This is a genomic window from Pseudomonas sp. FSL L8-0168, from assembly GCF_037976155.1.
Lineage (GTDB): Bacteria > Pseudomonadota > Gammaproteobacteria > Pseudomonadales > Pseudomonadaceae > Aquipseudomonas > Aquipseudomonas paracarnis.
Window position 1 is genome coordinate 402,365 of record NZ_CP150262.1, and the last position, 115,343, is coordinate 517,707.

Annotated in this window: 93 protein-coding genes (1 of these 93 cut by a window edge); 32 read left to right on the forward strand and 61 right to left on the reverse strand. The window is 60.4% G+C overall.

The features are described from left to right. Positions 1-102: 102 nt before the first annotated feature. The 7 genes from MHH62_RS01690 to MHH62_RS01720 all read right to left on the reverse strand — a co-directional run bounded on the left by MHH62_RS01690 (position 103) and on the right by MHH62_RS01720 (position 6,108). Positions 103-1,410 (reverse strand): hypothetical protein, encoded by a 1,308-nt coding sequence (locus tag MHH62_RS01690; protein WP_014718742.1) that lies wholly within the window; start codon positions 1,408-1,410, stop codon positions 103-105. A 49-nt stretch (positions 1,411-1,459) separates the two neighbouring features. After that, positions 1,460-2,203, reverse strand: coding sequence for a hypothetical protein (locus MHH62_RS01695; RefSeq protein ID WP_014718741.1), 744 nt, complete (start codon positions 2,201-2,203; stop codon positions 1,460-1,462). 37 nt (positions 2,204-2,240) lie between these two features. Beyond that, entirely contained in the window at positions 2,241-2,921 is a 681-nt protein-coding gene (locus MHH62_RS01700) for a C39 family peptidase (RefSeq protein ID WP_020301091.1), read from the reverse strand. A 61-nt stretch (positions 2,922-2,982) separates the two neighbouring features. Beyond that, on the reverse strand, positions 2,983-3,717 hold the full coding sequence (locus MHH62_RS01705; RefSeq protein ID WP_003190893.1) for a hypothetical protein: 735 nt from the start codon (positions 3,715-3,717) through the stop codon (positions 2,983-2,985). A gap of 68 nt (positions 3,718-3,785) precedes the next feature. Further along, on the reverse strand, positions 3,786-4,337 hold the full coding sequence (locus tag MHH62_RS01710; protein ID WP_020301092.1) for a hypothetical protein: 552 nt from the start codon (positions 4,335-4,337) through the stop codon (positions 3,786-3,788). After that, positions 4,337-4,795 carry a hypothetical protein gene (locus MHH62_RS01715; RefSeq protein WP_019817803.1) on the reverse strand — a complete coding sequence of 153 codons (459 nt, stop codon included), beginning with the start codon at positions 4,793-4,795 and terminating at the stop codon, positions 4,337-4,339. The genes MHH62_RS01710 and MHH62_RS01715 overlap by 1 nt, the downstream gene beginning before the upstream one ends. Positions 4,796-5,109: 314 nt before the next feature. Then, a complete protein-coding gene (locus MHH62_RS01720; protein ID WP_014718737.1) occupies positions 5,110-6,108 on the reverse strand; it encodes a FecR family protein in 999 nt (332 codons plus the stop codon). Positions 6,109-6,256: 148 nt separating this feature from the next. On the opposite strand from MHH62_RS01720, the gene MHH62_RS01725 reads away from it, so the two are divergent. Further along, positions 6,257-6,526, forward strand: a complete 270-nt coding sequence (locus MHH62_RS01725; protein WP_014718736.1) for a PepSY domain-containing protein — start codon at positions 6,257-6,259, stop codon at positions 6,524-6,526. A 19-nt stretch (positions 6,527-6,545) separates the two neighbouring features. On the opposite strand, the gene MHH62_RS01730 is transcribed toward MHH62_RS01725, so the two are convergent. Then, positions 6,546-11,687, reverse strand: a complete 5,142-nt coding sequence (locus MHH62_RS01730) for a DUF6543 domain-containing protein (protein ID WP_339232320.1) — start codon at positions 11,685-11,687, stop codon at positions 6,546-6,548. 170 nt (positions 11,688-11,857) lie between these two features. On the opposite strand from MHH62_RS01730, the gene MHH62_RS01735 reads away from it, so the two are divergent. Further along, complete coding sequence (locus MHH62_RS01735; RefSeq protein WP_339232321.1) at positions 11,858-12,895, forward strand: Ldh family oxidoreductase; 1,038 nt, start codon at positions 11,858-11,860, stop codon at positions 12,893-12,895. A gap of 33 nt (positions 12,896-12,928) precedes the next feature. Here the strand turns inward: MHH62_RS01735 and MHH62_RS01740 are convergent, their stop codons facing one another. Continuing rightward, positions 12,929-13,249: a DUF883 family protein gene (locus MHH62_RS01740; protein WP_019817806.1), complete on the reverse strand. Its 321-nt coding sequence runs from the start codon at positions 13,247-13,249 to the stop codon at positions 12,929-12,931. Between the two features lie 164 nt (positions 13,250-13,413). On the opposite strand from MHH62_RS01740, the gene MHH62_RS01745 reads away from it, so the two are divergent. Continuing rightward, a complete protein-coding gene (locus MHH62_RS01745) occupies positions 13,414-13,668 on the forward strand; it encodes a hypothetical protein (protein WP_003190904.1) in 255 nt (84 codons plus the stop codon). Here the strand turns inward: MHH62_RS01745 and MHH62_RS01750 are convergent. Beyond that, a complete protein-coding gene (locus MHH62_RS01750; protein WP_020301094.1) occupies positions 13,640-14,560 on the reverse strand; it encodes a LysR family transcriptional regulator in 921 nt (306 codons plus the stop codon). The two genes, MHH62_RS01745 and MHH62_RS01750, sit on opposite strands and share 29 nt — an antisense overlap. Before the next feature lie 91 nt (positions 14,561-14,651). Between MHH62_RS01750 and MHH62_RS01755 the strand changes: the two genes are divergently transcribed. Beyond that, on the forward strand, positions 14,652-15,578 hold the full coding sequence (locus MHH62_RS01755; RefSeq protein WP_019817808.1) for a carbon-nitrogen hydrolase family protein: 927 nt from the start codon (positions 14,652-14,654) through the stop codon (positions 15,576-15,578). A 56-nt stretch (positions 15,579-15,634) separates the two neighbouring features. On the opposite strand, the gene MHH62_RS01760 is transcribed toward MHH62_RS01755, so the two are convergent. Together MHH62_RS01760 and MHH62_RS01765 are read right to left on the reverse strand one after the other, a co-directional pair. After that, complete coding sequence (locus MHH62_RS01760) at positions 15,635-16,096, reverse strand: LEA type 2 family protein (RefSeq protein ID WP_014718730.1); 462 nt, start codon at positions 16,094-16,096, stop codon at positions 15,635-15,637. 12 nt (positions 16,097-16,108) lie between these two features. Beyond that, on the reverse strand, positions 16,109-17,539 hold the full coding sequence (locus tag MHH62_RS01765; RefSeq protein ID WP_032901653.1) for a nucleobase:cation symporter-2 family protein: 1,431 nt from the start codon (positions 17,537-17,539) through the stop codon (positions 16,109-16,111). A gap of 233 nt (positions 17,540-17,772) precedes the next feature. Here MHH62_RS01765 and MHH62_RS01770 point away from each other — a divergent pair, with 233 nt between their 5' ends. Next, on the forward strand, positions 17,773-19,398 hold the full coding sequence (locus tag MHH62_RS01770) for a methyl-accepting chemotaxis protein (RefSeq protein WP_014718728.1): 1,626 nt from the start codon (positions 17,773-17,775) through the stop codon (positions 19,396-19,398). A gap of 318 nt (positions 19,399-19,716) precedes the next feature. On the opposite strand, the gene MHH62_RS01775 is transcribed toward MHH62_RS01770, so the two are convergent. The 6 genes from MHH62_RS01775 to MHH62_RS01800 all read right to left on the reverse strand — a co-directional run bounded on the left by MHH62_RS01775 (position 19,717) and on the right by MHH62_RS01800 (position 26,654). Beyond that, the gene (locus tag MHH62_RS01775; protein ID WP_074059269.1) at positions 19,717-21,018 is read right to left on the reverse strand and encodes an IS4 family transposase; all 1,302 of its coding nucleotides are present in this window, start codon (positions 21,016-21,018) and stop codon (positions 19,717-19,719) included. 461 nt (positions 21,019-21,479) lie between these two features. After that, a complete protein-coding gene (locus MHH62_RS01780; protein WP_020301100.1) occupies positions 21,480-22,457 on the reverse strand; it encodes a bifunctional glyoxylate/hydroxypyruvate reductase B in 978 nt (325 codons plus the stop codon). Beyond that, positions 22,454-23,746, reverse strand: coding sequence for an MFS transporter (locus MHH62_RS01785; protein WP_073453614.1), 1,293 nt, complete (start codon positions 23,744-23,746; stop codon positions 22,454-22,456). The genes MHH62_RS01780 and MHH62_RS01785 overlap by 4 nt, the downstream gene beginning before the upstream one ends. Before the next feature lie 45 nt (positions 23,747-23,791). After that, a complete protein-coding gene (locus MHH62_RS01790) occupies positions 23,792-24,733 on the reverse strand; it encodes a sugar kinase (RefSeq protein WP_014718724.1) in 942 nt (313 codons plus the stop codon). Continuing rightward, positions 24,726-25,508 carry a TIM barrel protein gene (locus tag MHH62_RS01795; RefSeq protein ID WP_339232326.1) on the reverse strand — a complete coding sequence of 261 codons (783 nt, stop codon included), beginning with the start codon at positions 25,506-25,508 and terminating at the stop codon, positions 24,726-24,728. The genes MHH62_RS01790 and MHH62_RS01795 overlap by 8 nt, the downstream gene beginning before the upstream one ends. Positions 25,509-25,592: 84 nt before the next feature. Then, positions 25,593-26,654 (reverse strand): LacI family DNA-binding transcriptional regulator, encoded by a 1,062-nt coding sequence (locus MHH62_RS01800; protein ID WP_032901647.1) that lies wholly within the window; start codon positions 26,652-26,654, stop codon positions 25,593-25,595. A gap of 247 nt (positions 26,655-26,901) precedes the next feature. On the opposite strand from MHH62_RS01800, the gene MHH62_RS01805 reads away from it, so the two are divergent. From MHH62_RS01805 to MHH62_RS01815, 3 genes are all read left to right on the forward strand, one after another. Beyond that, entirely contained in the window at positions 26,902-28,167 is a 1,266-nt protein-coding gene (locus MHH62_RS01805) for a hypothetical protein (RefSeq protein WP_032901646.1), read from the forward strand. Positions 28,168-28,391: 224 nt separating this feature from the next. Continuing rightward, positions 28,392-30,383: a hypothetical protein gene (locus tag MHH62_RS01810; RefSeq protein ID WP_339232328.1), complete on the forward strand. Its 1,992-nt coding sequence runs from the start codon at positions 28,392-28,394 to the stop codon at positions 30,381-30,383. A gap of 317 nt (positions 30,384-30,700) precedes the next feature. After that, entirely contained in the window at positions 30,701-32,968 is a 2,268-nt protein-coding gene (locus MHH62_RS01815) for an autotransporter outer membrane beta-barrel domain-containing protein (protein WP_103451882.1), read from the forward strand. A gap of 57 nt (positions 32,969-33,025) precedes the next feature. Here MHH62_RS01815 and MHH62_RS01820 read toward each other — a convergent pair whose 3' ends face one another. The 6 genes from MHH62_RS01820 to MHH62_RS01845 form a co-directional block, all read right to left on the reverse strand. Beyond that, a complete protein-coding gene (locus tag MHH62_RS01820) occupies positions 33,026-33,499 on the reverse strand; it encodes a hypothetical protein (RefSeq protein ID WP_034135484.1) in 474 nt (157 codons plus the stop codon). 282 nt (positions 33,500-33,781) lie between these two features. Further along, entirely contained in the window at positions 33,782-34,381 is a 600-nt protein-coding gene (locus MHH62_RS01825; protein ID WP_020301107.1) for a LysE family translocator, read from the reverse strand. A 54-nt stretch (positions 34,382-34,435) separates the two neighbouring features. Next, on the reverse strand, positions 34,436-35,275 hold the full coding sequence (locus MHH62_RS01830) for an AraC family transcriptional regulator (protein WP_032901641.1): 840 nt from the start codon (positions 35,273-35,275) through the stop codon (positions 34,436-34,438). A gap of 72 nt (positions 35,276-35,347) precedes the next feature. Beyond that, entirely contained in the window at positions 35,348-35,989 is a 642-nt protein-coding gene (locus MHH62_RS01835; RefSeq protein WP_032901639.1) for a DUF1345 domain-containing protein, read from the reverse strand. A 121-nt stretch (positions 35,990-36,110) separates the two neighbouring features. Next, positions 36,111-39,209 carry an efflux RND transporter permease subunit gene (locus MHH62_RS01840; RefSeq protein WP_339232332.1) on the reverse strand — a complete coding sequence of 1,033 codons (3,099 nt, stop codon included), beginning with the start codon at positions 39,207-39,209 and terminating at the stop codon, positions 36,111-36,113. A gap of 6 nt (positions 39,210-39,215) precedes the next feature. Beyond that, on the reverse strand, positions 39,216-40,358 hold the full coding sequence (locus MHH62_RS01845; protein WP_014718714.1) for an efflux RND transporter periplasmic adaptor subunit: 1,143 nt from the start codon (positions 40,356-40,358) through the stop codon (positions 39,216-39,218). 171 nt (positions 40,359-40,529) lie between these two features. On the opposite strand from MHH62_RS01845, the gene MHH62_RS01850 reads away from it, so the two are divergent. Beyond that, positions 40,530-41,231 (forward strand): response regulator transcription factor, encoded by a 702-nt coding sequence (locus MHH62_RS01850; RefSeq protein ID WP_003190934.1) that lies wholly within the window; start codon positions 40,530-40,532, stop codon positions 41,229-41,231. Between the two features lie 3 nt (positions 41,232-41,234). Beyond that, a complete protein-coding gene (locus tag MHH62_RS01855; RefSeq protein WP_038450364.1) occupies positions 41,235-42,536 on the forward strand; it encodes an ATP-binding protein in 1,302 nt (433 codons plus the stop codon). Here MHH62_RS01855 and MHH62_RS01860 read toward each other — a convergent pair whose 3' ends face one another. The 3 genes from MHH62_RS01860 to MHH62_RS01870 form a co-directional block, all read right to left on the reverse strand. Next, a complete protein-coding gene (locus MHH62_RS01860; protein WP_339232333.1) occupies positions 42,537-43,211 on the reverse strand; it encodes an anti-sigma factor in 675 nt (224 codons plus the stop codon). Continuing rightward, positions 43,208-43,738, reverse strand: coding sequence for a sigma-70 family RNA polymerase sigma factor (locus MHH62_RS01865; protein ID WP_014718711.1), 531 nt, complete (start codon positions 43,736-43,738; stop codon positions 43,208-43,210). Before MHH62_RS01865 ends, MHH62_RS01860 begins: the two co-directional genes overlap by 4 nt. 86 nt (positions 43,739-43,824) lie before the next feature. Then, entirely contained in the window at positions 43,825-44,346 is a 522-nt protein-coding gene (locus MHH62_RS01870; protein WP_014718710.1) for a DUF3455 domain-containing protein, read from the reverse strand. A 192-nt stretch (positions 44,347-44,538) separates the two neighbouring features. Between MHH62_RS01870 and MHH62_RS01875 the strand changes: the two genes are divergently transcribed. Beyond that, entirely contained in the window at positions 44,539-45,324 is a 786-nt protein-coding gene (locus MHH62_RS01875; RefSeq protein WP_014718709.1) for a sulfite exporter TauE/SafE family protein, read from the forward strand. Positions 45,325-45,776: 452 nt separating this feature from the next. Then, complete coding sequence (gene sfnG, locus MHH62_RS01880) at positions 45,777-46,901, forward strand: dimethylsulfone monooxygenase SfnG (RefSeq protein WP_014718708.1); 1,125 nt, start codon at positions 45,777-45,779, stop codon at positions 46,899-46,901. A gap of 37 nt (positions 46,902-46,938) precedes the next feature. Here the strand turns inward: sfnG and map are convergent, their stop codons facing one another. Together map and MHH62_RS01890 are read right to left on the reverse strand one after the other, a co-directional pair. Further along, the gene (gene map / locus MHH62_RS01885; RefSeq protein ID WP_019816859.1) at positions 46,939-47,709 is read right to left on the reverse strand and encodes a type I methionyl aminopeptidase; all 771 of its coding nucleotides are present in this window, start codon (positions 47,707-47,709) and stop codon (positions 46,939-46,941) included. After that, entirely contained in the window at positions 47,709-47,909 is a 201-nt protein-coding gene (locus MHH62_RS01890) for a ParD-like family protein (RefSeq protein WP_003190946.1), read from the reverse strand. Before MHH62_RS01890 ends, map begins: the two co-directional genes overlap by 1 nt. A 369-nt stretch (positions 47,910-48,278) precedes the next feature. On the opposite strand from MHH62_RS01890, the gene MHH62_RS01895 reads away from it, so the two are divergent. Continuing rightward, positions 48,279-48,548 (forward strand): DUF1652 domain-containing protein, encoded by a 270-nt coding sequence (locus MHH62_RS01895; RefSeq protein WP_014718706.1) that lies wholly within the window; start codon positions 48,279-48,281, stop codon positions 48,546-48,548. 70 nt (positions 48,549-48,618) lie between these two features. Here MHH62_RS01895 and MHH62_RS01900 read toward each other — a convergent pair whose 3' ends face one another. The 10 genes from MHH62_RS01900 to MHH62_RS01945 all read right to left on the reverse strand — a co-directional run bounded on the left by MHH62_RS01900 (position 48,619) and on the right by MHH62_RS01945 (position 62,963). After that, entirely contained in the window at positions 48,619-51,213 is a 2,595-nt protein-coding gene (locus MHH62_RS01900; RefSeq protein ID WP_014718705.1) for an autotransporter outer membrane beta-barrel domain-containing protein, read from the reverse strand. Positions 51,214-51,357: 144 nt separating this feature from the next. Further along, the gene (locus tag MHH62_RS01905; RefSeq protein ID WP_020301116.1) at positions 51,358-52,296 is read right to left on the reverse strand and encodes a carbohydrate kinase; all 939 of its coding nucleotides are present in this window, start codon (positions 52,294-52,296) and stop codon (positions 51,358-51,360) included. Between the two features lie 12 nt (positions 52,297-52,308). After that, positions 52,309-53,790: a xylulokinase gene (gene xylB, locus MHH62_RS01910; RefSeq protein ID WP_032901628.1), complete on the reverse strand. Its 1,482-nt coding sequence runs from the start codon at positions 53,788-53,790 to the stop codon at positions 52,309-52,311. 135 nt (positions 53,791-53,925) lie between these two features. Continuing rightward, entirely contained in the window at positions 53,926-55,407 is a 1,482-nt protein-coding gene (locus tag MHH62_RS01915) for a mannitol dehydrogenase family protein (protein WP_339232336.1), read from the reverse strand. Positions 55,408-55,425: 18 nt separating this feature from the next. Continuing rightward, complete coding sequence (gene ugpC / locus MHH62_RS01920) at positions 55,426-56,529, reverse strand: sn-glycerol-3-phosphate ABC transporter ATP-binding protein UgpC (RefSeq protein WP_038450357.1); 1,104 nt, start codon at positions 56,527-56,529, stop codon at positions 55,426-55,428. 23 nt (positions 56,530-56,552) lie between these two features. Then, positions 56,553-57,383: a carbohydrate ABC transporter permease gene (locus MHH62_RS01925; RefSeq protein ID WP_005788583.1), complete on the reverse strand. Its 831-nt coding sequence runs from the start codon at positions 57,381-57,383 to the stop codon at positions 56,553-56,555. Positions 57,384-57,393: 10 nt separating this feature from the next. Next, positions 57,394-58,284: a sugar ABC transporter permease gene (locus MHH62_RS01930; protein ID WP_014718700.1), complete on the reverse strand. Its 891-nt coding sequence runs from the start codon at positions 58,282-58,284 to the stop codon at positions 57,394-57,396. A 176-nt stretch (positions 58,285-58,460) separates the two neighbouring features. Continuing rightward, entirely contained in the window at positions 58,461-59,771 is a 1,311-nt protein-coding gene (locus tag MHH62_RS01935; RefSeq protein ID WP_197865465.1) for a sugar ABC transporter substrate-binding protein, read from the reverse strand. 924 nt (positions 59,772-60,695) lie between these two features. After that, on the reverse strand, positions 60,696-61,601 hold the full coding sequence (locus tag MHH62_RS01940) for an AraC family transcriptional regulator (protein WP_003190965.1): 906 nt from the start codon (positions 61,599-61,601) through the stop codon (positions 60,696-60,698). 72 nt (positions 61,602-61,673) lie between these two features. Further along, complete coding sequence (locus tag MHH62_RS01945; RefSeq protein WP_032901625.1) at positions 61,674-62,963, reverse strand: glycosyltransferase; 1,290 nt, start codon at positions 62,961-62,963, stop codon at positions 61,674-61,676. Between the two features lie 158 nt (positions 62,964-63,121). On the opposite strand from MHH62_RS01945, the gene tpx reads away from it, so the two are divergent. From tpx to MHH62_RS01980, 7 genes are all read left to right on the forward strand, one after another. After that, positions 63,122-63,622 (forward strand): thiol peroxidase, encoded by a 501-nt coding sequence (gene tpx / locus MHH62_RS01950; protein WP_014718696.1) that lies wholly within the window; start codon positions 63,122-63,124, stop codon positions 63,620-63,622. A 232-nt stretch (positions 63,623-63,854) separates the two neighbouring features. After that, positions 63,855-65,153, forward strand: coding sequence for an MdtA/MuxA family multidrug efflux RND transporter periplasmic adaptor subunit (locus MHH62_RS01955; RefSeq protein WP_014718695.1), 1,299 nt, complete (start codon positions 63,855-63,857; stop codon positions 65,151-65,153). Continuing rightward, entirely contained in the window at positions 65,150-68,251 is a 3,102-nt protein-coding gene (locus MHH62_RS01960) for an MdtB/MuxB family multidrug efflux RND transporter permease subunit (RefSeq protein ID WP_073453633.1), read from the forward strand. The genes MHH62_RS01955 and MHH62_RS01960 overlap by 4 nt, the downstream gene beginning before the upstream one ends. Next, the gene (locus tag MHH62_RS01965; RefSeq protein ID WP_020301122.1) at positions 68,248-71,355 is read left to right on the forward strand and encodes an efflux RND transporter permease subunit; all 3,108 of its coding nucleotides are present in this window, start codon (positions 68,248-68,250) and stop codon (positions 71,353-71,355) included. Before MHH62_RS01960 ends, MHH62_RS01965 begins: the two co-directional genes overlap by 4 nt. After that, on the forward strand, positions 71,352-72,893 hold the full coding sequence (locus MHH62_RS01970; RefSeq protein ID WP_081339070.1) for an efflux transporter outer membrane subunit: 1,542 nt from the start codon (positions 71,352-71,354) through the stop codon (positions 72,891-72,893). Before MHH62_RS01965 ends, MHH62_RS01970 begins: the two co-directional genes overlap by 4 nt. 364 nt (positions 72,894-73,257) lie before the next feature. After that, positions 73,258-75,354: an EAL domain-containing protein gene (locus MHH62_RS01975; RefSeq protein WP_019816867.1), complete on the forward strand. Its 2,097-nt coding sequence runs from the start codon at positions 73,258-73,260 to the stop codon at positions 75,352-75,354. 54 nt (positions 75,355-75,408) lie between these two features. After that, positions 75,409-76,155, forward strand: coding sequence for an SDR family oxidoreductase (locus tag MHH62_RS01980; protein WP_014718690.1), 747 nt, complete (start codon positions 75,409-75,411; stop codon positions 76,153-76,155). On the opposite strand, the gene mapR is transcribed toward MHH62_RS01980, so the two are convergent. From mapR to MHH62_RS01995, 3 genes are all read right to left on the reverse strand, one after another. Then, complete coding sequence (mapR, locus tag MHH62_RS01985) at positions 76,152-77,561, reverse strand: GntR family transcriptional regulator MpaR (protein WP_073453639.1); 1,410 nt, start codon at positions 77,559-77,561, stop codon at positions 76,152-76,154. The genes MHH62_RS01980 and mapR overlap by 4 nt on opposite strands. 155 nt (positions 77,562-77,716) lie before the next feature. Further along, a complete protein-coding gene (ccoG, locus tag MHH62_RS01990; protein WP_032901679.1) occupies positions 77,717-79,126 on the reverse strand; it encodes a cytochrome c oxidase accessory protein CcoG in 1,410 nt (469 codons plus the stop codon). Positions 79,127-79,310: 184 nt separating this feature from the next. Further along, positions 79,311-79,550, reverse strand: coding sequence for a DUF3203 family protein (locus MHH62_RS01995; protein ID WP_014718687.1), 240 nt, complete (start codon positions 79,548-79,550; stop codon positions 79,311-79,313). Positions 79,551-79,672: 122 nt separating this feature from the next. Here MHH62_RS01995 and MHH62_RS02000 point away from each other — a divergent pair, with 122 nt between their 5' ends. Beyond that, positions 79,673-80,164 (forward strand): MgtC/SapB family protein, encoded by a 492-nt coding sequence (locus MHH62_RS02000; protein WP_014718686.1) that lies wholly within the window; start codon positions 79,673-79,675, stop codon positions 80,162-80,164. Positions 80,165-80,183: 19 nt separating this feature from the next. On the opposite strand, the gene MHH62_RS02005 is transcribed toward MHH62_RS02000, so the two are convergent. Next, a complete protein-coding gene (locus MHH62_RS02005; protein WP_339232337.1) occupies positions 80,184-81,197 on the reverse strand; it encodes a M10 family metallopeptidase C-terminal domain-containing protein in 1,014 nt (337 codons plus the stop codon). Between the two features lie 195 nt (positions 81,198-81,392). Next, positions 81,393-81,557 carry a hypothetical protein gene (locus MHH62_RS02010; protein ID WP_165835081.1) on the reverse strand — a complete coding sequence of 55 codons (165 nt, stop codon included), beginning with the start codon at positions 81,555-81,557 and terminating at the stop codon, positions 81,393-81,395. A gap of 204 nt (positions 81,558-81,761) precedes the next feature. Here MHH62_RS02010 and MHH62_RS02015 point away from each other — a divergent pair, with 204 nt between their 5' ends. From MHH62_RS02015 to MHH62_RS02030, 4 genes are all read left to right on the forward strand, one after another. Beyond that, a complete protein-coding gene (locus tag MHH62_RS02015) occupies positions 81,762-83,750 on the forward strand; it encodes an alpha-1,4-glucan--maltose-1-phosphate maltosyltransferase (RefSeq protein WP_020301129.1) in 1,989 nt (662 codons plus the stop codon). 164 nt (positions 83,751-83,914) lie between these two features. Beyond that, positions 83,915-87,262 (forward strand): maltose alpha-D-glucosyltransferase, encoded by a 3,348-nt coding sequence (gene treS / locus MHH62_RS02020; RefSeq protein WP_339232339.1) that lies wholly within the window; start codon positions 83,915-83,917, stop codon positions 87,260-87,262. Next, positions 87,259-89,505, forward strand: coding sequence for a 1,4-alpha-glucan branching protein GlgB (glgB, locus tag MHH62_RS02025; RefSeq protein ID WP_014718682.1), 2,247 nt, complete (start codon positions 87,259-87,261; stop codon positions 89,503-89,505). The genes treS and glgB overlap by 4 nt, the downstream gene beginning before the upstream one ends. Before the next feature lie 42 nt (positions 89,506-89,547). Further along, entirely contained in the window at positions 89,548-90,708 is a 1,161-nt protein-coding gene (locus MHH62_RS02030; RefSeq protein ID WP_019816876.1) for a sensor domain-containing diguanylate cyclase, read from the forward strand. Here the strand turns inward: MHH62_RS02030 and MHH62_RS02035 are convergent. The 6 genes from MHH62_RS02035 to MHH62_RS02060 form a co-directional block, all read right to left on the reverse strand. Next, positions 90,687-92,891 carry a GAF domain-containing protein gene (locus MHH62_RS02035; RefSeq protein WP_339232341.1) on the reverse strand — a complete coding sequence of 735 codons (2,205 nt, stop codon included), beginning with the start codon at positions 92,889-92,891 and terminating at the stop codon, positions 90,687-90,689. The genes MHH62_RS02030 and MHH62_RS02035 overlap by 22 nt on opposite strands. A gap of 171 nt (positions 92,892-93,062) precedes the next feature. Then, on the reverse strand, positions 93,063-93,914 hold the full coding sequence (locus tag MHH62_RS02040) for a CAP domain-containing protein (RefSeq protein WP_014718680.1): 852 nt from the start codon (positions 93,912-93,914) through the stop codon (positions 93,063-93,065). Positions 93,915-93,996: 82 nt separating this feature from the next. Then, complete coding sequence (locus tag MHH62_RS02045; protein WP_014718679.1) at positions 93,997-95,322, reverse strand: MFS transporter; 1,326 nt, start codon at positions 95,320-95,322, stop codon at positions 93,997-93,999. 56 nt (positions 95,323-95,378) lie between these two features. Further along, positions 95,379-96,572: an L-2-hydroxyglutarate oxidase gene (gene lhgO / locus MHH62_RS02050; protein ID WP_032901615.1), complete on the reverse strand. Its 1,194-nt coding sequence runs from the start codon at positions 96,570-96,572 to the stop codon at positions 95,379-95,381. 106 nt (positions 96,573-96,678) lie between these two features. Beyond that, positions 96,679-97,389, reverse strand: a complete 711-nt coding sequence (locus tag MHH62_RS02055) for a FadR/GntR family transcriptional regulator (RefSeq protein WP_019816878.1) — start codon at positions 97,387-97,389, stop codon at positions 96,679-96,681. 38 nt (positions 97,390-97,427) lie between these two features. After that, positions 97,428-98,660: an MFS transporter gene (locus MHH62_RS02060; RefSeq protein WP_122300745.1), complete on the reverse strand. Its 1,233-nt coding sequence runs from the start codon at positions 98,658-98,660 to the stop codon at positions 97,428-97,430. 113 nt (positions 98,661-98,773) lie between these two features. Here MHH62_RS02060 and MHH62_RS02065 point away from each other — a divergent pair, with 113 nt between their 5' ends. Together MHH62_RS02065 and MHH62_RS02070 are read left to right on the forward strand one after the other, a co-directional pair. Further along, positions 98,774-99,658: a LysR family transcriptional regulator gene (locus tag MHH62_RS02065; RefSeq protein WP_019816880.1), complete on the forward strand. Its 885-nt coding sequence runs from the start codon at positions 98,774-98,776 to the stop codon at positions 99,656-99,658. Positions 99,659-99,714: 56 nt separating this feature from the next. Continuing rightward, on the forward strand, positions 99,715-100,392 hold the full coding sequence (locus MHH62_RS02070; protein ID WP_014718674.1) for a GNAT family N-acetyltransferase: 678 nt from the start codon (positions 99,715-99,717) through the stop codon (positions 100,390-100,392). On the opposite strand, the gene MHH62_RS02075 is transcribed toward MHH62_RS02070, so the two are convergent. Beyond that, positions 100,382-100,984: a TetR/AcrR family transcriptional regulator gene (locus tag MHH62_RS02075; protein ID WP_019816882.1), complete on the reverse strand. Its 603-nt coding sequence runs from the start codon at positions 100,982-100,984 to the stop codon at positions 100,382-100,384. The genes MHH62_RS02070 and MHH62_RS02075 overlap by 11 nt on opposite strands. Positions 100,985-101,056: 72 nt before the next feature. Between MHH62_RS02075 and MHH62_RS02080 the strand changes: the two genes are divergently transcribed. Next, a complete protein-coding gene (locus tag MHH62_RS02080; RefSeq protein WP_014718672.1) occupies positions 101,057-101,656 on the forward strand; it encodes an NAD(P)H-dependent oxidoreductase in 600 nt (199 codons plus the stop codon). A 1-nt stretch (position 101,657) separates the two neighbouring features. On the opposite strand, the gene MHH62_RS02085 is transcribed toward MHH62_RS02080, so the two are convergent. The 3 genes from MHH62_RS02085 to MHH62_RS02095 all read right to left on the reverse strand — a co-directional run bounded on the left by MHH62_RS02085 (position 101,658) and on the right by MHH62_RS02095 (position 104,053). After that, positions 101,658-102,047: a hypothetical protein gene (locus MHH62_RS02085; protein WP_019816884.1), complete on the reverse strand. Its 390-nt coding sequence runs from the start codon at positions 102,045-102,047 to the stop codon at positions 101,658-101,660. Positions 102,048-102,108: 61 nt separating this feature from the next. Next, positions 102,109-103,365, reverse strand: coding sequence for a 3-phosphoshikimate 1-carboxyvinyltransferase (locus MHH62_RS02090; protein WP_019816885.1), 1,257 nt, complete (start codon positions 103,363-103,365; stop codon positions 102,109-102,111). 133 nt (positions 103,366-103,498) lie between these two features. Beyond that, positions 103,499-104,053: a UPF0149 family protein gene (locus MHH62_RS02095; protein WP_339232347.1), complete on the reverse strand. Its 555-nt coding sequence runs from the start codon at positions 104,051-104,053 to the stop codon at positions 103,499-103,501. Between the two features lie 184 nt (positions 104,054-104,237). Here MHH62_RS02095 and MHH62_RS02100 point away from each other — a divergent pair, with 184 nt between their 5' ends. Both MHH62_RS02100 and nudC read left to right on the forward strand, forming a co-directional pair. Further along, positions 104,238-105,050, forward strand: a complete 813-nt coding sequence (locus MHH62_RS02100; protein WP_339232350.1) for a crotonase/enoyl-CoA hydratase family protein — start codon at positions 104,238-104,240, stop codon at positions 105,048-105,050. A 5-nt stretch (positions 105,051-105,055) separates the two neighbouring features. Then, positions 105,056-105,889, forward strand: coding sequence for an NAD(+) diphosphatase (nudC, locus tag MHH62_RS02105; RefSeq protein ID WP_019816887.1), 834 nt, complete (start codon positions 105,056-105,058; stop codon positions 105,887-105,889). On the opposite strand, the gene MHH62_RS02110 is transcribed toward nudC, so the two are convergent. The 5 genes from MHH62_RS02110 to MHH62_RS02130 form a co-directional block, all read right to left on the reverse strand. Beyond that, positions 105,857-106,636 carry a TSUP family transporter gene (locus MHH62_RS02110; protein WP_003191011.1) on the reverse strand — a complete coding sequence of 260 codons (780 nt, stop codon included), beginning with the start codon at positions 106,634-106,636 and terminating at the stop codon, positions 105,857-105,859. The two genes, nudC and MHH62_RS02110, sit on opposite strands and share 33 nt — an antisense overlap. A 109-nt stretch (positions 106,637-106,745) precedes the next feature. Beyond that, complete coding sequence (locus MHH62_RS02115; RefSeq protein WP_014718666.1) at positions 106,746-107,462, reverse strand: CDP-alcohol phosphatidyltransferase family protein; 717 nt, start codon at positions 107,460-107,462, stop codon at positions 106,746-106,748. A 148-nt stretch (positions 107,463-107,610) separates the two neighbouring features. Further along, entirely contained in the window at positions 107,611-108,531 is a 921-nt protein-coding gene (locus tag MHH62_RS02120) for a class I SAM-dependent methyltransferase (RefSeq protein WP_200600359.1), read from the reverse strand. A gap of 285 nt (positions 108,532-108,816) precedes the next feature. Next, a complete protein-coding gene (locus tag MHH62_RS02125) occupies positions 108,817-109,305 on the reverse strand; it encodes a DUF1289 domain-containing protein (protein WP_014718664.1) in 489 nt (162 codons plus the stop codon). A 146-nt stretch (positions 109,306-109,451) separates the two neighbouring features. After that, entirely contained in the window at positions 109,452-110,702 is a 1,251-nt protein-coding gene (locus MHH62_RS02130; RefSeq protein WP_339232355.1) for a ribonucleotide-diphosphate reductase subunit beta, read from the reverse strand. Between the two features lie 334 nt (positions 110,703-111,036). On the opposite strand from MHH62_RS02130, the gene MHH62_RS02135 reads away from it, so the two are divergent. After that, complete coding sequence (locus tag MHH62_RS02135; protein WP_003173733.1) at positions 111,037-111,252, forward strand: TOBE domain-containing protein; 216 nt, start codon at positions 111,037-111,039, stop codon at positions 111,250-111,252. Positions 111,253-111,309: 57 nt separating this feature from the next. On the opposite strand, the gene MHH62_RS02140 is transcribed toward MHH62_RS02135, so the two are convergent. Next, positions 111,310-112,455 (reverse strand): PatB family C-S lyase, encoded by a 1,146-nt coding sequence (locus MHH62_RS02140; RefSeq protein ID WP_282399182.1) that lies wholly within the window; start codon positions 112,453-112,455, stop codon positions 111,310-111,312. 84 nt (positions 112,456-112,539) lie between these two features. Beyond that, entirely contained in the window at positions 112,540-114,627 is a 2,088-nt protein-coding gene (locus MHH62_RS02145; protein WP_339232357.1) for a M10 family metallopeptidase C-terminal domain-containing protein, read from the reverse strand. Between the two features lie 261 nt (positions 114,628-114,888). Between MHH62_RS02145 and ggt the strand changes: the two genes are divergently transcribed. Then, positions 114,889-115,343, forward strand: the start of a protein-coding gene (gene ggt, locus MHH62_RS02150; RefSeq protein WP_339232359.1) for a gamma-glutamyltransferase. The gene runs 1,270 nt beyond the window's last position; the window shows 455 of its 1,725 coding nt (coding positions 1-455); its start codon is at positions 114,889-114,891; its stop codon lies beyond the right edge, outside the window.

The window sequence follows — 115,343 nt, forward strand, 5'->3', positions numbered from 1 at the left end:
TTCTGTGGGCAATACAGGGCCCATGTGGGAGCTGGCTTGCCTGCGAAAGCGGGAGTGCAGTCACAGATGCAGTAACTGACACACCGCCCGCAGGCAAACCAATCAGAAGTAATACGGGAATTTCAGGCTGAACGTAAAGTCCGGCGCATCATCGGTCATCCCAATCGCCAGGTTCGGCACGATGGTCAGGTTATCCGAGGCGGCAATCGTCATGCCCACGTTGAAATAGCCGGCGTTGGCATCGCTGGACACCACTGATTGCCAGTCGCCGCCATCGGGCTTGAGCTTGCTCTTGCGCTGCACCAGGTCGGAAACCGAGAACGACATGCTCATCTTCTCGTTCAAGGCAAAGGCGACGCCGACCCCGAATTGGAAGCTGTCGCCCAGGCGTACCTTGCCTCCTACCTTCTGATTGACTTCGCTGCTGATGTCATCGAAAGAATCTTCAAAGTTGTGGGTGTACGACAACGAACCGAACAGCACGGCCGGGTCGAAGGTCTTGACCAGGGAGATGCCCGGCGTGACCGACCAGACCCCGTTACCCGTGGGCAGGCTTTCGGGCACGTAGAGGTTATCGTTGTTAGGTTGCTTGACCAGTTTGATGCCGAAGGGCTCTTTGCCCGTCGGGGCCTTGACGCGCACCGACACCACCGCATCGGGCAAGGTCGGGGTTTCGTCGAGGAACTTGTAGGCCACGCCAAAGTTGACATCGCCGATGGTCGGGTCACGGGTCACGGAACCTTCGGAGGTGGCCGTGGCGTCGTTGCCGGCGCCGCCCGACTGGTAGGTGGACTCGCGGTACACCACCGGCACGTTCAGGTCGAACTGCCAGCGGTTGTCGACGTTGTAGCGCCCGGTAAGGTCCAGGGTCCAGCTGTCGGACTTGATCCGGTCCAGGTTGATGTTGCCCAGGAAAATAGAGTCCAGCGCCAGGAAACCATTGAGCGTCAACTGGCGCGCGTCATAACGGGCATAGGTGATGCCGGTTTCCACGCTGAACTTGCCATTGCCGAAAAAGCCGCTGGCCTCGTTGTACAGGTTGCTCACACTTTGCGCAGGGGCCGAGTCGTCCTTGAGGGCCTGGCCGTAGGAGCTGCCACCCCCGCCAGCGCCACCGGATGCCGCGGCTGCGCCCGTACCGCTAGCCGCGACAGTGTTAGCGCCGTTCTTGAAGTCGGCCGGTGATTTGGCCAGGCGCCTGGGGGCGGGCGTTGCCGGTTGGTCCTCGACCTGGCGCACACGTTGCTCCAGCACGGCCAAGGCTTTTTGCTGCACGTCGTAGCGTTGCTTGAGTTCCAGCAGTTCCTTCTTCAGGGTTTCGATGTCAGCGTCTGGCGCGGCATACAGCACGGATGCGGGCAAGAGCGTACTCAAACAAACCACCGCACGTAGCGATAACGATCGATGCATGAAATAAGCCGTCCTTTTCTAATGCGTAAGTGTCGAGGGTCAGCGTAGTTCAATAACCGAGCGTGCGTAGGCCTTTGAGTTGATCCAGGTTGCAGTTCAACGCGGCGTTGTTCAGCCCGTTATTGTTCATCACCACGTTGATCTGGGTGATGTTTCTGACAAGGTTGCTATCGCCGGTCAATACCGTGCCCTGCAGCACGTTCCCCGCGCCGATCTGTTGCAGGCTGTTGCCCTGGTTGTGATTGGCCTGGATGGCCATCTGCACGCCGCCACTGTTGGCCGATACGCTGACACGGCCCGCGGCGCTGTCCCCGGTCACTGTACCGCCCGCCACCAGCACCTGGCCGGACTGCAGGTTATTGGCGGGGGTGACCCCATTTTCGACGTTGATGCCCACATTGTTGTAGGCGGCGTTGCCATCGCCGGCGGTGCGTACACTTTGGGTCACGCCCTGGCCGCTGCCGAGGCCGGCACCACCGACCACATTGCCGGTGCCCGTGTTGGGGCGCGTGCCGGTACCGGTCGAGCCGGTGGTTTGCACGTAGAACTGTGGGGTAATGGTGGTCTTGTCGATCTGCATGTTGGCCGTGCCGGTGATGTTGCTACCTTCGGCATTGGTCCAGGTGCTGCTCATGACAATGCCAAAGCTGATGATGCGTCCCGGCATCACATAACGGCCGCGCAGCTCGGCCATTTCGGCGTCCTTGAGTTCGATGGGCTTGAACCCCGAGGACGCATAAGCAGGCATTGAGGCGGCCAGACACAAGACCGTCAGCCAACGGGAAGTGTTCATCTGCTGCTCCTGGGGCGTCCTGCCCCTTATTGCGCTTCTAGAAGAAGTCGCTCTGGATAAAACCGAAATCCATCAGCTCGGCATCGCCCACAGGCCTGAACTCATTCATCTGGCTCTTGGCGGTCAGCGGCAGGGGCGGGTCGAGCAAGACGTTGGCCTTGTCGTAACCCTCACCCAGTACGGCGAAGACAATGCCATTCCAGCCTTTGACGAAATCGTCACGGGAATAGCGCTTGTGGCCCAATACGGGGTCGCCGATGTACACCCAGTCCTTGTCGGCCCGTTGCAACACCACGAAGTGCTTGTAGCCGCGAATTTCCAGCAGCACCACCACGGGGATTTTCACGGTCAGCAGGGTCTCAGGCGCGATCTTGTAGCCCCGGGCACGCATGCCGATGCTCTCGAGGTAGCGCTTCATGTCCAGCATGGAAAAGCCCTGGGTTCGCACCAGGTCCTGGTCGGCGGTGACCAGCATGCCTTTGATGATGTGTGCTTCGTCGACGTCCAGCCAATAGGCCTGGCGCAGGATGGTGGCGAGTGCTGCGGCACCGCAGCTGAAGTCGGTTTTCTGTTCCACCAGGTTGGCGAACCGGCGCTCGCGAATGCTCTCGACCTTCTTGAAAATCACCGCACCGCCGGGCATGGCGGAAATCGCCATGGTGCCTGCCCAGGTCGTGCCGGTGAGTAACATCAGGAGGGTGAGGGTCGCGATACGCATGATCGAATGACCTGTTGGACACTGGAATAAAAAAGGGCCTTGTCGCCAAGGCCCCGTTGGATCAGAAGCGCACGCCGCTGGCGCAGACGCTGCAACCTTGGCCGATCGACAGGCTGTTGCTGCCTTGGTTGCCCGCACCCGATTGCAGGTTGACACCTACGTTGCCGGAGTTGCGGTTAACCGAGTTGTCGAGGCTTGCGTTGTTGGACACGTATTGAGGCTTGCCATAACCATGGCTGCTGGCGGCCGTGTTCAGGTAGCTGTTGTTGAGCGAGTTCTGCTCGGTGTTGGACGCTGCTGCGATGTTCTTGCCGTCAGCGGTGGTGATGGCCAGGTTGTTTTTACCCTGGTTCCCCTGGCCGGCCTGGCCGTTGTAACCCACGTTGCCGGAGTTGCCGGTGATGGAGCCGTCCAGGGAGGCGTTGTTTTGCGTGCCTTTGTTGACGAAGTTGTTATGCGAGCTGCCTTGGTCGACATCGATCACGGCAAACACGGTGGCGAAGTCGCCTTTGGCGCTGGAAATGGCGCCGGCGTTGTCAGCCTGGTTGCCGGAACCTGATTGTGCGTTGACCCCGACATTACCGCTGTTGCTATTTACCGAGTTGTCGGCTGATGCGTTGTTCTCGGTGTTGGTGTCGTCGAATTTGTTGTGTTCGCTTTTCTGTACGTCAGTGACCACAGCGGCCACAGTACCGGTGGGTTGTGGGGTTGGATGCCAGCCACCCGCTTGAGCAGCAGCAGCCATGAGTGCGGCGAGAGCGAAAACCATTGGTTTCAGAGCCATTTGAGGTTTCATGGTGTTTCTCCTTGCTTCTAATTAGTTGGTTAAGTGTTGGTACGGTCTAACGAACGTCTACCAAGCGGTTACTTGATAGTGATGCCCAGGGTGTTAGCCACTCGGTTCCCCACCCCGGCACTCTGGTTCACCTGTGTCACTCCTCGGCTGCCGGTGAAGGCCTGGTCGCTGGTCACGACCTGGCGGCTGCCAGTGGTGGGGGTGAGCCCTGAGTCGGTTGCCAGCGTCGTCGTGTTCTGTTGCAACAGGACGCTGTCATCGATGCTCTGCGGGCCAGGGTTGAGGCTGATCCGCACAGCGTTGATGGATTGGTTATTAGCCCCGGCAGACTGGTTGATGCCCAGTACGCCGTTGCCACTGCTGAATGAGTTGCCCTGGATCGCGGCCTTGGCGTTCAGGGACGGGTCGACCTTGCCGTCGACGCGCTGGATGTCGACGTTGGTGGCCTGGCCACCGAGCGCGATGGCGCGGCTGTTGGACATTTGTTGCCCCGTGCCGGCGGCCTGGTTGATCGACAGCACGCCGTCGTATTGCTGGCCGCTGTGGTTGATCACGGCGGTGTTGTCGGCCATGGCCGAGGCGCTGCCCAGCAGGGCAAGCACCAACAGGGCGCGCTTCATCACTTGCCCCCCATCATGCTGCCGAGGTTGTTGAGCGGCGCCATGCCACGCTGGATCGAGTCGCTGATCTGCCCGCCCATGCTGCTGCCGCTGCCCGCACCATGGCCTGCCGCTGCGCCAGCGCCGAGTGTCGACATGCTGTTTTGGGTGGCGCCCAGGCCCGACAGGCTGCCGTTGGGCTGCAGGGAGCGGGCGAGGCTGGAGCCACTGCTGATGCCGCCGATATCCCTGTCGCTGAGTTCGCCGGTCAAAGCGTTGTTGATCTCTTTGCTGGGGTTGGCATTGGCGGTGTTGGGGTAGGGATCGGGCAGCGAGGTGCGCCCGTACATGTGGCCCTGCACCGTACGCCCGGTCACGATCACACCGTCACCCGCCTGGCTCGTCAGGCTGACACCTGCACTGAGCACGCAACTGATCAGCAGTACGTTTATCGACGAGGCGTGTGTGAGTGTGTTCACGGCGGCAGTCCTTATTCTTAACGCTGACCCTAAACAGCGTTGTCAGGGAAAGAGCAGAAGGCGTGCCGCTTTTTATTAGATGTGGTTATTCAAGGGGTTGGGAGAAAGTCGAGGCAAAGTGATGGCAACCCTGTTTCAGGGTTGAAACAGTCTCAAAGGCGTGAGATAGGCCCATGCTCATCTCACGCTGTCTCAGCCATGTAACACTGCCTGTGACAGAACCATGAATCCGCATACGGCGGGCGATGCAGGTGAGGGAGGTGTTTCAAAAATGGACACCTGCGGCCCAAACGTCCCGCTTCGTGCGAGCGGGCTCAGCCCTTGGGGGCTTTACGCGGAATGGAGTTGAGCACGGGGTTGCCGTCCTGGTTTTGGGTCAGGTACACCGGCAACACCTTGGGCAGGGAGGGCACGAGGTTGTTGACCTCATTGATGTTGTAGATACCGCCGACGCGAATCGCGCCGGTACTGGCGTCTGCGAGCATCACCGGCTTTTTCAGGTAGCGGTTGATCAGGGGCAAGGCGTCCGTGAGGGTCAGGTTGTCGAGCACCAGCTTGCCCTGGCGCCATGCCAGCGCGGTGTCATCGGGATTGATAGCGGCGACCTGCGGGGTCGCGTCACCCTGATGGAAACTGGCTTGCATGCCTGGGCTAAGCGGCACACTGGCATGCTCGCCGTCGCTGGAGATCTGCACCGAGCCCTCCAGTAACATCACCCGCACCTGATTTTCATATTCCCAGACATTGAATTGCGTGCCGGTCACTCGCACCTGGCCTTCGCCGGCCCGCACGATAAACGGGTGGTGGCTGTCGTGCGTGACGTTGAAGAACGCTTCGCCCTTTTTCAGGGTGACACGGCGCTGGTCCTTGTAATGGCTGTAGACCAACTCGGTGCCCAGGTTCAACTCCACTTGGCTGCCATCGCCCAGGGTGACTTTTTTCAAGCCATTGGCTGCTTCGAACCGTTCATAGGAGCTGGGCAACCAGCCCGCTTCCCAGCCGGTGAAGGCGGCAAGCGGCAATGCCGCCAGGCACACCGCTGCGGCCACCGCGTAGGTGCGCAAGCGGCTGGCTGGCTTCTTGATTGGGACCACCACCGCCTCAGGCTTGTCGCGGGGCAGGTGGTCGGCCACGTCCCAGATCTCGAGCATGGCTGCATATTCGAAGGCGTGCAGCGGATGGGCATCGTGCCACTGGGTAAAAGCCTGACGTTCGCCCGCCGTGCAATCTGCAGCATGCAGGCGCATGCACCAATGCGCGGCGGCGTCGGTGATGGCGTCATATTCGGTTTCTGAAAGGGGCTTTTCGCTCATTAACTCATCCTGATTTCCCACATTCTAACCTCCCAAGGTGGACGGCGAGAACTGCATCATGGCGATTGCACATCAATTGGAACTTATTCTTGTTTGTGTGCGCCTAAAAATTCAGGAATTAACCTGTCGTCCACTATGGAGTACGAAAATGTTGAAGAAAACCTTGATCGCCCTGTGTGCTACTTCCGCGCTGTTGAGCGCTGGCGCCGCCATGGCCGACAAGCCGGGTGCAGGCTGGATCACCATTGAGAAAGCCATCGAGGTGGCGAAAACCAAGGCCGGCTACATTGAGGTCTACGCCGCTGAAGCGGATGACAATGGCTATTGGGAAGTCAAAGGTCGCAAGTCCGATGGCATCGTGTATGAGGCGCGCATCGATGGCGCTTCCGGTAACGTGCTGCGTGACCAGAAAGACTGATGCACTCGCCGGGGGCCGTTCAGGCGCCCGGCTCCACCTGGCGGCCAAGATGGGTGATCAGGTACGTCACCGAGTCGGCGTTGGCCAGAATGGTGTCAATCCGTTTATCAGGGACTGACATGAAAATGATCCTCGCGTCCTGCAAGGTCTTGGCGCCGGTGGCCTTGAAAATTTTCTTTTCAATTGCAGAACCTGGTTTGAAGTCTTCCCACAGTTCGGTGAGGGTGTCTTGAGTCTTGAACAGCATCGTTGCAGGCGTCATCGTCGATAACGCGGTGCTGCGCAGATCCTCCAGGGTGGTTTTAAGCACTTCGGCGCCGGGCCTTTCGATATTGATCAAGTCTGGGAAGGGTCGCATGCTGTCCAGGTAGGCAATGTCCACGGTGTCGAGCTTCAAGTGCGATAATTCGTGAATCAGCGTGCTGGCCCTGGCGTGCGTCGATATGTTGAACGCTACATTCTCCAGCAGACGGTTCTGGTAGACGTCCAGATTAGGGTCGAAGAATCGGCTCAGAAGATACAGCTTGCGTTCTGTGTCAGCGGGAATCATGAATGCATAATCCGACGCCGGGTCCTGTCGGCTGGTGCCCGCGACAAAACGCATGGAGTTCGGACCGGTCAAGCTGGGGTCGGTGAGTTCATCGATGATCTCGTCGATTATTTTTGTGACTCTCAAGACCTGGTCCGGGGTCAGTGTGACGACACCAAACATTTCCCCTAAAAATCGCCCAACCCGGCTGTCAGGGTCGCGTTGTACAGCAAATTGCGCAACGTTGCGGCGGCAGTTCAGCGCGTAATAAGTCGCAAAGTTCAACGCTTCAGTGATGGCCTGGGCTTTCCAATAGGTCAACGCGCCAATATCGCGGATACCGACCGCTTCAATGTTGATGTCCCGTACCTCATTGCGCCACGTCTTGAGGTACGACTGGGCCCTGCCGAAGCGCGGCTCCTGGCCGTCCAGCTTCAGTACCCATATGCCCTGCGCATTACGGCCGATGTACGGCCCCACCTGCTCGTCGTTGGCGAGGCGCCAATGTTGTGCGGCTTTCTTGACGCTATACACCTTGCCGGCCAGCGGCACGTAGTATTTCGCGTTTTTCTGGTCTTCATACACCTGGCTGAGCGTGCTCTTTTTCAGGTCTTGCAACGCCACGTCCTGTGCCTCGAACGGTTGCAGCCGGGTGCGCGAAGGGCAGGTGACATGCCAGGTGGCGAGGGTGGTGGCTGCGGGCAGTGACTCATCTGTCAGCTCGGCCAGCGAGCGCTCCTTTTCAGTGGGTGGGGCAAGGGCGGTGTCGTCCAGCGCACTGCGCAGGGCGGCCATTTGCGCCACGCCCCTGACGAAATCCTTGAATGCAGCCTGCCACTGGTGTAGCTGCAAGGCTTCGGCCGAGCGCTTGAACAAGGTGTAGCTACGCCATACCACCAGCGGGTAGGCGAGTTTGCCGGCCATGAACTGCACCGCCGTCGGGATTTGCGTGCCGAACAAGCGGGTCGCATGATCCCACAAGGTCTTGGTGCCTTCTTCGAATTGGCTGCCCAGTACCTTGAGCAACATCAATGTGTTCTCGCTGAACAGGTAATGCAGCACATTGCCCGTCACTGCCGAAGCGGCCAGGCGGATATCGGACGGGCTATGCTGGTTGTTTTTCAGCAAATGGCGGTAAGTGGCCTGGTGCGGATCTTCCAGGTGCATAAGCACCCAGTCCTGCAGGATGCCGGGCCTTTGTATCTCATCCAGCAAGGCCGTTTCATCCGCGTATTCCTTGAACACATGCTGTTCGCTGTACGGCGCGTAGAGCACCCATGGACCCTCGCCAGGAAACTGCGGGCCGATCAGGTACACACCCAGCACCTTGGCGGTACTGGCGCCTTCGGTGGCGATCAGTTCCAGCGGTCGAATCATCGCCGTGGTCCCGCTGAGTGACGCTCGGGCCACGGTGTCCGGCATATCGAAAATCTGCTGGACCAGGCTCAAGGCTCGGGTGGAAAGCCGCTCCTGCAACCGTTGCTCGTCGGCGTGTTGCAGCGCTTGCCACGGCAACTGACGGCAAAACAGACGCCTGCGTTGGCGTGCATCATCGGTTTGCGCCTCAAGGTGGCTTCGCACCTGTTGCTGATAAGCGCTTTTGAGATCCAGCTGTCGCACCATTTGTATTACGGCACTTGCGTCCAGGGCTTGCGGTAATGGCTTTGCCGTGCGTGAACGTGGGCGGATGTGTTGAACCGTCAGATTTGGCCAGTGCCGCAACGCAAAGTCGGTCAGGTTGTCGACATTCACATCGAGCACTGCATCGGTGGGGATCAGGATGTGATCGGGGTTGAGCGCCTGGCCGGGAAAGCGCGCCTCAAGCAGCGTCATCAGCGTGGTGAAGGCATAAGCACGCAGGGGTTGGATGTCATGCAGGTAGTCATGTTCCTCGTCGGCGTTGTTGCAGTACTGCTCCAGAAGCTCAGCCTGGTGGATTTGGTCCTGGGCCGGCGCCATACCCAGCCACACCGGCAGTGCCTGCTGGTTGACCATGGCATCGGCCAGTGTGATTGCCCTGCCAAGGTTGGTGGGCGGAGGCTGTTCGATGACGGCGTCCAACCGATCCTGCAAGGCACGGGCGCGCAGGCCCATGGATTGCAGGTGATCCACGCCTTCCATGATCGCGTCGTTGTAGCTGTCTACTCGGTCATTCAACAGGTCCTGATCAATACGTTGCAGCGGGCCCTGGCGAAATGCCTGATGGGGCTCGCGCAAGCTGAACGGCAGATTTTCCAGCAGGCTCAAGCTGTTGATCGGGTGCGCCAGGCGCTGGGTGATTTCATCGCGCAGGGCGTTGATCGAGGCAAAGACTTCGTAGCCCAGGCGCGGGGTCCAGAGCAGCGCCTGGCCCGAGCGCTGCGGGTCGATACCGCCGCGCTCAGTAATCACGAACGTATTGGCCAGCGGTTGTGGCGTATCGACGGCGTTCAAGTCCAACGTCAACCCATAGGCATCCGGCAAAAATCCGTTAAGGCCATGGCGTGTCAAGCGCGACAGACTGTCGGGCTGAAGTAGCGTGTCGAGAATGGCCTGGCTTGTGGGCGCCAGGGTTTTATCCAGCGACCTCAGCTCGGCTTCGCTGCGTAACCCCACCAGCATCGAGTGGGCGTGTTTGGCGTGAGTCTTGACCAGAAACTCATGGGGTTGCTGGCGCATGGCGTGCTTGGAAAACAGCAGCAGGACGCGCTCGATGACGGTGTTGAACGTCTTGAGCGTCATGCTTGGCAATTGCACGAAGACATTGCCTTCGCCCCGCGTATAGAACTTCGTCCTGGACGAGAAGGGCACCGCAGGCGCCTCTTGGGCCAGGCGTTCAATGAAGTGCTCAAGCATGCTCAATGACTGCACTGGCGCACGCTCTTCACGCTCCTGGGCACGCGTGGCGTAGGTATTGATAAACACCTCTTCGGCTTTGACTGACTGTTGCTGCAGTTGCAGTTCAGCGTTGAGCGTGTCAGCGACGATGCTACGTAAGGTCGGGTGGTGCGCGCGCTCCATCGCCAGCGCACGCTCAATCGCCCGCAGGTTCTGAAGCTGCAGCCGGGCGCGCTCGGCCTTGACGGTCGTAGGGCGGCCATTACCACGGGTGACCGGATGCAAGGTCCAGCGCCCGTTGGTCTCTAGTGTGGCCAGTTGATTGTCCAGCAAGGCACGTACGTCCAGGGCACTGTCGAGCAGGGCTGTGAGGTCCACTTGGCCATCGCTGCGCCGGTAGATTTCCAGGGCGTGGTTAAGGTTGTCCGTTTGCTTGCGCGCAATGTCTTGTACCAAGGTCACGAACACATTGCCGGGTATCGGCCTTGCCGCGATGGTGATCGGGTCCAGGCCGAGCAGCGTGTCGCGCTCGTCCAATGAGAGGAAGTTGAGCCATTCGTCCTCGTAGCCTTCGGCCTTGAGCATGCTCAGTAACCGGTCTTTGAGGTCGTCGAGGTTTTCCAGCACCTGTAACCCGCGCGATTGGGTGTAGAGGTACGCGTGGTGCTCGGTGATCATCAAGGTGCTCGCTGGTTCAACGTAATGTTGATGAGGGGCATAAAGGCGCACCTTTTCCACGCTGAGGTTTTCGGCATGGGCGCTGCGGGCGCTTTGGTCGCTGAGGAACAGGGCCTGAAGTGCGTGGCTTTCCTCGGCGGTAATAATCTCGCCCTGGCGCTTGAGCAACACATCGAGGCGAAACTTCTGCGCCACGCCTTGAGCAAAAAAATCCACGCGCGAGGTGCCGCTGTCGATATCTTCATTCCAGTAGGTCTGCAACAGGCTTTCCAACAGCTTCGAGAAAGTACTGGAGCTTTGTTCGATCAAGGCCTCCCAACGCCGGTGATCTTCTTCCCGTTCGGAGGCAGTGAAACCAGTGGTGTCATGTTTTGGGTTCGAGTATTCGCGTATCTGCCCTTTGGGCCACCTGTGACGCACATAAAATTGCAGCAGCGCTTCGCTCAAGGTCTGCGAGTTGACCCAGCGTGGCGTTGCTTGCTCAGCTTCGCGGGTTAAGACATTGACCCGTGTGTCCCGTTGATCCAGGTGTTTGAAATGGGGGCGGGCCATGACGCTCAGCAGCGTGTCGAGCATGTCAGGCAAGGTCGGGGTTTTTTGCAGGTGGTCGAGCATGGCCTTGACGTTATCCAGCTGGCAGGCCTGGAGCATGCGTGCCTGCTCCGGCATGACTTCACCTTCGATGAGCTGAGTGGTCAACACCATGGGCGTGTCAGCGCCCAGCGCATTGCGTTGGTCCATCGACAGGTAGCTCAGCAAAGGGGCGCTCTGCAGTGGGTCTTCCAATTGCTCGATCAATTCGCTCAGCAGGGCAGTGTGGCTGTCATAGACCTGTATGCCGTTATCCGGGGTGTAGAGCAATGCCTTGGCGGCGTCGGGTGTCGGGCTGATCGCGAACGCGCCGGCAAGGGGAATGGGGGGCTTGCCGGAAATGTTGATCAGGACCTTTTCAACACGCATGGGGTGATCATGCCGGCTTGTGTCCTGCCGAGACTCGTCGGTAGCCAGGTAAAGGTTGTACAGCCAATCAAGGTCTTTGGCGGTGAGCCCCAGCGTACGTTCACGAGCGGTGGGCGAGGCTTTGCCTTGGGGTTTGAGAAACTCAGGGAAGAAATACGGGGGCGTTAAGCGAACCACAGCCTGTCTCCGGCGTGCCAGGAAAAGCACAGGGTAGGCAGGCGTCCGTGGTGCAAGGCGGTAAATATTCAGCGCTGCGCACGTTGACAACGCAGAGCATGCGTGGTGTTTAATCGAGGGTCTGGATGTCCCATTCGTTGCCCCTTCCAATCATAAAAACGGAGCTTCAAATGTCTGCGCAGTCCCCGACAGTTGCCACCGCTTGTGCCTCGATCCGCTTCGCTGAACTGGAGGAGTTACTTCATCAGGTGTTCGTTCGGCACGGCACATCGGCGCAGGTTGCTGCGATTCTTGCGCACAACTGCGCAAGTGCCGAGCGTGACGGTGCCCACAGTCACGGTATTTTTCGCATCCCCGGTTACCTTTCGACGCTGGCCAGTGGATGGGTCAACGGCACCGCCGTCCCCAGCGTGACCGATGTGGCCTCAGGCTTTGTGCGCGTCGATGCGGGCAATGGTTTTGCCCAGCCGGCCCTGGCGGCGGCGCGCCCGTTGCTGGTGGAGAAGGCACGCAGCGCCGGCATCGCGTTGCTGGCAATCCATAACTCCCATCACTTTGCTGCCCTGTGGCCGGACGTCGAGCCGTTTGCCGAGGAGGGGCTGGTGGCACTCAGCGTGGTCAACAGCATGACCTGCGTGGTGCCCCACGGCGCGGATCGTCCGTTGTTCGGCACCAACCCCATCGCGTTTGCGGCGCCCCGGGCCGACGGTGCGCCGATTGTGTTTGACCTGGCCACCAGCGCCATCGCCCATGGCGACGTGCAAATCGCCGCGCGCAAAGGCGAGCGGTTGCCACCGGGCATGGGCGTCGATAGCCTCGGGCAGCCGACCCAGGACCCTAAAGCCATTCTGGAAGGCGGCGCACTGTTGCCATTTGGCGGGCACAAGGGTTCGGCACTGTCGATGATGGTGGAGTTGCTGGCGGCAGCGTTGACGGGCGGCAACTTCTCTTTTGAATTCGATTGGACGGACCACCCAGGCGCGCGCACGCCGTGGACAGGCCAGCTTCTGATCGTGATCGACCCGCGTAAAACTGCTGGGCAAAGCTTCGCCCAACGCAGCCAGGAGCTGGTGCGGCAGATGCATGCGGCGGGGTTGCGTCGATTGCCGGGGGACCGACGCCATCGTACGCGGGCGAAGTCGCAGGAAACCGGGATCGAACTGGACGCGCAGGCGTTGCGCGAGTTGAGGGCGTTGGCGGCGGGGTGAAACAGGCTGCGCGGGGGGCGCAGCCTGAATGGATCAGTTACGGCGACCCAGCAACAGGCCGACCACCAGGCCAAAGCCTGCGGAAATGGCCACGGTCTGCCATGGGTGCCCGCCGATGTAAGTCTCGGTGGCATCCACGACCGGCTTGCTGCGTTCACGCACATTGGACACCGATTCCAGGGCTTGCTTGAGTTTGATGGCAACCTGCTCGCGCAGGGTTTCACCTTCCTCGCCCACCAGGGATGCGCTGCTTTTGAGCAGTTTGTCCGACTCTTCGATCAACGCGCTCAGTTCGCTGAACGCTTGGTCCTTGATTTGATCTTCGACAGCTTGGGCGGCGGTTTTGCGGGCCATTGAGTGACTCCTTGCAGGTGGATGTGGCAGTGAACAATGGAGTATCGGGGGGAGGCAAAAGTTGCAGTTTTTTTCCCCATGCGCTCATCCGAGGCAAAATCCGGATCGGGAACTTTGGGCCTACAGTGTAAGATGTCACCTATTTGTGCAGCAGGTAATTCAACATGAGCTTCAATCTCGCCAACAAGACCCTCGCCGAACGCGCCGAGCTGGAAGATGAAAAGTCGCGCCTCTACGACCTGTGGCAAACCAACCTGGGCAAGGCCAAGGGCGAAGCCGCGCGCTTGTTCGGTGAGCGCGCCAAGCGCAAGGGCAAGTGGGCCGAATGGGTGCGTGCCGAACTCGACGGCATGTCGCCGCCGGAGTTTTCCAACATGGTGCGCAGTGAAGTCAACAAGCTGATGGCGGCGGCGAAGTAAAGCACGCCACAATCGCTTCGCGTACCTTGAGCAACAGCGGGTCCAACTGAGCCTGGGTGCGCCAGCCCAACTCCACCGGGTAATGCGGTAGCGCCAGCGGGCAGGGCAGCACGCGCAGGCCGGTCATTTGCGCAATGGCGTGGGCTGCATGCCCGGGAATGGTTGCCACGGCGGTGCTGCCTTGGAGCAGATACGGCAGCGCGGCAAAGTGGCTGGTGGACGCGCACACGTGGCGGCGCAGCCCGTGGGCGGCCAAACCTTCATCGGTAATGCCGATAAACCCGCCTGACGACACCAATACATGTTCCCGTGTGACAAACCCCTGCAGGTCGATAGCCTCCTGGCCCGGCGCCAGGCTATGGGGGTCTACCAGGCAACGATAGTCACCTTCCCCCAGCACCTGTCGGCTCAGCCTGCGCTCGGTAAAACCGCCGGCGGTAATGGCCAGGTCCAGCGTGCGGTCGAGCAGGGCGGCGGCGACGATCTGGCTGTAGGTCTGGCGAAAGATCACCCGTAGTTTGGGCAGGCGCAGTGCGATGGCCTCCATCAGGCTTCGGCCATAAGCAATCTCGAAGTCATCCGACAGCCCCAGCACCACCGAGCGGCCCTCGTAGTGCGAGTTTTGCGGGCTGATCATCGCCAGGCTCTGGCGGCAGCGATCCAATGCCTCACTGATCACCGGTTTCAACTGATTGGCTCGCAATGTGGGCGCCAGGCCGCGTCCGGTGCGCACGAACAAAGGGTCGCCGTACAGCTCACGCAAGCGCCGTAGGCCCGCGCTGATCGCCGACTGCGTCACACCCAGTCGCAGCGCCGCACGGCTGGCACTGGACTCGTCGTGCAGGGCTTCGAAGGTTTTGAGCAGGTTGAGGTCAACCTGGGCGATATTCATTTGGCTCATATCATTTAGCACTGAGGTGGGCTTTATTCATGATCGAGTCTGGCCAGAGAATGGGCAACCCCTATCTATCGGAGTAAGCCTGATGCCCGTATCGACTGTCGCAGCCCTGCAAATCGGCGCCTTGCCTGGCGGCAAGGCTGACACCCTGGCGCAGATCCTGGCCTATGAGGATCAAATCCAGCGCAGTGGCGCGCACTTGGTGGTCATGCCCGAGGCGTTGCTGGGCGGCTATCCCAAGGGCGAAAGCTTTGGCACGCAGTTGGGCTATCGCCTGCCCGAGGGCCGGGAAGCCTTTGCGCGGTATTTTGCCAACGCCATCGACGTACCGGGGCCAGAAACCGAGGCGCTGGCCGGGATGTCGGCGCGTACCGGTGCCAGCCTGGTGCTGGGCGTGATTGAACGCAGTGGCAGTACGCTGTATTGCAGCGTGTTGTATTTCGAACCCTCGGGCGGCCTGGTGGCCAAGCATCGCAAGCTGATGCCGACCGGCACCGAGCGGCTGATCTGGGGCAAGGGCGACGGCTCGACCCTGCCGGTGATTGACACCGCGGTTGGGCGTATCGGCGGCGCGGTGTGCTGGGAAAACATGATGCCGTTGCTGCGCACCGCGATGTACGCCAAGGGCGTCCAGGTGTGGTGTGCACCCACCGTGGACGAGCGCGACATGTGGCAGGTGAGCATGCGCCATATTGCCCATGAAGGGCGTTGCTTTGTGGTCAGCGCCTGCCAGGTGCAGGCATCGCCTGAAGCCTTGGGTGTGGAGGTTGCCAACTGGCCGGTGGACCGTCCGTTGATTGCCGGCGGCAGCGTGATCGTTGGACCCATGGGCGATATTCTGGCGGGGCCGTTGGTGGGCGAAGCGGGTTTGTTGACGGCGCAGATCGATACTGATCAGTTGGTGCGGGCCCGCTACGACTACGACGTAGTGGGGCATTACGCCAGGCCGGATATTTTTGAATTGGTGGTCGACGAGCGCGCCAAGCCAGGCGTTCGCTATATCACTGACTGAACGCAATCAACCTGTGGGAGCAGGCAAGTCAGCTCCCACATGTGGTTTTCAGCCACTTACCAGGTGGCAGTGTTCGGTAAGTCCAGGGTGCCACGCTCCACAAAACGCATGGTGCCAAACAGGCCACCCGCCAATTTGCCGCGCAGCACGTAGGGCAGGTTGTTCAGGCTTTGGGTCTGGCTAAGGCCCAGGGTCTGGCGCAACACCGAAAACGCCGAAACGCTGACCGGCACCATCAGTACGGTTTCAGAAAAGCGTGGGATGCTCCCAGCCTGATCGCTGACGCCAGAAGCGAGTGGCCGGCCATTGACCTCCAGATCCAGCGCCACGCCGTTGTAGTCGATTGCCGCTTCATTGGGGTTTTGCACCCGCAGCTTCACCGCAAAGCGCACTTCCAGGTCCTGGCTTTGCAGCGGCTCGATGCCCACCACATTGATGTTCACCGGGTCGCGGTTGGGGAACAGTGCGCAGGCGCTCAAGGTCAGCAGCAACAGCGATACAACCATGAGCTTGCGCATAAAGAAATGCTCCTACTTTTGGGTAACGTCCGGGTCCTGCATGACCTTGAGGGTAGAGGACTCCGGCTCGAATTCATCTTCTTCCAGCTCTATGAACTCTTCGGGCAGGAAAATGTTCAGCAGGATTGCACAGAATGCGCCCACGGTGATCGGCGATTCGAAGATGTTGTGCAGCGCCTTGGGCAGCTCGCGCAGCACTTCCGGCACGGCGGCGACGCCCAGGCCCATGCCTAGGGAAATCGCCACGATCAGCACATTACGTCGATGCAGGCCCGCTTCAGCGAGGATCTTGATGCCGGCCACGGCCACGGTGCCGAACATGATCAGAGTCGCGCCACCCAATACGGGCTTGGGCATCAGTTGCAGTACCGCGCCGATCATCGGAAACAGCCCCAGCAGCACCAGCAGGCCAGCAATGAAGTACGCCACGTAGCGGCTGGCTACGCCGGTCAATTGGATCACGCCGTTGTTCTGGGCAAAGGTCACCATCGGCAGGCTGTTGAAGGTGGCGGCCATCGCCGAGTTGAGACCGTCGGCCAGCAGGCCGGACTTGATGCGCTTGATGTACAGCGGGCCCTTGACCGGTTGCTGGGAAATCATCGAGTTGGCGGTCAGGTCACCGGCGGCTTCCAGGGGCGAAATCAGGAAGATCACCGCCACCGGGATAAACGCCACCCAGTCGAACGAGAAACCATATTTGAACGGCACGGGCACGCTGATCAGCGGTACTTGGGGCAGGGCGGCCATGTCGACGCGGCCCAGCAGCCACGCTACTACAAAGCCCAGGGTCAAACCGATCACGATCGAACCCAGGCGCAGGAACGGGTTGTTGAAGCGGTTGAGTACCACGATGGTCAGCAGCACCAACGCCGCCAGGCCCATGTTGCCTGCGGCGCCGAGGTCGCTGGCACCATAGCCGCCGGCCATGTCGGTGACCGCCACCTTGATCAGCGACAAGCCCATCAAGGTAATGATGGTGCCGGTGACCACCGGGGTGATCAGTTTGCGCAGTTTGCCGATGAATTGGCTGAGCACCACTTCGATAAACGCCGCGAAAAAGCAGATGCCAAAGATCGTCGAGAGGATCTCATCGGTGCCGCCGCCCCGGGCCTTGACCATAAACCCGGCGCTCAAAATCACACTGATAAAAGAAAAACTGGTGCCTTGCAGGCACAACAGCCCCGAACCCACCGGCCCGAAGGTGCGCGCCTGCACAAAGGTGCCGAGCCCCGAGACAAACAGCGCCATGCTCACCAGGTACGGCACTTCGCTTTCCAGCCCGAGTACGCCGCCGACGATCAGGGTGGGCGTGATGATTCCGACAAAACTCGCCAACACATGCTGCAACGCGGCAAAAATCGCGGCGGTGAAGTGCGGGCGGTCTTCGAGGCCGTACATGAGGTCGGATTTATAGCGCGGGCGGGGGGCTTGAGCGTCAGACAAAATGATGGCTCGGGTCAGAAAATGGAGGCGCAGGATGCCAGAAAGTGCCAGGCGCCTGAAGTGTAAAAAAATATTTATAAAAACCCTGCGCTAAAGCCGTGGCCCAGCCGATATCAAGCATAGGCCCACACTACAACGACAACAGTGGTGACCAAGGTCTGGGCAGCGCGTTGACGCTGACGGATCGTTTCGCGGCAAGGACGCTCGCAAACACTACTTCTGAGAGCAGCCCTATGTCCCTCCGTCACCTGAATATTGCCCCTCGCGCGTTTATCGGTTTTGCCTTCATTGCGGTTCTGGTGGTGCTGCTGGGCGTGTTTGCGGTCAACCGCATGACGCAAATGCGCCAATCCTCCCAGGACATGAGCGCCAACCAACTGCCCAGCATGACCCACCTGGGCACCATCACCGAAAACGTGCTGCGCATGCGCATTCTGTCGTTTCGTGTGCTGGTCAACCGCGAGCCTGCCGCCTTGCAGGAAGCCGAGACCCGCATCGGTGTGTTGGCTGACAAGGTCAAGACCGCCCAGGCCAAATACGCCACGCTGCCTGCCGGCCCGGAGGAGGCAGCGCTGTACAAGACCTTTGGCGTGACCCTGGACAATTACCTCAAGGCCCAGGCCGAGATGGTGGCATTGTCCAAACAGGGCAAGGTCGATGAGATGCGCGCCCTGATCAACAGCCGTATCAAGGACGGCACTGACCAGATGGGCGAGCAACTGAACAAGCTGATTGCCATCAATGCGGCCGACGCCAAGCAGGCCGACGAGGATGCCGGGCAAAGCTACGAAGGCGCGATCACCGGTGTGGTGGCAGTCTCCGTGGTGGCGGCATTGCTCACCGTGCTGCTGGCCTGGTTGCTGACCCGCAGTATCGTGACCCCGTTGCGCAAGGCTGTGGAAGTGGCTGAAACCATTGCCGCCGGCAACCTGAGCAAAACCATCGAGGACGATGGCAAGGACGAACCGGCACGGTTGCTCAGTGCGCTGTCGACCATGCAAGCCAGCCTGCGCCAGACCATCCAGCACATCGCCGGTTCGGCCACGCAGCTCGCTTCGGCGGCGGAAGAGTTGAGCGCGGTCACCGAGGAAGCCTCCCGTGGCCTGCAACAGCAGAACAATGAAATTGACCAGGCCGCCACGGCCGTCAATGAGATGACGGCGGCAGTGGAGGAGGTGGCGCGTAACGCGGTTTCCACCTCCGAGGCGTCCGGGCAGTCCAACCAGGCCGCGCGGGAAGGCCGTGATCGGGTAATGGAAACCGTCGGCGCGATCCAGACCATGACCCAGGACGTACAGAATACCTCCGCGATGATTGAAGGCCTGGCCGCTCAGGGCCGGGATATCGGCAAGGTGCTGGATGTGATCCGTGCGATTGCCGAGCAAACCAACCTGCTGGCGCTCAACGCGGCGATTGAAGCCGCCCGTGCCGGCGAGGCCGGACGTGGCTTTGCGGTGGTCGCCGATGAAGTGCGCGCCCTGGCCCATCGCACCGCGCAGTCGACCCAGGAAATCGAGAAAATGGTCGCCGGCATCCAGAACGGTACCGGTGAGGCGGTGCAGTCCATGCAACAGAGCAACCAGCGCAGCCAGACCACCCTGGAAATGGCACGCGCAGCCGGCGCCTCACTGGAGCAGATCACGGCGTCTATCAGCCTGATCAACGAACGCAACCTGGTGATTGCCAGCGCGTCGGAAGAACAGGCCCAGGTCTCCCGCGAGGTGGACCGCAACCTGGTCAACATCCGTGACTTGGCCACCCAGTCGGCGGCGGGCGCCAACCAGACCAGCGCGGCCAGCCATGAGCTGTCGAGGTTGGCGGTGGATTTGAATGGGATGGTGGCCAGGTTCGTCGTCTAACAGCCGCCACAAAACCCTGTGGGAGCTGGCTTGCCTGCGATAGCAATCTTACAGTCAGCACATCATGGGTTGGCTTACCGCTATCGCAGCATAGGGATCTACACAACTTGGGCCGGTGCTGACCTGTGGCGAGGGCGCTTGCTCCCGTGACGGACTGACAGCCGACGCTGATCTAACTGACGCGCCGCAATCCAAATGTGGGAGCTGGCTTGCCTGCGATGGCGGCCTTACAGCCGACCAGGATGTTGGATCTGACCGCGTACATATCCGTTCCTGCGGTAACGGCCACCTATGGTTCCGCTCTTACAGCCAGCCCTTTCAAGGTCTTTTCGTCTTGGCAGCCTTGATTATCCGGTCCGTTGAAACATGCGCATTCACCGCGGTGCCTTTAACCCATGTTTTGGGCTTGGGTACCTTGGGGCCACGGGGGCTTTTCGCAACTTGTTTAGGTTGGATATTTCTGGCAAGCGCCAATAAGTGCTGAGCCAGTTTTTCCAACGGAATGACAGGAAAATGTTCCGAGGGCAGCGCAATCTGCATTCCCTCATATCCACTCCTGACCTGAACCGCTAAATGGTAAATCGAGGCTTCCCATCCTTCAGGCTGGGTATCCCGATGAGCTTGTTCAACACTGCGTTTGAGAACAGCCAGGACGTTGTAAGCCAATACCGCCGTTGCAAACCCCAGTAAGGCAGCCTTTGGGCTGCCAAGGGTTTCGATCTCACTTTCCAGGATCGCTTCCAGTCGCTGGAACATACCTTCAATGCTCCAGCGGCGGCGATACAGTTCGGCGATCTGTTGCGCACTGACGCTCTCAGGCAGGTTGCTCCAGAACATCAAGCTGCTGTCGCCGGAGTCCGTTGGCGAATGAAGCGTCAGTTCGACACGCCGACATTGGTAACCGCCTTTGACCTGGATGATCTGCTCACGCACAGTGCCAGTTTCCACAGGTACTGGCTCTTGCCACTCACCCTCTTGAATCAAGCGTGGATGCTTGGCTTGCTGACGAATGACAAAGCAAGTTTGGACTTGCTCACAAGCCTCCATAACCGGGAGCGTGCAATAAAGCCGGTCAGCCAGCCACACTTGGCCTGGCTCGGCATTGGCCAATAAAGGCAGCACACAAACGCGCTCGCTTGCGTAGGCATCCTCACACGCCTGAAGGTCGACGACCTGATCCAGATCGGGATCGTATGCAACAACCGAAAAACCGGGACGAGCGGCGCCGCGCTCGTTGCGTAAAGCTCCCAGACGTTTTTCAGTGGATGCCAGGTGATTACCGTCCACTACCCGAACCTGCCAACCCGGCAGCATCGCCGTGCAGCCCAGCTCCCGGATGGTTGGAGCCAGGCGCTGTGCACAGCCCGTAATCAGGGCGCGCAACAGAGCAGGCTCGGTACGACTGATCTTGTCGTAGAGAGCCGCCAGGCTGACCGGAAGGTCCTCCAGTTGTCGCGCGGCGGCGTGCAGAGATGGCTTCAAGCCCAATGAAACAAGGGACATTAGCTTGATGATGGTCGAGAACAATAGCTCACGAGAATACTGCCGTTGCCGGTGTTCTTCGAAAACCTGATCAATCCACTCGGGGGCAATAGCCTGCTGCAGCGCCAGTTTGGCCATGACACTGGCAGGTGCTTTTTCTCGAAACGCGCTAGAACTTCCGCCCACATCGTTTAGGTACCCCCTGAATGAATTTCAGGGGATTTTACAGAAGACCTTGAAAGGGCTGGCTCTTACAGCGGGTCACTTTTGGAAAGGCCCAAAAGTAACCAAAAGGCCTTCGCCCCACCACTCGGCACCTCGCCTAGGCTCGGTGTGCCCGAACGCAGGCTTGAAGTCGTGGGCCGCCGCCACGCGCCATCCATGGCGCGGGGCGGCTAACCCGGCGTCCTGCCGGGTTGCCCACGACTTCAAGCCTGCGTTCGGCCAGCGTGGTTTGACGGGGCGCTTCAGATCAAAAGCCAGATCAAGATCAAGAGCGGCTCGCTTAGCATCGTGGTTACCGTCGATCGCTTCAGAGTTGTGTAGATACCTATGGCTATCGCAGGCAAGCCAGCTCCCACCTTTGATCTTGGGCTGTGTCAGTGCCGCCATGCCCCTGGATTCACCAGGTTTACCGGCTTTTCGCCAGCCAGTGCCGCCAACAGATTCTCCACCGCACACTTGGCCATCGCCTCCCGCGTCTCATGAGTGGCCGAGCCGATATGCGGCGTGGCTACCACATTGTTCAACCGCAACAACGGCGACGCGTGATCCAGCGGCTCCTTCTCAAACACATCCAACCCCGCCGCGCGGATAGTGCGTTGCTGCAATGCTTGCACCAGTGCTGCCTCATCCACCACCTTGCCTCGGGAGATATTGATAAAGATCGTCTCTGGCCCCATCAGCGCAAACTCCTCGGCGCCAATCAACTTCTCGGTCTCAGCGGTCAACGGCAACGTCAGGCAGACAAAATCCGCTTCTTTGAGCAAGTCCTTGAGGCTTCGGTACTGCGCGCCAAAGCGCGCTTCAACCGCCGGCTTGGGCGAATGGCTGTGGTAGATCACCGGCATGCCGAAGCCAAAATGCCCGCGCTGGGCCAGGGCTTCGCCGATGCGGCCCATGCCGATGATGCCCAGGGTCTTGCCATGTACATCACTGCCAAAATGCGCCGGGCCGATGTTTTTGTTCCATTGCCCGGCGCGTACCATGTCGGCCAGTTCCACCACGCGCCTGGCGGTCGCCAGGATCAGCGCAAAGCCGGTGTCGGCGGTGGTTTCGGTGAGCACATCCGGGGTGTTGCTGAGCAGGATGCCGCGTTGGGTCAGGTAATCGATATCGTAGTTGTCGACACCCACCGAGACGCTGGCTACTGCTTCTAGCTTGGGTGCCAGGTCGAGCAACCGGGCGTCCAGGCGCAGGCTTGCACCCAACAGGCCATGGGCAGTGGGCAGTGCATCGCGCAGTTTGGCCAGGCCGGTCTCATCCAGTGCATCAATCAGCGTGACCTCGGCCTGCTCATGCAGGCGGGCCATCAGCGGCGCGGACAGTTTCTTGTACAACACAACGGACTTTTTCATGAGGTCTTTACCTTCAACTCCAGGGTTGGCGCCGGCGCGCGATCACTGGCGCCGGGCTTGAGGAAAATCGTCAGCACCACCGAAAGCAGCAGCGCGCCGCTCATCAGCAGGTACGAAGCGCCGGGCGAGCCGGTGCTGCTGTTGAGGTAACCCACCAGATACGAGCCACCGAACGAGCCCAAGGCGCCCATGCTGTTGATCAGTGCCATGGCGCCACCGGCGACGTTGGCCGGCAGGATTTCCGGGACGATGGCGAAAAACGGGCCGTAGGGTGCATACATGCAGGCCCCGGCGATCACCAGCAGGGTGTAGGACCACCAGAAGTGTTCGGCGCCCAGCACGTAGGACGCGTAGAAAGCAATCGACGCAATCAATAGCGGCGGCCAGACAAAACGCTTACGTTTCTGCAGCTTGTCCGAACCCCAGGACACCACGAGCATGCCAATCACCGCCGCCAGATAGGGCAGGGCCGAGAGCCAGCCGGCTTCGACCATGTCCATCTGCAAACCGGCCTTGAGGATCGATGGCAGCCACAACACGAAGCCATACACGCCAATGCTCCAGCAAAAAAACTGCAGGGCGAGAATGATCACCTTGGGCGAACGGAACGCCTCGGCGTAGTTCTTCACGGCCTTGATCCCCACCTGCTCGGCGGCGAGGGCGGTTTCCAGGCTGTGCTTTTCGGCGTCGCTCAGCCACTTGGCATCCTTGGGACGCTCATCGGCCAGCTTCCACCAGATAAACGCCCACAACACCGCCGGCAGGCCCTCGATGATGAACATCCAGCGCCAGCTGAAATGCTGCACCAGGTAGCCCGACACCACCGACATCCACAGCATGGTCACCGGGTTGCCAAGGATCAGGAAAGTGTTGGCCCGCGAGCGTTCGGCACGGGTGAACCAGTGGCACAGGTACACCAGCATGGCCGGCATCACGGCCGCCTCGACCACCCCGAGCATGAAGCGGATGACGATCAGCATGTAGGCGTTGGACACCACGCCGGTCAGCGTCGCCAAGCCGCCCCACAGAATCAGGCTGACGAAGATCAGTTTCTTGACGCTGCGCTTTTGCGCATAGATCGCCCCCGGCACCTGGAAGAAAAAGTAGCCGAGGAAAAACAGCGCGCCGAGCAGGGAGGACATGCCCGGCGTGATCATCAGGTCCTCGGCCATCCCGGAGGCGGCGGCGAAGCCGTAGTTGGCGCGGTCCAGATAGGCCAGGCTGTAGGTGATAAACACGATAGGCATGATGTACCACCAGCGACGGGTGGCGAGTTTCACGGTTTCCATGGGGTTGCTCCTGAGCTTGTTGTAGTTGTGGCAACAGGTAATGGGTCACGCAACGGATCGAGTGGGTAATTCGGCGCGGGTCGGCAAACCCTCCATGTCGCCACGGCTCTGTACAGCGCGGCTGCCGATCCAGTTAGCGCGCTGGACCGCCTCGGGGAAGCTTGAGTTTTCCAGCAGGGCGCTGATCATGCCCACGGCAAAGCCATCGCCGGCACCCACGGTATCCACCACCTTGGCTACCGGTACGGCGGCGACAAAACCCTGGTCCATATGAGTGCGGTAATAGGCGCCCTCCGAGCCGAGTTTGATCGCCACGGCTTCGGCGCCCTGGTCGAGATAGAACGCGGCGATGTCTTGCGGGTCGTCGAAACCAGTGAGCAGGCGACCTTCGCCCAGGCCCGGCAGGACCCAGTCGGCCAAAGCGGCAAGCGCATTGATTTCGCGGATCATCTGCGCCTGGCTGGCCCACAGGGACGGGCGCAGGTTCGGGTCGAACGACACGCTGCGCCCGGCCTTGCGCATTTGCGCCATCAGCTCGAACGACAGTGCGCGAGTGGCATCGGACAGTGCTGGTGGAATGCCGGTGGCGTGTAGATGGCGGGCTTGCAGCAGCGTTGGGTGGATGGCCTCGATGGACAAGTGGCTGGCCGCCGAGCCTCTGCGAAAGTACTCCACTTGAGGATCTGCGCCGGCCTCTTCCCGGGATTTGAGTTGAAAGCCGGTAGGGTGCAGCGGGTCGACGGCCACATGGCGGCAATCGAGCCCCTCTTTGGTCAGAGTATCGACCACAAAACGTCCGAGGGAATCGTTGCCCACGCGGCTCAGCCAGGCCACGTTGAACCCCAGGCGCGACAGGCCGATAGCGACGTTGCTGTCGGCGCCGGCAATGCGTTTGTGAAACTGCCCGACCTGGGCCAGGTCGCCGGTCTGTTCGGCGACAAACATCGCCATGGTTTCGCCAAACGAGAGGATATCGATCTCAGACATGGGCGTTCTCCACATGGGGTTGGCCAAGGCGGGCCAGGGTCGCGACCTGTTGTGCGGTAACCTCGATCAGGTCATCGCCCTGCAACGGAAATTCCACCGCGCGGGTAATACCTTGAGTCATGTGTTTGAGCAGTTGTTCCCACAGATGCACGTCGGTGGCGCCCGGCGGCAAGGCGACGAGCCTGCCATCGGCGCGGCGGGCCACGGCCTTGCAGTGCAGGTAATCCACATGCCGACCCAGCAACCGCGCGGCGGTGAGCGCGGATTGGTCTTGCCACTGCCAGTTGCCGATGTCGAAGGTCATTTTCACCGGCAGGCCGAGACGTTCGACTTCAGTGAAAAACCGTTGCATCGGTTCAATGCGCCCACCGTGCAGGGTCTGGTCGTTTTCCACCAGCAGCTTGACCGGGTGGCGGTTGAGCAGGGCGTGCAGGCTTTCCAGGTCGTTTGTGTCGGTGAAGTAACCGAGCGAGACCTTCAGCCAGCCCGAGCCAAAGGCCTGGGCGCGGTCCAGCGTGGCGGCCAGCTCGGCATTGGGCTGGGCACGGCCGGCGACCCACAGCTCCAAGGGCGAGGAAAATACTGATTCCAGGCCTTGTTCTGCAGCGGCCAGGGCCAGCTCGGCCGGTTGCTCGGTGGTGAGCAATTCTTCACGCCATTCAATGCGCTGGGCACCAGCGGCGCTCACCAGCGCGACAAAACTCAATTGGCCCTGCTGGCGAACCAGGTCGGCGCCGTAGCTGGAAAGGCTGATGGAGACGGGGTATTTATGCATTGTTGTTTACCTCTGAAACCGGTTTCATTTTTATGCGCAAAACAACATGTGGGAGCGGGCTTGCTCGCGAAGGCGGTGTGTCAGTCAGCGCAAGAGTGGCTGATCTATCGCGTTCGCGAGCAAGCCCGCTCCCACAGGGGATTGTGTCGAGCCACGGATAATCAGCTCCGGTAAAAAATCCAGGGTGCGCGTGGGGGCGGTATCGCCGCGCAGGCGCTTGAGCAAACAGTCAAAGGCGCTGGCGCCAATTGCTTGCGTCGGTTGGGCGAGGGCGGTGATGCCGCTACCTACCAGCGGGTACCAGTCCAGGTCATCCAGGGCGATCAAGCCCACGTCGCCGAACAGCTCGCAACCCAGGGCCTTGAGTGCACGGGTGCAGGCCAGTGCTGCCACGCCGTTGGCGCAAAACAATGCCTTGGGGCCGGGTTTGGCGAGAAAGGCTTGCAGACGGTTTTCCAGTTCACCGTCCAGTTCAACCACGGCACCTTTCAACGCCGGGCGCTTGGCAATTTCGGTGTTGAAACTTTCCAGACGCTCCAAACGTGAACTGGTGCCATCGGTGGTCTCGCTTACCAGCAGCACGTCGCGGTAACCCTGTTGCTCCAGGTGTTCCACCGCCATGCGCACCGCCGCCGGGTTATCCAGGCCGACCAGGTCGCTGTGCAGCGGTTCGACCTTGCGGTCCACCAGCACCAGGGGCATTTCCCGTTGCAGTTCGAGCAGTTGGTCGAGGTGATGGCCCAGGGTATTCACGATCAACCCTTCGATGTTGTACGAGCGCAACGCGGCCAGATGTTGGCGCTCCTGCTCGTCATCGCGGTCGGTGTTGCACACTACCAGGCTGTAACCGTGCTGGCGGCAGGCGGTTTCGACGCCGTGCATCACCGCGATGGAATAGGGGTTGCGGATATCAGCCACCAGCATACCGATCAGGCGCGTGCGTCCACGTTTGAGGCCGCGGGCCATCTGGTTGGGGCGATAACCGAGTTCGTCGATGGCCTGTTCGATGCGCAGGGCAATGGCATCGGAGAGCAGGGCGCGGTCATCGCCGATAAAGCGCGAGACGCTGGCCTTGGACACGCCAGCGCGCTCGGCGACGTCGAGCATGGTCACGCGGCTGCGCTGGGCGGCTGAAAAAGGAGTCACGGTAAAGCCTTTCTTATTGGAATGGGTAATGGATTGAAACCGGTTTCAGAAAACACCAGCGAGCTGCTTACGTCAAGTTTTATTGAGGGGGTATGACCATGCGCCACATCCGCAAAACTGATGAGTGGTCAGCCTACCTGTTAATTCTGACAGTATCCAAACCGATATATGGCGTGTTCAATTGGCCCCAAGTGAACGGCGCTGCACAAGCCATAAACAGTTAAACGGTCATTCCAGGGGTGGCAGCATGAGTGGGCAAAAAAAGCACAGTCCAGGGAGTACCGCAGTTTCTGGTTCAGGCGGCACTCTTGCTCTGGACGGGCCTACCGTGGTGCATGCCCTCGCCGATGGACTGGTGCCTGCGCAGTACTATTTCAGAGATCTGGACGTGGAGCTTCCCATGCCCTGGTCGTTTCTGCCGGGTGTCGGCGATACCCACTTCGTCGTATTTGTATGGGATGACCATAGCGCTGCACCCGTTGATGTGTTTCCGCCGTTGAGATTGGATGGTCCACTTACGGCTGCTGACTTTCCCTATCCTGCGTCGATTCCTCAGGCATTTCTGCTGAACAGCGCAAGAGTAGACCTGTCATTTCGCATACATGTCGATTCGCCGTCTAACCCAAGCTTTGATACTTCGCAGCTCACGGCGCTTCGAATCGATCGCGACGCCCCAGGTGTCGGTGGGACACTCGCGCCCGCTATTTTCCCTGTCGATCCGATTACCCTTGATTATCTGGACCTCAACCCATTGGTTCCGATGGAAATACCGGGTAATTATCGAGGGCGAGAGGAGGGTGACGAAATCCTTTTGTACTTCTCGGCAATGGACGCTCTGCCTACGGGGGCGCCCAGCTTCATTTCACCACCGCAGGTCAGTGCTACGGGCCAAATATTCGTCGACGTCCCCGATACGATTTTTCGAAGTTTCCCGGGCGCCTTGTTTATCTTTTGCTTTTACCGTCTGAGAGATCGGGCCGGTAACCTCAATCCGCAATTTTCAGAGGTGGCGCGAGCCGGCCTGAGTGTTGCCATTCCCGCCCCGACTTTCCTCAGGCCGCTGTTTCCACAGACGGAATCGGACCCAATAAACAATCCGAACAAATGGATGACGTGTGCCTGTATACCGCCGATCTGGGTGGGCGTTGAAATCCGCATCAATCAGGGTTCGCCACCGTTTCCAGCTATTCAAGATGGGGATCTCGTCACGATGCGGTTTCAGGGGTATCGCCAGGCTCCTGATGTAGACCCGCTTCCCGATATCGTTGAAATCCAGACCCATGTCTGGGACGGCGTCGCTGATGCCAGCGGCCACTCGTTCTGGATCAGAGATGTCGAGCGTTTGATTCGGCCACTCCGAGTCACTGCGGGGGGGGAAGCCAGCTACATGGTGTCCAGAGGCGGGGTCATCATTGGCCGGTCTTTTTCCATGTTCGCGCGATTTGATCGCGTCGTTCCCTCCGCACCGCCACCCCGTTATTGCTGGATTGACGGCAATGTCCCGGAACCCTGACGGGCGGTTTCGTCAGGGGGCGTGAGCGCTGACATTAACAACGTTGGCCGCTGCGAACGGGTTTGAATGCAAGTGCTGAGTGTTTTGGTTGTGCCGCAGCTCAGGCGGCAGGAAAAGCTGTTGCCGGAAATCGGGTCGTGGTCATTCGCCCGGCAGCTGAAGTGAACCTGGCGGACAAATATGTGTGTAAGGAACCTATATCAAGCGATAGTGGAGAACTTCAAATGAGCAGCAATCCGAAAATGCCCTCGGCATCTTTAGCTAACCCGGCAGCCGTCACGATTGCGGAGGCACTGGACAATGCAACCGGTACGATCCCGGCCAATCTTGCGACCGTCGGCATCACGGCTGAATGTACGACAGGTGATTTGTCTGATTTCGATGACTGGTTCGAAGTTGAGCTACAGGACCTTCAGGCACTTCCACCTGTTTGGAGTCGTATAGCAGGGCCGATTCAGTTGAGCGCGACCCCTATTCCAATACCTGTCAAATTTGACATTTCGATTCCTGCACCGATTGGCGGGTTTCGCCACGGCTTTTATCAACTCAGAAGCATTCAGTACCGAGACTTTGGCGGCTTCCCAGGCGGGGCGGGGGATATTTCCGATCCTGGCCGATTTACGGTCGATACCATTCCCCCCTACGCTGATATCGGCTTTCGTGATCAACCCACTGCCCTCTTATTCCCCGCCAACCTTCCTGACGGTGCGGTTATTGACGATGCCTATTTGACGATGAACGGCGGGGTACAGTTCGGTGTTCCGGACAACACATTTGTTCAGCCGCCGGGTCAGTGGGAGGCGGGTGACTTCATTACCGTTTACTGGAGCACGGTGATGTTTCCCCGCGACCAGGACATCGTGAGCCCGCCCGGCGGGATCCCGATGCTGCAGACCGGTAATACTTTTTTCCTGCCTCGTGCTCTGATTGATCTGAGTGGGAGGTATCGGGCCTTTTACACGATTACCGACAGGGCGGGTAACGTCAGTCGCCCCTCATTCATCGAAGAACGTGAAGTAAGGCTAATCGATGACCCCGAACAACGGGCGCCATTTTTGCCACTGGCCCCCGCACCCGAGGGCGGCAGCACAGATGACTTGATCAACATCGCTGATTATCTGCTGGATCCTGAAATATGGGTCAGAACCTATAACCATCATGCTCCATTGCTTGATCGACTCGAAGTGCAAATAGGTACGCAGCCCTGGAGCGGCCTGGGCCCAGTTTTCGATACGTTTCCGCAAGTATTCGATGGAATGCAGGCACAGTTCAAGGCTGCCTACACACAGCTTACGGTCGGGCCGCAATTGGTGCCTGTCCGGTACCGGATTTCGCGAAACGGCACGTTGTTTCCTTCCTTGGACACCACCATCCGGCTCGATTTGTCAGTCGGTGGTGCAATCAACCCAGGAGAGCCTGGCACACCTAATATCAACCTTAATGAAGCCCACGTATTTGGGGCCGGTTCGACAACGCCGGATGTTTTACTGCCAGAGCATGCCGACCAATCCGTGCGCGTGGATATTGTGTTATGGACAGTCGCAGTGGCCCCTCATCCGGGGTTGTCGATCATCTTCCTGTGGGAGGGTGAGCGAGTTGGGCCATTCCCTATCACTACGGAGGAAGGTGGTGATACTTTTTCTTTCGAGATCGACTGGGACGTGGTTGCCCGTCATGGTAATGACCTCAAGACCATCAGCTATCTGGTTATCGACCCGGACACCACCAATGAGAATCTTTCCCCGCCCACTGAGGTCGATGTACAGGATGCAGTGACGACAATGTTAGCGATGCCAGAGTATGTAGGCCGCAACTCTGGGAATCGTTGGAACTGCGCCTCGCTGAAAACCCGATCGCCAGGACCACCCCCTGTTCTGTATGGTGAAGTCTACGTACCGGGAGATACCAGGATGGCGTTAGGTGTGCCGCTGACGTTGGAATTGACCCTTACCAATACACTCGCAGGTCGGCCACCAGGACCGTTTCCATTAACGCTTACACATCCGGCCATTACCCAGGTCGACAAAGACAACGGAATCACATTCGAAATCGACTACAAGGGTTATCTGGATCAGGCGCCAACGGGCAACTGCGTCGCGACTTACTCTACGGTTTTGAGTAATGGCGTAACCGGGCGTGGAATACCGTCGGATACGCGCGTTGGCATGTCGAATGCCCACACCTACTGCGATGGCACGGTACCGCCAACCCCCTGACACTGAGCCGCAGTGGACGTGAAGTGACTCAATCAAAGCGTTAGCCCTCGTGCTTGACCTTGGGCCGCAAGAATCAATCCGATGCCTGTATTGGCATCGGATTTTTTTTGCTATCAGGTAAGGAAAAATCAGCAGCGCTTAATTGCGCCTTTTAGTTTTCTGCGTCTCAGCGATGCCGATTCTGCTCGCCATATAAGATAAATCCTACAGTGTTTGGGGGGGGAGATCCTTACTCTTTGCGCCGTACAGGTAAGGCTCCATTCCGAGGGAACGAGCCAAGCCGTTTTCCAAGGCTCTACCCCAGAGAGTGATCAACCATGCACGTATTGCCCAACTTTGAGCTCAAGCCTTTGAGCGCGATGATGAAAGTTCCAACGATAACCTTGTTTATGTTGGTGGCTGTTTCAGGCACAGCTCAAGCTGGCCATTTAATCGGCGAAGGCAAGACAATTGATTCGAGTGAATCAGCCAATGATTGGCAGCTGGATTGGAAAGCCGAATTGACGCTTAACGGTGCCAGAGCGCAACGTATCATCGTCAATGATTCGGCTTTGATTATAAATCCAGGCAGCCGCGTAGATGATATTCGCGCTACCCAGGGTTCAACCGTCAGCCTCACTGGCGCCCATGTGGAATCCCGGAACCCAACGTGGGCAGCCCTGCGCCTGGATGACAGCACTGCGACGATTACCGACAGCACGTTGATCAGTCATACCAACTTCGGATTGCAAGTATTTCAAAGTGTCGGCTCCCCTCAAGGAGGGATTGCCGAGGTATTCAATAGCAACATCGTCGGCGTTGCCGGGGGGGCCACGGCCCAAGGCAACAGCGAACTGCATTTCAAGCAAAACACCTGGGTGGAAGGTACCGGTGCAGACAGTTTTGGTGTTCGATTGGACAGTGGCGCATTAGTTACTGCGAGTCAAAGCACACTGATCGGTGGCAAGAATGGTGTCGTCGTGACCAACCAGTTGAAAAACGCTGAGGTTGGCAAGCTGGTACTGGACAACTCACATGTAGAAGGCCGTACAGGCTCCGCTATTCTCGTCGAGGGGCGACCAGGCAGGGTTCCGACCGTTGAGATCGACGTGCGCAACGGCTCGACGCTGACAGGCGGTAACGGCACATTGCTGGAAGTGAACGGCGGTGCCATGGCATCTATGAATGTCGATAACAGCGATTTGCGTGGCGACGTTATTGTCGAGGACGGCAGCACCGCGCATCTAAGCTTGCAAAATCGTGCCGGGCTGACGGGTCAGATGCAGAATGTCACAAGCCTTGCCATAGGCGGTCAGTCTTATTGGGAGTTGACCGGCGACAGCCAGGTCGGCGCCCTGAGCCTGGCCGGCGGCACGGTGAAATTCGGTGAGACTGATGCGTTCTACCAGTTGGACGTTGACAGCCTTGACGGCAACGGCACTTTCGTCATGGGCACCGATTTCGCTCGTGGCGTTACGGACTTCTTGAACGTCGAGGGCGAGGCCAAAGGCGATCACAAGCTGTTGCTCGCGGCCAGTGGTGCGGAGCCGACCAAGCCGGAAGATATCCGCGTCGTACACACTGGCGGCGGTGACGCACACTTCTCCCTGGTGGGTGATGTAGTTGATGTCGGCGCTTATTCCTATGGCCTGAAAAAGGAAGGCACCGACTGGTTCCTCGACCCGAACAACCGTGTGATCAGCCCAGGTACCCGCTCGGTATTGGCGCTGTTCAACACCGCACCGACCGTGTGGTACGGCGAGGCGACATCCCTGCGTTCGCGTATGGGCGAGCTGCGTTTCGAGCCTGGACAGGCTGGCGTGTGGATACGCGGTTATGGCAACAAGTACGAAGTGTCCGACAGCACCGGGATTGGCTACAGCCAGAACCAGCGGGGCTTTACGCTCGGTGCAGACACACCCTTGGCCGACAGCCAGTGGCTGGTGGGTGTAATGGCCGGCCATAGCACCTCTGACCTGAACCTCAAGCGCGGCACCTCCGGTAACGTGAAAAGTTACTATCTGGGTGCTTACGCGACTTGGCTGGACGAGGAAAGTGGCCTTTATTTCGATGCGGTGGCCAAGGTCAACCGGTTCCAGAATGAGTCCAAGGTCGGCCTGAGTGACGGTACCTCGTCCAAGGGCAAGTACAACAACACCGGTGGCGGTTTATCTGCTGAGTTCGGCCGTAACATCAAGTTGGATGACGGGTTCTTTATCGAGCCTTACGCACAAATGTCCACCGTGGTGATCCAGGGCGCCAATTACAACCTGGATAACGGCCTGGAAGCCAAGGGCGAACGTACGCGCTCAATCATGGCCAAGGCTGGCGCAACCGTTGGGCGTGACATCCAGCTCGATACAGGGAGTGTTGTACAACCTTATCTGCGAGCGGCGATGGTGCATGAGTTTGCCAATAACAACAAAGTCTCGGTGAATAACAATGTATTCAACAACGACTTGTCCGGCTCTCGCGCTGAGTTTGGGGCCGGTATGGCGGTAAAACTCTCGCAGAACCTGCAACTGCATGCCGACCTCGAGCACAGCAGTGGTGGTCGAGTTGAGCAACCTTGGGGGGCGAATGTGGGGGTTCGCTACACTTGGTAACTTACGTATTGTCAAAAGCCCGTATCGCAGGATACGGGCTTTTTTTTGACGTTTTGTTCACCATGTTCCGGTGTGAAGATCCGCATTGATGACCATAGCGTGTGATTTTCCCGAAGGGGTTCTTTCGGTGCTGCCAGTGCAAGCAAGTGAAATATGAATTCCTTGAGATGAAAGCTCTTGAATGACGAGGGTGCCTGTAATGACGCGCACGGCGTATTTGTTGAGACCTGTATCGACGCTGAACCACACTCTGGTGTTAGTGAACTCACTATCCTCCAGATGAAAAACCGTCCCGGCCGCAGTAGTGTCCGCGAACTGTATATAAATTTCTCTCACGGTATCGTTAACGGCTTCGGCGTTCCGGCCAGTAATGCCGTAAATATGCTTTGTGGTATCGTGCACGATATCCTTCGTCTGGACGTTGATGGCGTTCGAGTCTACGGAAACTGTAAAACTTCCTTCAGCGCTGTTTGATTTTGGAAACAAGGCCCGTTGTTGGTGGGGTGTTAACGTTGCACTGTGTGCTGACATGATTGTGTCTCCATGAGTGATCAGTTAGGCGAAAGCACTAGGTGCTCCGCAAGCGATGGCTTAGTTATGAGATCGCAGAAGACCTGCGCTGTAAACTGTCATAACTGACAGTATACGAAGCGCGCAATTCATGAATGAGCACCGTTTGTTTCCGCGCTCTAGTAGGTGCGCCAACGTGGCGCGAATCAAAGGGCCTGACTGTCATGCAATTGATTTTTGGGTTGTATAAAACGCTATTTTTAGTTCTTTTTTTACTAAGTGTACTCGGAGAAAAGAACGGGTTCAGGTGAGGGCGCCAAGCCAGGTCGATCCCAGCAGCACTATTCCCATGCATCTATTGAAACCTACTATCACTCGGGCAGAAGCCAGCGCCCGGCCTGATGCCACACCCAACAATGCCCAAGTACTCAAACACGGCAGTGAAATCAGGAAAAATATCAGAGACAAGTACAGCACTTGTTTTTGTTGCTCCGTACCGTCGCCGACAAACACGCTAACTACTGCAAGTGCCATCATCCAGGACTTGGGATTGATCAGTTGCAAGCTCGCGGCTCCAAGCAGGCCAAGTCGCTTATGGGTTGTTTGCTCCTCCATGACATGCGGCGGTGCGCTGAAAATCCGCCACGCCAGGTAACTCAGCCAAGCCACACCGACCCACTGCATCACGGTTTGCACCCTGGGCAGTTGCACCAGAGACTGACCCACCCCGCAGCCCACCAGCAGCACAATCCCCGCCGCTCCCGCGCAGGCACCCAGAATAATTGGCAGTGTCGCCTTGAAACCGTAACGGGCACTGTTGCTCAGAACCAGGATATTGGTCGGGCCAGGGGTAATGCACGCGACGAAGGCGAACAGCATGAACGGCACGAACGTGGACAGCATGGTGGGTGACTCCGATGGACCAATCGATGGAGTCGATCTTCACAAGCCTGGCGGTTAACTGTCTGGAAGATTTGAGCAGCGCTTTCGGTAGGCGGCGGGTGTCAGGCCGTAGGCGCGCACAAACCAGCGGCCCAGATGGCTTTGATCGGCGAAGCCCAGGGCCATCGCCACCGCTGCCGGCTGCTCGCCCTTGGCCAATAAACGCCGGGCACGTGTGAGCCGAAGTTGCACCAGGTAAGCGTGGGGCGCCAGGCCGAAGGCGCTCTTGAAGGCGCGGCTGAGGCGAAAGCGATCGACACCGCACGCCAGGGCCAACTCGTCCATGCCTATATCCTGATGCAGGTGGGCGTGCAGGTAGTCCCGTGCCTTGTGGGCCACCCGCGGTAAACGGGGATCGTCGCGGTAGCGCATGCGCCAGTAGAGCTGGCCGGTCAGGCGTTCCAGCAATTGGTCCAGAGCACTTTGCCGTACGATCCGCAGTTCGCCGTGGTGCAAGCTGTGAAATGCCTGGCTGGTGGCCTGGGCCAGGCGTGGGTCGTTGGCCAGGGTGCGGGCGAAGCTCAACTGATGGTGAGCGGGCGCTTCCTCGAATACGCTGCAGATTTCCCGTTCCAGCCAATGTGGGTCGAGGTAGAGCATGCGGTAAGTGAAGCCATCGACAGTAGGCGCATGGCCATCGTGGATCTCACCAGGCTCCAGCAGAAACACCTGGCCCGGCACGCTGTCATGCCGCGTGCGCCGGCAGTTGAATTGCTGTACGCCTTGTTCGGTGACGCCCACCAGATAGCTGTCATGCCAATGGGGGTCGTAGGCATGGCCCTCGAAATGCGCGCGCAGGGTCTCGATGCCGGTGTCGGCGTCCTGCTTCAGGTCGATCCAATTGTGCGCGCGCATACAACACCGAGGCTGAATATAATGTGCAATTGGCGCCGACAACGGGGAGGGCGTCTAGAAGATTTGTGCAGTCTAGCCAAACAAGCCGGCGGCGATGTTGATCGAGAAACCTAGGATCGCGGTATTGAATACAAACCCGATCAACGATTGCCCCAGCACCACCTTGCGCAGGCCACGGGTGGCGACGCCCACATCCGAGGTTTGTACCGCTACGCCGATGGTGAAGGAAAAGTACAGGAAATCCCAGTAGTTGGGCGTGAGCAAGCCTTCGGCAAAACGCAAGGCGGGCTCCTTGCCTGGCCAGGTGTAATAGAGCCTGGCGTAGTGCACGCTGAAAATCACCCCGATCAATAGCCAGGAGCCGATCACCGTCAGCCCGGTGAAACCGTAGTGCAGCAGGCGCTCGGAGGTGGCCAGGTCCTTGCTGCCGACCAGTTCGAACGTAATGGTCGCCAAGCTAGCGATGGCGGCGATACATACCATGAACAGCACCAGGCCGGCGTTCTCGTCTTCGATTTCGGCGATGCGCTTGACGTCCTCGGCCTTGGCGCGAATGGTCAGCCACAGCATCAGTATCAGGTAGGTCCAGACCCCGGCGTTCCAGCCGATCAGGATTTTACTGGCGAGGGTGTCGGCCGGCACCAGGAGGCCGACGGCAAGGCCGAGTAAGGCGGCGGATGAGAGGCGAGGGTGGGTGCGGGCGAGGAAGGGCATGGTGGCTCACAAAGAACTATGTGTGAGCACCATAGCTTATTCGGGTGTACCTGATCATGAATGCAATCAATAACCCTGTGGGAGTTGGCAAGCCAGCTCCCACATTTGGCTGCGGCGTTGATCAGTTTGCTTTATGGCGCTTGCGCACCAGCTTCATCACCACCACGAAGAACACCGGCACAAACACCACCGCCAATGTCGCTGTGATCATCCCGCCAATCACACCGGTACCAATCGCCTGCTGGCTGGCCGAACTGGCCCCGGTGGCAATTGCCAATGGCACCACGCCGAGGATAAACGCCATCGAGGTCATGATGATCGGTCGCAGGCGCAACCGCGCCGCCTTCAAGATGGCGTCGATCAAGTCCTCGCCCTGGTCATACAGGTCCTTGGCGAACTCGATGATCAGGATCGCGTTCTTCGCCGACAGGCCGATGATGGTGATCAAGCCGACCTTGAAGAACACGTCGTTGGGCATCCCGCGCAAGCTCACGGCCAACACCGCACCGAGCACGCCCAGCGGCACCACCAGCAACACTGAGGTAGGGATCGACCAGCTTTCATACAGCGCGGCCAGGCACAGGAACACGATCAGCAACGACAGGCCCAACAGCAACGGTGCCTGGGAGCCGGACAAGCGCTCCTGCAACGACAAGCCCGTCCATTCCTGGCCCAGCCCGGCAGGCAACTGGCTGACCAGGCGCTGGATTTCGTTCATGGCCTCGCCGGTGCTGTGCCCCGGCGCCGCTTCGCCGCTGATGGCGATGGCCGGGTAGCCGTTGTAACGGGTCAACTGCGTTGGGCCCTGGGTCCACTTGGCTTCGACAAAGGCTGACAGCGGCACCATTTTTCCCGCGTTGTTACGCACATGGATCTTCATCAGGTCGGCCACCTGGCTGCGCTGGTCGCCTTCGGCCTGCACCACCACGCGCTGCATACGGCCCTGGTTGGGGAAGTCGTTGATATACGCCGAGCCGATCGCCGACGACAGCACGTTGCCTACGTCGGCAAACGACACACCCAGGGCGTTGGCCTGCTTGCGGTCCACTTCCAGCTGCACTTGCGGTGCTTCGGCCAGGGCGCTTTCACGCACGTTGGCCAGGATCGGGCTTTTCGCTGCAGCGTCCAGCAGTTCAGTACGCGCAGCCATCAACCCCGCATGGCCAACGCCACCACGGTCCTGCAAACGGAACTCAAAACCGCTGGAAGTGCCCAGGCCGTCTACCGGCGGCGGCAGAACCGCGTAGGCAATCGCGTCCTTGAGTTCGCTGAAGGCCATGTTGGCGCGATCGGCAATCGAGGAAGCGGAGTCATCACTGCCACGCTCTGACCAATCCTTGAGCGTGGTAAACGCCAGCGCCGCGTTCTGCCCGGAACCGGAGAAACTGAAGCCCATGATCATGGTGGTATCACCCACCCCAGGCTCGCCGGCGTTATGCGCCTCGATCTGTTCGGCCACCTGCACCGTACGGTTCTTGCTGGCGCCCGGTGGCAACTGGATATCGGTGATGGTGTAGCCCTGGTCTTCCACCGGCAGGAACGATGAGGGCAAACGGCTGAACAACAGCCCCATGCCCACCAGCAAGACCAGGTAGATCAGCAAATAGCGGCCGCTGCGCTTGAGGGCATAGGCCACCCAACCTTCATAACGGTTGGTGAGGTGCTCAAAGCGCTGGTTGAACCAGCCGAAGAAACCAACCTTGGCATGGTGTTCGCCCTTGGCAATCGGCTTGAGCAGCGTGGCGCACAGCGCCGGGGTCAAGGTCAGGGCCAGGAACGCCGAGAACAGAATCGAGGTGGCCATTGACAGCGAGAACTGCTGGTAGATCACCCCCACCGAACCCGGCATGAAGGCCATCGGCAGAAACACCGCCACCAGCACCAGGGTGATACCGATGATGGCTCCGGTGATTTGGCCCATGGCTTTCTTCGTCGCCTCTTTGGGCGACAGGCCTTCGGTGGCCATGATGCGCTCGACGTTTTCCACCACCACGATGGCATCGTCTACCAGGATGCCGATAGCCAATACCATGCCGAACATGGTCAGCACGTTGATCGAGAAGCCCAGCAGCAACATGGTGGCGAAGGTGCCCATCAGCGCGATCGGCACCACCAGCGTGGGAATCAAGGTATAGCGCACGTTCTGCAGGAACAGGAACATCACCGCGAACACCAGCGCCATCGCCTCCAGCAAGGTGTAGACCACCTTGGTGATCGAGACTTTGACAAAGGGCGAGGTGTCGTAGGGAATCTTGTATTCCACATTGGCAGGGAAGTAGCGCGACAACTCGTCCATTTTCGCCCGCACCAGCGTTGCGGTACTCAATGCATTAGCGCCGGGCGACAGTTGCACGCTGACGGCGGTAGACGGCTTGCCGTTCAGGCGCGTGGAAAACTGGTATTCCTGGCTGCCGACCTCCACCCGTGCCACATCGCCGATGCGCACGGTGGAGCCGTCGGGGTTGGCCTTGAGTACGATGTCGGCAAACTCCGCCGGGGTGGACAGTTGCCCCTTGACCAGCACCGCCGCGGTGATCTCCTGGGTGTGGGTGCCCGGCAAGTCACCGATGCTGCCCGCTGAGACCTGGGCGTTCTGGGCGCTGATCGCGGCGTTGACGTCGGCCGGCGTGAGGTTGAAACCGATCAGCTTCTGCGGGTCGATCCAGATACGCATGGCGCGTTCGGCGCCATACAACTGGGCCTTGCCGACGCCGTCCAGGCGCTTGAGCTCGTTCATCACGTTGCGCGCCAGGTAATCACTGAGCGCGACGTCATCGAGCTTGCCGTCATTGGAGGTCAATGTGACCAGCAGCAGGAAGCCAGCGGAGACTTTTTCCACTTGCAAGCCTTGCTGAGTCACGGCCTGGGGCAGGCGCGGCTCGACCACCTTGAGGCGGTTCTGCACATCCACCTGGGCCATTTCCGGGTCGGTGCCCGGCTGGAACGTGGCGGTAATGGTCGCCGAGCCCAGGCTGCTTTGGGATTCGAAATACAGCAGGTGGTCGGCGCCGTTGAGCTCTTGCTCGATCAGGCTGACCACGCTCTCATCCAGGGTCTGGGCCGAGGCGCCGGGGTACACCGCGTAGATTTCCACCTTGGGTGGCGCGACGTTGGGGTACTGCGCCACCGGCAATTGCGGGATCGCCAGGAAGCCCGCCAGCAGGATAAACAGGGCCACCACCCAGGCGAAGATCGGGCGGTCAATAAAGAACTGCGGCATGACGGGTTATTCCTTTACGAGCGGGCTGTCGTCCACTTCAACTTTTTCACCGGGGCGTGCGTGTTGCACGCCCTCGACGATGATGCGGTCGCCGGGTTTGAGGCCACTGGTGACGATCCAGCGATTGTCGACCACTGCACCCAACTCCACCGGCTGCTGGCTGACGGTCTGCTCGGCGTCCAGCAGCAACACCATCGGGATACCGGCGCTGTCACGGGTGATGGCGCGTTGCGGCACGCTGAGGCCTTGCTTGTCGACGGCCTGTTCCACGCGCACCCGCACAAAGCTGCCGGGCAACAGGTCGAGGTCCGGGTTGGGGAACTCGCTGCGCAGGATGATCTGCCCGGTGCCCGGATCGACGCTGATATCGGCGAAGAGCAATTTACCCGGCAAGGGGTACAGGCTACCGTCGTCCTGGATCAAGGTGGCCTTGGCCTGGTCCTGGCCGACCTGCTTCAAGCTGCCGGCACGAAAGGCGCGGCGCAGGTCGTTCAGCTCACGGGTGGACTGGGTGAGGTCGGCGTGGATCGGGTCCAGTTGCTGGATGATCGCCAGCGGCGTGGCTTCGTTCTGGCCGACCAGCGCGCCTTCGGTCACCAGGGCGCGACCAATGCGCCCGGAAATCGGTGCGGTCACGGTGGCATAGCCCAGGTTCAGCCTGGCACGCTCGACGGCAGCCTTGTTGGCGGCCACTTCGGCGTTGGTCTGGCGCAGGGCGGCGCGGGCGTTGTCGTACTCCTGGCCGCTGATGGCGTTGCCTTCGACCAATTGGCTGTAGCGCTGTTCTTGCAGGCGCGCCTGGAACGCATTGGCCTCGGCCTTGCTCAGGTTGGCCAGGGCACTGTCCAGGTCGGCCTTGAACGGCGCCGGGTCAATACGGAACAATACGTCGCCTTGCTTGACGTCGTGGCCTTCGTTAAACACCCGCTGCATCACCACCCCGGCGACCCGGGCGCGTACCTCGGCGATACGCGGTGCGGCGATGCGCCCGCTCAGTTCGCTGGTAATAGAAAGGGGCTTGGCCTGCAGGGTTTCGATCCGCACTTTGGCCAGGGGCATTTGTGGCGTCTCGTCTGCCGACTGACCACACGCGCTCAGCGCCAGTGTGAGGGCCAACAGGCAAAACGGCGCAAATAGATTCTTCGACATGCTCTTATCCCAATATTGACTGGCGCATCCTAGAGGCACCTGCGCCGTGGTGCTGTGAAGCTGTGTAGCGGGTCTGTGAAGAAGTGTAAGGTACGGCGCACGTGGCGTCGGGGGCGTATATCCTTGCACAATCCTGCAACACACCAACAAACAGCATTATTTGGAAACACCATGCCCAACATCCTCCTGGTGGAAGACGACGCCGCACTCTCCGAGCTGATTGCCAGCTACCTGGAACGCAATGGCTACCACGTCAGCGTGCTCAGCCGTGGCGATCATGTACGCGAACGTGCACGCCTGAACCCGCCGGACCTTGTGATCCTCGACCTGATGCTGCCGGGCCTCGACGGCCTGCAGGTGTGCCGCTTGCTGCGCGCCGATTCTGCGGGCCTGCCGATCCTGATGCTGACCGCCCGCGATGACAGCCACGACCAGGTTCTGGGCCTTGAGATGGGCGCCGACGACTACGTGACCAAACCCTGCGAGCCGCGCGTATTGCTGGCCCGGGTGCGCACATTGCTGCGGCGCAGCAGCCTGTCCGAACCCCAGGTGGCCAGCGACCAGATCGTCATGGGCAACCTGTGCATCGACTTGTCCGAGCGCACCGTGACCTGGCGCGAACAGGCGGTGGAGCTGTCCAGCGGAGAATACAACCTGTTGGTGGTGCTGGCCCGGCATGCCGGCGAAGTGCTCAGCCGCGATCAGATCCTGCAACGCCTGCGCGGTATCGAGTTCAACGGTACCGACCGTTCGGTGGACGTGGCCATCTCCAAGCTGCGGCGCAAGTTCGACGACCATGCGGGCGAGGCGCGCAAGATCAAGACGGTGTGGGGCAAGGGGTATCTGTTCAGCCGTTCCGAGTGGGAATGCTGAACCATGTTTCGCGTACTGCTGCGCCTCTACCTGATCACCATCGTCACCTACAGTGCGGCGATTTACCTGATTCCCAAGCTGGTGATCCAGCTGTTCGAACACCGCTACATGAACTACAACATCGAACAGTCCCGCGGCCTGCAAAAACTCATGGTCAAGCAGTACCAGCGCGCACCGGTGGAGCGCTGGTCCCAGGTGACCGACCAGTTGAGCCGCGATTTTGCACCGTTGAAAGTGCAACTGTTGCTGCGCCAGGACGCCCGCTACACCCCTGAGGAAGAACAGTTACTGGAGCAAGGCAAACCGGTGATCCGCCTGGGCGAGTGGGGCTGGATGGAGGAAATCAGTTCGCCGATCAACCAGCAGTTCGCGGTCAAGCTGACCGTACCGCCAGACCCGTTGGACATGAACCTGCTGTACTGGTCGATGAACGTGCTGGTCGGCGCCGCCTTGTTGGCGTGCCTGCTGGTGTGGCTGCGTCCGCACTGGCGTGACCTGGAACGTCTGAAAAGTACCGCCGCGCTATTGGGTAAGGGCCACTTGGAGGCCCGTACGGGGCTTGCACCCAGCTCCAGCATCGGCGGCCTGGCGGCGGTGTTCGACACCATGGCCGACGATATCGAGCATCTCTTGAACCAGCAGCGCGACTTGCTCAATGCGGTCTCCCATGAACTGCGCACGCCGCTTACCCGCCTGGATTTCGGGCTGGCCCTGGCGCTTTCCGAAGACTTGCCCCCGGCCAGCCGCGAGCGTCTGCAAAGCCTGGTGGCGCATATTCGGGAGTTGGATGAATTGGTGCTGGAATTGCTGTCTTACAGCCGCCTGCAAAACCCGGCGCAATTGCCCGAGCGGGTAGAGGTAGCGCTCGACGAGTTTATCGACAGTGTGTTGGGCAGCGTCGACGATGAGTTGGAAAACCCCGAGATCGTCATCGATGTGGCGCTTGATTGTGCCGTTGAGCGCTTCAGCCTCGACCCGCGTCTGACTGCCCGAGCCTTGCAGAACCTGCTGCGCAATGCGACGCGCTACTGCGACAAGCGCATCCAGGTGGGCGTGCGCGTATGCCCCAAAGGCTGTGAAATCTGGGTGGACGACGATGGCATCGGCATACCGGCTGACCAGCGCGAGCGCATCTTCGAGCCGTTCTACCGCCTCGACCGCAGCCGCGACCGCGCAACCGGCGGCTTTGGCCTGGGCCTGGCGATCAGCCGGCGCGCCCTGGAGGCCCAGGGCGGCACCTTGACGGCCTTGGCGTCGCCCCTGGGCGGGGCGCGGTTTCGTGTGTGGCTGCCTAACCTTTCGTGATCAAAGTACTTTGACTGCTCGGCCGATCCCGTGAATCGGCCCGGTGGGTTTGCCGGTAGGCGAGCCATTGGGCCCTTCCAGCGTCAGTTCAAACAACTGGTTCGGCGCCAGCGGCGGCAGCTTGTCCAGGGGCACCGACAAGGTCTGCCCAGGCTTGACCAGGCCCAGGGATACGGGACCCTGCCAGCCATCGGCCTTGGTCCAGAACTCCAGGGCTTTGTCAACGGGAATCTCCATCACCCCCAATGGGATCAACTGGATCTGCCGATTATCACTGGCCTGCACCACCCAGCCCGGTGCCTGGCTTTGTGGCGTCATCAGCACCACCACGAAGCTGGGTGCGGTCATGGGCGGGCGCGCCAGTAATAAAGCCGCCAGCACCACGCTTGCCATCAGGCCGACGGCAGAAAGCCCGCGCCAGAACGCCAGCAGGTTCCACCACGCCACGCCCGTTTCGGCGATTTTGATGCGGCGTTCAATGCGCCGCCACAGCTGTGCCGAAGGCGGCACCGGTTGCGCCAGCGCCACCAGAGGCAACAGACGCTGCTCCCAGGCATCCACCGCTGCGCGCAGTGCCGCATCATGGGCCAGGCGTTGTTGTACCTCAGCGCGCTGTTCGGCGGGCAGGGTCCCCAGCACGTATTCACTGGCCAGTTCATCCAGGCTGTCGTTCATGCCATGCACTCGCGCAAGGCGGCGAGGCTGCGTTTGATCCAGGCTTTGACCGTGCCCAGCGGGGTACTGAGTTTTTGCGCGATTTCGCTGTGGGAGTAACCGTCCACATACGCGTGCAGAATGCAGGTGCGACGCGTCGGGTCGAGCCGTTCCAGGCACTGGTGGATCTGCCCGGAGCGTGCGGCAAACTCGATGGACTGGGCCGGCTCTGCCAGCGGCTCGTACTGATCGTCCAATGGCACGTCACGCCCGGCGCTGCGTACCACGTCCAGGGCCAGGTGGCGAGTCACGCTGAACACCCAACCCCGTGCGGAGCCTCGCAGGGGGTCGAAACTGTGTGCGCCGTGCCAGATCTTGATAAAGGCGTCATGCACGATGTCCTCGGCCAGTGCCTTGTTGCGGGTAATGCGCAGCGCCACACCGAGCAAGCGGCTGCTGTCCTGCTCATAGAGCTGGTGCAGGGCGCGATGATCGCCGCGGGCGCAGGCTAACAGGCACACTTGATAATCAAAGATGAGTTCAGCCAAACCAGAATTCCTGCCACTGAGGAGACGTCTACGCGTGGTAGGCGCGAGGTTGCTCGCGCCTACCTGGCCAGCGTAGCTGAGTTTGCTCAGTTGGCGGCCCAGAAGAGGTAGTCCGCCTGGTATTTCACCATTTCCTTGGCGCCTTTGTTCGCCGTGGTGCAGGGCGCAGCCGGAGCGACCCCGCCTTTGAGCGCAACCCGCTGGATATACACCACGCCACTCATTGCACCTTTGCCCTCGGCTGGATTGGCCTTGACCAGTTGATAGGGCAGGTTGCCGGGGCTCGACGGCGCCACGGCCAATTGCGTGCCGGTGATGGTCGAGCCGTCCTTGGCCTGCCACGTGGCGGGTGGGCCGAAGTAGGTGCCGACCTGCTGGCCATTACGGTCGTTCAACACGGCTTTAGGGCCGACGAAGGTCCACTCGGTCTGGCCGGCAGCGTTGGCCTTGTCGCGGCATTCATAGGTGATTTCGCCGACCCCGGTGGTGTGCATCGCTACCTTGTGGCCATCGGGCACCTTGATGCTGTCCGGCAGGCCCGCCTGGGCAAACGCCGACGGTGCGGCGAGGAGCAAGCTGGACAGGCACAGCAGTGTTTTAGCGTTCATGGTGTTTCTCCATTGGGTAGAACAGCAGGGTTACGTTGATGACTACGGCCCAGGCCCGCCCATTGGATGCAGTTTTGTGCAAAAAAAATGGAGTTTCCAAAAAGGCATAAACTCAGATCGCATCGGTATAAGTGGTTATAAGAAAAATCGCTATCCTGCGGCCAGAAATTTATAAGGCCGCGGGTAGCTGGAATGGATGTAGGTAATATTGGTTTCGTGGTTGCCGGCTTGATCGTGGGTTTTATCGTGGGCATGACGGGGGTGGGCGGCGGTTCGCTGATGACCCCGATCCTGCTGTGGTTTGGCATCAACCCGGCCACCGCGGTGGGCACCGACCTGCTGTACGCTGCCATTACCAAGTCCGGTGGCGTGCTGGTGCACAGCAAGAACAAGAACATCGACTGGACCATCACTGGCTGGCTCACCCTGGGCAGCGTGCCGGCAGTGTTGCTGACGTTATGGTTCCTGGCCAGCTTGCACACCGACCCCAGTGCGATGAACGCGGTGATCAAGCAGGCCCTTGGCGTGGTATTGCTGCTGACGGCCCTGGCGATCCTGTTCAAGAAAAGCCTGTTGGCGTTTGCCCAGCGTCATGCTGGTGATTCCTACCATCTGCGCCCGCGCAATCTGAATGCGCTCACTGTTGTGACAGGTGCGATCCTTGGCACCATGGTGGCCCTGACCTCGATCGGCGCCGGCGCTCTGGGCACGGTGGCGCTGTTTATCCTGTACCCGTTCCTGGCCACGCGGCGCCTGGTTGGCACCGAGATCGCCCATGCCGTGCCCCTGACATTGGTGGCGGGCCTGGGCCATGCCAGCATGGGGAACATGGACTGGCATCTGCTGGGCTTTTTGCTGATGGGGTCGCTGCCGGGGATCTACATGGGCAGCCATATGACCGGCAGGATTCCCGACGGGGTACTGCGGCCGTGCCTGGCGGTGATGTTGATGGCGGTGGGGTACAAGTTGGCGTTCTGAGCACGTGGCCTGACACCCCACGTTCCAAATGTGGGAGCTGGCTTGCCTGCGAAGGCGGCCTCACAGCCGACGACTACCTACCTGACGCCCCGCGATCAAATTGTGGGAGCTGGCTTGCCTGCGAAGGCGGCCTCACAGTCGACACCGTTATACCGAGTACATATCCATCCCTGTCGATTCCGGCCAGCGTGGTTTAACGGGGCGCCTAAGATCAAGATCAAAAGCAGATCAAGATCAAGAGCTACTCGCTTCGCATCGTGGGTACGCTTGGTGCTGGTCGCAACTGTTGCTCCAGCAACAGCAGATCCACAAACTGCTGCGATCCCAGACACTGGCAAGCCATCGCTTCAATCCCCCTTTTTTTCCGCAACCCCCAGGCTACGGGCATTTGCCTGCCCCTGGCACGCTTGCTGCCTAAGCACTGGTACATCCCCTGTGCGAGGTACCGTCCGATGAGTCAGCAAGCCGTGAAATTTGCCTATTGGGTACCCAACGTCAGCGGTGGGTTGGTCGTCAGCAAGATTGAACAACGCACCCACTGGGGCATCGAGTACAACCGCAAGCTGGCGCAACTGGCGGAGGCGGCGGGTTTTGAGTATGGCTTGACCCAGATTCGCTTCACCGCAGGTTACGGTGCCGAGAACCAGCATGAGTCCGTGGCGTTCAGCCATGCGTTACTCGCGGCGACTACCACCCTCAAGGTCATCGCGGCGATCCTGCCCGGGCCGTGGCAACCGGCGTTGGCGGCCAAGCAATTGGCGACCATCGACCAACTGACCAATGGCCGTATCGCGGTGAATATCGTCAGTGGTTGGTTCAAGGGCGAGTTCCAGGCCATTGGCGAGCATTGGTTGGAGCATGATGAGCGCTATCGGCGTTCCGAAGAGTTTATCCGCGCCCTCAAAGGCATCTGGACCCAGGACGATTTCACCTTCAAGGGCGATTTCTATCGTTTCAACCAATACACCCTCAAGCCCAAGCCCCTGGGCCAGCCGGAGATCTTCCAGGGCGGCAGTTCGCGGGCGGCTCGGGACATGGCGGCGCGGGTGTCGGATTGGTATTTCACCAATGGCAACACGCCTGAAGGCGTCAAGGCCCAGGTCGATGATATTCGTGCCAAGGCCGCTGCCAACCACCATTCGGTGAAGGTGGGCGTGAACGCCTTTGTGATCGCCCGCGACACGGAAGAGGAGGCTCGGGCGGTGCTGGCGCAGATCATCGACCAAGCCGACCCGGAGGCGGTCAACGCCTTTGGTGACGCAGCCAGGCAAGCGGGCAAGGCGTCGCCGGAGGGCGAGGGGAACTGGGCCAAGTCCAGCTTTGAGGACCTGGTGCAATACAACGATGGCTTCAAGACCAACCTGATCGGCACGCCGCAGCAGATCGCCGAGCGCATCGTGGCACTCAAGGCCGTGGGTGTGGACTTGGTGCTGGCAGGCTTTCTGCACTTCCAGGAAGAAGTGCAGTATTTCGGCAAACGTGTATTGCCGCTGGTGCGCGAGCTTGAGGCCAAGGCAGATGCAGGAGCGAGCTTGCTCGCGAAAAACGTTAACGAAAAAGTGGCTAGCCTGGTTTAGCGCGCAGGCTAGGCGCTCTTCGCGAGCAAGCTCGCTCCTACGGGGTGTAAAAGGTTTGAGTGGCTTGCAAGGTCAACACCTCAAACCCGTCCGCCGTCACCGCCACGGTGTGTTCCCATTGCGCCGAGAGGCTGTTGTCCTTGGTGACCACCGTCCAGCCGTCTTTCAGGCTGCGAGTTTTAGCGCTGCCATGGTTAAGCATCGGTTCGATGGTAAACACCATGCCTTCGCGCAGTTCGAGGCCGGTGCCGGGGCGGCCGAAGTGCAGGATTTGCGGTTCTTCGTGCATTTGCCGGCCGATGCCGTGGCCGCAGTATTCGCGCACCACGCTGTAGCCGTTGGCTTGCGCGTGGCTCTGGATGGCATGGCCGATATCGCCCAGGCGCGCGCCCGGCTTGACCTGGCGGATGCCGGCCCACATCGCCTCGAAGGTCATGTCCACCAGGCGCCTGGCCTTGGGCGTCACGTTGCCGATCATGTACATCTTGCTGGCGTCGGCGATGAAGCCGCCTTTTTCCAGGGTGATGTCGATGTTGATGATGTCGCCGTCCTTGAGTATTTGCTTGGCGCTGGGCATGCCGTGGCACACCACTTCGTTGATCGAGGTGTTGATGCAGAACGGGTAGTCGTACTGCCCCAGGCTGGCAGGGCGGGCCTTGAGGTCATTGCGGATGAAGGCTTCGACGGCGCTGTCCAGCTCCAGGGTAGAGCGGCCGGCGGCGACGAAGCCGTCGAGCATGTCGAAGACTTGCGCCAACAGACGCCCGGCTTCACGCATCACGGCCAACTGTGCGGGAGTCTTGATCATCAACTGCGCCCCCGGATCAGGTCGGGTTTGTCCAGCAACAGCTTGTTGATCAGCTCGTTGTAGGGCAGGTGCGGGTTGAGTTCGGCGAGCAGGCCGATCTTGATCCAGAACTCGGCTTGGGCGTTGATGGAGCGGTCCATGGCGGCGCTGGCCAGGCGCAGTTGTTCGTGCAGCTGATCGGTGATCTTGACGATGCCCATAAGGTTCACTGTGTTTAATTGATATACGAATCGTATATGGTTCGTATGTCGATCGCAAACCTTCTTCGGCTGAACGGTGGTGGGTTGATGGGCTGCGATAGGTTGCCGAAAAAAGGATTTCCACCTAAACGCCGGTCCCCACGCTGCGGGTTAAACGTTTAATCGATGTAGTTCGACGAGGATGCCAAACAAGCCGTTTTCTTTAATATGAGCAAGCGGTTTGCTTATGAGGAAAGGTTACAACCACCCCGGTTTTTGCCGAGTAGGCTTACTGATTGAAAGCGTCTTCCAGGGTTGGCAAGACGTGGCAGGCAAGTGCCTGTCGGATACATATAACCGTTGGCAGTCTCAAAAAAGGAGAGGTTAGCCATGCTTTCAGAACTAGAGCTTCGCAGCATTATTGAAGGAAGTTTCCTGCCTAAACGGTGCGAATGCACCAAAGCCGAAGATGCCTCGTTGACGATCAGGGTCTACGACGATCGCGACCGGGATCGGGTGGATTTGGAAGTCAAAGGTATCCATCCTGACAAGCTCGACAGCAGCCGAGCGATTTGCAACCTGATCACCGGGTTGCGTGAAGACCTCAAGCAAAGCCACGCACCGGTACTGCAACGAGCCGGTGCTCGCGGTTATCACTAGCGGATGCTTGAGTGCAAGTTGACCCCGTGGGCCTGGTAGTTGCCAGGCCCAATGTTGACGTCCTTCCTGTTTACCAGCGCGCTCTTACGCCGAAATTGCCACTGACACCCTCAAAGTTGTTGTCGTCCAGTTGGGTGCCATAGTTACCCTCCATATAAACACTGACCGTGGATGACAATTGAGCCACAACACCGATGCCCATATCAGCCGTGGAGGACTTGTGATCGCTCTTGATCCGGTCCACCCCGTCGAACGTCACCGTGTCGCTACCGCCGAAGGTGTGCCAGACATTCGCCCGTAGGTACGGCTCCACGGGTGTGTTGCTGACCAGATAGCGACCCTTGAGCCGTGCGCCGATGCGGCCGGTCCAATACTCCTGGGAGTCGAATGAGACCTTGGAAATGCCGTCGTGCTGGTTATCCAGATCGATCTTCTGGCCGATGACCTGGGCCTGAGGTTCCATCTCCCAATGCTCGGACAGCCTGAACGGGTAGCCGGCCTCGGCGGATAACGCCAGGGCGTGGCCCTTGGTATCCATCTTCACTCCTCGGTCGGACTTGTTGTCGCCATCCAGGCGGGTACCCATGGCCACCAGGTCGACGTACCAGCCGGTCGGATCGGTGAGTGTCCAGTAGGCGCCGAAGTTGTCGCCGTCGAGTTTGACCCGCCCGGAGCGATGGTTCTGCCAGCCCATTGCAAAGCCCTTCACGTCGCCGCGCAGGCGGCTCTGGCCGATAAAGAGGCCAAGGCGTTGCGTCTGCCCGCCGCTGGTTTCGGCGGCGTAAAGGTCATGGCCAACCTGATAGCCCTTGACCGTGCCGTCAAAACTCGGCGCCACGGTGCCCGACCAGCTTTTGTTGAAATCACTGCCATAGGCGCGGCCCCAACCTGCCGGCACTGCACCGGTCTCGGTCAGCAGGCTTTGCTCGCCCTGGCGTTCATGGAAGGTGCCCAGCGCCTGCAACGTCATCAGTTGCGCAGCGGGGATGTCTACGGAGTAGACCGGAACTTCCAGGCGATACAGTGGAATCGGCGCGGCACCCGCCACGGCGGTGGGAAGTACAGGGTTACTCGCCGCCGATTGCGGCGACGTGGCTGCAGCGACTTGGCTGGGCGGTGGCGCGGCAGGCTCGATTGGGGGTTGCGGTTGCGCAGTGGGCGGTTCCACGGAAGGTTCATCCGAGTCCACTACAGGGGGAGTGGCGGGGATCGGCGGCACCGGCACCACCACGGCCGGTGTCGGCGGTACGGGTGGGACCGCCGGCGGTTGCACGGCCACCACTGAGGAGCGAAGGAACCAGCTGTTTTTCGTATTGGCAAGGGTGCCGCCCTTGAACAGCAGGTATTCATACGCCCCGGCGGAGACCGAGCCCTTCAAAGCAAACGCATCGTTGCTGCTGACGGCGCCGTTGAGTGCCTGGACCACTTCGATGCCGTTGTTCTGGGTCAGCCCGCCGATACCGCCGAGGTTGCTGACACTCAGTTGGGTGTGACCGCTGATGTTGCCGTCGGACACTACCAGCTTGTCGGTGGCAGAGTTTTCGTCGCCGAGTACGGTTTGCAGGTGCAGCTGGCCGTTGTTGCCCACATAGTTACCATGCACCGTCAACACGCTGGTAGCGCTGTTGTCGGTGGTCATGTCGACAGTGCCGGCGTTATTGAGCGTCGCCAGTTGCCCGGCGGTGTAGGGGCGGATGCCGCCTTGCGCCACGGCCAGGGTACTGCTGCCGTCGATGTTGAACATGCCGGTATTGCTGCCACTGTCACCGAGGAAAAAATCCCCGGCCAGGTCCAGGCGCGAGTTTTTGGTGAGGCTGACGCGCTCCAAGCCGATGTAGCGGGCCGCGGTGCTGGATGTTGTCGCGTCGAAGATCAGCTGATCGTTGCCCAGGCCGCCATCGATAAAGGGCGTGTGGTTCAGTTTGCTTTCATTCAAGCCTTGCAGCAGGACCGTGTCGTCGCCATCACCCATCAATACCCGGGAGTTGATCCTGCCTTCACCCAGCCATTTGAACGTATCGTTGCCGACGCTGGCACGGATCTCACCATTAATCACGCCGCCGCTGACGGTGATGCTGTCATCGCCGCCGCTGGTGCTGATATTGCCGCCGATGGTGCCGCCGGAAATGATGATGGTGTCGGTGTCGAAACCGGTGACCAGGTTCTCCCGGATTTCCCCCCCGGTCATTTCATAGAAGTTCTTGTCCAACTTCATATTGACCCGGCCAATTTTGCCACCGCGCTGGTAGGCCACATCGCCGTCTTCAAAAGCCTCGTCGATTATGCCGTCATACATTTCAAGCACGTCGCGGCCGTCGCCCTGGAACAGGCCGCCTATTCGCCCACCCATCATGACGACACGATCAACACCGTCGCCTTGCTGCACGATCCCGGTGACCCGGCCGTCGCGGATTTCCACCGTATCTATTCCAGGGCCAAAGGTCACATCGCCATTGATGGCGCCGCCTGTGGAGAGCGTCAGGCTGTTATCCCCGGAAAGATCGGTCAGGCCGGCACTGCTGCCGTTGTTACACGTATAGGTATCGTTGCCGGTTCCCGGGGTGAGAACGCAGGCGGCGTGGGAGGGTTGAGGGTTCATGTACTGCAATGAGATGAGGCCGACAGCTAAAACGGCCCGGGTCGAGAAACCACTGGGCTTTTGCATGGGTGTGTCCTGGGTTTGTTGTAATAACTGCTCCTGTTTTTGGGTTTAGCACAGTTTTCCAGTAGCGCAATTTTTTATGCATGGCGCGCAGGCCACGGAATACGTGGCCTGCGTGATGGCACTTTGAGTTTTTGCCCGCTCAGCTCAAGCCAGTTGTTGACGATAGGGCAGGTCTGGGCCGGTCTTGCCGCAGGTCAGGGCGGCAGCCCGGATCGCGAAGCCCAGCATGGCGTCGATCTGCTCGCGGCTCAGTCGTTGCAGCCCGTCAACCGAATCCAACTGCTGTTCCGTCAGCCACGCGATCAGCGCCGCCTGGAAGGTATCACCAGCACCCACCGTATCGGCCATCACCACCTTGACCGCAGGTTGCGACCAACTGCCATGCTGGCGGCTGAACACCGACGCACCGTCGCCACCACGGGTGAGGAACACCAGTTGGCAGCGGTGTTGCAGCCAGCCTTGCAGCACGCTTTCCGGTGTCTGGTCGGGGTAGAGCAGGTGCAGGTCTTCGTCGCTGACCTTGATCAGGTCGGCGTGTTGCACCAGCTCTGCGACGCGGGCGCGCCACAGGTGGATATCGGGCTGCGGGTTAAGGCGCACGTTGGGGTCGAGGCTGATCAGACGCTTGCCGCTTTCACGCTTGACCAGGTTGAGCAGGGTGTCTCCAATCGGTTGCACCACCAGCGAAAACGAGCCCACATGCAGCCCGCGAATTTCATCGCCCAGGGGCGGCAGGTGCGTCAGTTGCAATTGCCGGTCGGCGCAGCCTTCGCCGCGAAAGCTGTACTGCGGCGAGCCATTGGCGCCCACGGCCACCATCGCCAGGGTGGTCGGCGCGTCGAACGCCACCAGAAAGCGTTCGCTGATACCTTCGTCATTCAGGACCTGCTGCAAGCGCCGTCCAAGGTAATCGGTGGACAGGCCGGCGAAGAGCCCCGACTCGATCCCCAGGCGGCGCAAACCCACCGCCACGTTGAACGGCGAGCCACCGGCAATCGCCTTGTAATTGAGCTTGGCGGCCTGCCCGCTGGCATCCTCCTCGCTGAAGAAATCAAACAGCGCTTCACCACACACCAGATACATAGTTGCTCGCTCTCAAAGGGTTGCCACGTGCTGTTGATAACGCTGATACGCTTGTTGATAGGCACTGACATTGGCCGCCACGGGTAAGGTGCGGCTGGCCGGGTCAATGCTCACGCATTTGTCGCAAAGGCTGGCCAGCGGTTCGCCGCTCTGGCACCACGCCGCCTGGATCGCCGCGCCCAGGGCGGCCGCCTCGCTCTGTTCGGTACACACCACTTCGGTGTGCATGATATCGGCGACCATCTGCCGCCACAGCGGGCTTTTCGAGCCGCCGCCGATCAGGCGGATGCTCTGGCTTTGCAGGCCGGTCTGGCGCAGCAGGTCCAGGCCATAACGCAGGCCGAAGGTGGTGCCTTCGACCACCGCGCGGCACAGGTTGGCACGGGTCAGGTTGGTCATGGTCAGGCCCTGCAGGCTGCCGGTGGCGTGGGGCAGGGCGGGCACGCGTTCGCCGTTGAGGAACGGCAGCATGCTCACCCCATCGGCCCCGATGGATGCCTGTTCGACCAGCGCGTTGAAGGCATCGAGGTCCAGGTCGAACAGCTCGCGAATCACCCCGGTGGCGTTGGTCAGGTTCATGGTGCAGATCAGCGGCAGCCAGCCGCCGCTAGAGGAGCAGAAGGTCGCCACCGAGGCCTGGGGGCTGACGTTGGGCTGGTCGGCAAAGGCATACACGGTGCCCGATGAACCCAGGCTCATGGTGATCACGCCGGGGGCGATATTGCCGGTGCCAATGGCGCCCATCATATTGTCGCCGCCACCACTGGACACCACCGCGTTGGGGTTGATGCCCAGGCGCTCGGCAATGGCCGGCAGGATCGTGCCCACCGCTTGGTCGGCTTCGATCAGTGTCGGCAACGCGGCTTGCAGGCGGCCGCTGGGGTCGATGTGCTGGAGCAACGCCACATCCCATTCGCGGCGGCGCACGTTGAAGTAACCGGTGCCCGACGCATCGCCGTACTCGGCGCAGGCGCGGCCGGTGAGCCAGTAGTTGAGGTAGTCGTGGGGCAGCAGGATATGGGCAATGCGTGCGAAGACGTCGGGGTGCTGTTCGCGGGTCCAGAGCAGCTTGGACACGGTGTAGCCCGGAGCGATGGCCACGCCCAGGCGCTCCAGGGACCCGCGTTCGCCACCCAGATGCTGCAGCAGCCGGTCGTTCTCCGGCGCGGTTTCGGTGTCGCACCACAACTTGGCCGGGCGCAGCACTTCACCTTGTTCGTCCAGCAGCACCAGGCCGTGCTGCTGGCCGGACACGCCGATGCCAAGGATGTCCTGGCCGTCCACCCCGGCTTGTTGCAGGGCGCGGTGGGTGGCTTCGGTGAAGGCGTCCAGCCATTCCTGGGTGTGTTGTTCACGCCGGCCGTTGGCGCCGCTGATCAAGGTGTGCGCGGCGGCGCCCAGGCCCAGCACCTTGCCGCTGGAGGCGTCGAGGACGATGGCCTTGGTGCCTTGGGTGCCGCAGTCGATTCCGAGGAACAGGTTTTGCTGGGTCATGATGGAGTGCTCAGCATTATTATTGGGTTGAAAATACGGTCGATGTGGGAGCTGGCTTGCCTGCGATAGCGGTCTGGCAGTCACCGCAGGGTTGACTGGACCACCGCTATCGCAGGCAAGCCAGCTCCCACCTGTTTAATCCGGTTTGTTCAGCAGGTTTTGTAGTGTGGTGGTGACGCCTTTGTCGCGCAGGCTTGCATAACACCGCTCGAACGCTGCCACAAACGCCGCCGACTTGGGAATAGCTGTGCCAAAAATCTCTTCCACCCCCAGCAACCGCTGGCTGATCAGCGCGTCATCGCTCACCAGGTCCTGGCAGAACGCTGCCCGCGGATCCGGGATGCTGTAGCGCGCGCCGTTTTCATCCACACCTTTCAAGTACAGCGCCCAGGCCGCCACCACAAGGGCGGCACGGTCCGTCTCGCGGCCGTCGGCAATCAGGCGGTTGATGGTCGGCACGGTGAACTTGGGAAACTTCGATGAACCATCGGAGCATACGCGCTCCAACTGGTCGGCAATCGCCTGGTTGGAAAAGCGATCCACCAGGGTCTGTTTGTATTCGGTCAGGTCGATACCAGGTACCGGCGCCAGGTTCGGCGTGACGTCCAGGTCCATGTAGGCGCGCATATACGCCACGAACACAGGGTCGTTCATGGTCTCGTGAACGAATCGGTAGCCCTTGAGGAACCCCAGGTACGTGAGGGCCAGGTGGCTGCCGTTGAGCAGGCCGATCTTCATTTCTTCGTAAGGCGTGACGTCATCGGTGAACTGCACGCCGACCTTTTCCCAGGCCGGGCGGCCGTTGACAAATTTGTCTTCCAGCACCCACTGCACAAACGGCTCGCACACCACCGGCCAGGCATCGTCGATCCCGTGCTGGTCATGCAGTTGCAGGCGGTGGGCGGTGCTGGTCATGGGCGTGATGCGGTCAACCATGGCGTTCGGGAAGCTCACGTTGGCCTTGATCCAGTCATGCAGACCCGCGTCGTGCAGGGCGGCGAAGGCCAGCAAGGCCTTGCGGGTGACGGCGCCGTTGTGAGGCAGGTTATCGCAGGACATCACCGTGAAGGCCGGGGTGCCAGCGGCGCGGCGCTGGGTCAGCGCGGCGCAGATAAAGCCGAACACGGTTTTCGGCGCTCTCGGGTGCGCCAGGTCATGCTGGATCTGCGGCAGGTGGGCCATGAACTCGCCGTTGCTGTCGTCGATGCAGTAGCCGCCCTCGGTGATGGTCAGCGAGACGATGCGGATCTGTGGGCTGGCGAGCTTATCGATCAGCGCCTGGGCGCCGTCTTCGGCCAGCAGCATGTCGCTGATCGAGCCGATCACGCGCACTTGCGTGTCGTCGGTGTCGCCCAGTTCATACAGGGTGAACAGGTAATCCTGGCCGGCCAGGTCGTCGCGGGCCTTGCGGTCTTCACTGCGCAGGCCCACGCCGCAGATGCCCCAGTCCAGGCCTTCGCCAGTGTTCATCAGGGCATCGGTGTAAAACGCCTGGTGCGCACGGTGGAAACCGCCGACGCCAATGTGCGCGATGCCCTGGCGGGTGTCGGCAATCGCATACGCAGGCAACTGCACTTGGGGCGCCAGTTGGGTCAGGTTGGCTTTATTCAATTTCATCTGGAAATACTCGCGAAATCAGGCGGCAGCGCGCAGTGGACGGGCCACGGCGACGCCATCGGTGTCGAACAAATGGCAGTGCGTCGGGTCCAGGTGCAGTTGCAGCGTCTCGCCGTACTGGCTGGCCATGTCGCCACGGATACGCATGGTCAGCGGTTCGCCGTTGCGGGTGATGACGTGGCAGAAGGTGTCGCTGCCCAGGCGCTCGCCGACGTCGGCGGTGACGGTCAGGGTGGTTTGCCCGGGTGTGGCCATTTCCAGGTGCTCGGGACGAATGCCCAGGGTCACCGCGCTGCCCACGCTCAGGGTGGCGCCGCTCAACGGCAGGCTGATCAGAGTGCCGGCGTCCAGTTGCACCTCGCAGCCTTGGCTGTCGACGCGGGTGACCTGGCCCTTGAGGAAGCCCATCTTCGGCGTGCCGAGAAAGCCTGCCACAAACAGGTTGGCCGGCTGGTGGTACAGCTCCAGCGGCGAACCGACCTGTTCGATGCGCCCGCTGTTGAGCACCACCACCTTGTCGGCCAGGGTCATGGCTTCGACCTGGTCGTGGGTCACGTAGATCATGGTCGCTTGCAGTTCTTTATGCAGGCGCGCCAGCTCCAGGCGCATCTGCACGCGCAGGGCGGCGTCGAGGTTGGACAGCGGTTCGTCGAACAGGAAGATCTTCGGGTTGCGCACAATCGCTCGGCCAATCGCCACGCGCTGGCGCTGGCCACCCGAAAGTTGCTTGGGCTTGCGCTCCAGCAAAGGCCCCAGCTCAAGGATGCGCGCCGCTTCGCTGACTTTGCTCTCGACCAGCTTCTTGTCGACGCCCGCCAGGTCCAGGGCAAACGACATGTTCTTGCGCACGCTCATGTGCGGGTACAGCGCGTAGGTCTGGAACACCATGGCCAGGTCGCGCTTGGCCGGGGTGACTTCGGTAATGTTGCGGCCATCGAGTTCGATGGTGCCGTCGCTGACTTCTTCCAGGCCGGCGATCAGGCGCAGCAGGGTGGATTTGCCACAGCCCGACGGGCCGACGAACACCACGAATTCCTTGTCGTTCACTTCCAGGTCGATGCCCTTGATGATGGAAAAACCTTCAAAGCCTTTTTGCAGATTCTTGATTTTCAGGTTGGCCATGATGGGCCCTCCGCTGGGAATTATTATTTGACGGCGCCAAAGGACAAACCGCGTACCAACTGCTTCTGGCTGATCCAGCCAAAGATCAGGATCGGCGCGCAGGCGAGGGTCGAGACGGCGGACAGCTTGGCCCAGAACAAGCCTTCGGGGCTGGAGTAAGAGGCGATCAAGGCGGTCAACGGCGCGGCGCTGGAGGAGGTCAGGTTCAGCGACCAGAAGGCCTCGTTCCAGCACAGGATCAACGACAGCAGTACCGTGGAGGCCAGGCCACCCTTGGCGATGGGCAGCAGCACGCGCACCATTTCCTGCCACAGGGTGGCGCCGTCCAGGCGGGCGGCTTCGAGGATGTCCTTGGGGATGTCCTTGAAGTAGGTGTACACCATCCACACCACAATCGGCAGGTTGATCAGGGTGTAGATGATGATCAGCGCAATGCGCGTGTCCAACAGGCCAAAGCTCTTGGCCAACAGGTAGATCGGCATCAGCACGCCCACCGGCGGCAGCATTTTGGTCGACAGCATCCACAGCAGCGTGCCCTTGGTGCGCTGGGTTTCGTAGAACGCCATGGAATAGGCGGCCGGTACCGAAATGAGCAGGCACAGGGCGGTGGCGCTGAACGAAATCACCACCGAGTTCCAGGCGTAGGCGAAGTAATTGCTGCGCTCGTTGATGTGCAGGTAGTTCTCCAGCGTCGGCGTGAAGATGAACTGCGGCGGCGTGGCGAACGCGTCGATTTCGGTCTTGAAGCTGGTCAGCACCATCCAGAAGATCGGAAAGAAAATCAGGATCGCGATGGCCCAGGCCAATGTGCCGAGCAACAGGCTCTGCAGGCGACGGGATTGTTGAAGCGTCATGGCGCGGCCCTCAAGGCTTGTCAGTCAGGTTTTTGCCGATCATCCGCACCAGGATGATCGCCGCGATATTGGCGATGACCACGGCAATCAAGCCGCCGGCCGAGGCCATGCCCACGTCGAACTGCACCAGCGCCTGGTTGTAGATCAGGTAGGCGAGATTGGTGGACGCATAGCCGGGGCCACCGTTGGTGGTGGTAAAGATTTCGGCGAACACCGAGAGCAGGAAGATGGTTTCGATCATCACCACCACGGCAATCGGGCGGGCCAGGTGGGGCAAGGTCAGGTGCCAGAAGATCGCAATGGCGCCGGCACCGTCCAGGCGTGCGGCTTCCTTCTGCTCCTGGTCCAGGGACTGCATGGCGGTCATCAGCAGCAGGATCGCGAAGGGCAGCCATTGCCATGACACAATGATGATGATCGACAGCAGCGGGTAATGCGCCAGCCAGTCCACCGGCTCGGCGCCGAAGAACTTCCACACGGCGGCGAGAATCCCCGACACCGGGTGAAAAATCAGGTTCTTCCAGATCAGCGCGCCCACCGTGGGCATGATGAAGAACGGCGAAATCAGCATCACCCTGACGATGCCGCGCCCCAGAAACTCACTGGCCTCCAGCAGCGCACTGATCAACACGCCGAACACCACGCTGATCAGCAAGACGCTGCCCACCAGCAACAGGGTATTGGTGGCGCCGGGCAGGAACCCCGAATCGGTGATGAAGTAGCTGAAGTTTTCCAGCCCCACGAATTGGTTTTCGCCGGGGTAGAGCAGGTTGTAGCGGATCAGCGAAAAGTACAGGGTCATGCCCAGCGGCACGATCATCCACAGCAGCAACAAGGCCACCGAGGGGCTGACGAGAAACCAGCCGGGGTTGGCCAGGCGGTTTTTGGTGGGTGTATTCATGGTGATCAGAACCAGTCAGATGCCTACAGAATCTGCGTCGGAGCGCGGTCGCTGTGGGAGCTGGCTTGCCTGCGATGGTATCGCCTCGGTGTTACGGATAGACCGAGTCGTTTGCATCGCAGGCAAGCCAGCTCCCACAAAAGCTCTGCTCCTGTATTTGCGGTGGTGAGGCTGGTTTACTTGGGGTAACCAGCCCGCTTCATTTCCCGCTCGGTGGTGTTCTGCGCGGAGGTCAACGCAGCATCGACGGTTTGCTGACCGGTCAGCGCACCCGAGAAGAACTTGCCCACCTGGGTACCAATCGCCTGGAATTCAGGAATGGTCACCAACTGGATACCGATATACGGCACCGGCTTCTCGGTCGGCTTGGTCGGGTCGGCCACTTTCAGCGATTCCAGCGTCACCTTGGCGAACGGCGCGGCCTTCATGTACTCGTCGCTATAGGTGGATTGGCGCGTACCCGGCGGCACGTTGGCGATGCCATCGGTCTTGGCCACGAGCTGGCCGTATTCCTTGGAGGTGGCCCAACTGGTGAACACCTTGGCGGCGTCCTTGGCCTTGGAACTGGTGGGGATCGCCAGGCTCCAGGAGTACAGCCACGACGTGCCCTTGTCGGTTTTCTCATGGGGCGCGAAGGTAAAGCCGACATGGTCTGCGACCTTGCTCTGGCTCTTGTCGGTAACAAACGAGCCGGCCACGCTGGCATCTACCCAAATCGCGCATTTGCCGCTGTTGAACAGCGCCAGGTTTTCGTTGAAACCGTTGCTGGAGGCGCCCGGCGGGCCGGATTTCTTCATGTTGTCGACGTAGAAGTTCAGCGCGTTCTTCCACTCGGAGCCGTTGAATTCTGGCTGCCACTTCTCATCGAACCAGCGCGCGCCGAAGCCGTTGGCCAGGGTGGTGATCAGCGCCATGTTCTCACCCCAACCGGCTTTGCCGCGCAGGCACAGGCCGTATTGCTCTTTGGATTTGTCGGTGAGTTTGGCGGCGAATTCGCCGATCTGGCTCCAGGTCGGGTGCTCGGGCATGCTCAGCCCAGCGTCCTTGAACAGGTCGGTGCGGTAATAGGTGATCGAGCTTTCGGCATAGAACGGCAGGGCGTACAACGAGCCCTTGACCGACAAACCGTCGCGCACTGAAGGGAACACATCGTCGAGGTCGTAGGAAGCCGGCAAGTCCTTCATCGGCTCCAGCCACCCCTTGGCGCCCCAGAGTGCGGCTTCGTACATGCCGATGGTCAACACATCGAACTGCCCGCCCTGGGTGGCGATGTCGGTGGTCAGGCGTTGGCGCAGCACGTTTTCTTCGAGCACCACCCAGTTCAACTTGATCTCCGGATGCTCGGCCTCGAAGGTTTTCGAGAGCTTCTGCATGCGGATCATGTCGCTGTTGTTGACGGTGGCAATGGTCAGGGTTTGCGCGCCAAGGCTGACGGCGCTGAGGGTCATGCAGGTGCAGGCAAGCAATGCTTTTGCTGTGAACTTCATCGCGCACTCCATTTCCGCGCCCAGAGGGCTACAGAAGGACGGTTATTGTTGTTGTGTCTTCCTACGAGAAGTCAGGAAGAGTGTGCGTTGATTACAGCCTTCAAAAGCGGCGGTGACAAATCCTTGGGCGCACGCTCACTGATACTTTTTTGCACTCATCGACCACCTGATCGTTCCCACGCTCCGCGTGGCAACGTCGCTAGGGACGCTCTGCGTCCCGGGGTGACGCAGAGCGTCACGGTATGCATTCCCACGCAGAGCGCGGGAACGATCCTCAGTGCAGTGCTTAACGCTTGATCGTTCCCACGCTCCGCGTGGTAACGCCGCTTGGGACGCTCTGCGTCCCCAGGTGACGCAGAGCGTCACGGAATGCATGCCCACGCAAAGCGCGGGAACGATCCTCAGTGCAGTGCTTAACGCTTGATCGTTCCCACGCTCCGCGTGGTAACGCCGCTTGGGACGCTCTGCGTCCCCGAGTGATGCAGAGCGTCACGGAATGCATGCCCACGCGGAGCGCGGGAACGATCGATGCCGTCTTTAACGGTGAATAGCACGCTGGGTGCTGGATCGATTGGGGGATTTGGGGTGGGTTTGATCATGGTGAAACTCCTGATTTAAGTGGAGCTGCCACCCTTTCGCCGCGACGCTATGGGGTGGTAGCCGTACGCAGGTTCGCGGACCGGAATCAGGAAACCGGCATACCCGAAGGTATCCCGCGCACAGCCACCATGAAGCCGCACAGTAGACGATAAAAAAACGCCGACTAAAAGCGGAAATGGCACTTTGCATCTGATTAAACCGGGCCGCGACGCCCGACGCTGCCTGTGCAGCGGTGTACGGAGACTAGAGATCGAGTGTCCTAGGGGCAACCTCAAAGCCTTGTAAGACGTTTCTGTTTCCCACCACCTAGATGAACGATCAACCTCAAGCCAAATTCTGCTCCGTCAACCGCTGCACCGCCAACCGCCGATAGTGAGACGGCGTCATCCCCTTGAGCTGCTGAAACCGCCGATTAAAGTTGGAAATATTATTAAACCCCGACTCAAAGCACACATCCGTCACCGCCTTGTCCCCATCGGCCAGTAATTCACAGGATTTGCTGATGCGCAGCCGATTGACGAATTCAATAAAAGTCCGCCCGGTCGCCTGTTTGAACACCCTGGAAAAATACGTCGGCTTCATCCCCAGGTACTCCGCCACTTCTTCCAACGGCAGCTCTCGGGCGTAGTGGGCAAAGATGTAGTCCACTGCGCGGTTGGTGCGGTCGATGCTGTGTTCGTCGGCTTGCTGTGGCGTGGTGACGCCGGACAGTAACTGGTAGTCCTCACAGGCGCTCAACACTTCCAGCAAGATAAAGAAGTGCCCCAGGCGTGCCATGCCTTGGGCGTCTTCGATGCGTTGCATCAGGGTCATGGCGTGGGCGATGGTTTTTTTGCAGCGAAATTCGATGCCGTATTGCGCACGTTCAAGCAGCGGCGCCAGGCTCTTGAGTTCGGTGAAGATGTGGCTGCCGTGTTCGAACAACTCATCGGTGAAGTTCACCAGCATGTCACGCTTGGGCACCACTTCATCTTCCTCCACCTGGCTGATCCAGTTATGGGGCAGGTTGGGGCCGGTGAGGAACAGGCTTTCCGGGTAGAAGTTGCCGATGTAGTCGCCGATAAACACCTTGCCGGAGCTGGCGACGATCAGGTGCAGTTCGTATTCCTTGTGGAAGTGCCAGCGCACCAACGGGCAGGGGAAGCCATGCTGACGATAGATGATGGACAGGCCGTTGTGGTCGTCCATCAGTTCGTAGGAAGGGTCGGTGATGCGCGTTGCTCGGGTCATGCTGCCGTCGCTTTATTGTGGTCGCTGCGTAGGATAATGCCCCGTCGCGCGCGACCTCGCCAGCAGCAGTGTTTATAGGGTGCGGTTTTTGGCCTCGATCCACTGGGACATGTACTGGGTACTTTTATGCGCGTGATGGCGCAGCATGCTGCCGGTGAAGTTGTCCCGGCGATGGGCGGCGAGGTTGCTGCGGCAACGTTCCAGGCATTCCACCAAGGCGGGCCCGTGCACGTCCTGGTCATAGCGTCGGGCCAGGAGTTGGCGCCCATGCTCCTGGGCTTGAGTCCAGCGCTCGCGGTTTTGGTAAAGGGTAACGGCAGCGGCGGCCAGGGCCGGGGCGTCCTGTGCGATCTCGCCGGGCCAGGGCTGGTCATCGCCCATGGCTTCGGCGCCGATCGGGGTGGTGACATTGGGTGTGCCGCACAGCATGGCGTCCACCAACTTGCCCTTGATGCCGGCGCCAAAGCGCAGTGGCGCCAGGCAAATACGCGCCGCCGTCATGACTTGCAAGGCATCTTCGGCCCAGTTCATCACATGAAAACCCTGTGCCGGGTTGTGCAGGGCGGTGGCTTTGGGCGGGGTGTAGGCGCCGTAGATGTGCAACTGCGCGCCCGGCAACTGTTGGCGGATCAGCGGCCACAGGCTGTGCTTCATCCACAGCACTGCGTCCCAATTGGGCGCGTGGCGGAAGTTGCCGATGCTGAGGAAATGCGCACGGTCTTCAAAGGGCGCAAAGGCTGCAGTGGGCGGTTGCAGCATCAAGGGGCACCAGTGGAGCAGGGCGGCAGGCACCTTGAACTGTTCGGTGAGCAGGCGGATTTCCACGTCGGAGATCATCAGGCTGATGTCGCAGCGGTAAATCGCGGCGATTTCGCGCTTGGCCAGGTCGGTATCGGCCATGCGCTGGAATTCGTCCTCCAGCGCCGGCGCGAACAGGGCGCTGAAGTCGTCGCTGTCGGGGTTGGCTTTTACTTGTTCTTTGAAACGCTGGTGGCGGGCGTCGCGCAGGCTTTGCAGGTCGGAGGTTTCCAGCACGCGCAGGGCGTCGGGGCAGCATTGTTCTACGCGCCAGCCGAATTGCTCCTCCATCATGAAACGGTCGAACAGCACGATATCCGGGGCCAGTTCGCGAATAAAGTCGTCGAAACTGCTGTTATTCAGTTCGATGGCGCGTTCGGCGATCCCGAGTGCCGGCAAGTCGGCCTTGTGCTCGCCAATGGTGGCCGGGCTGCTGAAGGTAATGTCCCAACCTTGCGTAAGAAAGCTCTCAAGGATTTGCATCATATGCCCGCCCGCTGCCGAGGAGCGGGGCTCGGGCCAGACGTAGCCAATGACCAGGACTTTGGTGGCGGGCTGATTCATCGACGAAGGTTTCCTTGAAGGGCAGGCGCAAAGCGCGCAATTAAACCACAACCTCAGGACATGACAATTTGTGTCTGGCGGTAGGTAGCTTCGGCACTTTGTGGTTAACTTCCGCCTCTCGAATTCGTTTAACCAAACCCAGCATAAGGATTCCGTTCATGGCTCAAGTCACCCTTAAAGGCAACCCGGTCCAGGTTGAAGGCCAATTGCCGAAAGTCGGCGCCAAAGCTGCAGACTTCACCCTGACCGCCGGCGATCTGTCCAACGCCACCCTGGCTACCTTTGCCGGCAAGCGCAAAGTGCTGAACATCTTCCCAAGCGTTGACACCCCAACCTGCGCCACTTCGGTGCGCAAGTTCAACGCCCAGGCCAACGATGTGGCCAACACCGTGGTGCTGTGCATCTCCTCCGACCTGCCATTCGCCCAAGCGCGTTTCTGTGGTTCCGAAGGCCTGGAAAACGTTAAGAACCTGTCGGATTTCCGCAATGCCGACTTCGCCGTCGACTATGGTGTTTCCATCGCTGACGGCCCGCTGCAGGGCCTGACCGCTCGCGCTGTCGTGGTGCTGGATGAAAACGACAACGTGCTGCACAGCGAGTTGGTCAAGGAAATCGCTGAAGAGCCAAACTACGACGCCGCCCTGGCTGTGTTGAAGTAACTGTTTCTACGTATGACTGTCGTTTGGCAGTAACACGTATGATGCATGATTGCGGCCTGGCCTAGTCCAGGCCGTTTTTATTTGAGCGTCAGCGGCTTAGCGAAATAGCCGGTGGACTAAGATCAAAAAGTTAAACGTTGTAAGCCTAAGGTAAATAGCCGGTAAAGGTGCTTTTCTAAACGCACCCCAGTGCTTATCTTTCAGCCTCCCGAAGAAGAAGCTCTCACCCCCAATGGTTGATCACTCCATGCAATCCTCCTCCCGCAACTCCCGCCGCTGGCTGTTTGGCCTGCTCGTGCTGCTGGTTATCGCCGGCCTGTGCTGGAAATTCTGGCCCAGTGGCGCGGCCCATAAAGATGCTCCGGCGGGACACACGGGCAAGACCGGCATGGCGCGCCCAGGCTTCGGTGGTTCCACCGGGCCGGTACCGGTGCGTGTGGCGCCGGCGGTGCTGGGGGAGTTTCCGGTGTACTACAAGGCCCTGGGGACGGTCACTGCACTGAACACCATTAATGTGCGCAGCCGGGTGGGCGGCGAGTTGGTCAAGATCGCCTTCGAGGAAGGGCAGATGGTCAAGGCCGGTGACCTGCTGGCAGAAATCGACCCGCGCAGCTACCAGAACGCCTTGCTCCAGGCCCAGGGCACCTTGCTGCAAAACCAGGCCCAGTTGAAGAACGCCCAGGTCGATGTACAGCGTTATCGCGACCTGTACGCCCAGGACAGTATCGCCAAGCAGACCCTGGACACCGCCGAAGCGCTGGTGTTGCAGTACCAGGGCACGGTCAAGACCAACCAGGGCGCGGTGGACGACGCCAAGCTCAACCTGGAATTCACCAAGATCCGTGCGCCCATCAGCGGCCGCGTCGGTTTGCGCCAGCTTGACGTCGGCAACCTGGTTGCGGCCAACGACACTACCGCCCTCGCGGTGATCACCCAGACCCAGCCAATCAGCGTGGCCTTCACCCTGCCGGAAAATACCCTGGAAACCGTGTTGGCCCGTTACCACGCCGGCAACAAATTGCCAGTGGAAGCCTGGGACCGTAGCGACGTGAAAAAACAGGCGGTCGGTGTACTGCAAAGCCTGGACAACCAGATCGATGTCACCACCGGCACCCTGAAGTTCAAGGCGCGGTTCGATAACAAGGACCAGGCGCTGTTCCCCAACCAGTTCGTCAATGTGCACCTGCTGGCCGATACCTTGAAGAACGTGGTGCTGGCACCCTCTGCGGCGATCCAGTTCGGCAACAATGGCACCTTTGTCTATAAGCTCGACGGTGACAAGAAGGTCAAGGTCCAGCCGCTGGTGGTGGGGGATACCGATGGCGAAAATACCGTGATCAAAGAGGGCCTGGTCGCTGGCGACCGCGTGGTGCTGGAAGGCACCGACCGCCTCAAGGACGGTAGCGAGATCGAAGTGGTCAACGCCAGCAGCGAGGTGCCGACCACGCCGACCGAACACCTGCAAGGCAAGCCCGCAGCTAAAGGGGAGACCGGGGCAGACGCCGGCAAGGCGCAAAAGGTCGGTTCATGAACCTGTCGCGCCTGTTCATCCTTCGCCCGGTCGCCACCACGCTGAGCATGCTGGCCATTGTCCTGGCCGGCATCATTTCGTACCGCCTGCTGCCGGTATCGGCGTTGCCCCAGGTGGATTACCCGACTATCCGGGTGATGACCCTGTACCCCGGCGCCAGCCCCGACGTGATGACCAGTGCGGTCACCGCACCGCTGGAGCGTCAGTTCGGGCAGATGCCCGGGCTGACCCAGATGGCGTCCACCAGCTCGGGCGGTGCGTCGGTGCTGACCCTGCGTTTCAACCTCGACATCAATATGGATGTCGCCGAGCAACAGGTGCAGGCCGCGATCAACGCCGCCACCAACCTGTTGCCCAAGGATTTGCCGGCGCCGCCGGTATACAACAAGGTCAACCCGGCGGACACCCCGGTGCTGACCCTGGCAATTACCTCCAAGACCATGTTGCTGCCCAAGCTCAATGATTTGGTCGACACGCGCATGGCGCAGAAAATCGCGCAGATCAGCGGCGTCGGCATGGTCAGCATCGCCGGTGGCCAGCGCCAGGCCGTGCGCATCAAGGTCAACCCCGAGGCCCTGGCGGCCAATGGCTTGAACCTCTCGGACGTGCGCGCCCTGATCGCCGCCTCCAACGTCAACCAGCCCAAGGGCAACTTCGACGGCCCCACCCGCGTGTCGATGCTCGACGCCAACGACCAGTTGGTCTCGCCCGAGCAATATGCCGAACTGATCCTGGCCTACAACAATGGCGCTCCGCTGCGGCTCAAGGATGTGGCGCAGATTGTCGACGGTGCCGAAAACGAACGCCTCGCCGCCTGGGCCAATGAGAACCAGGCCGTGTTGCTCAATATCCAGCGCCAGCCGGGCGCCAACGTGATCGAGGTGGTGGACCGCATCAAGGCCCTCCTGCCGAGCATCACCGACAACCTGCCGGCCGGCCTGGACGTGACGGTGCTCACCGACCGCACCCAGACCATCCGCGCCTCGGTCAAAGACGTACAGCATGAGCTTCTGATCGCCATTGCCCTGGTGGTCATGGTGACGTTCCTGTTTCTGCGCCGGGTCAGCGCTACGATCATTCCGTCCATCGCCGTGCCGCTGTCCCTGGTGGGCACCTTTGGTGTGATGTACCTGGCCGGATTTTCCATCAATAACCTGACGCTGATGGCCCTGACCATCGCCACCGGGTTTGTGGTAGACGACGCGATCGTGATGCTGGAGAACATCTCGCGCTATATCGAGGAAGGCCAGACGCCGATGGCGGCCGCGCTCAAGGGCGCCAAGCAGATCGGTTTCACCCTGGTGTCCCTGACGCTGTCGTTGATCGCGGTATTGATCCCTTTGCTGTTCATGGCCGACGTGGTCGGGCGGTTGTTCCGTGAGTTCGCCATCACCCTGGCAGTGGCGATCCTGATTTCCCTGGTGGTGTCCCTGACCCTCACGCCCATGATGTGCGCGCGCCTGCTCAAGCGCGAACCCAAGGAAGAAGAACAGGGCCGCTTCTACAAAGCCAGCGGCGCCTGGATTGACTGGTTGATCGAAGCCTACGGCCGCAAGCTGCAATGGGTGCTCAAGCACCAGCCGCTCACGTTGCTGGTGGCGATCGCCACCCTGGGGCTTACGGTAGTGCTGTACCTGGTGGTGCCCAAGGGCTTTTTCCCGGTGCAGGACACCGGCGTGATCCAGGGTATTTCCGAAGCGCCGCAGTCGATTTCCTTTGCGGCGATGAGCCAACGCCAGCAGGAGTTGGCGAAGATCATCCTTGCCGACCCGGCGGTCGAGAGCCTGTCGTCCTACATTGGCGTGGACGGCGATAACGCCACCCTCAACAGCGGCCGCTTGTTGATCAATCTCAAGGCCCACGGCCAGCGCGATTTGAGCGCAGCCGAGGTAATCACCCGCCTGCAACCGCAAATCGACAAGCTGGTGGGCATCCGCCTGTTCATGCAGCCGGTGCAGGACCTCACCATCGAAGACCGCGTCAGCCGTACCCAGTACCAGTTCAGCATGTCCTCCCCGGACGCCGAGTTGCTGGCGTTGTGGAGCGGCAAGCTGGTACACGCCCTCAGCCAGTTGCCGGAACTCACCGACGTCGCCAGCGACCTCCAGGACAAAGGCTTGCAGGTGTACCTGGTGATAGACCGCGACGCGGCCTCGCGCCTGGGCGTGAGTGTCTCGACCATTACCGACGCGTTGTATGACGCCTTCGGCCAGCGCCAGATTTCCACCATCTACACCCAGGCCAGCCAGTACCGGGTGGTGTTGCAGGCACAGTCCGGCGAAACCCTCGGCCCGGCGGCCCTCAACCAGATCCATGTGAAAACCACCGACGGTGGCCAGGTGCGGCTGTCGAGCCTGGCCCATGTGGAGCAGCGCCAGGCGCAGTTGGCGATTGCCCATATCGGCCAGTTCCCGGCGGTGATGATGTCGTTCAACCTGGCGCCCGGCGTAGCGCTGGGCAAAGGCGTGGAACTGATCAACCAGACCCAGAAGGACATCGGCATGCCGGTGGGCGTGCAAACCCAGTTCCAGGGCGCGGCCCAGGCGTTCGAAGCCTCGTTGTCGAGCACCTTGCTGTTGATCCTGGCGGCGGTGGTCACCATGTACATCGTGCTCGGTGTGCTCTATGAGAGCTATATCCACCCGATCACCATCCTCTCGACCCTGCCATCGGCGGCGGTGGGGGCCTTGCTGGCGTTGCTGCTCAGTGGCAATGACCTGGGCATGATTGCGATCATCGGCATCATCCTGCTGATCGGTATCGTGAAAAAGAACGCGATCATGATGATCGACTTCGCCCTCGACGCCGAACGCAACCAGGGCCTGGACCCGCAGACGGCGATCTACCAGGCGGCGCTGTTGCGCTTCCGGCCAATTTTGATGACCACCCTGGCCGCGTTGTTCGGTGCGGTGCCGTTGATGCTCGCCAGCGGTTCCGGCGCCGAACTGCGCCAGCCCCTGGGCCTGGTGATGGTCGGTGGCTTGCTGGTGAGCCAGGTGTTGACGCTGTTCACCACGCCGGTGATCTACCTGTACTTCGATCGTCTTGGCCGTCGCTGGCGCAAAGAGCCGCAACGCCTGGAGCCGGTTGAGCCATGAACCTGTCCGGACCTTTCATTCGCCGGCCGGTAGCGACCATGCTGCTGAGCCTGGCGATCATGTTGCTCGGTGGCGTCAGCTTCAACTTGCTGCCGGTGTCACCGCTGCCGCAGATCGACTTCCCGGTGATCGTGGTGTCGGCCAGCTTGCCGGGTGCCAGCCCCGAGGTGATGGCGTCCACGGTGGCCACGCCGCTGGAGCGCTCGTTCGGCGCGATTGCCGGTATCACCACCATGAGCAGTTCGTCGAGCCAGGGCTCAACCCGGGTGATTCTGGCGTTCGATTCCGACCGCGACATCAACGGGGCGGCCCGGGAAGTCCAAGCGGCCATCAACGCGTCGCGCAACCTGCTGCCCAGCGGTATGCGCAGCATGCCCACCTACAAGAAGATCAACCCGTCCCAGGCGCCGATCATGGTGCTGTCGCTGACCTCTGACGTGTTGCAGAAGGGCCAGTTGTACGACCTGGCCTCGACCATCCTGTCCCAGAGCCTGTCCCAGGTGCCGGGCGTGGGCGAAGTGCAGATCGGCGGCAGTTCGCTGCCGGCGGTGCGTATCGAGCTGGAGCCCAAGGCCCTCGATCAGTACGGCGTGGCCCTGGACGATGTGCGCAACACCATCGCCAATGCCAACCAGCGCCGGCCCAAGGGCTCCTTGGAAGACAGCGAGCGCAACTGGCAGATCCAGGCCAACGACCAGCTGGAAAAAGCCAAGGATTATGAGCCCCTGCTGATTCGCTACCAGGACGGCGCCGCCCTGCGCCTCAAGGACGTGGCGAAGATCACTGATGGTGTGGAAGACCGCTACAACAGCGGCTTCTTCAACAATGATTCGGCGGTGTTGCTGGTGATCAACCGCCAGTCCGGCGCCAACATCATCGAAACCGTGCGGCAGATCAAGGCCCAGTTACCGGCGTTGCAGGCGGTGCTGCCGTCCAGCGTCAAGCTCAGCCTGGCCATGGACCGCTCGCCCGTGATTACCGCCACCCTGCATGAGGCGGAAATGACCTTGCTGATCGCTGTAGGGCTGGTGATCCTGGTGGTGTACCTGTTCCTGGGCAACTTCCGCGCTTCGTTGATCCCGACCCTGGCGGTGCCGGTATCGCTGGTGGGCACCTTCGCGGTGATGTACCTGTACGGGTTTTCTCTGAACAACTTCTCGCTGATGGCGCTGATCCTCGCCACCGGGCTGGTGGTGGACGATGCCATCGTGGTGCTGGAGAACATTTCCCGGCACATCGACGACGGCGTGCCACCGATGAAAGCCGCGTACCTGGGCGCTCAGGAAGTCGGTTTTACCTTGCTCTCGATGAACGTGTCGCTGGTGGCGGTGTTCCTGTCCATCCTGTTCATGGGCGGGATCGTCACTAACCTGTTCCGTGAGTTTTCGATCACCTTGTCGGCGGCGATCATCGTTTCGCTGATTGTCTCGCTGACCTTGACGCCCATGCTGTGCGCCCGCTGGCTCAAGCCCCACGTCAAGGATCGGCAGACCGGTTTGCAGCGCTGGAGCCAGAAGGTCAACGACCGCATGGTCGCCGGCTACGCCACCAGCCTGGACTGGGTGCTGCGCCATCGGCGCCTGACCTTGCTCAGCCTGTTGATCACCGTGGGCGTGAATATCGCGCTGTACGTGGTGGTGCCCAAAACCTTCATGCCCCAGCAGGACACCGGCCAGTTGATCGGTTTTGTGCGCGGCGACGATGGCCTGTCGTTCAGCGTGATGCAGCCGAAGATGGAGATCTTTCGCCAGGCGGTGCTCAAGGACCCGGCGGTGCTCAGCGTGGCCGGCTTTATCGGTGGCAACCAAGGCACTAACAATGCGGTGATGCTGGTACGCCTCAAGCCGATCGGCGAACGCAAAATTTCCGCCCAGGCGGTGATCGAGCGCCTGCGCAAGGAGGTGCCGCTGGTGCCGGGCGGGCGCTTGTTCCTGATGGCCGACCAGGACCTGCAGTTCGGGGGCGGCCGCGACCAGACCAGCGCGCAATACTCCTACATCCTGCAAAGCGGTGACTTGGCCGCGCTGCGCCTGTGGTACCCGAAAGTGGTGGCGGCCATGCGTGAATTGCCAGAGCTGACCGCCATCGACGCCCGTGAAGGCCGGGGCGCGGCCCAGGTCACGCTGATTGTCGACCGCGACCAGGCCAAGCGCCTGGGCATCGACATGAACATGGTCACGGCAGTGCTCAACAACGCCTACAGTCAGCGGCAGATTTCCACCATCTACGACAGCCTCAACCAGTACCAGGTGGTGATGGAGGTCAACCCCAAATACGCCCAGGACCCGATCACCCTCAACCAGATGCAGGTGATCACCGCCGACGGCGCACGGGTGCCGTTGTCGACCATTGCCCACTATGAGAACAGCCTGGCCGATGATCGCGTCAGCCATGAAGGCCAGTTCGCTTCGGAGAATATCGCCTTCGACATGGCGCCCGGGGTCACGGTGGAGCAGGGCACGGCGGCTATCGAGCGTGCGATTGCCAAAGTCGGGTTGCCCGAGGACGTGATCGCCAAGATGGCCGGTACTGCCGATGCGTTCGCCGCGACCCAGAAAGGCCAGCCGTTCATGATTCTCGGCGCGCTGGTGGCGGTGTACCTGGTGCTGGGTATTCTGTATGAAAGCTACATTCACCCGCTGACCATCCTGTCGACGCTGCCGTCGGCCGGTGTCGGCGCGTTGCTTGCGATTTACCTGCTGGGCGGCGAGTTCAGCCTGATCTCCTTGCTGGGCTTGTTCCTGTTGATCGGCGTGGTGAAGAAAAACGCGATCCTGATGATCGACCTGGCGCTGCAACTGGAGCGCAACGATGGCATGAGCCCGCTGGAGTCGATCCGCAGCGCCTGCCTGTTGCGCCTGCGGCCGATCCTGATGACCACCCTGGCCGCGATCCTCGGTGCCTTGCCGTTGCTGCTCGGCAGTGGTGATGGCGCGGAAATGCGCCACCCGTTGGGCCTGACCATTATTGGCGGCCTGGTGTTCAGCCAGATCCTGACCCTTTACACCACCCCGGTGGTTTACCTTTACCTGGACCGCGCGCGCCATCGCTTCAACGCCTGGCGCGGCGTGCGTACCGATGCTGCCCTGGACACTGCGCTATGACCGACCCAACCAACGCCCCTGCGACCTCTGTAGGAGCGAGCTTGCTCGCGAAAAAGGCCCAGACGCCGCGCTCATCCAGAATGAACGCGTTAACGTTGACAGTCTTCGCGAGCAAGCTTGCTCCTACAGTGGGCTTGGCCATGTTGCTCAGCGCCTGCGCCATCGGCCCTGACTACAAACGCCCGGACGTCATCGAGCCGGTGCAGTTCAAGGAGGCCCAGGGCTGGCGCCAGGCCAACCCCAGCGACTCCCTGGCCCGCGGCGCCTGGTGGGAGCTGTACGGTGACCGTCAACTCAACGACCTGGTGGTGCGCCTCAACGCGTCCAACCAGACCGTCGCCCAGGCCGAAGCGCGTTTTCGTCAGGCAAAGGCGCTGGTGCGCAGCTCACGCGGGGCGTTTTACCCCAGCGTTGACCTGAGCGTGGGTAAAACCCGCGCCAGCCAGGGCACCGGCAGCAGCAGCGCCAGCCTCAGCAGCTCCAGCAGTGGTATCCGCGACACCCTCAATGCCCAGTTGGGTGTGAGCTGGGAAGCCGATATCTGGGGCAAGTTGCGCCGTGGTCTGGAGGCCAACGAAGCCAGCGCCGAGGCAAGCTCGGCCGACTTGGCCGCAATGCGTCTGAGCCAGCAGTCCGAACTGGTGCAAAGCTACCTGCAACTGCGGGTCATGGACGAACAGACGCGGCTGCTGCAAGCCACGCTGGACACCTACCAGCGTTCATTGAAAATGACCGAAAACCAATACCGCGCCGGTGTGGCTGGCAAGGACGCCATTGCCCAGGCGCAAACCCAGCTCAAGACCACCCAGGCCAGCCTGATCGACTTGATCTGGCAACGCGCCCAGCTGGAAAACGCCATAGCCGTGCTGATTGGCGAAGCCCCGGCCAACTTCAATCTGGCGGTGAGCAAAGATATTCCGGCGCTACCGCAAATACCGGTGAGCCTGCCGTCCCAACTGCTGGAGCGTCGCCCCGATATTGCCTCGGCCGAACGCTCGGTGATCGCCGCCAACGCCAATATCGGCGTGGCCAAGGCGGCCTATTACCCGGACCTCAGCCTGAGCCTGCAGGGCGGCTATTCCAGCAGCACTTATGAAGATTGGATCAGCCTGCCGAACCGCTTCTGGTCGGTGGGGCCGAAACTGGCCATGACCCTGTTCGATGGCGGCCAGCGCTCGGCGGAAGTCGACCGCAGCGTGGCCAGCTATGACGAGACCGTGGCCAAGTACCGCCAGACCGTGTTGGACGGTTTCCGTGAGGTGGAAAACTACATGGTCCAGCTCAAGGTGCTCGCCGATGAGGCGGTGGTCAGCAATGAAGCGCTGGAATCGGCGCGTGAATCCTTGCGCTTGACCGAAAACCAATACAAGGCCGGGTTGATTGCCTATCTGGATGTGGTCACGGTGCAGGCAACGGCCTTGAGCAACGAGCGCACCGTGTTGACCTTGCTGCAATCGCGCCTGGTGGCGAGTGTGCAATTGATTGCAGCGTTGGGCGGAGGCTGGGACGGCCAGACCTCCCTGGCTGAAAAGGAGTAACCGGATGCGCCGCGCATCCTGGGGGAGCAAGATCAACTGTGTGGGCTTGCCCCAATGCCAGTCAGTTAAGCACAGTACCCTGTGGGAGCTGGCTTGCCTGCGATAGCGTTAGTGCAGTAGTAGTTGCGGTGACTGACACACCGCCTTCGCGGGCAAGCCCGCTCCCACAGGGGATCTGCGCAGGCGACATTTTGATGTCCATGACGTCGTTGAAAACAGCCTGGCGAAGCCATCCGATTGACGCCAAAAACTCACTAATGGCCAACTGATTAATTAATCACCTGCCTCGGATTCATACTCGCTACAATCGCCCGCTTTGCCACCCGGCACGGGCTTTTTCGCCCCGTCGCCAGCGAGAAAACCTATGTTGATCGGTAGCTATTCAACCTCCCTTGTCGTGATTTCCCTGTGCGTGGCCATCCTGGCGTCCTACACGGCCTTGGACCTGGCCGGGCGTATCGCGACCGCCAAGGGGCGGGCTGTATACCTATGGATCACTGGCGGCGCAGTGGCGATGGGCGTGGGCATCTGGTCCATGCACTTTATCGGGATGTTGGCCCTGCGCCTGCCGTTTGCCCTCGGGTTTGAGGTAGGCATTACCCTGTTTTCGCTGTTGATCGCCGTGCTATCCAGTGGTTTCGCGTTATGGCTGGTCAGCCAGCCACGCTTGCCGGTCTGGCAACTGGCATTCGGGGCGTTGGTAATGGGCGCTGGAATTGCCAGCATGCATTACACCGGCATGGCCGCGATGCGCATGACACCCGGCATTGATTACGACCCGACCTTATTTGGCGCTTCGTTGGTGATCGCGGTGGTGGCTTCCGGCGCCGCCCTGTGGATCGCCTTCAACCTGCGGCGCAACACACCTTATGTGCGGCTGGCACGGGGTGGCGCCGCCGTCGTGATGGGCGTGGCCATCGTGGGGATGCACTACACCGGGATGGCTGCGGCGCGCTTTGCCGATGGCAGCTTCTGCGGCGCCGCATTGACCGGCTTGAGCGGCAAGGGCCTGGATAACCTGGTCTTGGTCACTTCGCTGGCGGTGCTGGTCATTGCGCTCTTGACCTCGGTGCTGGATGCGCGCCTGGAAGCGCGCACCGCCGTACTCGCCGATTCCCTGACCCTGGCCAATCAGGAACTTACTCACCTGGCCCTGCATGACATGCTCACCGGCCTGCCCAATCGCACGTTGTTGGCTGATCGCATTCAACAAGGCATCCAGGCGGTGAACGAGCGGGGCGGTTGCTTTGCCTTGATGTTTATCGACCTGGATGGCTTCAAGCCGGTCAACGATGCCTTTGGTCATCACCTGGGCGACCAGTTACTGCGCGAGGTCGGCTTGCGCTTGCGTGAGGACTTGCGCAGCCAGGACACCCTGGCCCGTATCGGCGGCGATGAGTTCGTATTGCTGGTGCAACTCACCCAGCCCGACGATGCGATGGGCTTGGCCGAGCGCCAGGTGAGCCTGATCAACCGCACCTTCACGGTGGCCGAGCATGAGTTGCAGATCTCGGCCAGCGTCGGTATCGCCATGTTCCCCGGTAACGGTAATAGTCCTCAGGAACTGCTGATGAACGCCGACGCGGCGATGTATCACGCCAAGGGCATGGGCAAGAACGGCTATAGCTTCTTCGATGTGTCGATGAACACCAATGCGCGCAAACAACTGCAATTGCTGCAGGACCTGCGCAATGCCCTGGAGCAGGGGCAATTTCGTTTGCACTACCAACCCAAGTTCGACGCCGTCAGCGGTCTTGCCGTGGGGGCCGAGGCGCTGTTGCGCTGGGAGCATCCGCAACAAGGCTTGTTGATGCCCGCTACGTTTATTGCACTGGCGGAGAAAACCGGGCTGATCATCCCCATCGGCGAATGGGTACTCGATGAAGCTTGTCGCCAGATGAGTCAGTGGTACGCACAGGGTTATGAGCACTGGCGCATTGCCGTAAACCTCTCGGCGTTGCAGTTCTGCCACGCCGGGTTGGTCAACAGCGTAGCGGCCGCGCTGGAGCGTCACCAATTACCGGCCAACAGCCTCACGCTGGAGATCACCGAGACCACCGCCATGAGCGATGCCGACGCGAGCATGAAGGTATTGCAGCAACTGTCGGACATGGGTGTGGACCTGTCCATCGATGACTTTGGCACCGGGTACTCCAGCCTCATGTACCTCAAGCGCCTGCCGGCCAATGAGTTGAAGATCGACCGCGGCTTTGTACGTGACCTGGAACACGACAGCGACGACGCCGCCATCGTCTCGGCCATCGTGGCCCTCGGCCAGGCTCTGGACTTACGGATTGTCGCCGAAGGCGTGGAAACCGATGCGCAGCAAAATTTCCTTACCCGCCTGGGGTGTGATTCCTTGCAAGGCTATCTGTTGGGGCATCCATTGCCGGCCGACAGCTTCATGACCAATATCCGCAGTGCCGAACAGGCAGCAGTGCCTGACAAACGCCCAGAGTGACGGGTATTCTTGGATCCAACCCTAAACATCAGGTTGAATCAGGAGACCGCAGCCATGGACAAAGTCGTCATCATCACCGGGGGCAGCCGAGGGATTGGCGCCGAGACGGCCTTGCTGGCCGCTCGCGAAGGTTATCGCATCTGCATTAATTATCAGTCGGACGAGAAGGCTGCCCATGCTGTGCTTGAACAAGTGCGCGGCCTCGGAGCACAGGCCATCGCGGTGCGCGCCGATGTCAGCATCGAAGATGAGGTGATTGCGCTGTTCAATCGTGTGGATGCCGAATTGGGGCGTGTCACTGCGCTGGTCAATAATGCCGGTACCGTGGGGCAAAAATCGCGGGTCGACGAGATGTCCGAGTTTCGTATCCTCAAAATCCTCAAGACCAATGTGCTGGGCCCGATTCTGTGTGCCAAGCACGCGGTGTTACGCATGTCGCCCCGGCATGGCGGGCAGGGCGGCAGTATCGTCAACGTGTCCTCGGTGGCGGCGCGGCTGGGCTCGCCGGGTGAGTATGTCGACTACGCCGCCTCCAAGGGCGCGCTGGATACCTTTACCCTGGGGTTGTCGAAGGAGGTGGCGGGCGAGGGCATTCGCGTCAACGCCGTGCGCCCAGGCTATATCTTTACCGATTTCCATGCCCTGAGCGGCGACCCGGACCGGGTCAGCAAGCTGGAGTCCGGCATCCCGATGGCGCGCGGCGGGCGTCCGGATGAAGTGGCGGAGGCGATTATCTGGTTACTGTCGGACAAGGCATCGTATTCCACCGGAACGTTTATCGACTTGGGAGGCGGCCGTTAAAACGATCGCACAATCCGCCCTAATGTCTCCATGGCCTTTTCCGATGCCTCGTTCCACGGGCTGCCATAGTTCAAGCGTATGCAGTTTCTGAACCGCTGAGTTGCGGAAAAGATCGGCCCCGGCGCAATGCTGATGCCCTGGGCCAAGGCCATCTGGAACAACTTCAGCGAGTCGGTCTGCTCCGGCAATTCCAACCACAGGAAATAGCCCCCCGCCGGCTGGCTGACCCGTGTCTGGGCCGGGAAGTAGCGAGCGATAGCCGCGAGCATGGCGCTTTGCTGTTCTTCCAGGGCGTAGCGCAGTTTGCGCAGGTGGCGGTCATAGCCGCCGTGTTGCAGGTAGTCGGCAATTGCCGCCTGGGCCGGCATCGACGGGCATAACGAGGTCATCAACTTGAGCCGCTCGACCTTCTGTGCAAAGCGCCCGGCGGCGACCCAGCCCACTCGGTAACCCGGCGCCAGGCTCTTGGCAAAGGAGCCGCAATGCATCACCAGCCCTTCGGTATCGAAGGCCTTGGCCGGCTTAGGCGCTTGTTGCCCGTAGTACAGCTCGGCGTAGACGTCATCTTCGATCAGCGGCACTTGATGGCTGCGCAGCAGTTCCACCAGCGCCTGTTTTTTCTCTTCAGGCAGCGTAGCGCCCATGGGGTTCTGGAAGCTGGTCATGGTCCAGCAGGCCTTGATCGGATAGCGCTCAAGGCTTTGGGCCAGGGCGTTCAGGTCAATACCGTCGCGCGGGTGCACCGGGATCTCCACGGCCTTGAGCTTCAGGCGTTCAAGCACTTGCAAACACGCGTAGAACGCCGGCGCCTCGATGGCCACCAGGTCGCCCGGTTCGGTCACGGCCTGCAGGCACAGGTTCAACGCTTCGAGAGCACCGTTGGTGATCAACAGCTCCTCCATCGGCAGCATCAGGCCACCGACCATATAGCGCAGGGCAATCTGCCGGCGCAGTTGCGGGTTGCCCGGCGACATGTCGGTGACCACCAAGCGTGGGTCCATTTCGCGGCTGGCGCTGGCCAGGGAACGGGCCAGGCGCGGCAGCGGGAACAGCATGGGGCAGGGGAAGGCCGAGCCGAAGGGCACGGTGTTGGGGTCTTTGATGGAGTCCAGTACCGAGAACACCAGCTCACTCACGCCCACCTCGGTGGACTCATGCACCTGCTCACTCACCACCGGTTCGGAAAACGGGCTGGGCGCATGGGTGTTGACGAAGTAGCCAGAGCGGGGGCGTGCGCGAATCAGGCCACGACGCTCCAGCAGGTAGTAGGCCTGGAACACGGTGGACGGGCTGACGCCGTAGGCCTGGCTGGCATAGCGCACCGATGGCACGCGCTGGCCGGGGCCGAGGACGCCGGAGCGGATCAGTTCTGCGATGTCGTCGGCAAATTTTTCGTAGCGTTTCATGGCGGCCTAATTAGCTTTTTGAATGTGTACGCAGGGCAAATTGTAGGCGCTGGCTTGCCTGCGAAGGCGGTGTGTCAGTCACTGCATCTGTTACTGCTCTACCGCTTTCGCAGGCAAGCCAGCTCCCACATTTGATCTCTGTTGTTGATGAAGTATCAGCGATTCAAGGGCGCTACGAAGCGGCTGTCAGCAGCGGTATAGATCCAAGGTTCATCCACATCAGTGACTTTAAAACGTAAGGTTTGAGAGCTGCTGGCCGGTGTGTCCGCCAGCAATGCTACCGACACCGGTATATCGACAATTTCCCCGGCAGCCAGGCTGACCTGGGTCTTGCCTTGCAACTGGAACCCCTCGGCATCCACCAGTTCCAGGCGGTATTCCTGGCGCTGCTGGGTTTTGTTGATCACCTTGAGGCTGTAGATGTTTTCGATCAAACCCAGGCTGTTTTCGCGGAACATGCCACGGTCTTTGGTCACATCCAGCGACACCATCGGCCGTTCAATCAGGGCCACCACCAGTGCCGCGAGCATCACCACCAGCACGGCACTGTAGCCGATCAGGCGTGGCCGCAGCAGATGAGTCTTGCCACCCTGCAATTGGTGCTCACTGGTATAACTGACCAAGCCACGGGCATAGCCCATTTTGTCCATGATCGAATCGCAGGCGTCGATGCAGGCTGCGCAGCCGATGCATTCCATCTGCAGGCCGTCGCGGATATCGATGCCCGTGGGGCATACCTGCACGCATAGCTGGCAATCGATGCAGTCACCGAGGCCAACCTGCGCTGGCGGCACGTCACGTTTACGCGGGCCACGGTGCTCGCCGCGGGCGGCGTCGTAGGAAATAGTCAGGGTGTCTTTATCAAACATCACGCTCTGGAAGCGTGCATAGGGGCACATATGCATGCATACGGCTTCGCGTAGCCAGCCGGCATTGATGTAAGTGGCCCCCGTGAAAAACAATACCCAAAACAGGCTCACACCGCCCATCTGCCACGTCAGCAGTTCGGCTGCCAAGGGGCGGATGGGGGTGAAGTAGCCCACAAACGTCAGCCCGGTCAACACACTGATACCCAGCCACAACGTATGTTTGGCCGAGCGCCGTGCCAGCTTATTCAGGCTCCAGGGTGCCGCCTGCAGTTTGATACGTTGGTTGCGTTCACCCTCGGTCACCTTCTCGCACCACATGAACAGCCAGGTAAACGAGCTTTGCGGGCAGGTGTAGCCGCACCAGACGCGGCCGGCAAACACCGTGATCGCGAAGAGGCCGAAGGCACAGATGATCAACAGCGCCGAGAGCAGGATGAAATCCTGGGGCCAGAATGTCGCACCAAAGATATGGAACTTGCTCTCGGCCAAGTCCCACAGTACGGCTTGGCGTCCACCCCAGTTCAGCCACACAGTGCCAAAAAAAGCCAGAAACAGCAGGCCGGCACCGCCCACGCGCAAGGTGCGGAACACACCGGTAAAACTGCGGGTATGGATCAGGTTGTCGCTGGATTTGGCCTTCACCTTCTTTGGGTGAATGGGCTCAAAGGTTTCCACGGTTGGGATTCGTTCGCTCATGGTCATTCGCTCATCAGCCTCCATCAGGCGGATGAACTATGGGCGACAGACTGTTTGCATAACAGACTCAGGTGGAAGGATAAAAAGCGGATCAGATAGGCTTGATGCGTTCTTGTGCGTCAATGTGCTGCACCCCGAGTCTATAGGGGTGCAGGGATTCAAAGGGTTCGATGATACAGATCAATCAAATCACCGAACCAGGCTTTTGCGCCTTTACATGGTTACGGCCATCCGTGGCCCCTTCAACCGTCAGCGCGTCGGCTTCGGCTTCAGTGATATAGATCCGCTCGCCCGCCAACTCCACATAGGACATGGCTTTGTCATGGTCGGTAAGGATCTTCACGCGGGTGGCTGGCAGGCTTTGTTCCTGGCCGTCCACGTCGAGCGTGAAGTAGCACAAATGGTTTTCGATGCGCAGGGGCATGGCGATCTCCTTTCTATGGGCTCTATCACGTTAGGCGACCCCTACGACAAGGGGTTCCAGGCAACTGACTGGCGGTCTGCGCTGTCCATCCTTTATCTATCCATAATAAAAGGAGCGCATCCATGGACGCCTGGTGGCATCAAGTGTGGCAAACACTGCAAGCCGAATTCGCGGACATCGGCGATGCCCGGCAACTCACCCAAGTGACGGTGCGCCTGCTGATCGCCGCGATCCTGGGCGGCATCCTGGGTTTTGAGCGTGAGCACAAGGGCAAGGCGGCTGGCGTGCGCACCCATATGCTGGTTGCGCTTGGTGCGGCGCTGTTCGTGCTGGTGCCGCAGATGTCCGGCAACCAGGCGGATGCCATGAGCCGGGTGGTTCAGGGGGTGATTGCGGGTATCGGCTTCCTTGGCGCCGGCACCATCCTCAAGGGCAAGGAAGATGAAGAGGGCCAGCATGTGAAGGGCCTGACTACGGCGGCCGGGTTGTGGATGACCGCCGCCATTGGTGTGGCGGCGGGGATGGGGCGTGAATCGACGGCAGTACTCAGTACACTGCTGGCCCTGGCGGTGTTCAGCATCATGCCGAGAATCGTCAGATTGTTGGAAAAGTGATCCTGAGTCATACCGCGGATCAGGTCACGATGTTGCTTTGGCGTACCTCACCAAACACCTTGAGCAAAAAGGGGTCTTTGCCCGGCGCATCGGCGATGACAATTACGCTGGTGTTGGCGCTGGGCGAGTGATGGATCTGCATTTCACCGATTACTTCTGGAAACCGATCGACCGGCCGCAGCGACGTGTTCAGCTGCCGCTGGATGCCGGACAGGTCCAGTTTATCTCCCGATTTGAAATTGCGGATCTCGCTGGGGGCCTCCAGGGTAGATTCACTGGTGGCGTTGAAACTGTAGGTTGCAGCGCGAGTGTCGGCAGGCGATGAGTCCTGCGTTTCAGGCGCCGCCGATTGGTCGAGCTTTTCGTCGCTCAGGGACGAAGCTGCATCCGTGAGGGCTTTGGACTTGGTCTCCATTGCAGAAAAATTTTTGCTCAGAGCACCCAGTTCTTCGAGCCAATTTTTGTGATGGTCAACGGTGTTCCAGATGTCGCCGTCGAACGCGGCGGTAATGATTTCCAGAAGTTTGAGCCTCATTTTATCGGCCGCTTCATTGATCACCTGGTGCTTGGCAGACTCCAGGTTTGAATCAATATTTTTTTTGTCGAGCTTGTCCCGGATCTCTCGAAGTGTTTCGCGGTTTTTTTTCGCGTTGGCGCCCCTCGACATTAATTTGACATTCTCTGGGGTCAATGTGGTGTTGAACTGCTCAGTGATTGCGCGAGATTTCGGCGAGCTTGGATTGCGTTGTATCTCCTTGATGGTGCCTGGGGTCAATGCCGTATTCAGGTCGTCCAACTTATTTTTCGCCTCTACCTCCGACATAGAAGGTGAGGTGTTGGACTTCGTCGTTGGCGACAGGGGGGTATGGGGTGAGCGGTCAGGCGCCTTAGGGGAGGAGGACCAGTTCGGGCCGGCCTTGAGCAACGTATTTATTCGCTCGGGCGTCAGCGCCTGTTGATTGGAGACGGGATTGGAGGATGTGGGTGTTGTGACTGGAGCAGTGGGCGTTGATGGGGAGGCGATAGTCGACATGGGGCTACTCGTGATAAATGGGCTAAAGGCCAGGTGAAAAAAAGGCTGAGCATTCACGCGAGATCAATATAAAAAGGAACAGTAAAACGAACATTCAGCCTTGACGTGGAACTTCGTAGGACTCCTCGTTTTTTTGTGTGCTCGAACACCAGGACGTCTAGGTGTTCGAGCAGGCCGTGTTCTTGCTCTGATGATTTAGACGATCACCGGAGGCAGGGTCGTCGGCGGCTCTTGCACGGGCGGTGGGTCGTTTTCCGGCGGCTCTCTCTCTGGAATGGGCGCCGGTTCACTGGGTGGCGTCGGTAGTGGCGGAGTGTCGATATTCGGATCTTCAGGTTCAGGTGGTATCGGGATATTCATCGGTGTGGCCTCCTTTGTGCTTTGCTCTAGCGGTGGACCGCTGCCTGGGGCAATTGATTCCCTGCCCAGCGGCGGCATATCCACCTGAACTTTTGCGGCGCGCCCAGGCTCGGACCTTATACGGCCACGCTCAGGGAAAGCGTCGCCGCCTTTGAATTCGGATCAAGCCAAGAGCGTCCATAGGGCGTAAGGGGAAGATGCTCGATGATTGCTGAAACACTGGCTCCAGAAGGCTCGATACTGCCGCTGTCGCAAGCGCTGTTGTTACCCAGGATCGCTATCGAAAGCACCATGCCGGTGATCGACAATGGTGAGTTCGCCGTCAAGGCTGTGGTCGGCCAGCGTGTCAATGTCACCAGCAAAGTGTTCGCTGATGGTCACGACAAGCTGGCGGTGCTGATCCGCTGGCGCGTGCTGGAGGAAGAAAGCTGGCACAGCGTGGTCATGACCGATGTCGGCAACGATGGCTGGGAAGGCGCGTTCACCGTCGCCCAACTCGGGCCGCATGAATACTGCATCGAGGCATGGATCGATACCTTCGCCAGCTTCTGCTATGAATTGCGCAAGAAACATGAGGCCGGGGTGCCGGTCAGCCTTGAATTGCAGGAAGGCCGCAGCCTGGTGTTGCAGGCTGCCGAGCGCAGTGACAACGAATTGCGCGACCGTTTGATGGTGTTGCACCACGAACTGTCGGGCCTGCTGGAAACCGAGCAGGTGGCGTTGTTCCTGCACGAAGACAGTGCACACCTGATGACCCAGGCCGATCATCGCGCGTATCTGAGCGTCAGCCCCGCCTACCCAATTGACGTAGAGCGTGAGGCGGCGCAGTTCGCCAGTTGGTATGAGCTGTTTCCCCGCTCGATCACCGATGATCCGGCCCGCCACGGTACATTCAACGACGTGCACTCGCGCTTGTCGATGATCCACGACATGGGTTTTGACGTGCTGTACTTCCCGCCGATCCATCCTATCGGCCGCAGCCACCGCAAGGGCAAGAACAACTCACTCACCGCAGGCCCAGATGATCCGGGCAGTCCGTATGCCATCGGCAGCGCGGAGGGCGGGCATGAGGCGATTCACCCGCAACTGGGCAGCCGTGAGGATTTCCGTCGCCTGGTCAAGGCCGCTGCCGACCACGGCCTGGAAATTGCCCTGGACTTCGCCATCCAGTGCTCCCAGGACCACCCATGGCTTGAACAGCACCCTGGCTGGTTCAACTGGCGCCCCGACGGCACGATTAAGTACGCCGAGAACCCGCCGAAAAAGTATCAGGACATCGTCAACGTCGATTTCTATGCGGCGGATGCGATTCCGGGCTTATGGACAGAACTGCGCGACATTGTGGTGGGCTGGGTGGAAGAGGGCGTGAAGACCTTTCGCGTCGACAACCCGCACACCAAGCCGCTGCCGTTCTGGCAATGGCTGATCAGCGACGTGCGTGCCAAGTACCCGGAGGTGATCTTCCTCGCCGAAGCTTTCACCACCCCGGCAATGATGGCGCGCCTGGGCAAGGTCGGCTATTCCCAGAGCTATACCTACTTTACGTGGCGCAACACCAAGGCTGAACTGAGCGAGTACCTCACTCAACTGAACCAATCGCCCTGGCGTGAGTGCTACCGCCCGAACTTCTTCGTCAATACGCCGGACATCAACCCGGGTTTCCTGCATGACTCCGGCCGCGCAGGCTTCCTGATCCGCGCTGCGCTGGCCACGATGGGCTCGGGCCTGTGGGGGATGTATTCAGGCTTTGAGTTGTGTGAGTCGGCGCCCGTGCCAGGCAAAGAAGAATACCTCGACTCCGAGAAGTACGAGATCCGCCCCCGCGACTTTACCGCCCCCGGCAACATCATCGCCGAGATCGCCCAGCTCAACCGCATCCGCCGCCAGAACCCGGCGTTGCACACGCACCTGGGGCTCAAGCTCTACAACGCCTGGAACGACAACATCCTGTACTTCGGCAAGCGCAGCGAGGACGGCAGCAATTTCATTCTGGTCGCCGTCAACCTCGACCCGCACAACGCCCAGGAAGCCCACTTTGAATTGCCGCTGTGGGAGATGGGGTTGCCCGACGATGCCCAGACCCAGGGCGAAGACTTGATGAACGGCCATCGCTGGACCTGGTACGGCAAGACCCAATGGACCCGGCTGGAGCCGCAGATGCCGTTCGGGATCTGGCGCATCAGCACCCCCTGAGTGCTCGTTCCCACGCTCTGCGTGGGAACGCCTCACTTCGCTCTGCGTGGGAATGCCTCACTGGACGCTCTGCGTCGCGCTTGGGACGCGGAGCGTCCGGGGCTGCATTCCCACGCGGAGCCTGGGAACGATCCTCGAGAACTTTGTATTTTCAGGAGTTTGCAATGGCCAAGAAACCCAAGGCAGCCACCTTCATCAAAGACCCGCTCTGGTACAAAGACGCGGTGATCTACCAGGTACACGTCAAATCCTATTTCGACTCCAACAACGACGGCATTGGTGACTTTGCCGGGCTGATCGCCAAACTCGACTACATTGCCGACCTGGGCGTGAACACCATCTGGCTGCTGCCGTTCTACCCGTCTCCCCGCCGTGATGACGGCTACGACATTGCCGAATACCGCGGCGTGCACAGCGACTACGGGACGATGGCCGACGCCAAGCGCTTTATTGCCCAAGCCCACCAACGCGGGCTGCGCGTGATCACCGAGCTTGTGATCAACCACACCTCCGACCAGCACCCCTGGTTCCAGCGCGCGCGCAAGGCCAAGCCAGGCTCGGCGGCGCGGGACTTTTATGTGTGGTCGGACGATGACCAGAAATACGACGGCACGCGCATTATTTTCCTGGACACCGAAAAGTCCAACTGGACCTGGGACCCGGTGGCCGGCCAGTACTTCTGGCACCGCTTTTACTCGCACCAACCGGACCTCAACTTCGATAACCCGCAGGTCATGAAAGCGGTGCTGTCGGTGATGCGCTATTGGCTCGACCTGGGCATCGACGGCCTGCGCCTGGACGCCATTCCCTATCTGATCGAACGGGACGGCACCAACAACGAAAACCTGGCGGAAACCCACAACGTCCTCAAGCAGATCCGCGCTGAGATCGATGCCCATTATCCCGACCGCATGCTGCTGGCCGAAGCCAACCAGTGGCCGGAAGACACGCAGCTGTACTTTGGGGATAGAAAGGGTGATGACGGCGATGAATGCCACATGGCCTTTCACTTTCCACTGATGCCGCGCATGTACATGGCGTTGGCCCAGGAAGATCGCTTCCCCATTACCGACATTCTGCGCCAGACCCCGGAGATTCCCGCCAACTGCCAGTGGGCAATTTTCCTGCGCAACCATGATGAGCTGACCCTGGAAATGGTCACCGACAAAGAGCGCGACTACCTGTGGAACTACTACGCCGCAGACCGCCGCGCCCGCATCAACCTGGGCATTCGGCGACGCCTGGCGCCGCTGGTGGAGCGCGATCGTCGGCGGGTGGAATTGCTCAACAGCCTGTTGCTGTCGATGCCGGGCACGCCGACCCTGTACTACGGCGATGAAATCGGCATGGGCGACAACATCTACCTGGGCGACCGTGACGGCGTGCGCACGCCCATGCAATGGTCCATCGACCGCAATGGCGGGTTTTCCCGTGCCGACCCGGCCAGTCTGGTGTTGCCGCCGATCATGGACCCGCAATACGGCTACCAGTCGGTCAACGTCGAGACCCAGGCCCAGGACCCGCATTCATTGCTCAACTGGACCCGGCGCATGCTCGCAGTGCGCAAGCAGTCCAAGGCGTTTGGTCGTGGCAGCTTGAAAATGCTCTCGCCGACTAACCGGCGCATCCTGGCTTACACCCGTGAATACACCGGTGAAGACGGCCACACCGAGATCATCCTGTGCGTGGCCAACGTGTCGCGCAGCGCCCAGGCGGCGGAGCTGGACCTGTCGGCCTTTGCCGGCATGGTGCCGGTGGAGATGCTTGGCGGTAATGCCTTCCCGCCAATCGGCCAGCTGAATTTCCTGCTGACCCTGGCGCCCTATGGTTTCTATTGGTTCGTGCTGGCAGCGGAAAACCAGATGCCCAGCTGGCATGTGGAACCGGCGCAAAGCATGCCCGACTTCACCACTTTGGTACTGAAAAAACGCATGGAAGAGCTACTCGAAGAACCTTGCCGCACCAGCCTGGAACATACGTCACTGCCCGCCTGGCTGCCCAAGCGGCGCTGGTTTGCCGGCAAAGATACGGCAATCGACACGGTGCACATCGCATATGGCGTGCGTTTTGGCGACCCGCAGCATCCGGTGTTGCTCAGTGAGATCGAAGTGACCAGTGCCGGCCAGGTCAGCCGCTACCAACTGCCCTTGGGCTTCCTTGGCGAAGACCAGTTCACCAGCGCCTTGCCCCAGCAATTGGCGTTGGCCCGAGTGCGACGCACCCGCCAGGTAGGTTTGGTGACCGATGCCTTCAGCCTTGAGCATTTTATCCTTGAGGTGATCCAGGCCATGCAGGCCGGCACCGTGCTCAATACCCCTGACGGCGATCTGCGATTCGAGGCCACTCAACACTTGGCCGCATTGCAACTGACCCGTGAATCGCCGGTGCGTTACTTGTCCGCCGAGCAGTCCAACAGCTCGGTGGTGGTCGGTGAGAGTCTGGTGCTCAAGCTGATTCGCAAAGTCAGCGCCGGCGTGCACCCGGAGCTGGAAATGAGTGCGTACCTGACCGCCGCTGGCTACCCGAACATCTCGCCGCTGCTGGGCTTTATGAGCCGCCAGGACGGGCAGGGGCAGGACAACTTGCTGATGATTGCCCAGGGTTACTTGAGCAATCAGGGCGATGCCTGGAGCTGGACCCAGAACAACCTGGAGCGGGCGATCCGCGATGAGCTGGCCGACGCGATCTCTGAACAGGAACAGCATTACAACGCCCTCGGGGAACTGGCAGATTTTGCCGGTTTGCTCGGTCAGCGCCTGGGTGAAATGCACCTGGTGCTGGGTGCGCCAACGGCCGACAAGGCCTTCAAACCCGAACCCACCACAATCAAAGACACCCAAGCCTGGGCCAAGGATGTCGGCGCCCAGATCGACCGTGCCTTGCAGTTGCTCAAGCTTAATCAAAGCCAGTTGAACCCCGCCGACCAGGCGTTGGTCAGTGAATTACTGGCGCAGAAAAAAGCCATCGCGGCGCATGTCCAGGCGTTGGCCAAAGCCACGGCGGGCGGATTGCGCATTCGCGTCCACGGTGACTTGCACCTGGGCCAGGTATTGGTGGTCAAGGGCGATGCCTACTTGATCGACTTCGAGGGCGAACCGGCGCGACCGCTGCATGAGCGGCGCGGCAAACACAGCCCTTATAAAGATGTGAGCGGTGTGCTGCGTTCCTTTGATTATGCCGCGGCCATGGCGCTGAATGTACAAGGGGTGGATCACACGCCAGAAGCGAACGCTGCGCGCAAACGCGTGACCGACCGCTACCTGAATGAAGCCCGCGTAGCATTTACCCAGGCTTACCAGGCCGCTGCGTCTACACTGGCGCATGACTGGCAGGATGCCAACGGCCAAGACGCAGCGCTGACCTTGTTCAGCTTGGAAAAGGCCGCGTACGAAGTGGCCTACGAAGCAGAAAACCGCCCGACTTGGCTGCCGGTGCCCCTGCAAGGGCTGCACGGCTTGTTGAGCGGGCTGACACCTATATCTAAACCTGGACGCGGTGGGGAGACGTCATGAGTTTTACACAGAGAGAACCGCTGCAGCCCAAGTTGACTGCATTGCCGGCGTCCAAGGACGTCGATGCGCTGGTGCGCGCCGAGCACCCCGATCCCTTTTCGATCCTGGGGCCCCATGATGACGAGCAGGGCGGCCAGTTTATCCGTGCGTTCCTGCCCGAGGCCCTGAGTGTCCAGGTACTGGCGCGTGACACAGGTGAGCCGTTTGGCAGCCTCGATGCCACCCAGGTGCCAGGCCTGTTTATTGGGCACTTCAGCACTCGCCAGCCCTACCTGCTGAAAATCCAGTGGGCCGGCGGTGAGCAGATCACCGAAGACCCCTACAGCTTCAGCCAATTGCTGCTGGGGGAAATGGACCTGTACCTGTTTGCCGAAGGCAATCATCGTGACCTGGGCAACTGCCTGGGGGCTCAGGTGGTCAGCGTCGATGGCGTGCAAGGCGTGCGCTTTGCCGTGTGGGCGCCGAACGCACGGCGGGTTTCGGTGGTGGGCGACTTCAATATCTGGGACGGGCGCCGCCACCCGATGCGCCTGCGTCATCCATCGGGGGTGTGGGAAATCTTTATCCCGCGCCTGCAACCGGGCGCGGCCTACAAGTATGAAATTCTCGGTGCCCACGGCATTCTGCCGCTCAAGGCCGACCCTGTGGCGCTGGCCACCCAACTACCGCCGGACACCGCCTCGAAGGTCGCCGCACCTTTGCAGGTGGATTGGCAGGACCATGAGTGGATGCAATCGCGGGGAGACAAGCAGAAAGCCACCGCGCCGTTGTCGATCTACGAGCTGCATGTGGGGTCCTGGCAGTGCGAGCTGGACGAGGCCGGTGAAGTGGCTCGGCAATATGGCTGGCGCGAATTGGCCGAGCGGCTGATTCCTTACGTTCAACAATTGGGCTTCACCCATATCGAACTGATGCCGATCATGGAGCACCCCTTTGGTGGCTCGTGGGGTTATCAAGCGTTATCCCAGTTTGCCCCCAGCGCGCGCTTTGGCTCGCCGGAAGACTTCGCCTGGTTCGTCAATGCCTGCCATCAGGCCGATATCGGCGTGATCCTTGATTGGGTGCCAGCGCATTTCCCCACCGATACCCACGGCCTGGCGCAATTTGACGGTACCGCGCTGTACGAATACGCCAACCCGCTGGAAGGTTTTCACCAGGACTGGGACACGCTGATCTACAACCTGGGCCGCACCGAGGTCCACGGTTTCATGCTCGCGTCGGCCTTGCACTGGCTCAAGCATTTCCACGTGGACGGCCTGCGTGTGGACGCAGTGGCCTCCATGCTGTATCGCGATTATTCGCGCAAGGCCGGTGAATGGGTGCCCAACCGTCATGGCGGCCGCGAGAACCTGGAAGCCATCGATTTCTTGCGGCACCTGAACGACGTGGTTGCCCTTGAAGCGCCGGGCGCGTTGGTAATTGCCGAGGAGTCCACGGCCTGGCCCGGCGTCAGCCAGCCGACCCAACAGGGAGGCCTGGGCTTCAACTACAAATGGAACATGGGCTGGATGCACGACTCCCTGCATTACATCCAGCAAGACCCGGTGTACCGCGCCCATCATCACAACGAGCTGAGTTTCGGGCTGGTGTACGCCTGGTCGGAGCGCTTTATCCTGCCGATTTCCCATGATGAGGTGGTGCACGGCAAGCACTCGCTGATCGACAAGATGCCCGGCGACCGCTGGCAGAAATTTGCCAACCTGCGCGCCTACCTCAGTTTCATGTGGATGCACCCCGGCAAGAAGCTGCTGTTCATGGGCTGCGAATTTGGCCAATGGCGCGAGTGGAACCACGACCAGCAACTGGATTGGTATTTGCTGCAGTATCCCGAGCACCGTGGCGTGCAAAAGCTGGTAGGCGATTTGAACCGCCTGTACCGCGAAGAGCCGGCATTGCACGAACAGGACGATGCGCCCCAGGGCTTCCAATGGCTGATCGGTGATGACGCGATCAACAGCGTCTACGCCTGGCTGCGCTGGAGCAAGGGTGGCAAGCCGGTGTTGGTGGTTGCCAACTTCACCCCGGTGCCCCGTGAAGGCTACGCAGTCGGTGTGCCGTTTGGTGGGCGTTGGAGTGAGGTGATCAACAGTGATGCCGATACCTACGCCGGCTCCAATTACGGGAATGGCGGAGCCGTGTTTACCCAGGATGAGCCGCGCCATGGGCAACCGGTGTCGTTGTCTTTGAACCTGCCGCCCCTGGGCGTGCTGATTTTGCGACCTCAAGAGCCTGAAACGCTCTAGCGCGGCGTATGCCGCTGTTCGGCTTGCTGGCAAGGTGCCACAATGGCGCCTTTGCCGTCGCCGGTCAAACAGGCCAACCCCATGAATAGCCTCGGGCAGGACCAGGGTCACTCCATTGAAGAGCAGGTGCGAACCGACCGTTTGCACCAGCTGTTTCGTCAATCATTCTCGGCGATCTTCGGCAGCTACCTGGGCGCCGTCATGCTCTGCTGGCTGTGCTGGGATCGGTTCGATCATCAGGTCATCCTGGTGTGGTTGGTACTGTTGGCGGGCTCGTCATTGGTGCGCCTGCATCTGTTCGTGCAATGGTTTCGCTGCCCTGACGCGGCGCGCACGCCCGCCCGTTGGGAACGCCGCTACTGGGTCACGCTGATGCTGTCGGCGGGTATCTGGGGCGGCGGGGCGCTGGCGGTGATGCCGGTCGATGACCGCTTATCCCAGGTGCTGGTGATGCTGTTTACCGTGGGCATGTCGGTCAGCGCGGTGTCCTGTTATTCAGCCTATCGCTACATGACGCTGGGCTCGATGGCGCTGGTGTTGCTTCCCTGTACGGTATGGATGCTGTTTCAGCCTTCGCCGATGCAGGTCGGCGTGGCGTTGGCGGTGCTGGTGTTTGCTTCGTTTGTGGCCGGTGCCACGCGCAAACTCTCCGATGCCCTGGAAAAAGCCTTTCGCCTGACGAGGCAAATGGAACGCGCTCATCATATTTCCACCCGCGCCGCTCAGACCGATGAACTGACCGGGCTGATGAACCGTCGGGCGTTCTACGAACAGGCTCAGTTGCTGTATGCCCAGTGCCTTCGCGAGCAGCAGCCGTTGTGTGCATTGATGATGGACATGGACCACTTCAAAGCCATCAATGACACCTACGGCCACCAGGCCGGCGACCAGGTGTTGCGTCAGATTGGCGCGGTGATCAGCGCGTCCTTTCGCCAGACCGATATCTACGGTCGCCTGGGGGGCGAGGAGTTTGCAGTGCTGCTGCCCAATACCTCATTGGAGACCGCACGCAGCATTGCCGAGCAGTTGCTCCAGACGATTTATCACTTGCCCGCCGACCCGGTACAAGGGGTGAGCGCAAGCTTGGGCGTGGCATCGACCCACGCTCAGCCTCTGGATTTGAACGGCTTGATGAACAGCGCCGACAAGGCCCTGTACCAGGCCAAGGCATCGGGCCGCAATCAGGTGGCGGTTGTCGACTGATCCTTGCTCATCGCCTCTGCCAGCACTCGCGCAACCTGGTCGGCGGAGTAGGGCTTGGCGAGGAACTCAAAGCCTTCATAGCCGCTGTCCGCCAGTTCCTCGCTGTAGCCGGAGACGAGTACCACGGGCAGGTCCGGGCGGCGCTGGCGCAGTAGCTTGGCCATGGCCACGCCGGTCATGCCGGGCATCACCACGTCGGAGAAAATCGCATCGAACCCCTGGACGTCTGTGCCGGCGAGGTTCAGCGCCTGTTCGGCATTGGTCGCCCACGTGGTCTGGTAACCCAGGTCCTTGAGGATCTGGCTGGCGAAGCGTCCTACCTCAAGGTTGTCCTCGACGATCAGCACGTGCTGATGAGCAGCCTCTTGCGGCGCTGGCAAGTCTGTATGCGGGTCTTGATCCGGCGCCGCTTCGCCTTCGACCTGCGGCAGGTACAAGGTAAACACCGTACCCTGGCCAAGGGTGCTGGCCACATCGATATTGCCGCCTGACTGCTTGGCAAAGCCGAATACCTGCGACAGGCCAAGGCCCGTGCCTTTGCCCACGGCCTTGGTGGTGAAGAACGGCTCGAAGATGCGTTCGAAGGTATCGCTGGGAATCCCGGTGCCGGTATCGGCCAGAGAAATGGCGATGTAGGGCATGCACGACTCGGCATCCCCGCGAATACGTGGCAGCGTTTGCTCGCTGGCGACTTTGAGGGTCAGGGTACCCTGGCCGTCCATCGCATCGCGGGCGTTGAGGGCGATGTTAATCAGCGCGGTTTCGAACTGGCTTGGGTCGATGCGTGCATAGCAGGGCCGATCGGGCAATTGCACCTGCACATGAATGCGTGCGCCGGTGACGCTTTCGAGCATCTCGCCGATGTTCTGCACGCGCTGGCCGACATCGAACACCTGCGGGTTCAATGGTTGGCGACGGGCAAAAGCGAGCAGTTGGCTGGTGAGCTTGCTGGCCCGCTCCACCGTGTCGGATACCGCGCACATATAACGTTGCCGACGCTCTTCGGACAGGCCCGGTTGGCGCAGGAAATCCACGGATGAGCGGATAATGGTCAGCAGGTTATTGAAGTCATGGGCGACGCCACCGGTCAGTTGGCCGATGGCCTCAAGTTTTTGTGACTGGCGCAGTGCAGCTTCGGCTTCGGCCAGCGCACGGGTACGCTCATTCACGCGCTGCTCCAGGCTGGCATTGAGTTCCGCATAGGCGGCCAGGCCCTTACGCACGGCGGCGTCGGCACGCACGCGCTCGATATGCGCCCATGAACGTTCGGTGACTTCGCCCAACAGCGCGATGTCGTAGGACGACCAAAAACGCGGCACTTTGTCGTGTACGGCCATCAGTGCGGTGAGCCGCCCGTCTTTGATCAAGGGCATGCAAATGGTGGCCGTCACACCGAGTGCCTGGAAGCTCGCGGCGTCATGGGGCGGCAGCTCGATCAGATTATTGCGTATCACCAGTGGCTCGCCGGCACGCAGGCAGTTGACCGCGCATTCGCCAAACGCCGCCAGGCTGTAATGGCCGATGATGCTCGGCGAGCCTTGCGCCGACCAGTCGCCTCGAATGGTAAAGCCATCTTCATCCTCGTCCATGTCGGCGTAGGCACAGATGGACACCTGCAGATGTTCGGCCAGCAGGCGAGTCGTAGACGTCAGGATGGTTTCGGCGTCGGTAGCGTTGGTCACGCTATTGCTAATGGCGTCCAGCACTTCAAGACGACGGGTGAGGAACACCGTGGCAGTGGTTTCGGTCACCGTGTCGAGCAAACCGACCACTACACCTTGGGCATTGCGAATCGGGCTGTAGCAGAAGGTGAAATAGGCTTGTTCCGGCGCTTCGTTGCGTTGGATCAACAGCGGGAAGTTTTCGATATAGGTGGCGTGCCCATCGAACGCGGCGTCGGCGATAGGGCTGATATCGTCCCACACCTCGTGCCAGATCTCGTTGAACGGGCGGCCCAAGGCGTCGGGTTTGCTACCCAGGATCGGCGTGAACGCGTCGTTGTAGAGGGTAATCAACTGAGGCCCCCAGACGATGGCCTGGGGGAAACTCGACGCGAAGCACAGCGCAACGGTTGTCTTCAACACATCGGGCCAGTGTTCAAGTGGCCCCAGGGGCGTACTGGCCCAATCGTGCTGACGAACCCGCTCTGCCATTTCGCTGCTGCCTTGCAGCCAATTCATCATGGGGTTCACACCTTGCTTGCTACGTACTGTTTAGCTTTGAAGAGTCATACCGACTAGCAACAGACCGGAATGACCCCATTCAGTTCAGCGCGATTATCTCCCTGATAGCACTTTGATTTCACTGTCTATTTGCACGCCTTCATTATTGGCCGGTTGGGCCGGCGCCCAACCTTATTGCGTGCCGAATAAGCCCGTCCAATAGATGCCCGCGTCACTCTTGGGGTCCATGGCGTAGGCAGCACCCAATTCGCGAAACTGCGGGTTCATCAGGTTGGCGCAGTGGCCGGGGCTGGCGAGCCAACCGTCGACGACCTTGCGCGGCGTGTCGAGGCCGGCGGCGATGTTTTCGCCGATATTCTTCGCGATATACCCCGCCAACTCGGCGCGGTCACCCGGCGTGCGGCCGTCGGGGTCCAGGTGGTCGAAGAAATTGCCGTTGGCCATGTTGCGGGTATGGCTGTTGGCTGCGCCGGCCAGGGTGTCGTTCCACGACAGGGGCGCCGTGGCGGTGAACGCCTGGGTGCCACACTGGCGCGGCTCGGCACGGGCGGTGTTGATCAGGTCGAGCAGTTTTCTGCCTTCGGTCTGCCAATCGCCCAGGCCGCTGGTCACCAACGGGCGGGCCAGCACGATGCGCCAGTCCTGGCCGCTGTTGCTGACGCCGATGTCGACAAATTGCGGGTCGAGCACTACGCGGCAAAAGCTTTCGCGCACCGCTTTCATCGCGGCCTCGGCATCCTTGGGCCCGGACAGGCTGATGGCCTGCACATTCACCATCGGGTAGGCAGCGCGCGCCAGCGACTGCTGCAAATCGCCGACATTGGAGGCCGGCAACACCAGCCGCGTGTCGCTGGTCAGCGGCGGAAGCTCCTGGGAACCCTGGTCACCGCAGCGTTGCACCTGGCTGCGGTATTGGTTGATCTGTTGGACTAACTGACTTTCTTCATTCGCCATCGCGCTGGCGCAGAACACCGTAGTGGCGGCCAGCGTCGTAAGACCCATCATCAATGACAGAACGCGCATGGACGTTACCCTTGAGCTTGAAAGTGCCCATGATGCGCGATCCAGGTGCATCCATGCACCCGTTGGTCCGAACTTTTTTTGCTCAGTTCTTGAATGTCGAGTGTTTCGCGCCCTGATCGCAGAGGGCAAACACCACCACCAACAAGGCAGAAATCGCGAGGATCACCACCACGCCATCGGTGGAGTGGGTGGCCGAGGCCGCTACCATCGACAGCGCGCCCAGCGGTGCCAGGCCACCGGCAATGGCGGTGCCGATCTCCCGCCCGGTGCCAAAGCCCGATGAGCGCGTTTGCGTCGGGAACTGCCGGCTCAGGAACGAACCCTGGGGGGCGAACATCATCGGCGCGAGGATTCCGGTGCCCACCCCGATGGCGAGGTAAATCATCAGGCTTTCACCACTGTTGAGCAGGGCCAGGAACGGGTAGGCGAACAACAGCGAGCACAGCCCGCCGAGCATCAACACGGTCTTGCTGCTCCACTTGTCACACAGCCAGCCGAAGCAGGGCACGGCGACGATGGCCACCAGGCTGGCGATGGTCACCGACAGCGAGGTGACATGCACGTCCACGCCTTTGAATTGGGTCAGGTACGCCAGGGAGAAGGTCTTGAAGATGTAGCTCAGGGCGTTGTAGCCAATCGCGACAAAAAACACCACGGCGAGGCCCTTGAGGTCATTCTTGAACAAGGCTTTGAGAGGCGATGGCTTGGCCTTGGCTTTTTCCGTGCTCAGCGCTTCGAACTGTGGGGTCTCCGGAATGCTGTTGCGCACCCACAGGCCGACACCCACCAGCACGATGCTGCAGATAAACGGAATGCGCCAGCCGCCGGCCAGCAGGAACTCGTTGCCGTTGATGGTCAGCAGGTAAATAGTCAGTGAGGACAGCAACAGGCCCAGGTTCAGGCCCAGTGCCGGCCAGGCGCCCTGGCTGCCACGCTTGCCTTGGGAGGCATGCTCGTAGGAGGTGACTGCCGCGCCCGACAACTCGGCACCTGCGCCCAGGCCCTGGATGATGCGGATAAACACCAGCAGGATCGGGGCCCAGATGCCGATGGAGGCGTAGCTGGGGATCAAGCCGATCAAGGTGGTGCACACGCCCATCAGGCAGAAGGTCAGCACCAGCACTTGCTTGCGCCCGAACTTGTCGCCCAGGTAGCCAAACAGGATGCCGCCGAAGGGGCGGGCGATAAAGCCGATGGCAAAGGTCGAAAAGGCCATCAGCGTGGCGGTCTTCGGGTCGCTGTTATCGAAGAAGATCTTCGAAAACACAATCGCCGCCATGGTGGCGTACAGGTAAAAGTCATACCACTCCAGCATCGAGCCGAAGATGGTGGCGGCGGCTACTTTGCGTAGGCGCTTGCGGGTTTGTTCGGGCGTTTCGGTACCGGGAATGGAGGCGGATGCCGACATGCTGGACTTCCTTCTGGGTCTTTGTAGTTATTGTTGGGTGAGCGGGCGGTGCGGTCTTACTGGGGGTGGAACAGGCGGTCGGCGATCATCGCGCCGATGGGCATGGCTGAGGTGGCGGCCGGTGAGGGCGCATTGCACACATGCAGCATTCGTGAGGTTTGGGCGAACAGAAAGTCGTGCACCAGGCTGCCGTCGCGCATTACCGCCTGGGCACGGATGCCGGCCTCGTAGGGCAGCAGGTCATCGAGCGTCAGGGACGGGCAGTACTTGCGGCACTGCTCCAGGTAGCCGGACTTGAACAACGAGTTCTTCATCTCGGTGGTGCCGGAACCGAGGTTTTGCCACAGGGTTTTCCAGAAACCCGGGAAGCTGGCGTACTGCGCCACGTCGCGCCAGTTCACCGAAAACTTGCGGTAGTTCTCGCGGCCCAGGCCCAGCACGGCATTCGGGCCGACGGTGACGCTGCCGTCGATCATGCGGGTCAGGTGCACGCCGAGGAAGGGCAGCTCCGGGTCAGGGATCGGGTAGATCAGATGGTTGACGATGTTGTTCTTGGCGGCGGGCAGGCGGAAGTACTCGCCCCGAAACGGGATGATCTGATGGTCGATGCGGATGCCGGCTAGCCGGGCCAGGCGGTCGGACTGCAAGCCGGCACACACCACCAGGTGGCGGGCCTGCCAGGTCTCGCCCTCGGTGTTGACGGTGACCGTGTCGGTATTTTCTTGGATGGCGGTGACGGTGCGCTCCAGGCAGATCTGCCCACCGCTGCGACGAATCACCTGGGCCATGGTCTCGCACACCTGGCGGTAATCGACAATCCCGGTGGCATCGAGAAACAAGCCGCCGAGGCCGACGATGTTCGGTTCGCGCTGGCGCAGTTGTTCGGCATTCAAGCGCTCGACCTGCATGCCATTGAGCTGGGCACGGGCGTACAGCGCTTCCATGCGTTGCATTTCAAGCGGGCTTGAGGCCACCAGCAGCTTGCCGCACACCTCGAATTTGATCCCGTGTTCGCGGCAGAACTGCTTGGTGGCTTCGGCGCCGCGCTTGCACAAGTCGGCCTTGAGGCTGCCGGGTGCATAGTAGATGCCGGCATGGATCACGCCGCTGTTGTGGCCGGTCTGGTGCTTGGCCAGCACCGACTCTTTTTCCAGGATCACCAGCGACGCGCCAGGTTGGCGCTTGAGCAGCTCCATGGCGGTGGCCAGGCCGACGATGCCGCCGCCGATAATGCAAAAGTCATGAATCATTGCAGAAGTACCTAGGTTGTACATTTCAGTCTGCTTATCAGGTTGTCAGACTAATGTTTTTGTTAAAAAAATGGCGTGTCCGCGGACACGCTGCAAACAAGGTGGATCAGTTCGTGGTCGGTAATTCCAGTTGCAGGCGTCGCGCTGCGGCACGCAGGTGCGCCTCGGCACTGGCGGCGGCGCGTTGGGCGTCGCCGTCGGCAATGGCCTGGTAGAGCTGTTGATGTTCCTGGGTGGCATCGGCCGAACCGGTGGCAAAGCGCGACGCCGAGTTCTCCCACGCGGTTTTACGCGCACTGGCCAACTGGCTCCTGAGGAAGTCATGGAAGGCCACGAAGTAGTCATTCTTGCTGGCGTCGGCAATGGCACGGTGGAATTCCACATCGGCCAGGGCTGCGGCTTCAAAGTCGTCGCGGTTGTCCTGCATGGCCTGCAACGCGCTTTTCATGCGCTGCAGGTCGGCGCTGTCGCGGCGCTGGGCAGCAATCGAAGCGGCCTGGGTTTCGATCCACAGGCGCACTTCGAACATCTGCGCCAGGTCAGGTCGTCGCCCGTTGGGCTGCGGAAACCGAAACACCGTGCCCGCAGGGGTCTGCGAAATAAACGAGCCCAGGCCACGGCGGGCGGTGAGCACACCGTCGGCCTTGAGCTGGGCAATGGCTTCACGCACCACGGAACGGCTGACGTTGAGTTGTTCGGCCAGTTGCTGTTCGGTCGGCAGGCGCGACTCCGGGGCCAGTTGGCCGGATTCGATTTCTGCGCGAATGGCGCTGACAACCCGTACGACAAGCGAATCGGGGCGCTGGAGCTCAAGCATGGGAAAACCTTGGTGATCAGGTTGTCAGACAATAGTCGTTACGATTTTAGCTTGTCAATATTTGTCTGCTTCGCGCTGGCCAGGGAATGCCCACGTCTCCAGGCGATCAGCACCGCCAGTAACAGCAAACCTACCGCCATGGCGAAGGTGGCGTGCAGGCCGGCTGCCACCGCCTGGGGCGCGGCGAGGCTGACATCCGGGGTGGCGCGGGCGAACACCGCGCCGAGGGCCGAGGCGCCGAAAATCAGGCCCAGGTTCCGTGACAGATTCAGCAGGCCGGACACTGTGCCTCGGCGTGTCGCCTGTATATCGCTCATCACCGCCGTGTTGTTGGCCGCCTGGAACAGGCTGTAGCCGGCCGTCAACACGATCAGGCCCGCGAGATAAACGCCAAGCCCGGACGCCTGCGATAGCAACAGGGCCCCGCACAGCATCACGCTTAGCCCCACGAGGGTCAGGCGTTGGCTGCCAAGGCGATCGGTCAGGTAACCCGCCGGTACACCGGTCACCGCCGCGACCGTTGGCCCGACGGCCATGGCCAAGCCCATCCAGGCGGGATCGAGGCCCAGGCCACGTGACAGGTAGAACGGCCCCACCACGAACGTGGCCATGATCACCGCCGACACCAGGGCACTCATGGCCAGGCCGGCGCGCAACGGCGCATCGCGCAGGGGCGCCCAGACTGTATCGCCTGGCCAAGCGTCGCGGCGGTGAGCATCTACCGGCAAATAACGGTAGGCGAAGGCGGCAGCCACACCCGCCAAGGGCAGGCCGATCAAAAACAGCGCGCGCCAGCTCCACAGGCTGAGCAATACTCCGCCGACACTCGGCCCCATGGCCGTGCCGAGTGCCGACAGGGTGCCCAGCAGGCCCATGACTCGGCCGGTATTCTCTTTCGTGACAGTGTCACCCACCATGCCCAGGGTCATCGCCATCATGATCGCCGCGCCCAGGCCCTGGAATGCCCGTGCGCCGATCAGCCAGGGCAGGGTTGGCGCGGCGGCACACCCGGCGCAGGCCAGGGCAAACACCAGCAACCCGGCCAGCAGCAAGCGCCGGCGCCCCAGACGGTCGCCCAGGCGCCCGGCGCTGACAATCACGGCGGTGATGGCCAGCAGGTAGGCGAGCACCACCCACTGCACGGCCTGAAACGAGGCACCGAAGGCGTGCGCCAGGCTGGGCAGGCCGACATTGGCGATGCTGGTGCCCAGGGCGGCCAGCAACATGGACAGCGACAAGGCCACCAGGCCGCCGCGTGTGGAGGTTTGCATGCGCGTTTCCTTGAGTGAATGCACCTGTCACAAATCTACGGCGTCGCCTAACATGGCGGAAGACGCATGGCTTGCAGGTTATAGCTGCACCCAACGCCTGATCAGGAGCCCGCATGCCCGACCTCAATTTACTCATCACCCTCGACGTGTTGCTTGCCGAAGGCAGCGTCGCTCGCGCCGCCCAGCGCCTGCGCCTGAGCCCTTCGGCCATGAGCCGGGCCCTGGCGCGTTTGCGTGCAGCCACTGGCGATCCGCTGCTGGTACGTGCCGGGCGCGGCCTGGTGCCGACGCCCCGGGCGTTGCAATTGCGCGAACAGGTTAGCCAACTGGTGCAGGACGCCCATGCGGTATTGCGCCCGGCGCACACCCTGGACTTGGGTGAGGTGGTGCGTACCTTCACCCTGCGCACCAGTGAGGAGTTCGTCGAACGCTTCGGCCCTGCATTGCTCGCGCGTATCGCCCAGGAGGCTCCAGGGGTGCGCTTGCGTTTCGTGCACAAGAGCGACAAGCACAGTGCGCTGCTGCGCGACGGTGGCGTCGACCTGGAAACCGGTGTGGTCGATGTCGGCGCCAGCCCGGAGGTGCTGACCCAGGCGCTGTTCCGTGATCGCCTGGTGGGCGTGGTGCGCGAGGGCCATGCTCTGAGCCGCGGCCCCTTGAGCGCAGCGCGTTTCGCCCAGGGACAACATGTCTACGTGTCGCGGCGCGGCCAGGACCGTGGCCAGATCGATGAGGCCCTTGAGGCGCAAGGTCTGGTTCGGCAGGTCAGCATCGTGGTCGCCGGTTTCAACACGGCCATCGCCCTGGCGCGTGATACCGACCTGATCGCCAGCGTGCCTGAGCGCTATATCACAGTGCCGCCTCGAGGCTTGTATTGCTTTGAGCTACCGGTGACATTGCCGCCATTTACCGTGGCGATGCTGTGGCACCCGCGACAGGACGCCGACCTGGCCCATCGCTGGCTGCGCGCGTGTTTGCGCGAGGTGTGCGGGCCATGAGCGGCGCGCAACAGGTACAATCGCCGCTGCCTTGACGCGAAACCCCAGGAATTTGCATGTTCAGCCTTACCCGCTACACCACGCCGTGCCCCGAACCGGTCAACAGCCAGATCCTGCAGATGGTGGTGGACAACCTCACCGATATCAGCAGCGTAGCGCTGGCACCGAGCAACCTGCTCTACAACATCTACCAGTACGCCATCGGGTTTGAGGTACACCTGTACCTTGAGGCGTTGAATGGCGAAAAGGGCATCGCCGTCGAGTTGGTCGTGGCGATGGAAGACGAGACGGTGGTGGGCTTTTGCCTGTACCTGCCGGTGAAGGATGACCCGAACGCGTGTGGCATCGCGTTTATGGCGGTGCAGGCCGGCTTTCGTCGCCAGGGTGTGGCACGCAGCATGCTGGACGAGGTGTTGGCGCGTTATCCCCACGCCGAACTGGCCTGTGCGGTAGAGAAGGTTGCGGTGTTCGAAGCCATGGGTTTCCAGGTACGCGGTGCGCGTGGCACCCAGGTCGTGATGAACACCCGCAACTACGGCACCGATGGGCTGATGGGCGTGTTGGATGTGGCTTCAATCTACAGCTCGCTGGAAGTGCGGCAGATCCACACCTACCTGCTGCAAAAACACGGCAAGCGCGCCATGGTCGATGCGGAGAAACAGCGTGATCGGCACCTGGACCAGTTGACGCGCAAGGCGCAACTGTTCGTCCAGGGCCGTCTGCCTACGGCCTGACGCGCTTGACCATCCCGAGGATAGTCTCCAGCAGTTCCTGCTGAGCTTCCTCGCGGCTGATCTCGCCATTGGCCGCCGCATGGGACAGGGCTTCCGCCGCGCCGAGCATGGCGCGCAACCCGGCCTGGGAAATACTGCCGCCGTGGGTGAAGGGCGACAGCGCGTCTCTGCACTTATCGAGGAAGATCGCCTCGTATTCGCGCTTGGACGCTTCCAACTCTGGTGAACCGCTCAAGGCGGCAATCACCCCGGGGATTTCCCGACCTTGCAACAACACACAATCGACATACGACGACGCGATAACCCACGCGCGGTCCTCAAGCGTCGCCTTGCTGGTGGCGATGGCATCGGCAAACACCTGGTCCTGGCGCTCGTCGAAGTCTGCATACAGCGCGGCCAGCAACCCCGCGCGTGTAGCGAAGTGGTCGTACACCACTGGTTTGGTGACGCCCGCCAGCTCGGCCAGGCGGCCCAGGGTCAGGGCGTCGGTGCCTTCGTCACGCACCAATTGCCAGGCGACGTCGAGTAACTGGCGCAGGCGATCTTCACGGGACAAACGACGACGGGGGGCAGGGGATTCATTGCTTGACATGCTTATATACCAAAAGTAACTTATTCGACGTAACTTACTAAAAGTAGATTAAGCCGAAACGGAGTCAAAGTCATGCACGCACTGATCGTTGTTGCCCATCACGACCCGCAATCCCTCACCCATAGCGTGGCCGCCGAGGTGGGCGCGGGCTTGAGCGCCTCTGGCCACACCTTTGAAATAGCCGACCTTGCCGCTGAAGGGTTCGACCCACGCTACAGCGCGGCCGACCATCGGGTGCACCGTACTCGGGCGACGCCGCCAGCCGACGTGGTGGCCGAGCAGGCCCGCATCGATCGCGCCGACGCGCTGGTGCTGGCATTCCCCATCTACTGGTGGTCAATGCCGGCATTGCTCAAGGGTTGGGTCGACCGCGTATTCGTCAATGGCTGGGCGATTGATTACGGCCCCGATACACCGGTGCAGAAGAAACTAAGGCATTTGCAGGTGCATCTGCTGGCCCTGGGTGGGGCTGATGACAGTGCCTTTGAGCGACACGGTTATGCCAAGGCCATGAATACCCAGATCGACTACGGCATCTTTGATTATTGCGGGGCGCGGGTACTCACTTCCGAGTTGTTGTTGGACTCGGAAAGTGGCACGGCCCAGGCGCATTTGCACAAGGCCCGGGCGGTGGGGCAGGGGTTGTTTGAGCGTGAGGCCGTCGCGGGATAATTCAAGCGTCGCGAAACAGGTCGTGGGCGTCCAGCAAGCGGTAGGCAATCTCTGGTTTTTTCTCCAGGCCGCGGCGAATGGAGGCGGGGATCGACTGGCGAGTCTTGCGGCACATGCCCGGCAGTTCGTCGATGACGATCTGGATCCCGCGCATGCTTTTGACCTCGGTATGCCCGGGCGCGATGTGGACGCGGATGCCGAGTTGGTCGTACATCCGCTGTTGCAAGTGTTCGAGGTCTTGCAGGCTCTTGAGGTTTTCCAGGCGCTCCAGCAGGATTTTTTCCTGCTGTCGCGTCAGTTGCAGAATGCGCAGATCAGCGCCGGGAGCTTCCAGCAGTTGTTCACGGTTGCAGACACAGGCGCCGGGTGGGCAGGGTTGGCGAAGGGTCATTGACGCTCCCGGCAAGGTTCAGTTGTAGGAGCGAGCTTGCTCGCCCCTACAGGTTTGTGTGTCAGTAGCTCAAGTGGACGCCCAGGCTGGCCAGCGCTTTCCAGTAGTCAGGGTAGGTCTTGGCCACGCAGTCCGGGTCTTGAATGCGAATGCCCGAGACTTTCAGCCCGGCCAGGGCAAAGCACATGGCGATGCGATGGTCGGCGTGGGTGTCGATCAGTGCGGTGCAGGCGGTGCCAGCCAAAGCGGGGTCGCTGGCAACCAGCAAGTCATCACCCTCGATGGTCGCCAGGCCCGGGCGAATTTCGTTGAGGCCATCGTGCAGCGCCTGCACGCGGTCACATTCCTTGACGCGCAGGTTCGCCAGTTCAGTGAAGCGCACCGGGGTGTTGTTGAACGCGGCGAGCACCGCCAGGGTCGGGATCGCATCCTGCATTTGTGAACCCACCACCGTGGCCTGCATGTTCGGGAATTGCGCGATCACGGCCTGGGCCTTGGCGTCGGGCTGGGTGAAGTCCTGTGGGGCTACACCAATATCGATACGGCCACCGGTCAGTACTTCTGCGGCCCATAGGTAAGTGGCGGCGGAAGCGTCGGGTTCGATCAGGTAGTCATGGGCGGTATAGCCGGTGGGGGCCACGCGCCAGGTGGTGTCGTCCACGGCGTCGACCTGGGCCCCGAACGCACGCATGCAATCGAGGGTCAGGTCCACGTAGCCACGGGCGCCAATGTCCTTGCCGGTCAGCGCCACTTCAATCGGCGCTTCGCCGCACGCCGCCAGCATCAGCAGGGCCGATACGTACTGGCTGGACAAACCTGCGTCAATCTCAAAACGCCTGGCCTGGACCTTGCCCGCGCCGTGCACGGTTACCGGTGGGCAACCGGTGGGGCTGTCGACCTGGATGCCGTTCTGGCCCAGGGTGGCCAGCAGCGGGCCGATGGGGCGTTTTTGCATGTACTCGTCACCGTCCAGTACCACGGTGCCTTGCACGGTGGCGACGGCAGCCGTGAGAAAGCGCATGGCGGTGCCGGCGTTGCCGAGGAACAACGGCTGGGCCGGCAATTGCAGCGAGCCTTGGCTGGTGACGACAAAGGTGGTGTCGTCCGGCTCGTCGATGGTGACGCCCATCTGCCGCAGGGCGACCGACATGTGGCGCGTGTCATCACTTTTGAGCGCACCGCTCAAACGGCTGGTGCCCTTGGCCAGTGCCGCCAGCAACAGCGCTCGATTGGTAATGGATTTGGAGCCGGGGGGCGCGACCTTGCCAGTGAGGGGGAAGTTGGGCGGTGTAACGGTCACGGTTTTCTGCGAACTCAAGGTACAAGGCTCCTGGTCAAGGCAAGGTGGCGTGGAGTGGCCGACGTGCGGACCCGAATCATCAGGCAAACACGCCATGCTTGTCGAGTGAGTGGGTGATCTGCGTGATTTATTGGCATGCGCTCCTACTGCCTTAACGCTGGCTCAACCAGTAGTCATGCAGCGCCTGTGCAGCCGGTTCGATTTCGCTGACCTGCAGTTGATGGGCGTTTATATCCAGATCCGCCGGCAATTCGAAATTGTCCTGTTCGGCGCACCAGGAAATCCGCTCCAGTTGCCCGGCTTGTACAGCGGGCAATGGCGGCCAGTTGGCGATTGTCACGCCGCGCACATAACCAAAGCACCATTCCTCGGCAAGGGTCACCGCCTGGCCTTGATGTTCGGTTTCATCGAAACGGGCTTTGAATGCCTGGGAGTCAGTGGCCAATTGCGCGGCCAGGGTATTCATATGGCGTACACACAGCTCGAGAAAAGCCTGGGCCTCGTCCATGTTGTCCCATTCAGGGTTTTGCCCACCCCAGATCGCCGGGAACCACTCGGACACATCCACCTTGGCCGGGCTGGAAACCAGGGCGGTGAAATAACCGTCGAGTTCGGCCATGTTCAGCACCGAGTGGTCTTCGCCGTATTTGAGCAAGGTGGCGTCAATGAATTCGAAATCGGCGGGAGCGAGGGGTTGGGCGTGCATGGCATATCCTTAAAACGTCGAGCGCCGCGCACAGCGCGGCTTAAAGCGCAAAGGATGGCCTGTGCATCGGGTTTTATCCAGCGTCTTTTCCCTCACCGTGACCAGTCCCGTTTTTGGCCGATGCGCCGTGGCGCACCCTTGATATAGTCTGGCCTTTCTCAATCGCCAGTCAGGGATCACTGCCATGTCCGAATACCAAGCCTTCGTTGTCGAACTCAGTGGCAACGTTGCCCATGTGCAGATCAATCGCCCGGAAAAGATCAACGCCATGAACGCGGCGTTCTGGACCGAAATCATCGACATCTTCCAATGGGTCGACGAGACCGACGCCGTGCGTGCCGTGGTGCTCAGCGGGGCGGGCAAGCACTTTTCCTCGGGCATCGACCTGATGATGCTGGCCTCGATCGCCAATGATTTTGGCAAGGACGTGGGTCGCAATGCGCGCCTGCTGCGCCGCAAGATTCTCGAGCTGCAAGCTTCGTTCAACGCCGTGGACACTTGCCGCAAGCCCGTGCTGGCGGCGATCCAGGGCTACTGCATTGGCGGTGCCATCGACCTGATCAGCGCGTGCGACATACGCTACGCGGCCGAAGACGCGCAATTCTCGATCAAGGAAATCGACATCGGCATGGCCGCTGACGTCGGCACCTTGCAACGCCTGCCGCGCATTATCGGCGATGGCATGCTGCGTGAACTGGCCTATACCGGTCGTCAATTCGGCGCTGAAGAAGCGCGCAGCATCGGCCTGGTCAATCGCGTGTTTGCCGATCAGCAAAGCCTGCTGGCGGGTGTCATGGACCTGGCCCAGCAAATCGCCGCCAAGTCGCCGATTGCCGTGACTGGCACCAAGGCCATGATCAGCTACATGCGTGACCACACAGTCAATGACGGCCTGGAATACGTTGCCACCTGGAACTCGGCTATGTTGCAATCCAACGACCTGCGCGTGGCCATCGCGGCCCATATGAGTAAGCAGAAACCCGAATTCGTGGATTGACTGACATGACCCCAGGCTGGATTACCACAACGCTGCTGGACAACGACGCCCCCGGCGGCTGGGCCGTCGCCCGCAGCCGCGAAGGCTTTTTACACGATACCAACGGCCCGCTGTTCCCGCGCGAATGGCTCAAGCGCCAGGACCTGTCGGTGTTTGCCGAACACGGCATCGGCCACCTCGACGGCGAGCCGGTGTACCTGTTGGAACTCGACTCGCCGGCTGATGTGCCAGGGTGCAGTTGGCAAGGCTTGCGCGGCTTTATGCTGCAAGGTGATCACACCCTGTACAAGGTGCTGGGCTACGCCGCGCAGATCGGCACCTGGGCGCGGGAGCACCGTTTTTGTGGCAGTTGCGGCCAGGCGATGGTACAGGTGCCGCGGGAGCGGGCGATGTATTGCCAGGCCTGCGACCTGCGCAGCTATCCACGCATCTCGCCAAGCATGATCGTGCTGGTGACCCGTGGCGATGACATCCTGCTGGCGCGCTCGCCGCGTTTCGTCACGGGGGTCTACAGCACCCTGGCCGGTTTTGCCGAGCCGGGTGAGTCCGCCGAAGACTGCCTGATCCGTGAAGTGCGCGAAGAGGTGCAGTTGGAGGTCAAGAACATCCAGTACATGGGCAGCCAATGTTGGCCGTTCCCTCACTCGATGATGCTGGGCTTTCACGCCGAATACGCCGGTGGCGATATCGTTCCCCAGGCCGACGAGATCGAGGACGCGCAGTGGTTCAATATCCACGAGCTGCCGCCGTTGCCGGCGTCACGCTCGATTGCGCGTTACCTGATCGACCTCTACGTGGCCCGCCGCCTAGGCCACGCTGAACCAGTGCTGCCAGGCTAGGCGCACGGTCAGGCCCAGCACCACGGTGATAAACACTGGGCGGATGAATTTGGCGCCGCCGCTGATCGCGCTGCGTGCGCCAAAGAACGCGCCACACATCACCGACACACCCATCGCCAGGCCGACGATCCAGTCCACCGACCCATTGATGATGAACACCGTCAGCGCCGCGGCGTTGCTGACGAAGTTCATGCTGCGCGCCACGCCGCTGGCCTTCACCAGATCGATGGGGTGCAGCAGCATCGTGCTGACCGTCCAGAACGCCCCCGTGCCGGGCCCGGCCACGCCATCGTAAAAGCCCAGGCCAAAGCCCTGGGTGGCTTGCCATTTCTTTTTGATCGGTGCCTCGGCATCCAGTGGCGCCTTGGGCGTGCCCCCGAACAGCAGGTACACACCGCAGGCGAAGACGATCACCGGGAGCATCTTGTTCAGGGTTTCGGCAGGCAAGTAATGAGCGACGACCGCGCCGGTCAGTGCACCGATCAAGGTACCGACAATGGCGTGCACCCATTGGCGTGGGTGGAACAGCTTGCGGCGGTAGAAGGTAAAACTGGCGGTGGCCGAGCCGAAGGTGGAGCTGAGCTTGTTGGTGCCCAGCACCAGATGCGGCGGCATACCGGCGGTGAGCAGGGCCGGGGTGGTCAACAAACCGCCACCGCCGGCGATGGCGTCGATAAAACCGGCGATAAAAGCGACAACGGCCAGGATGGCCAGGGTGGTGAGGTCTACGCTGAGTTCGAAGGGCATGGGCAGGGCTTATTGTTGGAGGGCCGCAGAAGGCCAGCATCTTACTGCGATGTGACTCAAATGTGGGAGGTGGCAAGCCTCTCCCACATCTTTTACCGGGCCCGCCTGGTTATTTGTGCGCGCCCAGCCATTCCACGGCCGTGCGCCAGATGCAGATACCCAGGAAGTACGCCGACATCAGCGACCACAAGCCAAATGTCCAAGGGTTGGTATTCGGGTAATCCACCACCATCAGGAAGCTGCACAGCAGCCAGATAGTGGTCACCGCGATGTTGATCGGCATGAAACGCTTGACCCGGAACGGGTGCAGGAACTTCATCGGCGTCACGGTCAACAGCGCCAGGCCGATCACGGTCAGCAAGGTGACCCAGGCATCCGGCTGGATGATATAGACGCACAGGGCAACGACGTTCCAGGCGGCAGGGAAGCCGACGAAGTAGTTGTCCTTGCTCTTCATGTTCACATTGCAAAAGCAGAACAGCGACGACACCAGGATCACCGACACCGCAAACAGGTGGGTGAACTCGGGCAGGTCGATGTAGCGGTAGATAAACAGGGCAGGAATGAACACGTAGGTGAGGTAGTCGATCACCAGGTCGAGCACCGAGCCGTCAAAGCTGGGCAGCACCGTGCTGACATTCACCCGTCGCGCCAGCGAGCCGTCGACGCCATCCACCACCAGTGCCAGGCCCAGCCACAGCAGGCACGCCTTGGGGGAGTTTTCCAGCAGCGCCAGGGTGGCCAAAAAGGCCAGTACCACACCGGTGGCGGTAAAGCCGTGGGCGCCCCAGGCTTTGAGTCTGGCTACATGCAGGGTCGATATCACGGGCGGTTCTCCAAAAGGTCAAACGGGGCAGCCGACGACGTAGCGCCGTCGAGTCTGGCCAGGGAATGCAGGTATCGACCGGGAAGGGGAGGATAAGGTTCACCGCCCGGCGTATCCGTTAGCGTAGCAAGCGTAGGATGTTTCGGCATCAGCCCTGACGGAACACCAGTGCCTTTAGTCCACTCTGCGGATCAATGTCAGGAAATTCCGGTGGGTTTTCCAGCCGCTGTACAAACCGCAGGCCCGGTGCTTCGCGGGTCACGCCGTCGATCAGGAAATCTTCGCCGAAGGCCGGATCGTTCATGCATGCCAGTACGGTGCCGTGGGCACTGAGCAAGTCCGGCAGGCGGCGCAGCACGCGCTGGTAATCCTTGGTCAGCAGGAAACTGCCTTTCTGGAAGGAGGGCGGGTCGATGATCACCAGGTCATAAGGACCGTTGTTCGTCACCTTGGCCCAGGACTTGAACAGGTCGTGGCCCAGGAAGCTCACCCGGCTCAGGTCGTGCCCATTCAAACGATGGTTGTCGCGGCCACGGCTGAGGGCACCACGGGCCATATCCAGGTTCACCACATGGTCGGCGCCGCCTTCGATGGCGGCCACGGAAAAACCGCAGGTATAGGCAAACAAATTCAGCACGCGCTGGCCCTGTGCTTGCTCACGTACCCAGTTGCGCCCGTAACGCATGTCGAGAAACAGCCCGCTGTTCTGTTTTTTACCCAGGTCGATCAGGTAGCGCAGGCCGCCCTCGGTGATGGTCAACTCGTCGATGGCGTCGCCCACCAGCCATTCGGTGGTGCTTTGCGGCAGGTAGCGGTGTTGCAGGGCCACGGTGTGCGCGCCGAAAGCGGCCCAGTCGATGTGCAGTAGCGTCTGCTTCAGGGCCTGCAGGTGCTCGGTTTCCTTGAACAACGCCACCAGCACCACCCCTTGCAGCCAGTCCACCGTCAGTTGTTCCAGGCCCGGCCAGCAGCGGCCACGGCCATGGAACAGGCGCCGGGTTTCCGCGGGCGCGTCAGCCAGGGCAGTGAGCAAGTGGGCGTGCAGGGTAGAGAGTGCGTCTGGGTTCATCGTTAAGCGTCAGTCATCGGGCGGGCGGCATTTTAAACACAATTGTGTGGGAACTGGCTTGCCTGTGAAGGCGGCCTGACAGCCGACCCCTATCTACCTGAAGCCCCGGCATCCAACTGTGGGAGCTGGCTTGCCTGCGATGACGGCCTGATAGTCGACGCTTATCTACTTTGGATCGCGGAGCGTGAGTTGGATCATCGTCGGCTGTCAGGGCCGTTACGGGAGCAAGCTCCCTCGCCACAGGTCCAGCGCTTTACCGCGTTCCCGCAGTGTTTGCGATTTGGGTCAGCGCGTGGCAATCAGCGCCGGGCCGAATGACTCTTTCAAGAAAACCGGGGCGATATAGCGCTCGTAATGTGCCTCGGACAGCAGAAAAAACTCTCGATCTATCGCATCGCGCAAATCCGCCAGGTGGCGTTCGCGAAACTCCGGTAACAGCGTCAACCCATAGGCATCCAGCTTGGAAATCACCCGCGCTCCGCGCGCAATCAACTGGTATGCCCAGCAATACGGCGACTGGTGCGGCATAAAACGAATCTTGCGCGCTTCCAGCTGCTGTCGCAGGCAGTGCGGGTCGAACACTTCCAGCTTGCTGGCCATCACCTGCACCAGCAGTTGTTCCAGGCGCAGCCACACCGCCTGTTTTTCCTCGGCGTTATAGCCATTCCACTGGATCACCTCGTGGTGATAACGCTTGCAGCCCCGACAGACCAGGTCACCGTAGACGGTGGAACACAGCCCGACGCAGGGGGTTTTAATGGTGTGGTTGGGCATAAAGGCTTACTTGCAAAGTCTATGGATCACAATAGCCAATGTGGGAGCTGGCTTGCCCGCGATAGCTGTGTGTCAGTGGGTACATCCGTGACTGATACACCGCTATCGCGGGCAAGCCCGCTCCCACATTTTTTGGTTCGTGTTGATTAGTCCCAGCTCAACGCGCCGCCAGTCTGATACTCAATCACACGGGTCTCGAAGAAGTTTTTCTCTTTCTTCAAGTCCATGATCTCGCTCATCCACGGGAACGGGTTGGTGGTGCCTGGGTACTCTTCCTTCAAGCCGATCTGCGACAGGCGACGGTTCGCGATGAACTTGAGGTAATCCTCCATCATCGCCGCGTTCATGCCCAGCACCCCACGCGGCATGGTGTCGCGAGCGTATTCGATCTCCAGCTGCGTACCCTGCAGAATCATCTGGGTCGCTTCTTCCTTCATCTCGGTATCCCACAGGTGTGGGTTTTCGATTTTGATCTGGTTGATCACGTCGATACCGAAGTTCAGGTGCATCGACTCATCGCGCAGGATGTACTGGAACTGCTCGGCCACGCCGGTCATTTTGTTGCGGCGGCCCATGGACAGGATCTGGGTGAAGCCGCAGTAGAAGAAGATGCCTTCCAGTACGCAGTAGTAGGCGACCAGGTTGCGCAGCAGTTCCTTGTCGGTGTCGACGGTGCCGGTTTCGAACTTCGGATCGGAGATCGAGCGGGTGTACTTCAGGCCCCAGGCGGCCTTTTTGGCCACCGATGGAATCTCGTGGTACATGTTGAAGATCTCGCCTTCATCCATGGCCAGCGATTCGATGCAGTACTGGTAGGCGTGGGTGTGGATCGCTTCTTCGAAGGCCTGGCGCAGGATGTACTGGCGGCACTCCGGGTTGGTGATCAGGCGGTACACGGCCAGCACCAGGTTGTTGGCTACCAGGGAGTCGGCGGTGGAGAAGAAGCCCAGGTTGCGCATGACGATGCGGCGCTCGTCGTCGGTCAGGCCTTCGGGGTTTTTCCACAGGGCGATGTCGGCGGTCATGTTGACCTCTTGCGGCATCCAGTGGTTGGCGCAGCCGTCGAGGTACTTCTGCCAGGCCCAGTCGTACTTGAATGGCACGAGTTGGTTGAGGTCGGCGCGGCAGTTGATCATGCGCTTTTCATCAACGGCGACGCGGGCGGAGGCACCTTCCAGCTCGGCGAGGCCTTTGGCGACGTCGAGTTTGTCCAGGGCGGCCTTGGCGCGCACGATGGCGGCGGAGTCGTTGGCGGTGACGGCGCGGGCTTCCACGGCGGCAGCGGCGCCGGCACCGTCGAGGCGGTCCATGTTGGCTTCGGTGGCGTGGCCGGCGTTGGCGCCTTTGATCACCGCTGCACCGGTGTCTTCGTTGTCGACTTCATCCCAACTCAGCATGGAAATACTCCTTCCTGGTACTCGAAAAATAAATGTTTTTGCAGGCTACAAGGCATTGAAATACTGCGCGTAGTGTGATCGGTAAAATACCGGCGCTGCACACTATGTAGTGGTCTGATCTGTTTGTAGGCACACTATATGGGGTGTAACAAAGTTGGTCAACGCACAAGATGTGCGGTCATAGGTCGCTGCTGGGCACGACACATAATTTTTCGATATATCATTATCGAATAAATAAATAGGTATTTATTCCTTTTAATATTTTATCCGGCAGCGCATTTTGAGGGCCTGCGCATTCGTGCGGATTGACCCAACAGCCAAAAGGAAAGCCGACATGACCATCAAAGCGATCAACGTGCGCAACCAGTTCAAAGGCGTGATCAAGGAGATTCTGCTGGGGGAAGTGGTGTCGGAAATCGATGTGCAAACCGCATCGGGCATTGTGACGTCGGTGATCACCACGCGCTCGGTGCGTGACCTGGAATTGAAGGTGGGCAGCGAAGTGATTGCCTTTGTGAAATCGACGGAAGTGTCCATCGCCAAGTTGTGAGTGGACAAAACAGCCCGGGAAGAGGCGCGTTCTCTTCCCGTGCAACTGCGACCGAAGTCAGCGGTTTTGCAAGCAGATCTCCATGCGTTCGACGCCTTCCTCCAGCATCAATCGTGGGCAACCGAAGTTCAGGCGCACGAACTGTTGGCTGTCATCACCAAATTCGATCCCCGCGCTCAGGCCGACCTTGGCCTGCTCAAGGAAAAACTGCTGTGGGTCATCCAGGCCAAGAGCGCTGCAATCGAGCCACGCCAGGAAGGTGCCCTGTGGTGCATGCATCACCACGCCGGGCAGGCGGGTTTTTACCGCGTCAAGCAGGTAGTCGCGGTTGGCTTGCAGGTACTGCACCAGCGCGCTGAGCCAGTCGGTGCATTCGCTGTAGGCGGCGCGGGTGGCTTCCAGGCCCAGAGGGCTGACGCTGTCGACCATGCCGCAGCGCGCCTGATTGAAACGCTCGCGCACCTCGGCGTTCTGGATCACGGCGAAGCAGGTCTTCAGGCCGGCCACGTTATACGCCTTGCTCGCCGACATCAGCGTGATGGTGCGCTGGGCAATCTCTGGGCTGAGGCTGGCGGTGGGGATGTGGCGGCGGCCGTCAAAGCACAGCTCGGCGTGGATTTCGTCGCTGATGATCAATGCGCCGGTTTCCAGGCAGGCATTGGCCACTGCCATCAGCTCTCCACGGGGAAACACTTTGCCGATGGGGTTGTGCGGGTTGCTCAGCAACAGGGCTCCGGCCCCGTTTAGGGCTTGGCGCATCGCGGGCAGGGGCGTGAAGAACTCGCCGTTGACTTGCTCGAACGGCACCTCGATGCGTGGCAGGTTCCAGTTGCCGGGCGCCAGGCGAATCGGCCGATAGTTGGGGGTTTGCAGCACCACCGCCTGGCCAGGCTGGACGAAGGCGTGCAGGGCCATATTGAAGCCAGGCTCGACGCCAGGCAGGAACAGCAGTTCTTCGGGCTGTACGCGCCAGGCGTACTTGGCCCACAGGTCAGCGACGATGGCGTCGCGCACGTCCGGGCCGGCCACGCTGTAGCCGAGAATCTGCTGGTCGAGCCGCGCGTGCAGGGCTTGCAAGATGGCGGGCGGCGCGGCGATGTCCATGTCAGCGATCCACATCGGCAGAACATCTTTCGGGTAACGGCTCCACTTGGTACTGCCGGTATCGAAGCGTGGGTGGATGGTTTCGAAATCAAAGCTCATGGACAGGCTCGTATCAGGGCGGCGGTAAAAGAATGGCGCCGATTCTAGCGTCATTTGCTTTAATGCACGATGTTGCTCACGCCTTCAGAGATAGGTGCCTACCGGCAAATTAAGGCCGATCACATCCTCACTGCTGATTGGCCGGGTGCTTTTGATCAAGAAGTCGGTGTTGCGATCCCCGGTCAGATCAATACCCAGAAAGTACCTGTTAGTGGCAGGGTTTCGCACGAGGATAGTGTCGCCAGCCCGGCCGCTGTACTGGCTGACATAGTTAAGGGTGACACCTTCTTTTGCGCTCATTTCGCTCAGGTCGATTGTGTCTTTGCCTGTAGTGAAATCCACTAGCAGGTCGGCGCTATCACGGAGCGAGTCGGCGGCGGCGCGGTACTTGAACGTGTTGAAACCGCCGTTGCCCATCAATTTGTCGGCCCCGGCGGCACCCACCAGTACGTTGTCAGCGCTATTGCCGGTAATACGGTCAGCGCCATTACCGCCAATTGCATTCTCGATGACGGTGTCAGTTGCGATACTGATATTGCCCTTCAGGCCCCCGATATCCGAGCTTGCGCCGGGCGTGAGATCAATTCGCTGGTTTTGGCAGAAGGCAGAGAAGTCAAACGTGTCGTTGCCTGCTTTGTCTGCGACAGTAAAGTGCGGCTTATCGCAAGGTGACGTAAGAGACGTACCTGCTTTGCCGCTGTTGGAGTTGAATCCATAGACGGTATCGGTAGGGCTGCTTTCAGGCTGAGGCGCAGGCTTGGGACATGGTTGGGGCTTTGGCTCAGGTGTCGGGCGCGGGGTTGGCTGCGGCTCGGGTGCTGGGGTAGGGTCAGGCTTGGGCTGTGGCGTTGGCGCTGTATCGGCAGACGTAATAAGGTCTTCGGACTTTATGGGATGTTTACTCAAAATCTTAAACGCAGACGTGGTACCTCCGCTCACGTCCAGCGTTAACGTGTACATCTTGATAGTGTCATCGTACGCCAATACCAGTTCACCTTTACGGCCGGTCAATTTGCTGACTATGTCTGGCTGGCGGATGCCGGCCTCTTTAAGGACGTTAACTAGGTCAATTTTATCGACGCCGCTGGTGAAGTCAGTGATGGTGTCCGGTTTGCTGGCAGAGGTGTCGCTGGCTTTGCTGTATACAAATGTATCTTCACCACCACCTCCTGTGAGGTTGTCGGCCCCGGCTCCCCCGGTTATATGATTGTTGGCCTGATTGCCGATCAGTACGTCATTTCCTGAGCCGCCAATGGCATTTTCCATAACGACGCCTTTGGCAATGGACACATTACCGCGCCGGCCGCCCACGTCCGAGAGTGCCTGGGCATTAAGGTTAATTCTCTGGTTCTGTTTATATTCGGAGAAATCCAGTGTGTCATTGCCACCGCCATCCCAGATACAAAAAGCTACCATGTCATCGGAAGACTTTAAACTGTAGTAGTCGCGTTCTGAGTTTGAGTTGAATCCGTAAGTTGTATCGCCTTTACGAGTTTCATAGTTGGGTTCGTAGAGACGCTGAATCGCTTCGATATCATGCATCATTGGCGTTGAGGTGGCGTCAGAGACGCTGACGCCATTGGTCGCCGGACGGTACCAAGGTGTGTTATAGCTCATGGCAGTATGGGTTTTGCTATTCTCCGGATAGTTACCTTCCGGATGTTGAAGCCCCAAACCATGGCCCAGTTCGTGAATCATTGAAGCGTTCAAGGGGAATCTGCTATCTCCTGTACCAATGCCTATGTTCTGAAGACTCCCTTGATCATTTGGGTAGACCGCATAGCCCCCTACACCGCTGTTGGCGTGAAGCACAAAGGAAGCATCCGTATTCTTGGCATGCTCGGTAAACTTGACTTTTACCACATCCTCCCAGGCCTGCATTGAACTTCTGAAGGCTTTTTTTCTGGCCTCGCTGAGCTCGAGGGCCCCCCCATTCTTGAGCCAATTCGTGTCGGGGTCATTCGAGTTGAAGAATTTGTAGGAAACGTCAATTTTGCCGTCGTTATTTTTGTCTTTGATTTTGTAATTATTTCGCGTCAGGTTTTTTGCGACTTTATCTGAAAGTGAAGAGGCAACTGAGTTGTTTGCAGTCGACTGAAGTTGCGCGGGTGGCGCTGAATATTCAGAGTGGTCGCGAAGAAAGTTAGGCCGAACGCGCGGGATCGCTGACATGATTGTTTCTCAATGTAATGTTAATAGTGGGAGTGTTTACATAGGGGTGGCAGACGCAAAGTACCTAATTCAATGGCTAGATGAAAACTGACTCTGTATTGCAGTATGTTGGCGTGTTCAAGCTGCATGCCTGTGAAATAGCGGCCAATAGGGCGAGTGTGTCCCATGACCGACAAGTTCTGTGTCAAAAGCGCCATCGCGCTGGGGATTTAGTCAGGCGAGGGCTATTTTGGTGCATCTCAATAATCAGAGTAGCCATGGATGAAATACCAACCCTTGAGTCGCACCTTGATTGCTACCGCGCTGGTAGTAACGATCAACGGGGTGCATGCAGCTTCCCAGGCCCCGGTTGCGGGTGAAAATGGCATGGTGGTCACGGCCCAGCACCTGGCAACCCATGTGGGTGTCGATGTGCTCAAGGCCGGCGGCAACGCGGTCGATGCGGCGGTGGCGGTAGGTTATGCGCTGGCGGTGGTGTACCCGGCGGCGGGCAATCTGGGCGGCGGTGGCTTCATGACCGTGCAACTGGCGGACGGGCGCAAGACCTTCCTCGACTTCCGCGAAAAAGCCCCGTTGGCGGCGACGGCTGACATGTACCTCGACAAGGCCGGCAATGTGGTCGAAGGCCTCAGCGCCAAAGGCCATTTGGCGGTCGGCGTACCGGGCACGGTGTCCGGCATGGAACTGGCCCTGAGCAAATACGGCACCCTCAAGCG

Excerpts from the sequence above, each read along its gene's own strand:
- MHH62_RS01690 (WP_014718742.1), bottom strand. The coding sequence starts at position 1,410 with ATGCATCGATCGTTATCGCTACGTGCGGTGGTTTGTTTGAGTACGCTC.
- MHH62_RS01695 (WP_014718741.1), bottom strand. The coding sequence starts at position 2,203 with ATGAACACTTCCCGTTGGCTGACGGTCTTGTGTCTGGCCGCCTCAATG.
- MHH62_RS01700 (WP_020301091.1), bottom strand. The coding sequence starts at position 2,921 with ATGCGTATCGCGACCCTCACCCTCCTGATGTTACTCACCGGCACGACC.
- MHH62_RS01705 (WP_003190893.1), bottom strand. The coding sequence starts at position 3,717 with ATGAAACCTCAAATGGCTCTGAAACCAATGGTTTTCGCTCTCGCCGCA.
- MHH62_RS01710 (WP_020301092.1), bottom strand. The coding sequence starts at position 4,337 with ATGAAGCGCGCCCTGTTGGTGCTTGCCCTGCTGGGCAGCGCCTCGGCC.
- MHH62_RS01720 (WP_014718737.1), bottom strand. The coding sequence starts at position 6,108 with ATGAGCGAAAAGCCCCTTTCAGAAACCGAATATGACGCCATCACCGAC.
- MHH62_RS01725 (WP_014718736.1), top strand. The coding sequence starts at position 6,257 with ATGTTGAAGAAAACCTTGATCGCCCTGTGTGCTACTTCCGCGCTGTTG.
- MHH62_RS01735 (WP_339232321.1), top strand. The coding sequence starts at position 11,858 with ATGTCTGCGCAGTCCCCGACAGTTGCCACCGCTTGTGCCTCGATCCGC.
- MHH62_RS01740 (WP_019817806.1), bottom strand. The coding sequence starts at position 13,249 with ATGGCCCGCAAAACCGCCGCCCAAGCTGTCGAAGATCAAATCAAGGAC.
- MHH62_RS01745 (WP_003190904.1), top strand. The coding sequence starts at position 13,414 with ATGAGCTTCAATCTCGCCAACAAGACCCTCGCCGAACGCGCCGAGCTG.
- MHH62_RS01750 (WP_020301094.1), bottom strand. The coding sequence starts at position 14,560 with ATGAATATCGCCCAGGTTGACCTCAACCTGCTCAAAACCTTCGAAGCC.
- MHH62_RS01755 (WP_019817808.1), top strand. The coding sequence starts at position 14,652 with ATGCCCGTATCGACTGTCGCAGCCCTGCAAATCGGCGCCTTGCCTGGC.
- MHH62_RS01760 (WP_014718730.1), bottom strand. The coding sequence starts at position 16,096 with ATGCGCAAGCTCATGGTTGTATCGCTGTTGCTGCTGACCTTGAGCGCC.
- MHH62_RS01770 (WP_014718728.1), top strand. The coding sequence starts at position 17,773 with ATGTCCCTCCGTCACCTGAATATTGCCCCTCGCGCGTTTATCGGTTTT.
- MHH62_RS01775 (WP_074059269.1), bottom strand. The coding sequence starts at position 21,018 with ATGGCCAAACTGGCGCTGCAGCAGGCTATTGCCCCCGAGTGGATTGAT.
- MHH62_RS01780 (WP_020301100.1), bottom strand. The coding sequence starts at position 22,457 with ATGAAAAAGTCCGTTGTGTTGTACAAGAAACTGTCCGCGCCGCTGATG.
- MHH62_RS01785 (WP_073453614.1), bottom strand. The coding sequence starts at position 23,746 with ATGGAAACCGTGAAACTCGCCACCCGTCGCTGGTGGTACATCATGCCT.
- MHH62_RS01790 (WP_014718724.1), bottom strand. The coding sequence starts at position 24,733 with ATGTCTGAGATCGATATCCTCTCGTTTGGCGAAACCATGGCGATGTTT.
- MHH62_RS01795 (WP_339232326.1), bottom strand. The coding sequence starts at position 25,508 with ATGCATAAATACCCCGTCTCCATCAGCCTTTCCAGCTACGGCGCCGAC.
- MHH62_RS01805 (WP_032901646.1), top strand. The coding sequence starts at position 26,902 with ATGAGTGGGCAAAAAAAGCACAGTCCAGGGAGTACCGCAGTTTCTGGT.
- MHH62_RS01810 (WP_339232328.1), top strand. The coding sequence starts at position 28,392 with ATGAGCAGCAATCCGAAAATGCCCTCGGCATCTTTAGCTAACCCGGCA.
- MHH62_RS01815 (WP_103451882.1), top strand. The coding sequence starts at position 30,701 with ATGCACGTATTGCCCAACTTTGAGCTCAAGCCTTTGAGCGCGATGATG.
- MHH62_RS01820 (WP_034135484.1), bottom strand. The coding sequence starts at position 33,499 with ATGTCAGCACACAGTGCAACGTTAACACCCCACCAACAACGGGCCTTG.
- MHH62_RS01825 (WP_020301107.1), bottom strand. The coding sequence starts at position 34,381 with ATGCTGTCCACGTTCGTGCCGTTCATGCTGTTCGCCTTCGTCGCGTGC.
- MHH62_RS01830 (WP_032901641.1), bottom strand. The coding sequence starts at position 35,275 with ATGCGCGCGCACAATTGGATCGACCTGAAGCAGGACGCCGACACCGGC.
- MHH62_RS01835 (WP_032901639.1), bottom strand. The coding sequence starts at position 35,989 with ATGCCCTTCCTCGCCCGCACCCACCCTCGCCTCTCATCCGCCGCCTTA.
- MHH62_RS01840 (WP_339232332.1), bottom strand. The coding sequence starts at position 39,209 with ATGCCGCAGTTCTTTATTGACCGCCCGATCTTCGCCTGGGTGGTGGCC.
- MHH62_RS01845 (WP_014718714.1), bottom strand. The coding sequence starts at position 40,358 with ATGTCGAAGAATCTATTTGCGCCGTTTTGCCTGTTGGCCCTCACACTG.
- MHH62_RS01850 (WP_003190934.1), top strand. The coding sequence starts at position 40,530 with ATGCCCAACATCCTCCTGGTGGAAGACGACGCCGCACTCTCCGAGCTG.
- MHH62_RS01855 (WP_038450364.1), top strand. The coding sequence starts at position 41,235 with ATGTTTCGCGTACTGCTGCGCCTCTACCTGATCACCATCGTCACCTAC.
- MHH62_RS01860 (WP_339232333.1), bottom strand. The coding sequence starts at position 43,211 with ATGAACGACAGCCTGGATGAACTGGCCAGTGAATACGTGCTGGGGACC.
- MHH62_RS01870 (WP_014718710.1), bottom strand. The coding sequence starts at position 44,346 with ATGAACGCTAAAACACTGCTGTGCCTGTCCAGCTTGCTCCTCGCCGCA.
- MHH62_RS01875 (WP_014718709.1), top strand. The coding sequence starts at position 44,539 with ATGGATGTAGGTAATATTGGTTTCGTGGTTGCCGGCTTGATCGTGGGT.
- sfnG (WP_014718708.1), top strand. The coding sequence starts at position 45,777 with ATGAGTCAGCAAGCCGTGAAATTTGCCTATTGGGTACCCAACGTCAGC.
- map (WP_019816859.1), bottom strand. The coding sequence starts at position 47,709 with ATGATCAAGACTCCCGCACAGTTGGCCGTGATGCGTGAAGCCGGGCGT.
- MHH62_RS01890 (WP_003190946.1), bottom strand. The coding sequence starts at position 47,909 with ATGGGCATCGTCAAGATCACCGATCAGCTGCACGAACAACTGCGCCTG.
- MHH62_RS01895 (WP_014718706.1), top strand. The coding sequence starts at position 48,279 with ATGCTTTCAGAACTAGAGCTTCGCAGCATTATTGAAGGAAGTTTCCTG.
- MHH62_RS01900 (WP_014718705.1), bottom strand. The coding sequence starts at position 51,213 with ATGCAAAAGCCCAGTGGTTTCTCGACCCGGGCCGTTTTAGCTGTCGGC.
- MHH62_RS01905 (WP_020301116.1), bottom strand. The coding sequence starts at position 52,296 with ATGTATCTGGTGTGTGGTGAAGCGCTGTTTGATTTCTTCAGCGAGGAG.
- xylB (WP_032901628.1), bottom strand. The coding sequence starts at position 53,790 with ATGACCCAGCAAAACCTGTTCCTCGGAATCGACTGCGGCACCCAAGGC.
- MHH62_RS01915 (WP_339232336.1), bottom strand. The coding sequence starts at position 55,407 with ATGAAATTGAATAAAGCCAACCTGACCCAACTGGCGCCCCAAGTGCAG.
- ugpC (WP_038450357.1), bottom strand. The coding sequence starts at position 56,529 with ATGGCCAACCTGAAAATCAAGAATCTGCAAAAAGGCTTTGAAGGTTTT.
- MHH62_RS01925 (WP_005788583.1), bottom strand. The coding sequence starts at position 57,383 with ATGACGCTTCAACAATCCCGTCGCCTGCAGAGCCTGTTGCTCGGCACA.
- MHH62_RS01930 (WP_014718700.1), bottom strand. The coding sequence starts at position 58,284 with ATGAATACACCCACCAAAAACCGCCTGGCCAACCCCGGCTGGTTTCTC.
- MHH62_RS01935 (WP_197865465.1), bottom strand. The coding sequence starts at position 59,771 with ATGAAGTTCACAGCAAAAGCATTGCTTGCCTGCACCTGCATGACCCTC.
- MHH62_RS01940 (WP_003190965.1), bottom strand. The coding sequence starts at position 61,601 with ATGACCCGAGCAACGCGCATCACCGACCCTTCCTACGAACTGATGGAC.
- MHH62_RS01945 (WP_032901625.1), bottom strand. The coding sequence starts at position 62,963 with ATGAATCAGCCCGCCACCAAAGTCCTGGTCATTGGCTACGTCTGGCCC.
- tpx (WP_014718696.1), top strand. The coding sequence starts at position 63,122 with ATGGCTCAAGTCACCCTTAAAGGCAACCCGGTCCAGGTTGAAGGCCAA.
- MHH62_RS01955 (WP_014718695.1), top strand. The coding sequence starts at position 63,855 with ATGGTTGATCACTCCATGCAATCCTCCTCCCGCAACTCCCGCCGCTGG.
- MHH62_RS01960 (WP_073453633.1), top strand. The coding sequence starts at position 65,150 with ATGAACCTGTCGCGCCTGTTCATCCTTCGCCCGGTCGCCACCACGCTG.
- MHH62_RS01965 (WP_020301122.1), top strand. The coding sequence starts at position 68,248 with ATGAACCTGTCCGGACCTTTCATTCGCCGGCCGGTAGCGACCATGCTG.
- MHH62_RS01970 (WP_081339070.1), top strand. The coding sequence starts at position 71,352 with ATGACCGACCCAACCAACGCCCCTGCGACCTCTGTAGGAGCGAGCTTG.
- MHH62_RS01975 (WP_019816867.1), top strand. The coding sequence starts at position 73,258 with ATGTTGATCGGTAGCTATTCAACCTCCCTTGTCGTGATTTCCCTGTGC.
- MHH62_RS01980 (WP_014718690.1), top strand. The coding sequence starts at position 75,409 with ATGGACAAAGTCGTCATCATCACCGGGGGCAGCCGAGGGATTGGCGCC.
- mapR (WP_073453639.1), bottom strand. The coding sequence starts at position 77,561 with ATGAAACGCTACGAAAAATTTGCCGACGACATCGCAGAACTGATCCGC.
- ccoG (WP_032901679.1), bottom strand. The coding sequence starts at position 79,126 with ATGAGCGAACGAATCCCAACCGTGGAAACCTTTGAGCCCATTCACCCA.
- MHH62_RS01995 (WP_014718687.1), bottom strand. The coding sequence starts at position 79,550 with ATGCCCCTGCGCATCGAAAACCATTTGTGCTACTTCACGCTCGACGTG.
- MHH62_RS02000 (WP_014718686.1), top strand. The coding sequence starts at position 79,673 with ATGGACGCCTGGTGGCATCAAGTGTGGCAAACACTGCAAGCCGAATTC.
- MHH62_RS02005 (WP_339232337.1), bottom strand. The coding sequence starts at position 81,197 with ATGTCGACTATCGCCTCCCCATCAACGCCCACTGCTCCAGTCACAACA.
- MHH62_RS02010 (WP_165835081.1), bottom strand. The coding sequence starts at position 81,557 with ATGAATATCCCGATACCACCTGAACCTGAAGATCCGAATATCGACACT.
- MHH62_RS02015 (WP_020301129.1), top strand. The coding sequence starts at position 81,762 with ATGATTGCTGAAACACTGGCTCCAGAAGGCTCGATACTGCCGCTGTCG.
- treS (WP_339232339.1), top strand. The coding sequence starts at position 83,915 with ATGGCCAAGAAACCCAAGGCAGCCACCTTCATCAAAGACCCGCTCTGG.
- glgB (WP_014718682.1), top strand. The coding sequence starts at position 87,259 with ATGAGTTTTACACAGAGAGAACCGCTGCAGCCCAAGTTGACTGCATTG.
- MHH62_RS02030 (WP_019816876.1), top strand. The coding sequence starts at position 89,548 with ATGGCGCCTTTGCCGTCGCCGGTCAAACAGGCCAACCCCATGAATAGC.
- MHH62_RS02035 (WP_339232341.1), bottom strand. The coding sequence starts at position 92,891 with ATGATGAATTGGCTGCAAGGCAGCAGCGAAATGGCAGAGCGGGTTCGT.
- MHH62_RS02040 (WP_014718680.1), bottom strand. The coding sequence starts at position 93,914 with ATGCGCGTTCTGTCATTGATGATGGGTCTTACGACGCTGGCCGCCACT.
- MHH62_RS02045 (WP_014718679.1), bottom strand. The coding sequence starts at position 95,322 with ATGTCGGCATCCGCCTCCATTCCCGGTACCGAAACGCCCGAACAAACC.
- lhgO (WP_032901615.1), bottom strand. The coding sequence starts at position 96,572 with ATGATTCATGACTTTTGCATTATCGGCGGCGGCATCGTCGGCCTGGCC.
- MHH62_RS02055 (WP_019816878.1), bottom strand. The coding sequence starts at position 97,389 with ATGCTTGAGCTCCAGCGCCCCGATTCGCTTGTCGTACGGGTTGTCAGC.
- MHH62_RS02060 (WP_122300745.1), bottom strand. The coding sequence starts at position 98,660 with ATGCAAACCTCCACACGCGGCGGCCTGGTGGCCTTGTCGCTGTCCATG.
- MHH62_RS02065 (WP_019816880.1), top strand. The coding sequence starts at position 98,774 with ATGCCCGACCTCAATTTACTCATCACCCTCGACGTGTTGCTTGCCGAA.
- MHH62_RS02070 (WP_014718674.1), top strand. The coding sequence starts at position 99,715 with ATGTTCAGCCTTACCCGCTACACCACGCCGTGCCCCGAACCGGTCAAC.
- MHH62_RS02075 (WP_019816882.1), bottom strand. The coding sequence starts at position 100,984 with ATGTCAAGCAATGAATCCCCTGCCCCCCGTCGTCGTTTGTCCCGTGAA.
- MHH62_RS02080 (WP_014718672.1), top strand. The coding sequence starts at position 101,057 with ATGCACGCACTGATCGTTGTTGCCCATCACGACCCGCAATCCCTCACC.
- MHH62_RS02085 (WP_019816884.1), bottom strand. The coding sequence starts at position 102,047 with ATGACCCTTCGCCAACCCTGCCCACCCGGCGCCTGTGTCTGCAACCGT.
- MHH62_RS02095 (WP_339232347.1), bottom strand. The coding sequence starts at position 104,053 with ATGCACGCCCAACCCCTCGCTCCCGCCGATTTCGAATTCATTGACGCC.
- MHH62_RS02100 (WP_339232350.1), top strand. The coding sequence starts at position 104,238 with ATGTCCGAATACCAAGCCTTCGTTGTCGAACTCAGTGGCAACGTTGCC.
- nudC (WP_019816887.1), top strand. The coding sequence starts at position 105,056 with ATGACCCCAGGCTGGATTACCACAACGCTGCTGGACAACGACGCCCCC.
- MHH62_RS02110 (WP_003191011.1), bottom strand. The coding sequence starts at position 106,636 with ATGCCCTTCGAACTCAGCGTAGACCTCACCACCCTGGCCATCCTGGCC.
- MHH62_RS02120 (WP_200600359.1), bottom strand. The coding sequence starts at position 108,531 with ATGAACCCAGACGCACTCTCTACCCTGCACGCCCACTTGCTCACTGCC.
- MHH62_RS02125 (WP_014718664.1), bottom strand. The coding sequence starts at position 109,305 with ATGCCCAACCACACCATTAAAACCCCCTGCGTCGGGCTGTGTTCCACC.
- MHH62_RS02130 (WP_339232355.1), bottom strand. The coding sequence starts at position 110,702 with ATGCTGAGTTGGGATGAAGTCGACAACGAAGACACCGGTGCAGCGGTG.
- MHH62_RS02135 (WP_003173733.1), top strand. The coding sequence starts at position 111,037 with ATGACCATCAAAGCGATCAACGTGCGCAACCAGTTCAAAGGCGTGATC.
- MHH62_RS02140 (WP_282399182.1), bottom strand. The coding sequence starts at position 112,455 with ATGAGCTTTGATTTCGAAACCATCCACCCACGCTTCGATACCGGCAGT.
- MHH62_RS02145 (WP_339232357.1), bottom strand. The coding sequence starts at position 114,627 with ATGTCAGCGATCCCGCGCGTTCGGCCTAACTTTCTTCGCGACCACTCT.